Origin of the sequence: Providencia sp. 2.29 (assembly GCF_015832305.1) — a bacterium.
GTDB classification, from domain to species: domain Bacteria; phylum Pseudomonadota; class Gammaproteobacteria; order Enterobacterales; family Enterobacteriaceae; genus Providencia; species Providencia stuartii.
Window position 1 is genome coordinate 2,823,251 of sequence record NZ_CP065420.1, and the last position, 113,944, is coordinate 2,937,194.

Below are 113,944 nucleotides of genomic sequence, written 5' to 3' on the forward strand. Positions count from 1 at the left end.
ACACGCAGCTTGTCAATTTCAGTTTTTGCATTTGTTAGCTCTTGGGTATGTTTAGTATCGAGTTCGTGAAGGGAATCAATACGCCGTTCGTAGTTTTGAATGCTATCAATGAGCTCTGAGTTTTCTTTTTTCAGTAGATTATTACTATCGTGAACAGTAACAACCCACCACCCCAGCCCCACTACCATGATAAATAGCCAAAATGACTTATCGAATTTCATTACAAACCCCAATAAGCATTAAGCCGGATATGATTTATGTGTTAATTGGAAATGAGGACCATCTTTAAAGCTCTTCCAGTTTCCGCCCCACTCTAGATCGACATTAAGCTCTTTGGCAGCTTGCAACATTGCATCAGCAACTAACTTGAACTTAGACCAATCGTTCCACGGAATTTCACGATTAACCAACGGTGCGCAGTCAACAGCGTGTCCAGTTAAGTGGCGACTATTCATAGTCTGGCTAGCGCCATTTTTCACTAATTGTCGTTGGCGAGCTTCAGTTCGCTTACCTTCGATAACCATAAAATCAATATTGGTTAACTCGATCGCTCGACGGGTCACTTTAACTAAGTCCGGATGAACACCACGTAAATTCTCTTCACTGCGTTTACTGAATTTAAATTTACTCACCTGATACCTTCCTTAAAAAACGCTTTTCAATTGTTTTAATGAGTTCAGCACCAGACCAGCCAGCAAAGCCAGCTGCTCCTCCAGCTATTTCAGGAACCCATTGATAGTAACTAGATGCAAGAAATACAATTGCGCCAGCAAATACCGCAACAATTGCTTGTAAGATAAAAGTCCGCCAGCTGAACCTCTCTCCGTTTAAAACCTTATATGCATAGCTGGCAGCCACGCCGAGCATGGTCATCAATAAGATAAGCACCTCGCGGAACCAGCTATAGTTATTTGGATCTCTATGTGGCATACGCATATCCACCCCCGATGGAGTGTTCCATGATTTAGTTAATAGGTAGCCAACCGCAACGTCATTGCAGTAATTAAACGTGTTAATAGTGATTTGCGGTGGCTGTATACGAAAAAGGCCGCACTAGGCGACCTCTTGGTTAGATGTTTTGCACTATAATAATGAAAGGGTTAGTCTATGCCCCATTGCAATAATAGCTTGATTAATAGTGTCAATTTTAGTTGAGTGTTGAAGATTAAAAAGCCGGGTGATTTCCTGCTTTTTAACTCCCATCTCTCTCGCTAGATCTGACTGTGTTAATTTTGAATCAACCAATCAATCAAAGATACTCACTTAAATACAAAAAACACATTCCATTAAATATTTTAATATTAATTAGCTTTTGTTGCTTTAATTAACTACAGTTAAATTGAATTTCAAAAACTTAGTCTATTAATAAAATTTAAGCGAGGTTTTTATGGAAAGGCGCCGTTATATAGTTTTCAATGTTAAAGGGTTTTCTAGTATATATAATGACTTTGCGGGGGAGGATATTCCTTTTAGGTTAATGCTAGAAAGAGCTAGCGGAGGGACAGAGGTGGTTAATTTAAATCTACACTCAAAACTTGACATGATGTTCTACCAAACACTGCTCTCATATTGCTATGGATCGCCATCTTTTTCAAACCCTAATAATTTATTAGGCCCTAAGTATCTAAGGGCTGGAATTTCGTTAGATGATAGCGGCCTGATTGGCTTTGATATGTCAAACAACATTATACCAGACAATGATGTATATGACGATAATTAATAATTAACAATAAATAATCAACTTTCGATATTTAAGCCATTTGATACTGAATGGCTTTTTTCTTTAATTCATCTAATTACTAACTTTAATCATATAGATATGCTTAATTCAGCAATAAGCCACTTAACAATATCAATAAATTAAACCCACTCGAACTCATCAAACCCCTCAAAATCATCAAACATATATAAACCTCTATAGTGCGAAAAACCCCGCGATTGCGAGGCCTTTAATTGGTTTAATGCGACTAGGTATAGAATGCCCATTATTAGAAGATAATAAGCCAATTTTATGCAAAATGCAAAGACTCTTACTTTAAGTGTTGATGTGCTTTACTTAAACGGAGTTGGTTCAAAATCAAGACTTAGCCCTCTCGTATGGCTTGGTTCTCCGCTTTTGTTTAGATTTAAATAAAATAACTTTTCTAAAAATAGCTTTTTAACAACCTCTGATCTTCCATTCAATTGCCCAAGATCGCCCCACATGGCTACAATCATATCGACTTTGTCAGCGTTATCCTTCAAATATATATCATTCTCAACCCCAATTGGGTCTGAGCTATTCAGCAGTTCTTTCGGGTCTGTTGATACTAATCCAAAAAGGTTGCACATAATGATACCACCGAATCCCCACGCTTTGGCCCTATTGATACATGTTGAAATAGTTCTGTCGGTGACTTTGTCAGTTGCTTTGGACGGATTTAGTCCAATAAACATAACCGTTTTTAGATCCTGGTCCCATATGCGTAACAGCTCATATCTATAAATATTGCGTTCTGAAAATTTAGCCGATTGTTCAGTAAAAACCATAAGCCTCACCACATTTAATTCATAGCACCATTAAACTTACTTAATCACTGAGCTAAATTTACGCTCAGCGATGCTTTCCTCAATATAGCATTTAGCTGTTAATTTCTCATAAAATGGTTTCCAATTTCGTGACCATGACGATTGGGTTAAATCGGGTACTAGGTGCTTTATTGCATTGTAGGCTACTGAAGATGGCACACGGTTGAAACCTTTACCCGCGCAACGAGGGCAATCTTTAAATACAGGCACGCCCTGCAGCTTAGTTTGAATGTCATCTAATACCTTACCTCGCCCTTTGCAGCGGCAACGGTGCGCTATTTGCCCTTTTCCATTGCAAGAAACACATAACTCATCCACCTTTTCATTTTCAATCCATGGCTCAATAACCACTGCTCCGTCTAGTCTCGTTATACCAGGATGTTTGACTACGTCCTTACGCTTATAAATAAGGCCCTTACCGCTACATGCTGAACATGGAAAAACTGAACCTGCTGAACGGGCATAATCTTCAAATGCCATCTTGGCCAGAATAATTAAGCAACAACCCAATTCCTTACCCGCGGCTTTACGAACTAGTTTAGGTGCTACTTTAAGTGCATATTGGGTCAGCGCCTCTACTGTAGAAAATTTATCTTCTTCGCTGATATCATTCTTCGCTAGAAAGGCTGTCATACCGAACTTAGCTTGTGATTCAGTCATCCCCATAGCTGCCATGATATCTGTTCCCGTTATTCGGTCAGGAGATGTACAACCTGCTACATTACCGAATGTAGGTGACTTAGGGTGAAAGTTTTTAAGTGTATTTTCGAGTTTCATTGGTTCACCACCTATTACACATCAACAATATTTTTTAATGGCTATCAGATACGACATGCGCGCAGCTCCATGACTTCTCTTTTGGTTTGCTCAAGCAATTCCGCTTCGGTACCGTGAATTTGCTGCCATGTTTTTGGGGCCGCATGAAAGCCGGTGTCATAGCTAGCGCGGTGATGAGGCGGGCATAACGGCAATACATCTTTATGACTAGCACGCTGCGCTATTCCCTGCCCTGTTCGTGTATGATGGATTTCCGCAGGAATTGCCCCATACCCCATGTTTCTACAACAAACACAGCCAAGTTCGGCTACATCTGATAACCACTGCTTCTCTTCTTTGGTCTTTGTTTTTGGGTCATTGGTCTTGCCTCTAGGTAAAATCCAATAGCTGGCCAGCTGCATTTTCAGCAGCTTGTTGGGTGGGAAATTTACGGAATAGAATGAAGCTCCAAAGCACATCGAGTGTGGCTTTGTAGAGTTCGCCAAAAGCTAGGTCATCCATTCTTGCAAAGCTGATTGATTTAGCGACACGGCGTAGGCTACCGTCTGGCATTTCGAACGTTTCATAACGGCCAGATTGCTCTACTACCCAATAGCGGAAAGCATCAAAGGATTTGGTTGCTGGGATATTGTGAGCACGTTTTTGTGCTACATCGTCTAAATAAACATCTGTAGCTGACTGGAGGGCATCATCATTATCGGTGTAGTAAGCAAGGAATTTAACGTAACCACACACTGCTATCTGTTTCTAAGCTGCCTATACGGCAGTGAACAAGATAATTGCTATCCAAAACGTGTTTATAGATTTCTAAGCTGCCTATACGGCAGTGAACCAGTTGAGGCAGGTTGTGAGCCTTGTTTGTATTTTCTAAGCTGCCTATACGGCAGTGAACGTCTTGGTGGTGCGTCAGCTGGCATGGCAATATTTCTAAGCTGCCTATACGGCAGTGAACTGACATAAATACTACTAATTCCTGAGCTAAGTTTTCTAAGCTGCCTATACGGCAGTGAACAGCGCGAAAATAGAAGCGCGCACCTGCTTTAATTTCTAAGCTGCCTATACGGCAGTGAACACTCGCACCATGATCACATCGCCCCGAAGTCATTTCTAAGCTGCCTATACGGCAGTGAACATGAGCAAATGGCTATTGATGCCTTGTTTAATTTTCTAAGCTGCCTATACGGCAGTGAACTATAAATTATCATGAAAAAAACCATGTTCAACAATAAATTACATCTGATTTTATGAAAAATACCTTCTATATTTCAGTGATTCTTAACACATTGATTTTTAATCAATAAATTTCAAGTAAAAAAATAAAGGGTAAAAAAGAGGAAAACAGTGCATCTTCTATACCCATCAAAATTAATAGTGACACGTTAAATTTGAACTATCTGTGAGATTTTGTGACATCAATTTTAGCCCGTGTCACCCATGAGTTACCCAGCATTTATGAGCCTCACTTAAATAACTATCAGTAGCTGATCATTACCTCCCTTACACACTTTTTATTCAGCACTACCGAGCGGACACAATGAACAGCCATCAATGCTCACATAAAAAGATAGTTGGCTACGTTATACAGCGCCCTGCCTGACCTACATATTACGCAATTTCTTGGGAGAATCTCTAATCCCTGTTCACCAAGAAATAGCTCTATCTTAGTCACACCTAATTCCTTTTGTCGTTTGCGTTTTTCTATTTTACGTTATGCGGCTTTTGCCATTAGTCCCGTTTCTTCATTTTAACTACACTAATGCACGGAACAAAAACGTTCAATAGATAGCTCATCGACCCTAGCGCCACCTAAATTTGCCAAAAATGCTATTGTTGAAAGCACATCTTTTTCGCTTGTTGCGACAAAAAGAGTTATGAAAGATTGTTGGTTCCATAAACCACTTGCTTTATAAACCGATTTTTTCATTTTCACTCCAACTAACTACATTCAATAACCTGATGACAAAACGGCTTTATATCCTCTACAAGGTACGTAGTTATATGATGGGAGCGATTTTATTTTTTCCAAGTATGTAAGTTTCATACTTTCATTACTCACAAATATTTTAGTCTGCCTCTGAAAAACGCCCAATGTACCTCAGGTGCCTTTTTAATCTTCACCAGCACTCGCTCTCTGTCTATTTTGATGCAGTCCTCGTCAGCAAGACGTCTTGTCGCTGAAAAAGATCAACTCATGAAAGCAGGTATTTATATTAAGCAAGCTAAAAACAGGTAAAAGCTAAAGAGGAAGCTGTAAAAAAATTTCCTTATTTAGATTTTAATTTTACGTTTCATGATTTGAAGGCCAAAGGAATATCTGATCTGGAAGGAACGCTGAGTGAGAAACAAAATATTTCTGGCCATAAAACACCATCACAGACTGCACGATATGATCGAAAAGTAGTAATCGTTCCAACGGTCGGAGGGCAAAAGCGTTAGTGAATGGGGGAGTTAGTAGCGAAAGTTAATAGCGAAATAATAGCGAAAGGTGATTTCAGTCACAAAAAAAGCCACCTAAAAGGTGGCTTCTTTCTTTCCCTAACTCGTTGATATTCAACTGAGTTTTTATTTGGTGCCCAGGGCGGGACTTGAACCCGCACAGCCTAAAGGCCGAGGGATTTTAAATTCATATGCATTATATTATAAAACAATAACATATGATTTTTTTCATAATATAGTGAAAATGTAACAGTTAGATAAAACAACATATTACAGTAAAAGACATGATGTAATTATGAAGGTCTAACCGAAAAATTTTGCATGCAAGATACTTGAAATATCCTAATTTACTGTATACAAATACACTGTGTATTTAAACAGTTCAAATAGGGGGTATCTACCATGCCGCGTATAGAAATACTCTTTGATAAAGAGTCAAAACAAAAGCCTTCTGATAAAACACGTAACGCCCTGCAGGAGCAAATCATTAAAAAAATTGGCGATAGATTTGGCCCATTAAGCCTTCGTGTTGCTATGAGTTCTTCACAGTCAGTTACGATCAGTGGCACAAAAACAGATGATGAAAAAGAAGAAATAGGCCAACTTTTGGAAGAAATCTGGCAAGATGACTCATGGGTACCAGCATGAAAAATAATGAAACTAAAAACTCTGAATTTTTCGAAGCAGAATATATTCCTAAGTTAGAAAAAACTCAAATCGCTATTGATAATCCTCCTGGTTTCGTATTTATAAAAATGACGTTATCAGATCCTAGTTTTAATAAGGATTCTTTAAAAATGGAAAATGTTAAAAGAGAACCTATACAATCTTTTATGCATGAACAAGTAGCTAAAGATTTATTGAAACAACTAGAAAAGCATTTTTATGGTGATCCAGCCTCGCGTGAATTAGGCCATAAAAAATACTTGATGTAATTTGAATATGCGCCAACTACTCGAGCTGGCGCATTAGTTTTTATTGCTACTCTACCTGTTCCGCAGCTTCCTGCTCTACCCTTTCAGCTTCCAATTCAGCCTTCTTAGCATCCTCCTCCGCTTGCCTCTCCGCCTCCTCTTTCGCCAATCGCTCGGCTTCTGCTTGTTTGAGGTTGTAGATGGAATTCACTGGCATTTCGACACGCATATCTATCCAGCGAGACTCAGGTACGTCACACGGCTCATAGTTTTCGTAGTAAACAGGGTTGCCGTCTTTATCTATGTGCTTGATGCGCTTGTTCTGAAAACGCTCCGGTAGGTCAGCGTTCTGTTGGTGGAAAACAAAAACTTCAATATCACCATCTGGTCTCACCTTGTAATCAATAAGCACCATGTTTTTACCGTTATGGTCTTGAGGGATGACAAAGCCGTTATCGATCCCCCATGCACCATCTGCATTAAAGCCTACAACACCTTTAATGAGGTAATGGCCTATACCAAGGTGCTCCATTTCAACGCCTTCTGACTCTTCGTTAAGCTCAATGTGATCAGCAAATAATTTCACAATTGGCGATGCTGCTTTTAAGTTGCCGTTGGAGTCTTTGGTTGTGTTTTTATCACTATAAAAGATACATCGTTCTACTCTAGCATCGCTTCCGCCCTTTCTTACAAGTTGCAACCAATCTTTGCCGAAGTTCCCCAACAATAATACCTGATTGTTTATTGAATTATTGTATTTAGTAACAATACATGAACCGTAAAAATCCGTTATGCCAAGCTCTGTCATTCCTTCGACGTTGTGTGATGCATTAAAAATACCAACTTTATTTTTTTCAAAATTTTCGACACTCCCTAGGTAGCTACCATTCATAGAGCCTCCTATCCCATAATCACCAACTTGCATTAGCGTGCCGTATTTGTCAGGCAAGACATGCGTCCCTTTAGTCGATTTGATTGCGTTCTTACTGAAAGTCACATCACCAGAGATAGTTCCACCCGCTTTATCAAACTTCCCATCAAGCTGCTTATCCATTTCTTTCGCCGTTCTCAGTTGCTGTGTCGTACCATCGGGTAACGTCACTGTAATTGTACCGCTTTCTGTAGCCCATCGATTTAAGATATCGCTGAACTGCACATTCGCAATGTTCATTGAGACAATTTTGTTTGTAGCATCTGAAACTGAGTTCACCATCGTTGTCAGTATTTGATACGGTGCGTTGCTCACCGATGCAGGCACAGGAAAACTCAGTGTTATCTCTGTGTTGCTCTGAATAGACGCAATGCTGTTAATGTAAATTGTTGAGCCGTTTTGAATTAAAATAACCTGCTCTGCGGATACTCGCGAGTTGTTCTCTTTCCACTTAGTGCCTGTTCCCACTAATTTTGTGCTGTTCGCTGTCGTTGTGACTGTACCGATGTTGTACATAATATTCTCCGAAATTTAGATACAAAAAAACCGCTTAATAGCGGTCTCGTTGTTGATTTACTTTTTAATGACAATGAGCGTTGTGCTGTTGAGCATTAAATTGTCATTATTGCTAGCGACGTATTTAATGCTTGCTCTTTCATTGGCTTTTATAATTACACTCCCACACGATATGCTTGGATTTGCAGTAAAAATAGTGTGTTCAGAACTAGTCAAGCCAACCTTAAAATCCACACCAAGATTTGCCCTAACAAATTCAACTCCGTTTTTTTGCAATGCAACAAACATATTGTAAAGTCGACTTGTTGATGTTTTACGTGCAATGCTTATTGATGGACAAATTATAATCCGGTCATATTTTTCTGGTTCAATAATGACCGTTGACCATGGGCTAATAATGTATGTGTTGCTTACATCCCCAATTAATTTTTCAATATAAACCGTCCCGTTAAACTCGCCATCGGTTGCATAAATCTTACCGGTTATTTCAGCGTCATTTGCAATCAGCTTCCCGTTTTCAAAGTCCAGCATGAGACCTTTTTTAGCTAAAGGATCCCAATTTTTGGATTTGATAGTCGAACCGATTAACAGCTTTTCAATTGTCGCTTGATTAATAAACGCTTCATTGATAAACACCTGCCCATTTTCAACAAAGAAAACCGGCTCTAACTTACCGCTGGATGGATTGAAGATACCAAAAGTGTCGGCACTGAAGCCGATTTTAGTTGAGACAGTGCCGTTTTTTACCTCCGCCCCCATCATGAATTTTGCATCGTAATATTGATTATTCCAATTCACCCCCGTTTTAATTGTGTAAATTGCCGAGCCATTGCCGTTGTGGTCAAAAATGGTTTGCCCACGTTGCTCAATAGCTGCCTGCTGATTGTCAAACTCAGCTCTCGTCAACTGACTGAAATCTGCCAAAGCTTGCTCGTTGTCGCTGATTGACTGCTTGTTATCACTGATTGACGACTCTGCTTGACCGATTCGAGTAGATAAATCTGTGTTAACTTTAGCAATCGCCTGGTCTTGCTTCGCAATCGCTTCTTTCTGCGTGTCAATTTGGGCTTGAACGGTGTCAATCCTGCTATCAAACTTCGCGTTGAGCTGTTCATGGCTTTTTGCAACTGACTGCTGAGTATCTGCCAGCGCTTCTTCTACTCGCGTAAAACGAGCGCCGTTCTCACCGAGTTGAGCATCAATTTGCGTGAACTTCTGCGCATAAGCTTTATCGTTATCAACAATGATTTTGTTGGTCTCACGAATAGAGGCTTTAGCACGTAAAAGCTCAGACCCTTGCTCATTTTGCTGCGCGGCAAGTTGCAATGTGCTTTCAGCGTGGGTGCTATCGGCATTCGCTTGCGTGTGTTGCACATTCGCAATGGATGAACTGTTGTCATTAAACTGGGATGTTTGAAGTTGCTGAAGCTCCGTGACAGTCTCATCCGTTTTCGCTATCGCTTTTGTGTTCGTCGTGACAGCGGCACTAACTTTCGATAACTCCTCTTTGTTCGAGTTGATGTCTTTCCCGAGTTCTGCGCGCACTTGCTCTGTGCGTTCTGAGTGTGCTTTGTCTTTCTCTGCGATTGATTTACGCACATCCACGAATTCAGCTTGCGAATCTTCGTAGTGCGCTTTCACGCTCTCTGCAAGCTCAGCCGTTGCTTTTTCATTCGTCGCAGTTGCATTCGCGATACGCTTAACTTCCGCTTTCGACTGTAGCAACTCAGAGCTGTGTTGGTTAACTTGAGCTGTCGTCTGCATTATCGCTTCTGAAACTGCAAGCTCCACATTTGACAATGACGTCTCAAAGTGCGTGATATAGCCGCGCATCTCGCCGAATTCAGCTGTCGTTGATTGTTCAAACTTCGCTTGTGATTGCTTTAAATCGGCGGTTGCTGTCTCAACTGTTGTGACACGTGATTTAACACCATCGACATCAGCTTTTACTTGACTAATTTGCTGCGCCGTTGCTTTCTCATAGCTCGACTGAGCATCCTTAATATTCAGGATTTCAGCGGCGTTATAGCTTACTTCAGCACTGATTTTCTCTTGCCAGCGCGCAGCGGCTTCTCTGTCAGTGACTTGCACTTGCTCAATGCGGAATATCTCAGCTTTTCTATCAGCAACTTCTTCTTTCAAACTAAAATGAACTTCCGTCGTGAACTTAGTGTTCATCATTACTGCTTCGCTGACCGCTTCAACATCTCTGTCAATGCTGACAACTTTCTGCTTCACATCAATCGTGTCCAACTCAAGCTCTGCAATCGCTTCTTTGCTAAAGTCAATCTGCTCTTGCATCTGCTTGCCTGCTTCGGTGGTTAGGAAGGTGTCGCCAACCGCGTCCAGAATACCCTCAACATCCGTTGATGACTCACCTAAAACAACGCTCGTCCACTCTGACTGATTCCCGCTTTTATCAACTAAACGAGCACGGAAATAGAAGCGCGCACCTGCTTTAAGGCCAGACATGCGATACGATTTTAGCGGATAAGGTACATCAGCCAGCAGTTGCATAGATTCAACTGTGTTTTCAGATGAATATTGCAGTTCTGTTTTTAGCGTGTCGCTCGTGTTCGCATCAAAACCCCAATTGAGAGTAATGCCCCAAACCTCAGAAGTAGCGCGTAAATTTAAGGGTTTTGGTGGATTACCTTCTTTTCCGTTGAGTTGAGCTTCTTCCGCATTAGCCCACACGCTGGAAATTTCAGACGCATTAATCGCCCGTACGCGAACTTGATAACGGCCTGCATAAATACCATTAACTTCAAACCCCAGCGTTGATGTACGCGGGGCATTTATCCAGTTACCGTTGTCACGACGCCATTCCGCCTCATACGCAATCGCACTTTCAGCCGCTTCCCAATCAACCCGTAAAGTTGTAAATGCAATGCCTTGGTCTACTTGTGTGTATGAAGAAATACGCACATTTTTAGGCGCTGGCTGTACTTTGGGTGGTATAACGGTAATGGGTCTTTCGTCAATACGTGCACCAGCATCGATATGCTCATAATTGTCAGGGTTATGGATAGCACCTGAGATGGTGTAAGTATTATCACCGTTATCGCTGATGTTAATAACGCGGTACAACTGGATAGCTAAATCATCAGAATCAACCGCCCATACTGCTTCTTTTTGCGGCACTTGCGAATACTCAACCGAAACAGTAACGACTTTTTGATTCACGGCCGTAACGGTTCGCCCTTCTGATCTACCATCAGGCAAATTCACAATCAGTCGGTCACCAGCTTTAATTGAGGTGGCTCTATCGAGCGTGATCTTACGCCCATCAACCGCGGAAATGCGTCCACCCGTATCGCGACCCGCCAAGGTTGAATCGGCCAATCCGATAATATGACCAGGAGAAGGTATCGCGCCTTCAAGCCCTGTCGCAAAAGTGACCATGCGGTCATTCGCGTTCGTCAATAATGCCCAGCGACCACGACGATTGGCTTCACTGCGACGGGTACAACCAATTGCAGATAGCTCTGTTTTTCTTACACCATATCGACGCTGAAGCTTTAAGTCCGCTACAGCTTCAACATCATCATTGCTGTGATTATCAATGTCGGTAAAGGAAACTAATGCTTGAGTATAACGGTTTTGAATGCTGCCGCCTGAATATGTTGGCTTACCACCGACAATATTTGCATTTGTGAACACTCTAAAAACTGGCTCAGGCATATCAGCGACAACATTTATTTTGTTATCAGACCAGTACGTCATCCCTCTAAATATCGCGGCAATATCACGTAAAACGGTATAGGCAGTCTCTTGTGATTGAATATAAACATCACACAAGAAGCGAGGCTCTTTTCCATCTCCACCGCGCCCATCTGGCACCATTTCATCGCAATATTGTGCAATCTTATACAGATCCCACTTATCAATTTGTGAAGCATTAATGCGATCACCACAACCGTAGCGGTTATTTAAAACCAAGTCATAAAACACCCACGCTGGATTATTGGTTGCTGCAAGCTTAAATGTCCCATCCCATACACCAGAATAGGTTCGATTAATAGGGTCATAGTTAGTGGGCACTTTAATCAGTAATCCCCCTTTAGGGCGAACACTAATTTTAGGGATCCTGTTGTTAAATTGACGAGCATTAAAGGTAATAAATAACAGGGCTGTATTTGGATAACGCAGTTTTGCATCAATGACTTCCACAACGGCGGCAATTGTCACTTTATCGGCAATACGGGCGGTATTCTGATTCTTAGTGAGCCGGCGAACACGCAATTGCCAGCCTGCATTCGCTTTAGGTAATTCAATGCGATGTGTTCGTTGGTATTCACTGGTCGTTTTACCGTCAAATGCCGATTTGATGACCTCCTTATACCCCGAACCATCCGTCGAAAGCTCAATGATATAATCCACACGATAGCCAGTCGTATCACCATTATCATGCTGTTGCATAAATTGCGGCACAGAAAAACGAATGCGGACAGCGGACAATTGCGTATTATTGATGCTTCTGACATACGGCTGATCATCTTTCAGCTCCATCCCCACCTCGATTTCGTTATCAACGGAGGGGATACCTTGGATGTATTCTTGATGCTCACTACCCGCACGGAACTCCCACGTCACACCTTCAAAGTTTTTAGAACCATCCGCATTACCAATGGGGGTATCATCAAGAAAGATCCGCGTATCATCCAACCCACCTGCTATTTCACCTTCTGAAATCGCCAGTAAAATTTTCGCGGTTGATTCCGCCAATAAACTATCGGGTGACTCGACGGGCGTATGTCCGCCTCCTCCGCCCCCTTTTGCACCTTGAATTTTCACCATATTTCACCCATAAAAAAAGCGGCTATTAGCCGCTATGAAAGTTTAAAGTTATTTACTGCTGGTCTTCGGTATATATCCCCGCCGATATGACAGCCCCGCCAATTTCTCGCCGATCTAGCCCATAAAATAGCGGCACAGGATTACCTTGCGCAGTGGTGTTGACTGTGCCACCAAAGGCATAAGACGGTTTATTGTCGGCGTCTTGACGCACAGATAAGCCACGCGGCTGAGGTGACAGCATTTGCACTACGCCACCTAGCGCCATCGCAGCACCACCCATAGCCAATGCCCCGCCCCATGTTCCAGCAGCAGTGAATGCAACAGATAAGCCACCGGATAAAAATGCTGCCGCACCAATCATTGCTACGCCTAATATTGTTTGAAAAAATCCGCCTCGTTTACTACCTTTAATCACTGGCGCTATGCGAATATCTTCGCAGGTATCAAGGTGCAACTCATCTTCACTAATATTGCGCTTACCTTTAAATACGGCAAACTCTAGCCCTTTCAGGTGTGCATTCGCGAGGAATTGCTCAAAGCCGTCATAAAGCACTGATAATGCTTTTATGGCTTCACGAGGGGAATCTATATCTAATTTATGTTCACGCCCAAATTTTGCGCCCAGCACGCCGTAAAGCCGTATTGTTTTTAAACTCATACCAACTCCTTGCGTCTCACTATTTTTACCGTCCGATCTCGCCAGTAATCGCTGTAGGGTACTAACCTGCTGAGTTGGCCATAAAGATGATGTAGCAGCATTCCATTAGAGATAACACCAGCGTGATTAGGCACATCGGCTTGCACTTGCATAATCACCATGTCACCTTCTTTAGGCTCACCAGTAACGTCGACAAAACCTGCTTTCTGGTAATTATCCATGTATAAGTTTTCACCTTCTTCCCACCAATGCCTATCGACACTATAGTTATGCAGCTCAATACCGTATTTTTGCCGGTAATAGTCCATAATGAGCGACCAACAATCAGCATAACCCAGCACAAAAGGCCGCCCTTCTAATTCGCGCTCACCTCGAGGGTAAATAATTCGAATATCACCCTCAGGCCATGATGCAATAACCCACGGCAATCCAGTTGCATCACACTGTAATTTATCGATTTCACTCGGTTGTGTTGTCACGCCATCACCACAATGGCTATGCACTATCGCAATTGGCTCACCCCAGTCCTCAGCAAGAGCGTAATCTTCTGGCGACAATTCAAAATGTTCATCGGGGCTATCAGAAAGGTTACGGCAGGGGAAATATTTTTTGGCTCGGCTTTTTTGGCAAATAACACCACAGGCCTCTTTGGGATATTCAGCTTTCACATGCTCAAATATCAGTTCAGTTAATTTCTTTGTGATCATCGTATTAACCCCGCTGCTGGGAATCCTCCAAAATCCAAAGGCTCATTTTCACCAAAGCGTTTTTTGCAGTCACTGATAAGCCCACCGCATTTGTCTAATGCAGGATCATCAACCGGCTCTCCACGCTCATTGAAATATTTATTGCCGGTATAGTTACACCCGCGACCACTGCGGTAATCACCCTTCATGCACCAATAGCACAGATTATGTATCTGGCGAACGGGTATCATAATTCCCTGTAAATCAAACGGGCTAGACAGCTCGAACTCAACAGCTTCACCAGCCACCTCATTAGTTTTACGATCGATGTAATAAACTTGTTTAAAGCATTCGTCTGGGTTAGCGGTTGGATTACCATCAGGAAAATTTTTGGCATCAAGATAGTGAGCAAAAGTTTCATAAATAGTGACCTTGGCTAAGGCCATGTCGTCAAATTGCAAACACAATGACGATATCAGCCCATCGATGTTAGCAACCCTCAATATTGGCCTTGGCGGGCTACCATCGCTATTTTTTGACATGCCCTCAATTTCATAAGGCCACGCACCGTACTCATTGCCTTGCCACCAGATGGATTTTGGCTTGATGTCACCATCCGCGGCGTCAATCTCTTCTGGTGTATGAGATAAGTTGTAAGCGTGAAACCTAAGCACCGGCCCATCAAATTCAGATCCATCAACTTCGATAAGTTGAACCTTGTTGCCCGATTCTAGTTTTTGAATGTCAGATGTAATATTCATGCGCTAAAGGCCTGCTCAAATGTTGCTGTGATAGTGACTGCAAGACCACCAATGGGGGTCATCGTGATTGAATCTGACTTAACGCGATACAACCCCTTTTCTCCAAATGGTGGCGTCCATATAAATGACTTTGCGGTGTGCTCACGGATAAACTTAAATATCGGCATCACCTCATCTTTCATTCCTGTATAGGTAAAAGGCCATGACTGTGATTCCGTGTTAATTCCATCGCCCGCAACTTGTTTGTAACCATCACCAAAAGCGACTTCTTTTATTCGATGAGTGAACTCACCCGTTGGCGTTTCTTGCGTTTGCATTCGCCACTTAAATTCTTCAATCATGGTTTACCTCGAAAAAAGACGGCACAAAGCCGCCTAATGATCAAATATCAGGATTTTCAATAGTTAAATTTGGTTTATGGTTAAGGATCAGCCCTGTGAATTTTACCGAAGTGATGGCTGATTAACTTCGGTGTGAGGACTTTTATGACGATTACTGAAAAAGATAAAACACTTAGAGAAATACAAGATGAAGTTGCAGCACTTCGAATTGCATTCGGATATCTCGGATGTGTAATTCCACGTGATAATGCAGTTATGCTCGCCGATTTAATTGTGGCAATGGCTGACCATCAAGGGTTTGATGATAGCGTAAAAGAAAAACTAAAATTCCTTGCTGAGCAATTAAAAGGGAATGCTCAAGAACAAGGTAAGTTTGTTCAATTGTAATTACTAAGAACGAAGCTTCATTGGAGGTGCTGTTAATTTATCTACAAAAATAACATCATCTCCACCTTCTGGCGATTTACCCATTCTATCGCTTAAAGTGGAGATAGCCTCGCCTTGTTGAAGTGACGCAAGCTCTAATGTTGCCACCCGTTCTTCTAGGCTTGGACCACTACTAACAAAAATAACGCCTGAAAATTCAGCTTTATTTTGATTACTCATAACTACCTCTCTTAATTGCCTTTGATTGTTCTTGATAATGCAGATGCTGGGTTTTTAAGTAAATTATTAACCCCAACTTCTATCATTTGCTGGAGTTCACGCTTCAATGATGAAGCATTGGTTTGATTACTTGAAGGTTGTTGCTGCTGCCCGCTTTCAATGTTAATGCCTCCTAAATTAATCTGCACATTTCCACCACCAGCAATTTGAGGGTTGCGGGCGATAAATGCGGTTGGTTGCGTAACCGACATTGGCGCTGAACCACCGACATAGCCGCCAGAAGCGTACCCTTTTTGACCGTAATCCATTAGCCGGTAAAGGTTGGCAATACCTAATCGTTGCGTGGCTTCTTTTGTGAATACAAACTCTCCACCATGAACGATGCCCATCGGTTGATACTTGCCACCATCGCCAGTGTAGCCGCCTTCCGAGTGACCTTTTAACCCTAAGAAATTACCTACTGCCCCACGCCAACCATCAGCTTGACCACCAAATGCCGCTTTCATAGCATTTAGCATAGCCATCTGCATTAACATCTTGGTGGTCATCTCTAAGAATGAGCGAGTGAAATCAGCAAAATTAGCTTTGCCTGTCAATACAAAATCAGAGAGACTGTTACTCATGCCTTGGAATGCTGATTGACTAATTTGAGCTACGTTACCGTAAACATCAGTGGCCCGCTCTTGGAATTCAGCAAAGCCTTTCTTAACGCCTAACTCCCAGTCAGCACGAATGGAGTCTTCCTTAGCATAATACTCCTCTAAGGCTTTTCTCTCGTCTGGTGATTTAGCTTTCTCTAGTGCGATGTCTCGTTGATACATGCGGTCAGACTTACCTGCTCCCATATCCAACGCACGACTTCTGGCATTGATTTCCTCAACTCGTTTGAGCTGTCTGTCTAGCTCTCGGTTATGTTGCTTTTGAAGCTCTACAGCATCCCCAGCAACCGCTAATGCCTTTTGTGATTCAAGGATAATTTCTTTCTTCGCTAATAATGCCTGCTCATCTTTGGTAAGTTTGCGGGTTGCCTTTGCTTCTTCTAGCACTGATATTTTAGCTTCCATATCCCAAAGTTTTTTACGCTCAGAGCTAATAACATCACTAACTGTTTTATGCTCTTTTAACACCTTCAATTGTGCTTGTAGGGATGTAAGAGCCTTCTGATTCTCCTCATCTAAACGCGTTCCTGCGTCAACTTTATAAGCGCTACTCCGACCAGAGCCGGGCATTTTCCGGTCTCTGTATATATATTTAATCCTTTCTTCATATTCTTTATATTCTTCATCGGTCAGATGCGCTCTATTAGATTTTAATTTTGCTAATTCCTCATTTCTTTTTGTTTCCGGACTCGCATATTTATCATGATAGTATTGCCTTATTCTAAACTTCTCAACTTGTTGTTGTTGAAAGATTTTTTCTGCTTGTTCTTGCGCCTCTTTAAGTTCAACGTCTGCCAATTGTTTTCTGAGCTCAGCCACCTTGGCTTTTAACTCATCTGGTAGCATATTGGTTTTAGCAAAGAAAATGCCTTTTGATGCAGGATTTATTTGGAACTCTACTAACATTCGCTCATATTCGTTAACTTGTTGCCTTAAGTCTTTTTTTCGGCCAATATTAAGCATCTCATCCCAAGCGTTTTTGGCCGCCTCCTGAACCCCCTTCCATGCGGACTCTAAGAACCCAAGATTTTCAACAATATCATTAGCACCATCATTAATTGACTGAGCGTACGCATCAATAGCTAATCGAGCGGCTTCGGTTTTATTCCCCTGTAATTCCAAAGTTCGTATTTGCTCTAACTGAGCTGCTGTGAGGTGGTGATTCGCTTTTTCTAATTCCAATGACATTTTAAGAGGCTCATCTTGTAACCGCTTAAACTGATCAATAGTGGTATCAATCGCCTGCCCTGTGATGTAATTCATTTGAGCAGCGGCTTTTGACACTCGGGCTATTTCATTGTTTGAAAAAACACCAGTTCCAACAACGCTACTTATAACGTTAGCCATTTCAGAGCGTGTAATTCCCGCACCAGACATAGCTCTAGCCATCTCATTAAGCTGTGATGCAGATTTATTAGCGTAATTCCCCGTCAAAATAAGTTGTTTGTTGAACTTGGTGAACTCTGACTCCGCATCAAACAAAACCTTCATTAAACCAACAACAGACGCACTCACAACGCCGATTATTCCGCCTCTAGCAATGCCGCCTAAACGGGTTGTGGAAAGTAGGTCGTTTAGCGTTCCTTTTAGCCCGCCACTGGTTTTTGCAAGCTCATGCGTTTGCTTGTTGCTTTCTTTGATTTTGTCAATATATTGTTTAGCCGATTCACTGACGCCTAGCTGCGCGGCCTTCATCTCAAGAATTTCAGTCTTCGTCTTACCGATGGATTCAGCTTGCGACTTTAAAGAGGATAAGAATTGCTCTGCTGCCCTTTTGGCTTTATTTGTTGCCGCCTCCTGAGCTAGAAGTGCTTGCCCTTCAGAGGTAAGAGACATTTGAACTCTTGTTAGCTTATCTCTAGTTTGGTCAAGTATCTTGTTGTAATCTAAAAACACATCCCTTGGCAAAAGTCCTTTTTTGCTTGCATCAGACAACTTTCGCTGCCACTCATCTAACTTTTGAAATGCTTTGTTTGTTGGATTTATTGAATTGAGTAAGTCATCAAGTTCTTTCTTTTGTCTTTTTAACGCATCCGCTGCTTTTTTTTGATGATCGATACCCCTGTTGAATTGGTCATTTAACCCCTGAGATGCACTGCTTGCCTTCTCTGCTGTATCGCCGAACTCCTTTAACTTTTGAGTTCCACGTTCTAGATCTGACGTATCAGCTTTTAATGAGATTGTTGCTATATCTGCCATTTAGTTTCCTCCAGATATAAAAAAACCACCCGAAGGTGGTCTATTTTTTAATAAAAACATGATTAGCTTAAAATCAACTTCTCAACCTTATCTTTAAATTCTTTTTTAATTTCTTTCGGTAAAAACGATTCGATAGTTGATATGTTGAATTTCTGCATTTTTAATAAGGCATCTCCTGTTACTTCAGGATTCTCATCCTTAATCCTATTAATAAGTTTAAGTAATTTATCATCACATATTGATGCCTTACCATTACATATTACAAATAATTCTCTTTGATCGTAGTTAATAGCACTAAACTTATTTTTTGCATTTGCATCTCTAACAGCTTTATTGGCTTTATATTCCAACAAGTCACTTCCGCAATGTTTACACTTGATGGCTTCATTGCTAATAAATTCAGCACAGTATGGGCATTTTACAGAATTAGAATTACTAGACTTTCTGCCCCCGAAGATTACCATTAGCAAACCGCAAAGCATGATAAAGCAGCTTATCAATACAAAATTTTGTCTTTGCGCCATTAGCCCGATATTGTTAACGCGATTTCCATAGCTAGTTGCCACGCTGACATCCATGTTAAAAGCGGCAAATGCAGCCAAAATACCTATAACAAGCAATACCCATCCAAAACCTTTCATGTAGCCCTCACCTCAGTTTTTAATCAGTCTAGTTTCCTTGGTTATAACTTCCAATTGCAGGCTGATGATATTTCCTTTGCCACCACATCGATATTATCTAAGTTAAATTCCGCTATTACCTGTGACTTCCCATATGGACTATAGCCTGTTATCAAGTTACTTTTCCCTGTAAGGCTTTTTATGAAAGAAACTGCATTTGGGGCAAATAGTGACGTTCCACCCTCCCCCATACCCCAAGATTGATATACCGTCTTCCCTTTATCTAGCCGCAATGCAACCTTTGAACTGTAACCTCCACCCATATAATCTTCCATGGACAAATAAGCTTCAGTTTTATTATTCTGACAACGCAAGAATAGCGCTACATCATGATCGTCAGCAGAAAGCATGGCGTAGTAGTCAGTTTTATCTGTTAACTTGTTCTCTTCTTTATTAATTAGCCAATCACCAAGCTTTTCATAATTAGCAGCTAAAGTAGAGCCTGATAACAACAATAACGGGATGAACAAATAGTTTTTCACTTAGCATTCCTCGGATACAAATAAATTTATCTTATGATATCCCGAGGGTGACGCAAAACAAAGCAAAACACCTCAGTTAAGAGGCGTGGTGTGTGATCTGGATTACAAGCCCAAGGACGGGCTAGGCAACTGAAAAATCCTAATGCTTTTATCTAAAAGGCACCTTTGATTTGACAACTTCAACATGGTCTTGCTCTATTGTTTTTAAATACTCATTCATTTCTTCAATTGATGTTTTATTTCTTGGACCTAGTATTATTTTTTTTATTGGCATATACCCATCCATGCTCATCTCCATTGCATGATAATCAGCTTCTCCATATGGGGTATTTCTTTTCCCCAAAGCATATGGGTCATTACCATTATGTATTTCTATAAAACCTCTAACCTCTTTTTCATCGTAATAAGATTCATCTTTGAATAACGAGGCTAGCCTTTTTGTTGCCAGTTTTAGTTTACCCATAGCAATTCTTTTATGCACTGGATCATCTTTCTTAAATTGTTCATTTATTCCATATAGATAATATTCCAAGTATTCAAGAAATGCTTTCTTGTCATAGAACACATGCTGAAACTGAATTTTACCGATAACTGGAGCACCTTTATTCAGGTATCGATTCCCCAAATTAAACATTTGCAATTCTAGTGGATCAAAACCAAGCGAAAAACCCTCACCAAACTCTCCATATCCTCTCCACATACTCAGCGAGTCACTAGAAGACGAAAATGATGATATTAAAACAAGAAATTCATCTCCCATATTTTCAGGAGACAACTTATCAACCTCTTCGAGCAATGCTGGATAATGCTCTTCAACGTAGCTTCTTATAACTGAAAACCCTACAGTATATTCTGTTTCATCATTCATTTTTCTTAAATCAGTAAGCCATATGCTTTTTGATTTCATCATATTGAAAAATGTGTCTTTAGTCGTATAGTGATAAACTAAACCTTCTTGCTCGCCTTCTCTCATTTTTAAACCTCATAGATAACTTAACTAAAATTATCATATTCTACAGATGGGATTCAGGCAACAAAAAAACCACCGGAGTGGGCGGGTCTTATTCTTCAGATTTCTTATTCGGGATTTTTTCAGCTTTAATAATAATTGCTGACTTAATTTCATCACCCAGAACTTTGGCGTTTATGGTTAGCTTGATTGGCTCCCTATCCCACTCACCTTGCTGAATAATCTCTTTATTTTCTTTTTCATCTAAAAACACATCTTGAACTACGCAACTAACTAGCTCGCCAGTGGTTACATTTTTTACTGTAACCTTGAATGGTGCAGGATCGCCTGGTTCAACTTTAACAACCTTATATATGCCATCAATTCTTCTTTCGGCGTAAGTTTTACGTTTTGTTGAGGTTAGTTCTTTAGTTAACTCAGCATCCAAGACAACACCATCAAACTCGATAGTGTCAGCTTTATTCAAGTTCTTTAATAAGTTACCTTTTGACTCAGTGGCTATTTCATTTTGCTGCTTAAGTTGAGGTATGGACTCGATAACACCTGTAACAAGTTCCATTCGTTTAGTCTCTTGCTCAGACATAAACCTAATCGACTCTAGCGTTTGCTTTTCGCCTTCTTTGCTTATTTCAGCAAGTTTTATTTCTCGCATGGTATCTAGGTAATACTTATAAGAAGAAGACGCTCCCCAGATAAATGCAGCACTTATCACTGTTATTGCTATCTGTTTTCCTGTCATTTTCTTAAGTACCGATTTTTTAAGTGATTCTAAAAAACCACCAATGTTTATCTCAATTATGGATGAGCCTTCATCAATAGTTATAACCAACTCTATCGATTCTAACTCTTCTTTCGATAAACGCTTGTTCTGATCACCATATTTAAAAGCGGCGTATGCTTTATTGATATGCGCCTGCATGTCAATAAAACCTTTCATTACGGATGGTGTAATGCTTTTATTAAACTTATTACCCGTAAGTCTAAAGGTTAAGTTTGGCCAGCCTTCAAATGTTACGTTTTCTGGAATCTCATGACCTTCAGCATACTGCGCAACCAATCTGAAAACATCATCTTCCGAATTGATGGTTATAGTATCTTCTTTCAAACCCATCCCCTAAGCATTTTGTGTTGTTTTATTTGTACGCAAATAGGTTAATCGATATAAAATAATCACCACCTACTGCGTTCTCTGCTTCGACACCGATACTACTCATTGATTTTATGACCATAATATCAATATTACTTAAGGATGGTTATCTGGTAATTTGATCAGTGATAAACACCAAACCACTGTATACACACAATGACATCTACTCGTTTTATGATCAATAATCACCAATGCTTCTAAGCGCGCGAGAATATGATTTAAGTCCCTCTTCCGCATACTCATTCGAATGTTTTATACAATCTGTTATCTTATGAGTAAGTTGATGTATTTTCTCAAGAAACTGCATATCTTCGTCCGTTCTCGATTTATGTGCTTTTTGTTCTAATGGAGCAAGTAATTTTAATGCCAGTGTCGAAACTTCATATAAATCATAATACAAAGCATCCGCCGATTTCCTATACTCAATTAAGTCATATAGAATTTCCCTCTTGCTAGCCATAAATCCTCCTATTTCAACTTCCCACAGCACCACTTATAGCGAATTCCGCTACCACATGGGCAATGCTGGTTACGAGTTGGTTTGATTTTGATTATGTTCATGTATCCTCCTAGGGCATTGCTGCCCTACTTCTTATGCATTACCTCTAACGCCTTAGCTTCCATAATGCGCAGATCGCTAAATACGGTCGCCCTATCTTTGATGTTGAGCAAGTCCATCACTTGGTTTAACGGGTTGTAATCCAAGCCAGTGATGCCACTCATGCCTACGCGCCATTGTGTCTTCATGGCTGAAAATACTTGATACGATTCCCAAACGTCAGGCCACACCTCAACATCATCAATGTCAGGCGGAAAGCCAAAAGCACGCTCGAACTCAGCTGATTCTTTTGAACTCATTCCGCCATACATCGCCTCGGCGACCGTTAAGAGTTTTTTTCGCGATTACCCAAAAGCTCATGATAATAAGCTGTCGTTATAGCGCCTGCCGCTGCTGGGTAATTATCGAACAATAAATTGAGATTATCTTCGTTATATGGCTCTTCGATAGCCCAATCAGCTATAATTTTCTTGAAAAAGTCATCAACCTTTTCGTCTTTCAACTCTTCCAACTTGCTCATTGGCATGTGATTAAATGTAAACGTCACTATCTCTGGCTTTTCTTTACCAGCGACAGGAATTTTTACATCTGCTTTAAATCTTGGTTCAGGAATCAAAGTAAACTTAGGCATTGTTACCCCTTAAAAAAAACCCCTCATAAGAGGGGATGTTATTATGCTGTCGCGTAGATTTGCATATCTGACTTAAGAGAAAAGCGAGCTGATACATTCTCAACCTCATTGATGGCTGTGTTCGGCACGCGCTGAAATGAAACACTTGCAGAGTAATAGCGATCTTCACCTGCTCGTTTGTTATAAAATCGTATGGCTGTTAACTGTTTTGTGTCATCCAGTTTCATCAGTAACTTACGAATTGGTAATTGAGCGTCATGAGCAAAAGTATAGACCTGAACGATACCCGATTTATATGTATCAATAGTTTCCGCTTGCTCATCTTCAAGAAATTGAATTTCTTGTGTTTGCTGCTCACCGCCTTCGGTGGATAGCGTCATTACCTGCGGCATGACCTCCCACTCTTGGATGGTTTTTAATGTTCCCTTCCCTCCGCCTACTGGGAATCTTTCTGTGTCCGTGGTATCGACCCCCTCGAGAGTGACACTGGTTTCTGCCGCAGCCTTCACTCGATACACGCCAGACATTCTTTTCCATCCAGATATTACTTGAACAATATCGCCAGCTTTCACGCCGCTAGATGCAGCCACGGTAAGAACCGCCTCTGCGGCGTTGCTTGCTGTAGTAAATTCTACTTCTTTACCATATTTACTTGCCACGTAGACTCGTGAGCCATTAGGAATGTTATAGGCCATTGTTAACCTCTATTTTTAGGTATAAAAAAACCGCAATTAAGCGGCGTTATCGGATTGCGTTACATCGATATGATGCACGAATAGGAATGGTGTAATTTGTTTCGTCTGAAATTGGAGTAAACTGGCTAGGCTCTCCGTTAATGTAGACTCCCTCCCCTAATGTTAATCCATTTTCTAATCTGTTTTTAACGTCATCAGCAATAGTTGATATCTTATCGTCCCCACTCCCTACTTTCCCAACTACGTTAATTTGGATAACACCACGACAAACAGGCATATCCAGAGATAACCCGATGTTATCCGTTTCTGCTGGCATGATATGAAGCTGGAGATAGGGATCGTTGATATCATCAAAATAAAGATTAGGCCATGCGATTTTTAGGTTTAAATCCTTACCAATACTCGCAACCAGCTTTCGTATTTCAGCATTAATTGTCGACTGATTCATGATTTAGTTTCCGATACGGCAGAGTTGAAAAACTGACTAAATTCCTCAGCAGTCACAGCAACCATGCCGTTAGGTGCTTGTTTCGAATGCCCCATTTCAAGGCGGTAAGCATAATGTACATTGTTTGTGAAATAGATAGCTTTCATTCCTACCTTAAATTGTTCAATAACAACGTTGCCTAACGCCTTTGTCATATTGCCTGACTTATCTATGCGCCCCGTCTCGCCTTCCGCTGGGGCATCAAATGACACCTGCCAATTACCTCTAAACCGCCCCCCTGTATAACCAGGAGGAACATAAATATCCATAGAGTCATTAACACGAACACGCTTTTTTAATTGACGTCGCTTTGGTGTTAAATTATTAGGATCTTGTTTTAGATATTCATTATGTTCAAAAACTGCTTTATTGTAGTTTGAGGCAACCCTATTAACTTCCCATAATTCAGGATTTCCAACAGGTGACATATCAACAAGCTTCGCTAATATTTTAAACCCTGTATTTTTGACAACCGTTTCAATATTTGCGTTAGATTTGTCGATAAATAAGTTAATCGACTTCATAAACTGATCTGACATATCACGCCCTCAATTGAGACTGATAGCAAATAACAATATCAGCAGGTTTTACGGGATTGGGTTCATGAACGCGCAACCAAACGCCATCGACAAGCACCCAATCCCCTTTCTGAATATCAATATCTGGAGGAAGTATCATTTTAATATCCGTAGAGAGAATAAGCGTGCCGTCGATTTCGTAAGGTTTATATTGCGTTTTTACCCCGACAACAGAAAATAACGTTTCTGGCTCAAAGTGTTCCTGCCCCTCATCATCAACCCAATGCTTACCATCACGCTTAGCCTGATAGGAAACGCCATATTTTTTCAACATCCTTAATGTCGTGCTCTGCCCACGTTGATAAATGTTCATGGCTACCTCATTGCAAATGTATTAATGGCAAATCCATCCGAGACATCAATCAAGCCAGATAACAAACCTTTTAACCAAGGAAAGTTTGGCGCACCTGTGTTAGTCCCTTCGGCATATTGCACAGTAATAGCCCCCTCAATTCGCTCAGAGGTGATTTCAGCACCTAACGTGGGCTGTAGGTCATTTTCTACTGATTCAATCGCTAAACGGCATTGAGCTTGAATTAATTGCTTTGGTATCTGATCGCTTGGGATAGTAACGCCGTCACGAGATAACCCTGAGCGTGGGAAAGATAAAGGCTGGTTTGGATTGGTTCGTTTACCTAACCATTTCTGCGACTCAAGATAATCCATTGCCGTGATTAGCAATGCTTCTAACCCACTATCTAGTAAAGTGATATTTCTATCCTCAGCGTATTTCTTTAAATCATCCACGCTGGCGTAGCTATTAAATGTTAGAGAGTTCTTATCAGGATCAATCATGCTCACCTCAAAAAAAAAGAGGGGCACAAAGCCCCTTAAATTACTCATCTGGAGAAGTTTTTTCTGTGAATGTAATTGCATCAGTATGTTGCGCAATGCCATCAACAGTGGCGGTGACAATAAATTCACCTTGAGCGTCAGAAGTTAATTTCACTGTCGCACCACCAGCTTTGCCCGTCTTAGATGAAGTAACGCTTAATTTACCACCTGTTGTAGACCAATTAACGGTAGCTCCTTCGACTGGAGAGCTACCCTTGGTGTAATTAAGAGTGATCGTTACTGTATCTGTACTGTCAGCGATAGCGGACGTTTTATCCGCTGACAGGGTTACTTTCCCTCTTCTGCTGTCAGTTTAATCATGACGCCAGCAGTTAATTTGTCGCTAGTGAAATGCTTCTTCCAGTTACCTGCGGTGCATAACTGAGTTAAATCAGGGTTTTTGCCTTTTGATTCATCCCAGCTATAGCCCAGAACACCAACGTTAACCACACCTTCACCACGATAACCAATTTCCAAGTTCTCCTTATCATTGATTTCATAAGATCGGAAAGTTGGCTCTTGGGATTCAGTGATGGTCACGGCTCCCGGCACTAAACCAAAGATAGCATCTACTGGCGCCGTATCTGTTACCAGCACAGGCTTGCCTAGCGTGCCAGGCTGACCACCGTAGATAACTACACCTGCCTCTTCATACACTTTGTTGTCAATTGCCTGATCAACAATATCGAAGTAGGTTGTGGAGTGCATAACAAACAGATTTACGCGGTTGAATTTATCGCCGTATTTGCGTAAACCTTTGGTCAGTGTTTTCTTGCCATCTGTCGCAATATCCGCAGTCACCACCATTTCTTTGTTATTACCAATCGCAGCACCTAAAGCAGCTAAGGAGTATTTGATATAACCCTCTAATGAAGCATCTGCCGCATCGGTACCCACCAGCTCAGAGAACTCCGATACATCACGGCCACGGCGTTTAAATGCTTCTTCTGTCGTTGCATAAGGACCATATTTCCAAGGTGCTTTTACATCAACAGATTCGCCCGCGCCGATTTTTTTGTTCTCTACGGTGTCCGTAGAATTTACATCACGGTGTTCAATAGAACCGCCAATTTGGTAGAAAGCACGTTTACGGAAGTCACCTTCAATAAACAGATTATCTAGCACGATAGCGCCATTTGATGCCTGATTAAAGACGGCTAAATTATCTTGGCGACGCTCTAAGAACGCCGTTTGTGCCAAATCGTTATAAATCACTAAATCGCTATTAGTTGTCGTAGCCATTACTTATATTTCCTTACTCTTTTGGAAGTTTTAAATATGCGTCACGCCCGTATCGGCGAATATAATCAGCCTTGTCACTGGCGGACATTTGAGAACGTTTAAAATGTGCACCACCTTGTTTATGTTTCCCTGCATCTGTACCAGAGGCTGCGGGGAATAAGTGAGGAGCACTTTCTTTTAGGGATTCAATCCATTCAATAGGTGATAATGGCGTGCGACCATCTTTGCCCATGATTGGATTGCCATCTTCATCAACGGCTACGGCCTGACCTTCATCGTTGATCTGAAAAATGCCTTTGGCACGTAAAATTAAATCTTCTTGAGCGCTGGTTAATGCACCCGCTTTCCCTGCTGCGGAACGAATTTCATCGCCTAATACACGAGCACGGAATTTATTTGCAAACGCCTCAGCCCTTTCCACTCGGCTATTGGCTTCTTTCAGTTGTTTATCAACGTCATTGCGTAAGCGCTCAGTACGTTTATTAATGACTTCATCAATTTTGCCGTCAGCGATTAACTTGGCTTCTTCATCATTTTCAAAACGTTTGAGAATTCCACGTACAGCATCGGGATCAATACCATCAAAACGCTTGAGATTATCGTTTTGCTCTTTGAGCTTGCCTAGCAACTCACTGTTTTTAGCCTTTAGCCCTGAAACCTGCTGGTCGATAATAGCTTGAATTTCTGGAGTGATTTCCGGTGTTCCACCACCTCCACCTTGCGAACCATCATCAGTATGTGAATAATATTTGCGTTCGATATTCATAAATAACATGTGATTCCCCTTGGGATTGAATGCGCCTAGCGCGTTGTGATAAATCAGCCCTGAGCTGAATTCGGTTAATAAAAAAGGCCACCGAGGTGACCTTGTTAAATGGTTTATTGATTAGCTATATCCAGCCTCTCTAAATGCCTGCTTGTCTATCTCCCTGAGTTGTTCGAGAGAAATAAACTCACCTTTGTCAGTATAAAACTCAGAAGGATTCATACCGCCTTCTTTCATCAACCTAAATCGCGTTTCCCCAAACACCTGTCGCTGTCGCCACTCAGGTTGTCGCTGTATCCAATCAAGAAAATTAGTATCCGCTGGCACTTGCCCGTCCATTGATGCTCTCGTTCCTGCATCCATCTCATCTAAATCAATGCCTAATTCACGCCATGATTTAGTAACCAATGTTTCTGTTGAACGGCAATTGAAGTGGATTTTTCCGGGGCCTTGTAGATAAGGAACTTTATGACCAATAGGCTTACCTTCCAGCGTGTATCTCAACCTATCCCGAATAATGCAATCGTGAGATGTTTTATTATCGAGGGTAGATAACCATTGCTTACAATCAAGAATGTCTTTATTGGCATCAGCAAATTGATCTCTTGCTGTCGCTTGTAAGTGATTAATTGCCGTCTTTGCTATTGTTGTTGCGTTAGCCCTACTGAGCTGTAGAGCACCATCTTTATAACCTTGGTTTGCATGTCCTCTGATTTTACGTCCGATTTCTACCGCACTATCACCATTTAAATAACCATTACGAACAGCGTTATTTATGCGTGTCATGCGATCTGACTCTAATCCATCAGCCCATTCAGAAAGTAATTTCCCTTGAAATGGGCGAGACATGACTGAGGAAAATAGCATTTCCTCTGTAATGCTCATTAGTGGATATTTGCGTAGAACAACATCAGGTAGTAGAGAATCAAAAAGAGATGGGTAATAACCAGCCTCATATAATGCATGTGCTCTCATTTCTTCCGTCAGTAGCGAAAAAGCGCTATCAACAGCTCGCTTATTAATACTTCTAACGCTGGATAGCAACGACTCCAATCGCCTTGCAGTGAAGCTATTAACATCGATAGAGGCATCATCTAAGGCAACAATAAGTGAAGCCGTTAATTCAGCATCAAACTCATTAAGAGCTTTTATCATGCGTCTCGCCACCCCTGTAGAATAGCGACCAGAAAACAGGGAGTGAGCAATCAATTCATCCATTAACCGCTCATTCACTGATCTCATGTTTCACCTACCATTGTCGGCTCTTGATTATTAAGCTCATCCACCACCACATCCACATCATCAGCGGGGTCGATAACATCATATTTTTGCAAACTACGAACCAAATCAGATTTACGCGTTGCGCCAGATTGCCATGCTGCGACGATTTCACGGATCATCGAACTATCGGCAATATGATTAACGAGGTCTTTGTTAATTTCAAAAGAAATATCTTTCGTGTCTAAACCTAAGTATTCAGCACACCATATTAGCGATTTACTGCATGCATCGGAAACGTTAGAGCAACAGATACTCAGGATAGAGGTTTGGGCGTTCTGTTCACCGACAGACTGAATAACCGTTTTAACCTTACTGTCAGCAGAAACCAATTGAGCGCCCAGCGCAACCATGTAATCGCGCTTACTGTCCATCGCCTCTTTAGCCAGCATGTTGGGCTGTGCCTGTATATAACCACAGGTACTGTTTTTAGGTAGCAAAAAAGGTGAGCGGGAGCCCACCAGCATGCCGTTCTTTTCCAAATAATCACGCCACTCTACATCTAGCCCTGCAATATAGGGTTGAACTTGACCGCAGAAGAAAACAGAGTCCTCATAATCTGCCGAGTTTCGATAGTGGCCTAGGTTAATCTTCGCAAGCCCCAGTAATGGCGCTTCATCTATCGTGTGATCATTATTCTGAGCACCAATAAACGTAAACGGGATTTCATCCCACACGCCATTACCAGCACGCTCAGGCATGTATTCAGAATCGATTTGAAATACACTTTGCCCTGCTGCCTTGCGATAAACACGGCAAATGAAATGACCGTCTTCCATGGCTAATACGCGGTATTGAACCGCATCCTTAAAACCAAATCCGTCCTCTTCTTCAACGGTTTCACGCAATACCACCAGCGTTAACATTGTTCGACCATTAATCCGCGCTGTACGCCAATTAATGATGTCTTCAGCTTGGTATTGGAAAATGTACGGCAATTTAGAATCACTGTTGTAATCCACATACAGGCCGTGACGCCCCACTTCCAACACCGATTCAAGTGAGGATTGCGCCAATTGGTAAATGCTTGAGCCCGCGCCATCTGCATCGTCTTTTAAGCAAGCGAGCTTGTCGGTGACTGCAACGAGCGGATCCTTTTTAAACGCCATCCCTATCATACCGTTACGGGTGTTACCTGTTATTGGGTAAAACACCGCGCGGTCTTGATAGTCCTTATTGCGTTTCTTTTTGCGAGCATCATCTTGTTCAATAAGCTCAGGCAAATAGGTGTTTATATCCTCACCACCTCGACACACATCACGGACTAGCTTCCATTGAGGTGCCGCTGCTTTGTATTCAGGGCGAGTAAAATCAACAGTGTTTATACTCATCAGAAAGTGGTTCCTAAATTAATGCCAAAGGCTGGTCGAACTGGCTTATGAAGAACGCGATAACGTGTACTATCCCAATCATGATCTTCTTGCTCGGTATCCACATCATCAGGGTTTTTAGAGTCTCGAACTAAAACAGGGACTCGACTGATCCACCCGCGACAATAGTCAAACACATAAAAGGCGGGCTTTTCCGGCATACCCGTTTCTGTTTTTTTACCTTCAATCACCGCCTCAAGCATGTCGGCAAAAAGTGATGCTCCATTGATACGGGAGCCTGGGTTTTTATTCGCTTTCATCCATTCGACACCTTGAGCTTCCATTTTTTGTGCAATGGAGTCCTCATCATCGTTTGGCGTGTAAATCGAATTATCCGCAGGGCCTTTAATCACTTTTTTACAGATATTGGGCATGATGTTCATTTGCCCCTGAGTTAGGCCATCTTTGACTATTTCTTGCGGAATAGCAGAGTCCAGCCCTGCCAAGCGCTGATCAATCCACTTAATACCTTTAGCCACGTTGGTGGATGACATGTTCAGACCTTTGTTAAGCTCATCAGGGGGGCAACCGTACCATTCACCGATTAAGATTAAGGAGCCAGCAGGAGGGCAAAATTTACGACCATCCGATAATGTCGCCTCTGAACCATCCGATTGTGCCCACCACAAATTGGAAAACGGTTTCGACTCTCCCCAGTCATGGGAACGATCAACAATCCAGCTGTCAGGTATTCGAAACGGCTTAATCACATGGTGTGTCGCATTCCAAAGATGGTCAAACCGTCCGCCACTCGTCACATCCCAAGAGCCTTCCACCCACGCCTTTTTACGGTTTGGATCTTTAATGCTCATGAGTGTCGCGATGTATTGAGGGTCTAAGTACGGATTTTCTTTAAATGAACCATGGATAGCGACGCGAGTTAATGTGATTTCTTCTTCACGCTCAGTTTGTGGGTTAAACACTTTTTGTGTTTCCCGAATCACGGTTCCTCGTGGCTTTGGTTCGATAAAGCGCTTTTTCACCCACGTATGACCAATACCAAACGGGTTTGTAGTACTAAATGTTTCTAAGGGGATCGGCTTTAACAGCAAGCCGTTCTCAAGCGGATAATCTTCAGGCCTAAATGATGAACGGCGACAAGAAAACATTGCCTCATAAAAATCGGCTGATTTTTGTTTGGTTAATTCGTTAAAACCAATAAAGGGGAACTCTTGCCCGTGGTAATCCCAATAATCATCCGCTTCTTTACCAAAACGAAATAGCAACTCTTCACCTGTAGGCCATACCCAACGTAATTCCGAGGCTGATGCTAAAAAGCGAGCGCCGTCTTTAAACAGTCGATACATACGTTTTGATTGCGTGATGATGTCACCAAGGTTTTTGTATTCCGTATCGAATATAACACCGCGCCAAAATGAGCCATAACCCACGCCAACGTTGCGCCTAAAACGGGCAAGTTGTGCCGCTGTTTTGCCGGGGCCTCGCGTACCTTCATACAGTATTTCGTTGCATGGACAACTTAGTGATAAAGACTGAGAACCAGGCAAAGGCTTCCAAACTACGTTGTATTTCATCCACCGAGTACCTCGCCTTGTTGCTGCTGTGCCGATTTCTCCCAGTCATCCACATTGTCACAAGATGAAACCAGCATGATGTTGTGATTGAGTTCCGTTTTCTGCTCTACCTTGTGCCTATTGGTATAAACATCCCCGCACTCTTTTGCAGCTTGCTCCGCTAATTGAGCCGTTAATGCAAAATTACGCATCCCTTCAGCCTTAGAGGCCATTCGGTCTAGCATCCTTAAACGATAAGCTTTATTGGCAATAGGAATGTCAGATATTTCATTCTGAAACCGTTCACGCGTTTCATTAAATAAATCAACCCAGCGCTGTGCTAATTTTCGTCCACTTGATTTGGTCGGGTCATGAGATTCCACTTGCTGGCGGCTCACTTTTAACCCAAATTCATTTTTGACGGACTCCACCACCTGAGAGGGGGAATCATAGCAAGCAAGGGATTGAATAATATAAATTTTAACCTCTGATTTTAATGCTGCCATAATCAATACCTGTCAAAACTAGTCAAAAATTTATGCCAGTTTCATTAAACAGGTTCCGCATACTCTGGATATATTCAACCTTGCCACCTCCGGCTTTTCGCTTGCGGCATCAATGATTGCTTGAACCTCTTCACTAGCGCCATATCGACGAACAACGCCGACAAACTCTTCTACGTCATGCCCTCTTAATTTCAATTTAGGCATTCCTTCTTGCGTAAACTTAGGTGCACCGAATTCATCAATATCTTGTGCAATGTGGTAAAGCTCATGATCGACTAGCGCACAAAACTCAACATCAGAGCATTGAGCGCAATAGTCCGCCGCTAATGTGATAACAAATGTAGGGATGCGATCAAACCACTGATACATTTGCTGCTCCATTCTGGCTTTCTGCCAGCCACCAGCACGCATCATGACCTCTTCACATTGACCTAACACATACCGGCCTTTCTTACTAAATGAGTTTGAGGCCCACATAAAACAAATATCCGCATCAATTAAATGCGTATGATCAGGGTTATGAATATCGCCGTTATCATCGAGTAAATGTTGCTGTACCCATGCATTAATTTCAGGGGCGGGCATTATTTTTATGTACGGAGAAAGATCTTCGAGAAACTCATGTGGTGGATATGGCCTAGCTAATATTTCGTTATTCATAGCATGCGTGACAAAGTACCACCACGACACAGATCCCCTGCAATCATCCGCTTGATAGTTTCCGCTAGCGATTTCTCTTGTTGCTCTATGGTTTGCTTTAAGCTGATGATAGACATGTTATTAATGCTTTCTTTGCATCGCGCATCTTCAAGCTGCTTATTTAGCTGGGTAATTTGACGCTGTAGACCAGATAGGTGTTGTGCTGTTGATTGTTCGCTTGCGACTAATGCATGCTGGAAACCTATCAATTGAGATTGCATCTCATCAAGGGTAGCTCCGACATACTGCTTATACTTTTCAAATTCAGCCTCTTCCTTTGTAGTAGCTTCTATCGTCGCTGAGGTGGTGATGCCGCTATCGATAAATATTTGATCAGTACTGACATTAAATGCTTGAGCGGAAAATCCAACGGACACTTTAATATTAAGGTTATCACCACCATTAACAACATAATGGTCATAGCCTGCCTTATCGGCCCATAGATTATAGACCTCAGCGCCATTAATTATATTTTGGTTGATATCGTTAATTTGCTTAAGTAATTCTGCGGATCTATCAATATTGACTAAATTGATATCTTTGTAATCACGAGGATTTTTATAGACATTTCTCCCCAAAAGGGAAATCCCTTTGAGTTCTTCATAGAGTGCGGATCTATCCTCAATTAATTGAGATATTTTTTCTTTAAGACACACGCAGCGACCTATTGCTTCAAAATGAATTTGTGTATCTGACATGACTGCCCCCATAAATGAAAAGCCACCAGCGGTTAACTGATGGCTATTTGGAATATTATTCTAGGTTTATTTATATGGGTCTCGTAAACTCCGAGACTAGTAGTAACCAATACCTATATAAAACTCTATCAATGCTACTCAATGAATAGCATTTGTAGAATTAAATAAAATTAATGCTGTAGTGCTACTGGGGAAAGCTCACCCTCTTCAAACCATGGATACTGAGCGCGACCTTTGATATGGCCTTCTTCACCACTGATGGTTACTTGTACAACCTGACCTAGTTCATGTTCAAACATTGAAATACACCATTGTTTGATATTGAAATGTGAAAGCTTCATCCCCATGTATATACAGTCACAATGAAGTGACCAATAATAAAAAAGGAGAATTCCAAATGAAAAAATTATTTATCCCATACGGGAGTGATACATCTTCAGGTGAGTACATGTGCGTAGATTGTGGGTATGTATTTACAAAACAATCGAATAAATCGCTTCCTGTTTGCCCAATGAGTAACCTTAGTAGTGACGTTATTCCTCACGTCAGAAACGGATGGATTTCATTGAGCGGACAAGGTGATGCCCCCGAAGATCCATATCCAGATGAAAAATAATAATCACTTGTAACCAATAGCACCCTTCGTGGTGCTATTTTTCCCCTTTAGTTATTCTAGTTGCAGAACGCCATGTTCGGTTGAGCCCGAATAGGCCACTAGCCCTTCATAAACAACGTCATCACCATCAAAGACTTTGCCCTCTTCAATGGTGTAAGACGGTTGCCCTTCTTCCTGTGCAAACTCATGAAGAGATTTGATTTGTTCTGACGTTAACACTACTTTTGCTGTCATATTTATGCCTCATCAAAATTAAACATTATTAAGCATCCTGAACTATGCTATTGTTAATACTCACCCAGCAGGTGAATTGATTTGTTTTTCATGTTAGTTAAATGACGACCTCTTGATTTCTAGGAGGTCTTTTTTTGTATTGAAAAATGTAACCTACGTGATGACTCACCAAATGACTATTTAGATTGCAATCCATTGCTCTTGCTACTTATTACAAACTTTGAATAAAAGTAACTTTCTTTTAACTTTACTTTCGTAACATCACGTTAATAGGGGTATGGTTATTACATCGCTAAGTTATTACCCTCGAATATATTCCTATGAACCATCCCTTTTAAGCCCCAGCATCGGGGCTATTTTTTTGTCATTAAAAAGCCCCGCTATTGCGAGGCTCGTTGTTTTCGTTTGGCGATCCAGCCAATGCGGAATATCACAAAGGGGATTGTTAAGTTGAGAACTGATAACCTTAATCCAACTGTCGGGCTAAAATCAGGACAGTACGCAAGGTGAAATAATGCATAAAACCTAGAATCATTTTTCCTAGTCGTGTACCAAAGCTCTTTATCTATTCCAATGCTCAAATAAAGTCGCTTGACGAAAATGCATTTATCCATTTCCAACCTTCCGTTGTTATACGATTCTTGAGGTGTACAAAAAAACAACGTACCACGTTAAATCAATAAGTTAAAATAGGCACTCATATAGATGCTCATATAGGGGAAGCAGTCCCATCGATAACCTTAACTTAGGAGATTTACATGGTACGAATTACTGAATTATTAATTAAGCTCGTTGCTGCAACTGGCATGTATTTATTCTTGCGAGAATCAACCCCAGAACACGCCATCGCTCTAGCCGTTGCCATTCTTAAAGCCTAACCTATCCGCTTCAATTTCCCGTATTGCTTTCTTGGCTATCTCTAAATGAGCACCTTTAATCAGTTCAGAGTAGGTCATTGTAAACACTCCGTTCTAATGTAATCTTGCAAGCCAAGTATCATTTGCTTGGACTCTGCAATGCGCTCTCTGAGTAACCAATAATTTCCGATAGCGGAGTCAGTAGGTCTGGCGGTTGCTCCATCATCCAAGCCGGAGGTTGAATTGGTTTCGCCCTTCGGACAATTGGCTCTGATGTACACCCGCTCAGGATTACGCTCAGCAGCAATACGCAACCGGTCAATTTCAGCTTTTGCATTTGTGAGTTCCGTTGTGTGTTTGGTGTCGAGTTCGTGAAGGGAGTTAATGCGCTTTTCATAGTCTGCTGTAATAGCTATTTGAGCCGACAACTCACTCTTTAATGACTTATTTTCACTTGTTAGTTTCTGATTTTCAGTCATTGTCCAATTAAGTAAACCAACCAAAATCATTACACCAACCAATGTAAATACTTGCATTTTCCAGTTCACAACAAGCTCCACGCTTTTTCGAACGTAGCCTCATCATATGGTTGATAACCTAGCTCAACACTGACAATTGCCGTTGCTAATGCAATGCCTGTTTTCTTATCGCTAGTATTGATGTGATCATTGATTCCGACACCGATAGAAGTAGCCGCACGATTAATGTAACCAGCAGTGTTATTTTCAATGGGTGGGGCATATTTGTTAATAATTGCTGCTACAGAATTCAGTCCATATTTACGCTGGTAGGTTTGCAGTAACTTATAGATAGCTCGAATACCGTACTCAGCAGATTGAAAACGACAGAAACGAGATTCAATATTTGGGTCGTGCGGCAATTGCCCCTGCCATTTATTCGCTGGATTATAGTCAATATTGCCTGGGTTATTGTTACGTTCGCCACGTGCTGGTCTAGTCATTTTTTACTCCAAAACGATTTTTAATAATCTGAACAATGCCTTCGCATAATGCATACAGTTTTTTAGTGCCGAGAAAACCAATCATGACACCGCAAAATTCAGCCAAGACTGACCACGCTTCGGCATCACCGCTTCGAGAAAGCCACCAGTCAATTAGCCTAATTGTTCCCACGCTGAGTAAGCCGCACATAATGGCCTCACCTAGTGACTGCTTCCAATGAGAGCCCTCTCGACGTTCGCGAATGTAAGCAATGGCGGTTGCAAATGAAAAACCACCGAGGAGTGGGAGAATGTTTTGCAGCCAGCGCAGTAGTTGCTCCCACCATTCAATTTTATCTGGCATACGTTTCATACCCACCCCCTTACCGGAGGAATTTAGTTAATAGAAAGCCACCAGCAGGTAGCCGGATTTAGATTAATGAATTCAGTTGGAATTTAGACAATAAAAAAGGCCACCGAAGTGGCCTTAAATTAAATGGTAACAAAACATCAATAGGTCAAATATTTTTTAAAACCAACCAAAAACGCCAACCAATATCACCAAGCATCAATATAGAACTTAAAAATACAAATAGTGATAGATAAGCACTAATAAATAAAGAACTAAGAGGAGAAATAACAGTCCAACACCCTATCGCAAGAGATAACGCATACCAAATTGATACTATAAAAATTTTCTTTAGTAAAACTTGATAGTGCCCCGATATTTGCATGTTCTTTAGTAGTCTGTTTCCAGATACAGAAGCCAATATAGATAGACCAGCGATCAGAAATCCTAATAATGTTGCTGATACCTGAGCAGCTACACTAGCAGCGGCTCTGATTGCGGCGGAATCAAGCTCATTAAACCAGCCAAAATACCATGCTGATATAGTTAAGATACATGAACAAATTAAGCAGATTTTAATAAAATGTTTCATGTATCTATCCCTAATTATGTTTATTCATCACTATAGTTCGCATCAATATGATGCTGTTTTTGATCTTTTACATCTCGGATTGCACTATAAATATCTTCAGGTTTTATAATTCCACCTAACTGTACAGGAACATGAATTTTTCCTGCTATTCTTTCTGCTAATAAATCAATGGGTTCCGACTCACCAGAAACTTTTACTTTTAGTTTTTTAGTATACTCTGAACTAATCAATTTTTTTATCTTAGTTTTGGTTTTATTCAAAAGCCCTTTATCTTTAGCTGTTACAGCTATTTTAGCAGTAAACTTATTGCCACCAACACCATTTAATATTTCAAATGAATCTTGCGTCCATGTATCATTAGGATTCGGTTTATATTTCTTTCCTAAAGGTCTCATTACTGAGAATTCAACACTTTTTATAAGCCCTTTATTAAAAATTACATCTAAAGATTCCCTCGTTAAAATATCATCAAAACTTATAGTTTCAGATTCACCGTTCAAAAAGGTTAAATACCGCCCAAGAACAGATATCACAGCACCTTCACGACAACATTGAAATCCCATCAATTCTGATGTTCTTTCTTTAAATAAAATAAAATGATTTTTTTCTATAAATTCTTTATCACCATCTAATTCTAAATATTCTTCATCAAGATTAGACTTACTTCCCACAGCAGGTTTATCCAATCTAAATCTGACTAGATATCCACTTATCGAATCACCATTTAATGACGTGATTAACCCTCTTATTTGATAAGCGGTATCTCCTGCCGCCATAATAGGCATTGTGTTCTTTTTAGAAGTCTTTTTTTTAGTCGCCGCCTTAGGGCAGTATTTTAATAAATCATTAAAAATACTGCCTGCCGCTCCGTCAGCCCCATACCGAGGAGTATAAAATCGAACAGTAAATGTTTTCGTCCTTAATGTCATAAGCATCTCACTGATTAATTAATTTAATAGAAACTAATTTCAGTTAAATTGAATGCAGCAGGAAATACAACTTATGGATGAATAAATAGTGATCAACATCAACTTATTATATATAACGACAAAATATAACTATCTGAATACGTTATAAACATTAAGTTAATGCTAATATATCTCGATAAAAAAATCAACAAAAATACTGTACATAAACACAGCCCAGACTGGATAAGGGAAAGATAAGAAACAAAAAACAAGCATACTATTAGCTTCAAAAAATAAAAACCTCACGAATAGTATTTTATTTAAACAGTAATTCTATCTCTGATTTAGTTTGCTCAAACCGTTCCGTTTCTAACTCAACACCTATCACGCGACGATTGAGTTTTAAGGCTGCTTTTACTGTTGCCCCCGATCCCATAAAGAAATCAGCAACTACATCACCTTCACGGCTACTGCTATTGATAATGTGTTCCATCATCGCTGAGGGCTTCTCACACGGGTGCTTGCCGGGGTAATACTGAACAGGTGGGTATACCCAAACATCGGTATAAGGAACATCTACTGTCACAGTAAACGGACGCCTTAATAGTTGGTATTGCTGAGATAACTCATGATATTCACGATTTAGTAGCTTTTGTTCACTAACTAAATCAGCGTGCTGGCGGCTTAATGGATTGTCGCTGAACTGTTTTACCGCTACTTGGTTAAATAGCTCTTGTAGCTTCAAGTAGTCTGATTCGTTTGGTAATTGCCATTGACTATAGCCAAACCAATGAGAAGCCATTTGCTTTCCAGTGGCCTGATGTATTTCCTTTGCCGTTATGCCTAATGAATCTCTTGCTTGCTTAAAATATTCAATCAATGGCCTCAGCGTGTTTTCTTTCAACTCTCTGCGTCGCTGAAGATAACCACTGCTTTTACCCTTGTAAGGGCTTTGATAGTGCTCAGCAAAAATAATACGTTCTGTCGCAGGAAAATAACTTCTTAGGCTTTCTTTGTTTTGTCGCCGCCATGGTCCCGATGGTTTAGCCCAGATAATATGGTTAAGCACATCGAGCCGCTCCCGCACTAATAATTCCGTATCAGCAGCCAGCTTTGAACCACAAAACATATATAAGCTACCGTTTGGCTTCAGAACGCGCCAAAATTCCGCAAGCATTTCATCAAGCCACGATAAATATGCAGTGACGTTTTCCCACTGATTATCCCAATTACATGACTTAACCTGAAAATAAGGTGGGTCAGTTGCAATTAAATCAATACAGTTGTCTGGAAGTGTTTTTATGTAGCTGAGTGAGTCATCATTGACCAAACTGACACTGTTTAAATTTACAGTATTTTTCATAGATCAGGGAAACCTTTTTTGATAAGCTTCACCATGCTTTGTGCACATAAGCGGTGGGCTTTAGTTTGTCCGTGATCTAGCGGAACGGGCGAATGACTGTAAGAGTGCTACCAACACTTTTACAGTCGCCCATTTTCACAGTTTTAGATATTTTGATATGTTCTTTCTTTGACGTTTTCTTTGATAAGTCCAGCCATTGAAAGCTGTGTCAGTATTAACTGACAACAAGAATTTGTTAGTTCAGTAAATTGAGAAACTTCACCGACTGTCGCAGGTTCACCTGTAACCGCATTTAAAACAAGCTTTGCCTCTTCTGTCATACCATTATGTTTTAACATGATATTTTATACCTTTGGTCGTTTATTGGTCGTGAATACACATGTAACTCTGAACAAAGGTGACAGCAAGCTTTACTTGCTTTTAAAAGTAAAAAACCCAGCGTATTGGCTGGGTTAGTTGGTGAAGTTACTAAAATGGCAACTTACCTTAAAATAGTGGCTCATTAGTTCAAAGAAGTCAACACGTTTTTGCTATTTCGCTTCAATATTGCCTCTTTCTCTCTATTTTTAAATGCATCCACCAGCGGTTGGTACAATAAATACTCAGCGGCTTTTAATATTTCATCCACCTCGCGCCGGCATGTAGACATTGATGGTATCCTTTCTCTAGGTAATCCATTCCTACGTGTCATAACTCGACGCTCATAGTTTTGATGGCGACATCTAGCTATCGACCTATCTGAGGCGCAGTACACATACCGGCTAATTAGCATCTTAAAAGCTTCTGTATCGAGATCATAAATTAGATTGACCACACTATTAATTAACAGCCCATCATCATCGTTGCACATTGGCCTATCTGGATAATCCCTACGTTCTACAGTAGCCATAAATTGAGCAATCATACTACTTTGCCGCTTTTCTAAGCGCCCGCTATAAACCCAGGCTCCGAATAACGATAACCAATTTTGTAGCCAAACCTCACGGTCTTTGTCTAATGCCAGACCATCAGAAATACTTTTTATACTCGACATGAGCGCAGCTCCATAACTTCTCTTTTTGTTTGCTCGAGTAACTCGACCTCGGTACCATGAATTTTTTGCCACGTTTTAGGCGCCGCATGAAAACCAGTATCATAGCTAGCGCGGTGGTGAGGTGGGCATAATGGCAATACATCTTTATGGCTAGCTCGTTGAGCCATACCCTGCCCCGTTCTTACATGATGGATTTCCGCGGGGCTTGCTCCATACCCCATATTTCGACAGCAAATACAGCCAAGTTCTGCTACATCTGATAGCCACTGTTTATCTTCTTTGGTCTTTGATTTTTTAGTCATTGGTCTTGCCTCTAGGTAAAATCTAATAACTGAGCCGCCGCATTTTCAGCAGCTTCTTGGGTGGGAAATTTACGGAATAAAATGAAGTTCCAAAGCACATCGAGTGTGGCTTTGTATAGTTCGCCAAAAGCTAAATCGTCCATTTTGGCGAAGCTAATTGATTTGGCTACACGGCGTAGGCTGCCGTCTGGCATTTCGAACGTTTCATAATGGCCAGATTGTTCGACCACCCAATAGCGAAAAGCATCAAAGGATTTGGTTGCTGAAATATTGTGAGCGCGTTTCTGTGCTATCTCATCGAGATAAACATCAGCAGCAGATTGGAGGGCATCGTCGTTATCGGTGTAGTAAGCGAGGAATTTGACGTACCCACGAACGAGTTCTTTTTCTTCAGGCGAAACTGTACCGCCGGTTGGTTCCCAGTATTCATATCCGAGGTTAAGTAATGCGAAGTATTTGCGATGGAAGCGAGGGTTACGTGCCTTCTTAAACTCAGCATAAAGCACATCGCCGCACTTGATTTTTGAATGTAGAAAATCTCTCGCAGCGGGATTAGCCGGTACAAGAGTGTCGTTAGACATTTTGATAAAGCTATGCTGTGCCATACTTTTTCTCTCAGTAGACACAGCAAGTGTTTTAGGATTGGGTGTTCAGACCAATAAAGATTATAGCATATTTATCCTGAATGAAAAACAATGTATCATAAGCTAAATTTATATTTTTACTCTACTTAAGGAATAAATAGAGATGAGCGAGAGAAAAACAATAAAAGTAAATAAATTACTTTTAGATATTAATAATCCTAGATTTCCTGATTCCGCAGATAACCAGAGAGATGCGATCTCTAAAATGTTAGAGATTCAATCCGAAAAAATCATTAATCTTGCGAAAGATATTGCAAGTAAAGGTCTAGACCCTACTGAAAACATTCTTGTCCTAAAAAATGATGAGACACCTAATTTTTATACAGTAATGGAAGGAAATCGCAGAATTACCGCATTAAAACTATTATTGGAACCTGAACTATCGCCAAATGATAGGTTCAAGAAAATTTTTGAAAAAATAAGACTCACAGTAAAAACAGATATAGTTAATATTGAGAATTGTGTAGTTTTTGATGATGACTCTTATAATCATTGGGTAAATATAAAGCATACAGGACAAAATAACGGTGTTGGACGAGTTGAGTGGACTGCTCCAGAGAAAGCAAGATATCTTAATAGAAATGGGAAGTTATCTTTTGGTTATCAAATACTTGAAAGTATACAAATTAACTTTGATGAAAAAACGAAAGATAAGTGTAAAAAACATCTAAAAATAACTAATATAAGTCGTTTATTTGATGATCCTCAGGTACGTAATATTATGAATATAGAGGTTATTGATGGATATTTGTATTGTAAACAACCTCACTCTCGGTTTATAGAACAATTACGTAGGATTATTGACTCCATGATAGAGGAGGATGATAGCGGAAAAGCACTGTTTACAGTAAATCGAATTAGGAGTAAAGCTGATAGATCAGATTTTATTATTGATGTGGGTATTTCCAATAGCTCATATTTGCAGCCTAAGCCATGGAGAATAATGGATGAAGCAAATAAAGATAACGCTCACGAAAAAACAGAGAATAATACCGATAATCCAAAATCAGGAAAAGAGTCTTCAGCACTTACACCGTCCTCATTTGAACCTATAGTGACACAGTCTGATAATTCAAATAGTAATCCAACAGATAATCCCAACGAAGCTGACTCAAATCTAGATGATAAAGATTTTAAAATTACCCGCCCTCCTAAATCGAATAGAAATAATCTAATACCTTCTAATGTTAAATTTAATTTTGGCAGCCATAAGAAATGCTCAAGAATTTTTAATGAGCTAAAACGAAATCTTTCATTCGATGAAGCTCCTATATCAATTTCAATAATGCTCAGAATTTTCATAGATTTATCTGTTACTATTTTTTGTGAAGAAAATAAACTTTCTAGTGAATTTAAGAAAGATAATAAAGGAACAAGAGAGCCTGGTTTACATGATAAAGTAGTACTTTGTGCTAGTTATCTACAAAAAAATAAACAGTTAACTGGTTATGAAGCAACTGCTGTTAAGGCCGCGTCAAGTCAAATAACTAAAGCTAGCGGTTCATTACAGCAGTATGTCCACAACCCTAGTTTTTTACCAACAAAAGAAGTTGTAAATACTGAATGGGATAATTTTCAACGCCTTTTAGAGGAAATTTGGAAGTAACCACCACAAGATCAATAAGATGCTAAGCTAGACATCTTATTGATCTTGCAATACAATTAGGCTGTTAATAAATTTCACGAAATGGATGGTTTAAATGTTCTACACTCCGCTACGTTATCCTGGGGGAAAGGGTAAACTATCTTATTATATTAAATCATTAATTGATGAAAACTCACTCAATGACGGTTCTTATATTGAGCCTTATGCAGGTGGAGCCGGGGTCGCTTTAGAACTTCTCCTGCAAGAATATGTTAGACATATTCACATAAATGATATTGATATTGCTATTTATAGCTTTTGGGACTCTATCCTTAATAATACTGAAAATTTCAGTAAACTCGTCCATGATGCAAAAATTAATATTGAAAATTGGGAAAAACAGAAAGACGTTTTATTAAACACCGATAAATATTCCACATTGGAAATTGGTTTTGCAACATTTTTTTTGAACAGAACTAATCGTTCAGGAATATTAAAAGCTGGTGTTATCGGAGGGAAATCACAGTCAGGAAAATGGAAATTAGATGTTAGATTTAATAAAAATGAACTACTAAAAAGAATAGAAAAAATCGCTAATTATTCATCTAGAATTCATATATATAATCTAGATACCATAGATTTGTTAAAATCTTTACCTGTACAATCACCTGAAAAAACACTACTTTATCTTGACCCTCCATACTATATTAAAGGCCAAGGCTTATACCGTAATTTTTATGACCATGATGATCATGTAGCAGTCATGAATGCACTGGCCAGTACTAATTATCCATACTGGATTGTATCTTATGATAATCATGAGGAAATAAAAAATATCTATAATAAATTCAGAGTTAAAGAGTATGATTTACAATATACAGCACATGAAAAAAAGACTGGGGGAGAAGTGATGATATTCTCTAATAATATAAAGATCCCCGAAATCCGTCTCGGGAAATAAAATATATAATAAGCAGAATGCAACTCATTACCTGCTTATTATATTATTAAATAATATTTTTATTAAATAATTAACTTCAGATCATGCCAGCCCTTTGTGATCCAACACTCTGCACTACCACTAAGACAACATTTATCCACCGGTAGTTGTTCATTACATTTTTTACAACGCCGTTTATTTAGTTCTGCAACCAAAGATATAACTGAACGGTCATCAATTCTAATCAACATAGAAAGATATTCACCTATATCGTAGGGATCTCTTCCTGGTCTACGTAATGCGCAATTTCTTTGAAGCATTTCTAACTCTTGCTCATCAAGAAATAACTCTATTTTAGTAACACCTGATTCCTTTTGACGCTTACGCTGTTCGGCTTTGCGTTCTGCTGCAGTTTTTGCCATTGGTCTTGCCTCTTCATATCAACTCGGTTAATGCACTGAGCAATAACGCTCAATAGATAACTCATCTACTCTAGCGCCACCTAGATTTGCCCAAAATGCTATTGTTGAAAGTACATCTTTTTCGCTTGTTGCGACAAAAAGAGTTATGAAAGACGTTTGGTTCCATAAACCACTTGCTTTATAAACCGACTTTTTCATTTTTACCCCAACTAACTACATTTAATAACCTTATGACTAAACGGCCTTATATCCGCTGTAAAGCTTGTAGTTATATGATGGGAACGATTTTATTTTTTCCAAGTGTGTGCGCTTTATACCTTCATCACCTCACGCCAATAATTTAACCTATCTCTAAAAAATTCCCGATGTACCTCATGTGCTTTCTCAATTTCCACCAGCACGCGCTCCCTGTAGATTTTGCGATTTTTCAATTGCCGAATTAGCCGGCTAGCCAATAAATCAAGCTGTTCCAGTTCGCGATACTTTTCTGGCCACAAAGCACGGTTATGAGGAAGTCCATCAGGCAAGTAACTTGATTGCGCTGACATGACTACCTCTTTTGTGGTTTTAACTCAGGTTGATATGGAGCCTTAGTTCTCGCTCGTGCAGCTGCGTGAAGGCGATCGATATGACATTGCGAATAGTCGCAACCATCATCAGGAAAAATAGGTTTGTTATCACGCACGAGTGATTCGTGTGTGATGGGGTCTTTGATTATCATGGTCTGCCTCTTTTGGTCTTTTAAAACGCTTTCTCTGCATAGCGGCGAGTTTTACCGCCCTGCGATTGCTGTTGCATTCTGGACACTTCCGCTGCAGTAATTTGGTCGGTTGGCAGGTAGTGGCCGTTCTTGAATTCTTGGTAAATCGTACCCGTTTCACCGTGGCGGTTTTTATCTACGATAACCTCAGCATAATTTTTCGCGGGGCTATTCGGGTTATAAACCACATCACGATAGGTGAATAAAATATAATCGGCATCTTGTTCTAAGCTACCAGAGTCGCGCAAATCAGCAGCTACCGGTCGACGTTGGTTTAACGGTCGCTTATCTACATCTCGTGATAGCTGGCTCAAAGCAATAGTCGGAGTATGCAATCTCTTAGCAAGCCCTTTTAGCCCAGCTGAAATTGCTGCTATAGCGAGGTCGTTACGCTCTGCTTTTGGCTTTTTAATTAAACCTAAATAATCGACAAAAACGCCTTTTAAATTCGGGTGTTTCCGTTTATGGTTTTCGCTAATCGCGCATATTTGCTCAACCGTTAAATTGTTTGCATCGATGATGTGAATATCTCGACCTACTAAATGTCTTAGCCCTGACTCTAATCTCGCCCAATCCTCATCATATAATTTCCCTTTTCTCAGAGTTGATACAGATAATTGAGATGAGCCGGCGATCATACGCTCTGCAATTTGCTGATTCGCCATTTCCATAGAAAACAACAACGCTCCGCCACCATCACGAGTCATACCCTCAATCATGGTTAGCGCTAATTCAGTCTTACCCATTCCTGGTCTACCGCCGATCAACACCAAGTCAGTCGGGTTGAAGCCCCCTATTTTTTCATCTAAGGCCTCTATACCTGTATTGATCATACCGCTAACATCTTCACCTAAATTTCTGTGCTCGAGGACTTCAACACATCCCTCAATGAGGGTATCTAGATGAACGGGTAACAAATTTTGATTACCTGTGGTCAGTTGGCTCATTTGATTGGCAAATTGACTAATGAATTCTTCGGCTTGTTCGTGATTACTCGCTTCTGTGATTGCAGTTTGATACTTGCTTATCAGCTGCACGGCTTGGCGCACACGAAAGTAACTGTGTACTTTTGAAGCGTAACCTTTTAAATTTGCTTTCCAAACTGGCGAATTTGCAAGCTCAAGTAGGTTAGCTAAATCACCTTTATCCCCGAGTGAGTCAGCAATAAAAAACGGATCTATTAGCGAGCTAGTTAATGCCTGTTTTTTGATTTCCTGATAAACACGGCGGTAATAACATGAACTAAACGCCTCCTCAGGTAATGTGGCTAATACTTCATAAGCATCTTGAGAGGCTCCACCGGCTAAAAAACCACTGATCACCGCACCTTCAAGGTCTCGTTCATTCATCATGAGTGATTACCTCTACGATAAGTGGGCCAATTGAACGTTAGCACCGTACCACCTTGTAATAATCGATCTACTGCACGTTCACCAAGCATTTCAGAAAGCTCATCCATCGGTAAATTACTCACCAGAATCGTCGGTAATAAATCCTCATAGCGATTATTAATGACTTCAAACAAAATATTACGCTCAGAGTCAGTACCGTACTGAACGCCAATCTCATCGATGATCAATAAATCCTGTTCACAATATTTTGCTAAGACATCCAATTCGCTAAATTCAGAATGGCTATCCCACGCTCTGCGAAATGCACGGATGATCCTTGCCGCTGTGGTGATAAATACGGATTGCTGATATTCCTCAACCACTGCTCGCGCTATCGATACCGCTAAATGCGTTTTGCCTGTGCCTGGTGTTCCACATAGCAACAAACCCTCGCCTGCATTTTTACGATCTTCCCATGTCGCAACGTATTGCTTGCACACAGTGAGGTTATGTTTAACCGGCTGTGTAGCTGTCTTGAATGTCTCAAAAGATGCGTTAGCAAAGCGTGGGGGAATGTTTACGCTAACCAATAAATCTTGCTCAGACATTTTCACCTCCAACAAGCCAGTGTGGATCATGAGATTCATAGTGTTTGTCTGCAAATCCAGTGTGTGAATTTGGCTTGCTAGAATTTGCCAAAGCTTTCTCAGGAAATAGTCCCTGCCAACCATTTGCAATTGAATTGCAAATCACAGCGTCGGCATCAGAACACTTCGCTAATTTTTTTGCTTGCTGCTTGCACATGGTTTCGGTCAGCGGTTTTTTAATCTCCTTGCGGAAATTAATCCAATCTAACCAAACTTCGTCACTCACATTTTCTGGTTTAGCTGACAATGGATCGAATTTTACTTTTTTCTCTCCCTTTTCCCCTTTTGGGGTAAGGGGGAATTTATTAGGTTCTATGATAGGTTCATTGACTGGTTCAAAAGAGTGACTGGTTCTGGTGCCATCTGACGGCATAGGGGGTCTGTCATCTGACGGCATAGCTATGCTTTTTGGTGGCATAGGGCTATCACCACCTGATATAGCTATGTTTTTTGGCGGCACAGGGGCTATGCTTTCTGATGACACAGGGGTAGTTAAATCTAAATAGTAAATATTTGATGTATTACCTTTACCATTATTAACCCCTAATCGATTTTCTTTTACCAAGAAACCCATGTCGATTAAAGCCTCAATATGACTACGTACTGCACTTTTACTGCATTCGCAATGATCAGCGATATGTTGATATGAAGGCCAACATTCCCCTTTATCATTCGCATTATCAGCTAGTTTGATAAGTACCAGTTTTCGCAACGGATTCCCCACCCGAATTGACATGGCTTTAGCCATTAAGGTCATGCTCACTTCACACCCCCAGCGCTTTGGCAATGTCACGACACGCGTTTTGGTACTGCTCAGGTGTGAGCTTTTCTAAAAGCAGCTTCCGCTTTTGTTGTTCGTACTGCTCCCAAACGCTCAGAGCAGCTGCTCGTCTACCTTCGAAAACATCTTCGACTTTCTCTCTATCAGCCGGTTTTCCGTTCAACAAAAAACCATTGCGATATGTGATTTTCTCAATTGTTCTTAGCATTGGTCTTGCCTCTTGAATTAGTGCATGCTTGTCGGGCGTGATATTGCATTAAGTGCGTTAATGGCATTATTTATTCGATGTGACATGTCACGCCCCTCTAATAAAATTTCACTGATCGCATCAGCAAAAAGTTGTATCGCCACTGACGTTAAATAATTTTTCGTGTCGCCACGTACTCGAGCTAACCTCGAAGCCGGTAACGCGATTTGTATCGCCGGCATTAACTCAGCTATCTTTCGCATCGATGCCGCAGAATCTCCTCGTAACCACCGAAAAATTTGCTGTCGGTTGTTATTTATTGCTTTCCAATCTGCCCTGCCCTGTTCGTCTTCAATCACATGTAACCTGCTTTGTGATTTGTCTCTGATGATCTGTAAGTACGCACGACTGATTTCAATCGCTACGTGTTCTTGTCCTTGTTCTGAGGCCCAGCTCTCAACCTCGGAACGAACAATATCGATATCAAAATTCATCTACTCGCGTCTCCTGTCGCAAAATTGATTAAGCGTAATCAGTTTTTTAATTTGAAACTTGTAATACTAGATGCTCACTTGGGAGGCCATCGTGAGGGTTCGGGTAGTCGATTGGATTTAAATCATGCGGGGTCACTAACCAGTTAGTTTTTGACGCCCATTCAATTGCCTTGCGTCCTTTAGGAACATAATTACCAGCAATAACTTGACTAATATAACCTTGGGTAACACCTACCAATTGAGCAAAGTCCGACTGGCTAATTTTTTGTTGTTTCAAATACAAATGTAATTTCATTCTTCACCTCCTATGTTCTGGTGAATAAATATTAGCAATGCTAATTCAATAGATCAATAGCAGTGCTATTAGAAAAATATTAGTAATACAAATAAACTAACATCTATGAACAGAAAAATTTCAGATTCAGATAAGATTGCCGCCCAGAACCTTCGTCGTATCTGGGAAGCAAAAAGAGAGTCTCTCGGCTTAACCCAAGAAAAAGCTGCGGAGTCGTTAGGCTTTACTACTCAAGGAGCTGTCAGTCAATATCTGAATGGTCGAACAGCGTTAAACACTGATACAACTTTAAAATTTGCATCGCTCCTACAAGTAGATCCTGAAGATATAAAGCCTGAATTAAAAATTTTATTAGATTTTGTTCGTTCAACGAAAAAAGAAAATACCGCTGAGCAATCGCAGTTATCCACTCGCAGTGAGCACAATACTTTGAAGCTAATGGATATATACGCCAAAGCTGGTCCTAGTGGCTTTATAAACAATGATTTTCCCGACACAATCAAATCTATTGAATTCTCACCTGAAAAAGTTTTTGAGCTATTTGGTAGAAAAAGTTTAAAAGGTATTGAGATGATTAATATCAGTGGTGATAGTATGTCACCTGCTATTAATCCTAGAGATGTCGTGTTTGTAGATACGCACAATGAGTTTTTTGATGGTGATGGCGTTTACGTTTTTAGCTTTGAAAATTCATTGTTTATTAAAAGATTACAGAGAGTCAAAGGCAGAAAATTAGCCGTAAAATCCGATAATTCGGCCTATGAAACTTTCTATATCGAAGAATCAGAAATGCATGACCTACGAATAATTGGCAAAGTAATAAAATCCCTTCCTATCAAAATGATTGATTTTGCTTAGAAAAAACAACTAGTTAAGAAAGCTGCTAATTATAGTGGCTTTTTTTGTATTTAAAATATTAGCAATGCTATTGACACAAAAAATAGCATTGCTAATATACATAACACCAAGACACAACACAGCAAGTGTTCAGGTAAGTGTTCAAACCAGATTTATTTTTGCCGTTATGTCGGAGGAGAACCAAAGCTCTCACCGCGACCTTTCATGGTTACCACGGCGTAACGGCAATTTTTTAGCAGTACCAGGGAAAACTTTTAGACCAAAGCTAGGCAAGACCATCGACCACGATCGAGGCAAGAACTGACCTGACTGCTCGGAAAGACGGGCAACATCATAAATGACAGGAGACAATTATGTGTGTAGCTAAGAATGAAATGAAGAATATTAAATTAGACAGAATTATTGCGTTATTTGAAGCATTTCCAGAAACAGTATTCAACTGTTGTGCCGACAATAAAATTGCAACTCTTGAGTTTGATGAAGACGTAAAAAAACCCACCGAAGTGGGCTATTTTACCCAGAATCGCTGACCAAAGCTATCTGGAGTTCTACTAGCGCGACCAAACGCTAGAAGAGGCAAGACCAATGATAAATCACTGATCACCGTTATTTTAAAGGAGCTGCTATGAAAGCACAACCTAAAACCTTAAGTGTTACGTTATATATCCACGCACAAAAGCAATTTGACGGTTCATATCGATACCGCCCTTCTACATTCAAATATGATATTGATTCTGGCTTAGGCTTTGTTGTATCTGAATGCAACGTTGAGATCCAATTCCAAGAGCTTACAACTAAGCAATTGGTCACTGCCGAGATTGAATCATTACGTTCAGAGCAAAACAAAATACTTGCTGATGCGCAGGTAAAATCCAGTTTACTGGAAGACCAGATCCAAATGCTGCTCTGTGTAGAAGGCAAACCAATTTCAAAAATCGACGAAGAAATTCCTTACTAAGAGGCAAGACCAATGAAAACTTTTATCTGTGTATTCGAGCCGACTATCGACGCTCGGACGAACGGTGCTGTACCTTTAACAATCGCTTTCAATGCAGCTAATGCCAAAATTGCTGCTGCAACGGCGATGATCAAACTATCTGAAGAATATCCTGATTCAATGGATAACTTTAATATCGATGAGCCGATTATTTGTGAAGATGCACTCGGATCTCCTCGCCCTGCTCTCGATAAGTTCGACGAGAAGTTTGCGCTTGAAAATGAATTCGATGGTGAAAAATGGGTACCTGTTCAATATGAAGATTTTAACAAAATAAATGTCGTTATTCGTATCGCTGCTATTTTGTTATTCAATAAAACGCAATTCACCCGTTCTGATGTCAGTAAAGCGGTAAGCTTTGTTAACGAAAGCAAAGAGCAACCTAAAATTCGCAATATCGCAGAAGGTTTAGGAAAAATAAAACAGCTAGATTCGATGGATGCAGAGCAAACATATGAAATTGCTAATGCTGTTTTTGAGTTTGCTGATGATGATATTTCCGTTATTGATGCGATCGGGTTAGGTAACAATTGGTTAATTGAAGAGCCCAAATCAGAAGTTGAAACGGCACATGAAGAACAGGTGATAAAACGCGATTACGCGATGCTTGATACTGAAATCGCGCTCGCACTGTTAAGTAATGTTGATATCGATGACGTGAAAGGTTCTGATGTTCGCAGAGCTAAAGAACTGATCAGCAACGATGACAACGCATGGAAACGCTGGTCAATGAGTTTGCGTATCTATCCCGACATTCTCGACATTCCTCGTGAGAAAATTTTTTCACTCATCACAGAAGCTCGCGAACGAACTGAATTACTAAGTGATGCAAATGCACGTAAAGCGTTTATTGATTCGAAACTCGGTACCAATCAACCCAAAGTAACAGCACTCGGTAACGGCCGTTTTTCAGTTGATAACTTAGTTAATAAACCTGCTAACGATGAACAATCATCAACAGTAATCGAAGAAAAACCACCTGTTATTGAAGAAAAGCCAAAACGCACGCGCAAGAAAAAAGAGCCTGTTAATGTTGAAGAAAGTACGGCTACCGAAGCCGTTGTTGAACCAACTAAAGAGCCTACATCGGTTGTAATACCAATAATTGAAATGACGGCACCACAAGATGATTTCGAACAACGCGCGGCAGTCATTGATGATGTGCTAAAGGATAATAACGATCATCTTAATATCTGGAAACGGGTACAGCGTACTGATCCACGTTTTACCAAACCTTTAGAAGGTATGGGATTCATAGGTACTAGTATCAACGGAACCTATATGATCATGCGTGCAACGGAGATATTTGGTCCTATTGGTTCTGGCTGGAACTATGAAGTTATTGAAGAGAAATTAATAGACGGTAAACCCCTTACCGAACCAGTTCTTGATGAACGCAATAAACAGGTTGCAACACGATTCCTACGAAACGGAGATGGCTCATTATTTTGTGAGAAAAACCATTCCGTAAAAATCAAATTCTGGTACATAACGCCAAATGGCACACGTGCAGAATTCGAAAGCTATGGCGCCACACCATACCTATATCAAACACAGTATGGTCTTAAAACTGATAGCGAAGTGATTAAAAAATCACTCACTGATGCAATCAAAAAAGCACTATCAATGCTCGGCTTTAGCTCTGATGTGTTTATGGGTATGCACGATAACCCTGAATATGTTGCAAGCAATAAGCTCGAGTACGAAATCAAAGCGGCGACGGATAACGCTGAAGATGTGACTCGCGTTCGTAAAGAGCTAGACGATAAATTTACTAAGCATACAGAAACCATGCGCAGCGCTGTTACACAAAATGAATTACGCGGTATTGCATCTACCCTTACTCGTGAAATATCAACACACATTAAGTTAGCACAAGATCGCGGTGACAAAGAGTACGCAAAATATTTATCAGGCAGGTTACGTCGATTAAATGAAATTGAAAAAGAGTGTATAGATCTACTTAAACAGAAAGAAGAGGCAATCTAATGACCAAGACTACTGCTATTGCACTTGCTGCAAGCTATGAAAAGCTACAGCAGCTTGTTGAAGTTGGTAATTTTTCCCCTGAAGAAATCGCTGACACATTAGAAGGTATTGAGGGCGAGCTAGGCGATAAGTTAGATGCAATCATGGTTCATGTTCGCAATATTGAAGGGCAAGCAAAAACACTAGAGGAAGAATCTAAGCGCTTATCTGAACGTAAAAAATCATTCGAAAATCAGGCTAAAAACTTAAAAAAATATGCTTTAACCTGCTTGTTGGCAGCGGGGTTAGACAATCTAAAAACCCTTAAAAATACGTTTACTGCACGTAAAGGATCAACCTCTGTTGTCATTGATAACGAGGATTTACTTCCTAATGACTTGGTTCAAGTTCAAGTGGTAACTACACCGGACAAAAAAGCCATTAAAGAAGCAATTGAAAAAGGCAAAAAAGTGGCTGGCGCACATCTCGAAATCGGTGAGCGTACTTTGCAAGTTCGTTAATAGCTTTTAGCGCTCAGAAATGGGCGCATTATAGGAAATAATATTATGGCCATGAAATTAGAAATCATCATCAACCACGACAAAGACAGTAATAAATCAAGCATCGAATGGTCCACAGCGTCAACGGAAGATGTCACAAAACAAGAGCGTCAAATGCTGTCACAGGTACAAAAAGCATTATTACTACAGCTAAACGCGCCAACCAGTTCAACAGTTTTACACTAGTGTGACATGTCACGGAGTATTGATTATGAAGAATAATTTAGAAGATTTGCACAACCATTTATTCGCTCAGCTTGAAAGGCTCTCTGATGAAGACCTTAAAGGAGACGAATTGAAGCATGAAATCAATAGAGCTAAGGCTGTTACTGAGGTTGCTGCTTCAATTGTTGAAAATGGCAAGTTGGCCATCGCAGTAAAACGTATGACTGATGAAGGTCGAATTCGGGATACACCTAAATATCTGGAAGTAAAAAAATGACCCGCTTTATTCATACTGATGCTATGTGTGATTGGATGCGTCAAAACTATTTACTGCCATTAGATAAATTAACATTGGCTTTCAATAAAGAATTTAATTGCTCACGATCTAAGGATGCAATGAATAGTTTTAGAAAGCGACTAAAGCTTAAAACAGGCAGATCTGGCGCGTTTCCAAAAGGTCACATTCCAGTAAACAAAGGTAAAAAAGGTTTAACCACTGCAAATTCAAGATCATTTAAAAAGAACAATATACCTCATAATTACCAACCTATTGGTACCGAGGTTATTACTACTGATGGATACATCAAAGTCAAAATAGCGCATCCTAGAACATGGAAACATAAACATATTCTAGTATGGGAAAAACATAATGGTCCTGTCCCTAAAGGACATGTTATTAAGTTTATCGATTGCAATCCTCTGAATTGTGATATTGAAAACTTAATGAGCATTACAAAATCTGAACACGGCGTTATTAATCGTTTCTATGCCAACGCCCCAGAAGAATATAAAGATGCAGTTTTGCAGTTGGCAAGACTGAAGATTGCAATTAGAAGCAAAGAAACCAAGAGGCAAGACCAATGCTAAGACACCAACATCAAAAAGACCAAGAAGTAAAAATCACCCTACCCGATGGATCGTACGGTTTTATTTCAACGGACAGACGCTGCACAGTTTCTTATGACTTCCCTGCGTATATCAAAATTGAAATTCAACCTACGGCCGTGCAGCAACAGAGGGGTAAACAATAATGTTTGGTTTATTCCTGATGATTTGCAGCGCTATTAATTGTGAATTTGAACCCTATGGCTATATCTACCCTGATGAGATCAACTGTTTAGTAGATAGAGAATTGTTAGTTAGTGAAGGTAAGGTTGCTGAATGCTATCCCGTCGAGGCTATTATCCGAGCCAATAATTGATTAAGCGTAATCAGTTTTATTTTTTATTTCTAACTAGCATGGTGTTTTCTCAACGACCAAACGAGTTAACACCATGCAATTACAACCTTGGAAACCCGAAGAGCAGTTATTAACGGATTTCGATATTAAATTAGGCAGATTGGCAGCAAGCGTTAAAAACAAGCAATTAACCGAAGCGGATATAAAACGCGCTTGTGATACCGCTGATTTACTAATTTTATTGATGATGAGGCAAGACCAAAATGAAAAGCGATCATGACATTATCACTCATGAGGAAATGATTGAATTAACAGGTTATCAGCGACCATCCCAACAATGCAAAGCTTTAGAACATGCGGGTATTTTCTTTATTAAGCGCCCTGATGGTCACCCTAGAACAACATGGGGACACTTTCAAAACCCGTTATCTAAGCGGTCGCAAGCACAAACTCAAGAAGAACCAAATTTCGGGGCTATGTAATGTCAAGAACAAGAAAGAACCCCGAAGATAATTGCTATCCAAAACGTGTTTATAGAGGGCGTTCAGCCTTTGAATTCAAGCCTATAAATGGTGGTACTGTAAGATTATGTTCACTTGAAAGTAGTGTCGCCGAAGTTTGGGCACACTATGAAAAGTATATTAACGATGAAAAAAATACAGATAACTTTAATTCTCTTGTTGAGCAATTTTTAAAATCTGCTGATTTCATCGAATTATCACAAGAAACACAAAAGGACTATCACAAATATTCAAATAAAGTATTACCTGTATTTGGGAAAATGAATCCAAACAACATTAAGCCGGAACATATCCGTAAATATATGGATAGGCGGGGTTTAAAAAGCCGAATTCAGGCCAATAGAGAAAAAACGTTTATGTCTCGTGTATTCCGTTGGGGTTATGAACGAGGAATGGTAAAGCTAAATCCATGCCAAGGTGTTAAGCAATTCAAAGAAAAAGCGAGAGAACGTTACATCACAGATAGAGAATATGACGCGTTATACCAATCTGCGCCATTATTAGTACAAGTTGCTATGGAACTCGCTTATTTGTGTTGCGCTCGGCAGCAAGACGTTTTATCACTAAAAAAAGATCAGCTCATGGAAGCGGGTATTTATATTAAGCAAGGAAAAACTGGTAAGAGTCAAATTAAAGGCTGGTCTGATAGGTTGAGAGCGGTTATCACAATGGCAACTGGCCTTCCCCTTGATGATGGTGTATCCAGTTTATTTATTGTTCATCAACAAAATGGCCGCGCCTATACACGTGATGGATTTAATAGTCGATGGAGAAAAGCAAAAGAACAAGCAGCCATTAATAATCCTGAACTATCTTTTGACTTTACCTTTCATGATTTGAAAGCTAAAGGGATCTCTGACCTCGATGGCACATTGCAAGAGAAGCAAAAAATATCAGGACATAAGAATATAGGGCAAACGGCTCGATATGATAGAAAAGTAGAAATTGTACCCGTGGTAGGTAATCAGAAATAATGCATAAAAATTCTGAGTGTGAAATTTATATTCTGAAAGGATATTCTGAAAGTATTATGAAGTGTGATTTAGAGCACAAAAAAAGCGACCTTAAAGGTCGCTCTTTTCTTTCCCTAACCCGTTGTTATTCAACGGGGTTTTTATTTGGTGCCCAGGGCGGGACTTGAACCCGCACAGCCTAAAGGCCGAGGGATTTTAAATCCCTTGTGTCTACCGATTTCACCACCTGGGCTGAATTTTGGAGGCGCGTCCCGGAGTCGAACCGAGCTACACGGATTTGCAATCCGGTGCATAACCGCTTTGCTAACGCGCCTTCTTCTCAATCTCTTACTGAGATTTGGAGCGGGAAACGAGACTCGAACTCGCGACCCCGACCTTGGCAAGGTCGTGCTCTACCAACTGAGCTATTCCCGCCTTTCAGCTTTCGCTTTTCAAACTGGCTGATTTACTTATTTTTTTTCGTAAACCTCGTTGCCGTTCGATGCGTTGCATTCTACTGATTTCACATTTTGAGTCAACACAAATATTTAAAAAAATCACTCAAAACCGTTCGTTCGCTGTTTTTTCAATCATTTCGATCAAGCTTCGCTCAAATCTGACCATGCTGCCTTCAAATATTGATACATTGACCAGAACGTTAAGATAGCTGCAACATACAATAATGCGATAGCAAGATTCTCAATAAGCAAATTTGGACGCCACAATAACCCAACTAAAGAGATCATTTGGGCTGTTGTCTTAAATTTACCAATCCATGACACGGCAACACTACTTCTTTTGCCTATCTCAGCCATCCATTCTCTTAACGAAGAAATAATAATTTCACGAGCGATCATCGTCGCGGCGGGTAAAGTGACATACCAAACATCAAAACTTTCCGTAACAAGCACTAATGCTGTTGCCACCATCACCTTATCGGCAACAGGATCTAGGAATGCCCCAAACTTGGTTGTTTGCTTCCATAACCTTGCTAAATAGCCATCAAACCAATCTGTTACTGCCGCAATAACGAAAATTAATGCGCAAACAAAAGGCCCCCAACTGACTGGTAAATAAAAAGCCAGCACAAAAAACGGTATCAGAATGACTCGGAACAGGGTCAACCACGTAGGAATATTTAATTTCATCATGCTCAGTAACTTTTTGACCAAATTGGATTTAATAAGTATGGTGCCTTAAGACACCTACTGTTTCAATGCATTATAAATCTTTTCTGCCAACGCGTATGAGATCGAGGGCACTTTTGCTATCTCTTCTATACTTGCATTTTTCAGCGGCTGTAAGCCCCCCATATATTTTAGTAGCATTTGACGACGTTTGGGTCCTACACCTTCAATAGATTCGAGCGCGCTGGTATTTTTAACCTTTGCTCTACGCTGGCGGTGGCCTGTAATCGCATGATTATGTGATTCGTCTCGTATATGTTGGATCACATGCAGTGCAGGTGAATCAGGCGGCAACGCAACCCCTTCCCCTTCTGGCTTAAAGAATAGCGTCTCTAACCCTGCTTTACGGTCACTCCCTTTTGCAACCCCAATTAACAATGGTCGATTTTTATCCCAATCCACATCCAGAGAATTAAACACATCTTTTGCTTGGCCTAATTGCCCTTTCCCCCCATCAATAAAAATAATGTCAGGCACTTTACTCTCATCAATATGCTTGCCATAGCGGCGAGTAAGAACCTGATGCATCGCAGCATAATCGTCACCTGGGGTGATCCCCGTAATGTTATAGCGCCGATATTCCGACTTCACTGGACCATTTTTATCGAAAACAACACAAGATGCGACGGTTTGTTCCCCCATCGTATGGGAAATATCAAAGCACTCCATTCGAGCGATTGAATCCAACCCAACTGTTTTCGCTAGTGATGACATCCGTTGATGGATTGTGGACTGCTGTGCAAGCTTGGTTAATAACGCGGTTGATGCATTCGTCCGTGCCAGTTTCAGATAACGCGCCCTTGCACCACGAGGTTGAGTTTGAATTTGAATTTTACGCCCAGCGATATGCGATAGTGAGTCAGCCAGCAATGTTTTCTCAGGTAACGCAAAATCTAACAGGATCTCTCCGGGCAATGTTCGATTTTCACTTCCTTGTAAATAGAACTGCCCAAGAAAAGTTTGCACCACTTCTTCAAGTAATGTGTCAGCCGGTATTTTAGGATAATAACTCCGGCTTCCTAACACTTTCCCCTGCCGTATAAACAACACATGAATACAAGCAAGCCCTGCCTCGAATGCTACACCAATCACATCAAGGTCATCGCTATCACCAGAAACAAATTGTTGCTCTGTTACCGCCCTCACCGCTTGAATTTGATCGCGAAACCGTGCCGCTTCTTCAAAACGTAACGCTTGACTGGCCTTTTCCATCCGTTCAATCAAGCCAGTTAATACTTGCTGGTCTTTACCTGTTAAAAATAAACGAACGTAATTAACTTGTTGTTCATACTCTTCATCGCTCACTAATCCCTTAACACAAGGGCCTAAACAACGCCCGATTTGGTATTGTAGGCACGGCCTTGAACGATTTTTGTAGACGCTATCTTCACATTGTCGGATAGGAAATAGCTTTTGCATCAAAGCCAATGTTTCCCTTACTGCATAAGAGTTAGGAAATGGCCCAAAATATTCACCTTTCGCATGCTTAGCACCACGGTGCATCGATAATCTTGGATGCGTTTCTTTACTCAGAAAGATATAAGGATAGGATTTGTCATCACGCAGTAAGACGTTATAGCGAGGCTGATAAAGCTTGATATAGTTGTGTTCGAGTAATAGCGCCTCTGTTTCTGTGTGTGTAACCGTGACGTCAATGGAGGCGATATTTTTCACTAACTGTTCAGTTTTTCGGCTGCTGACGTTAGTACGGAAATAACTGGAAAGTCGTTTTTTTAAATCTTTTGCTTTACCGACATAAATAACCGTTCCCCCAGCATCATACATTCGATAGACGCCGGGTTGGTTGGTCACTGTCTTTAAGAAAGCTTTTGGTTCAAACTGTTCTGACACCCTAATAAACCCTGTTTGGCTACAATTAACCCATAGCTAATGGCAATATGGGTTAATTCTACATCACTACGGATATTAAGTTTACCAAACATTCGATATCGATAGGTATTTACTGTTTTAGGGCTTAAATTTAGCACCTGTGCTATCTGTTTTGTGGGGATCCCTTGGGTGATAAGCAACATGATTTCTAACTCACGCGTTGACAATAACTCATAGAGATCGGTCTGTTCATGCTGATTAATACGTTTTAAAGCAATAGATTGCGCAATGTCTGGTGAGATAATTTTGCTGCGCGCATTGACCACCTGTATAGCTTCTAAGAATTCATTTACTTCAATTTTGGCACTTAGTATACCTTGGATCCCAAGATCGAGCGCTTTGAGTAAGAATGAATAATGAGCGTGGATATTATAAATAATAATACCAACATCAGGCTGTGTTCGTCTTAGCGTTTGTAGCGCCTTTAATGATTCAAATTGGCAGTTATCGTTATTAATTAAGATAATGCTGGCTTTTTGTTGCCGATTCCAGGAGATGGCTTGTTCGATTAAAGGAAATGAAGCCACAATATGACATCGTTTGTGTCGGCTAAAAATAGCATCAAGCCCACGAATTAATATATTATTATTATCAATAATTATAATATTAATCATCTTTCTCTCTATATTTTATGACGACTCACCCATATAAACCTCCATAAATAGCAATTTTACAAAATAAAATATAGTCTTTTCGTTTCGTGATTAACTGATTGCTTTATTATTCTACGAATCAATACATGCTAAAAATAACGTCAAAAAAGCGATATCCTTTTAAAATAAAATAGCCATGCAAATACATGGCTATGACATTATTATAAATAGAAACTAATTGGTTATTTCTGACCGACTAAACGGCAGATACTCTCTGATACCAAATAGCTTTTCTCAAACGAGCTGAGAGGCAAGAATTCAAATCGCGAGTGGAAATTTAATGCACCTGTAAAGTAATTCGGCGTTAAAACCCCTCGAGCAGAGAGTGCAGAACCATCTGTGCCCCCTCGCATAGGGATCACTTTAGGCTCAACATTTTGAATTTTTAATGCTTCAAAAATTAAATCGATAGCCGTACGGTCATCACCGAGCGAATCACTGATATTGCTGTACACATCTTCGATTTTAAAATCAATTTTTGCTCTCGGATGGCGCGCTCGGATCAATTCAATCGCTTCACCGATATAACGTTTACGAGCTTCATAGCTGTTTCGGTCAAAATCGCGGATCGCCATTTTGATTTTTGCATTATCGGGATTTGCGACTAAATCAGTCACATAGAAATAACCTTCGCGCTGCTCGGTATGTTCAGGAGTATCAAAACGGTCAAAACAGCCGATAAAATCATGTGCGACACGAATAGGATTCAATAGTACATTTTTTGCCGACATAGGATGAGCCGTCACCCCTTTAATTGTCACCTCAATTGACGCTGCATTAAAGGTTTCATACACCACTTCCCCGAGGTCACAACAGTCAATGGTGTAGGCAAAATCTACTTTGAAGCGAGATAGGTCCATGATTTTTGAGCCACGTAACCCTATTTCTTCATCAGGAACAAAGGCAATATAGATATCACCGCAATCAAAATCTGCCTGTTGCAGCTTATCCATTAACTCCATAACCACGGTAACCGCGGCCTTGTTGTCCGCACCGAGTACGCTCGTTCCGTCACTAAAGATAATCTCTTCACCGATATAAGGGGCCGCTTCTGGGTGCTCTGACGCTTTAAACCAAATATCTTCTTGGGCATTCAAACACAGATCTTTGCCTTCATATTTAAGTGTTTGAGGCTTAATAACTGGCGATAGACCAACATCGACTGTATCTAAATGGGTGACAAAACCGATTTTAGGTGCTGAAGGTTTATTGCCCGGACGTACAGCATAAAGAATTGCATGTTCATCGATATAAATCTCTTTTAGGCCATAACTTTCTAGCTCTTTTGCCAGCAATTTCGCTAAATCACGTTGCCCTTCTGTACTCGGCACAACCGTTGCCGCTGCATCACTTTGACTTTCGATTGCAAGATAGCGAAAAAAACGTTGTTCGAGCTGTTTACCTAATTTATTCATTTTTCTTGTTCCTTTTACTCAATCCAACAACTGACTTATGGTGTTGGCTGCCATGTATAACCACTGTCAAATCCAATTGGAATATCGAATGCCCAGAAGAGGTATAGCGTTGCGGTCAATGTGATCAACAGACCCACCGTAAACGGTATCATCATGGAGCAAAGAGTACCAATTCCTGCATTTTTGTAATATTTCTGACAATACATCAGGATCAACGGATAGAATGGGAACATGGGGGTACTGACGTTCATTGCCGAATCACTGACTCGGAAGGCCGCTTGGGTAAGTTCCGGAGAGATGCCGACCGCCATCAACATTGGCACAAGTACAGGAGCCATGATCGCCCACTTAGACGTGGCTGAGGTGATCATAATATTTAATATTGCAGTCAGTAGAATGACACCAAAAACAGTCAATCCTGAAGGCATATCAAGGGTACGCAGTAATTCCGCACCAGATAACGCTAATAATGTACCTAGATTCGAATGTTGGAACGAATATAAGAATTGCGCGGCAAAGAAAGCGAAGACAATAAAGGGGATCAGTGACTTAGTAATATTTTCCATCGCTTTCACCACATCTTTCGTAGAGGTGAAAGATTTAGTCATATAGCCGTACACGATGCCGGGCAACGCAAAGAAAATAAACAGCAGTGGCACAACGATTTGCATGATAGGCGCTTTCGGGCTAGTTAAGCTGCCATCTGGACCACGTAATAATGAGTTTTCCGGCCATAATAAGGCAAACAGACCCGCTGCCAAAGCCAGCACGACAAGACCCGATACGCGAAACGCTCTATTTTCTAATGGCGTGATCTTACCGAGGTCCTGATCGGCATCGGTATCCACATCTTTGGTGGTAATTGGGCAGTTTTTATTTAACCATGGCTCAACAATTTTTTCGGTAATAAACCAGCAAGTAAAAATAACACCAAATGTGCCACCAAGGCTAAAGAAGTAATTACACAGTACGTTAACGCTATAGCCAGGAGCTATCATTTGCGCAGCATCTTGTGTGAAGCTTTGCATAATAGGATCGATGATAGAAGGCGTATAACTTGCAGTAAATCCGCCCGCTAATCCTGCGAATGCAGCCGCAATACCCGCTAATGGATGGCGACCACTCGCGTAAAACATCATTGCAGCGACAGGCATCAAAATAACGTAAGCAGAGTCAGAAGCAATATGGGAAACAATCCCCACGAACACTACCGTTGGCGTCAACATTTTCGGAGTGATAAACGAGAGCATTTTTTTCAGCGCAGTATTGATAAAACCGCTGCTTTCAGCAATCCCTATCCCCAATGTTGCAACTATTGTTATTCCAAGAGGAGGGAAATTAATAAAATTTTTCACTGCCGCTGTGATGAATAATATGATTTCCTCATAGTTAAACATATTAATGACAGTGATTTTTTCTTTCGACACTGGATGGTAATAATTAAAATCTACAAATGAAAGTAAATAAGATAAAAACCAACAGATTATCAAGGCATAAATAAACAGCATTGTAACGTCAGGCATCACGTTACCGATACGTTCAACACGGTTTAAGAAGCCCTTTTTTTTAGGGAGTGTATTTGTTGTCATATTTGCAAGTACTTAAGTTATTAGAGTAATAAACTTTTACACACTAAATAACGATTTATGAAAAGTAAAATACTTTCTTTCGATTATTTAACAGGATAAACCAGTTGTGATGACTTGCATTAAGATAATTTATCATTATAAATTATCTTAATTATTTAAACTCAGCAGGAATATGCTTTTGTTAGGGATAACTTCTCAGATTTCGCAAATTAACGATTATTTTTTATTAATCAAAAGATAAGAAAAAGGAATGAATAACATTCCTTTTTTGCCATTAATTTTTTTTGAAATATTCTACTCTCTTTTTAGTTTTTCGGTATTCGCGATATAAAGGGCAACCACTAAGACTAAAATTGCAGCAGAATGAAGTAGTGTTGTCAGTGGATCGCTGTGATCAACAATAATTAAACGTATTACAGCCGTAATGCCGATATAGATAAAATACCTTAATGGAAAATGGTAACCAGACAAAAAATACTTAGTAATCAGTGCAATAAACTCGAAATAGAGGAAGTAAATCACAATTCCTTCTAATAGTTCATATGCTGTTGCTTCCTTTTGCCCACTAAACATTAAGGAGGCCATGGTGTACGTTTCTTTTGCTAAAAAGAAAACCAGTACAATCGCTAATGCGATCAAGCCAATATTTAATACCCATTGCAAAACCCACGCAATATTACTGGCGTGCCGCATATTTCTCATACTATTCATTCGTTATATTCCCTAGATAGTGATGCATATTGATATGGTAAGCTTGCGTGCACTTCCCCGCATCAAATGCACAGAATTAAATCGCCTTCTATAAAAGGTTATAAGTCTTTTAGGTTATTGTAATTCATATTTAGGGTATTAACATTATGGAAGCAAAATAAAATAGATTAAATTTAACTAAGCCAGCAACGGCTGGCTCTCAAACCTTTTATTTAGCCATTAGCTTCATAATATCTTGTTCTGTCAGCATGGGTGTTTTTTCAATAAAGTTGTAGTACTTAGGTTTACTCTCAACAAATATTTGCATGGCCATCTCTGCATGCTGACTTTCTTCAAATAAAGCCGCAGAAACATAGTAAGAAGACGGTGAATGCAGATGATAAAATAGATGCGTTCCGCACCGTTGGCAAAATGCGCGTTCACCCCATTGTGATGAGGCAAAACGCGTCACCGCCTCTTCCCCTTCAATAACGACATCATCATGGCAATCAACACTAAAGCCTGGACCACCATTCCAACGTTGACACATACCGCAATGACAAACACTTATTTTATCGATAGGCTGATGGGTACTAATTTTTACAGCGCCGCAGAGGCATTGCCCTTGATACATGGTATTTCCTTTTGATGATTCACGTTAGTTTAGTGCTCACTATAAGATGAGACACGATAAAAATACAAGGTGATCATTGCTTGTCACCAATTCGGAATTGGCGACCATTAAAGCGGCGATCTGTTGTTGTTTCAGTCAGCTCTACACGCCTTACCTCGGCTTGCTCACGCATTGATTCTATATCACCAAGATCTTGCATCTTATTTTGTTTCAATGGATGTTCTATTTTCACATTAACCTGCTCGTATGAAGTGACCGTTTCTGCCGCCTCAGCAAATAATGACGCGCTGGTTAGCAATGCGATAGCAATAAATAACTTTGAAAAAAAACGTGTTCTCATTGAAATTCCCTCCTGCTCAACCTTCGTTTTAGCGCAATACCATGTCAAAAAATAGTACCGACAAGTAATCATTTGGGGAATTTTGTAAATTTTTTAATAGCAAAATATGCCTTTTCTATAAAGGCGCTGTACGGTCGCTTATCACAATAGGGAGAACGTTTTCCCCCTATTAGCGATAAGGATTTTCGAAAGGAAGTTAATTTATTCTGATGACTTTGCATTCACTTCTTTTAATAGATACCAGCAGAAATACAGCAATACGATGATCCCTACCCCAAGTAGCACCCATAACGTGATAGTCATCCAGTCAAACTCATTTATCACAAAGTCATTTGATGTTAATTGCTCTTCACCACCCAGCTCAATAATCTCTTCTGGCACATACAATTTAGGATAACGATGCATTAATTCATCGATTGTTAGTGGTTGACCAAGTAACTCTTGGTAGCTGATATTATCAATACCGGCAAGCTGGCTCCCCCAAACTAATAGATAAGGCGATGCTCCTTGTACGTTGAACATTAAATTAACGGCATCGCGTTTCCCTTCAATATATGGTGGTTTATCATCCCAGCTGCCTTTTAATGCAGTAATTCTGAGTTTTTTAACCATTAAATCATTTAATACCAACTCCGGATTGCGGATTTCTTGACCATTTTGTATTTGGTTATAGGCCACTATATTTGTTAGTGGTAGCCATTCTTCTCCAGAAGTAGAGGTATATTCAATGTGTAAAGGCAACACGCGGTTTGCTTGCCGCAATTGGATCACAATCGCACTTAAAGGCTGTGGCGAGGGTAAACGATATATTAATTGGTTTAGTGACACCCCTTCATTATTGGTAATAAAGTGGCAGGTCTCTTGCCGCCTTGTTGAATGAACAACCATAGAGGTCCCTTGCGCCATTGTTAAATCAGGGATCTTCGTCTCTTTAGCTGCCACAATAATGACCATCAAATAAGGGGCTCTTAGCGCAACGTAATGCCCTTCTAATAACTTAATTGTATTGCTATAAATCCCCCCAGAGTTTGAATTCAAACTCATGACAGGCTGATAAGCAGAAATATTCACCCAATCCTGTTTATTATCGCTAGCATAAATAAACACTTTCCCTTGCCAATCTTGTTGATTATTCATCCACTGCAAAGAAAGTGTCTGAATCGGAAAATCTTCTTGATTATTATTTTGTCGCGTTAATAGATAAGATTGATATACCGCATCTTTGGCTTGCTGCATTGCGGGCAATTCTATGCGTGTTAGCTTACTTGGTTGCGTTTCAATCAAAAGATATTGTTGATCGTCGTGAGTTTCTTCTTTCGAATTGACTTGGTCTGCACGAATAATTAGTCGCTGCAAAGCAAAGCTAACTTGTGAGATTTTACGCCTCTCTTCTGTATCATAAAATAAAGCCGATGGAACCTCCTGACCTGTTCCATTAAACACTCTGACATCTTGTAATGTTTGAGGATATGCAGAGTTGATATAGGCTTCAGAAGGAAGCTCAAGCCAAGCAAACGAACTATTATCACTAGAATATTTCAATTCTATGCCCTGATAAAAGTCATAGGGCGTTAATGCTTTTTGCTCTTGTGCATGCACGAAGCTAGACAATAAAAATGAAAAAGAAAGATAAACGAAAGTCAGCCACTTCCCTTTGCTTTTAGTTAGCTTCATCTTCAACCTCATTAGTTCCTTTATGTTGGGCTGTTTTTGGTGGCAGTGGTGAAAAATACCCCACCACTAAAATCAACACCGCGACAACAATAAAGCTTATTGCACGAGATAAGCCATCCTGCCCATAAATATCGACTAAGAATAATTTAGCAATAACACAAGCAAATATTCCTGCCCCCAAGAACCAGCTCATACGGTTTTGTTTAATGCTGGCAAAAATCATAAAGCCTAAAGCGACTAGTGACCAACTAATAGAGAGGACAGTTTGGACTAATCGAGAATTAAAGAGCGCATCGACATTCCAATTAATTTCAGCAAAATCGGAGATGATCCTGATGATTATGCCATTAAACCATACCCCACTCAGAACGATAGCCGAAAAGCCTAGTCCCCTAATGATCCAAAGGTCAAATTCCCTAATTTTCTTTAATTTTTGTATTAGCCCACGACGCATTAATAATAATGAAGCAATGCTAAATAAACCGGCTTCATCCAATGGGTTGATCAGTGGAACATAATTCCAGAATGTCAGTTTCCCATCTTCAAAATTGGCAATAAATGAGAGGCCGATTAAAACAACAATAACAGGTAAAAAACTATACCAATAAATTATACCGTTGCGTTTCATTGGCGGCATTTTTTGGCTTTGCAACCAATACATCACTAAAATTGTTAGGGTTATCGCCATCACATAGATAAAGTAACCAAGCTCATTCATTCCCCAAGGTAAAATGGCAACAAACCAATTCACTTGTGTCGCAATAAACGCCAAGATCAGCCAAAACGTTGCACCGTGTAATATACGTTGCAGCCAAATATTACGCGCTTTCTGAGCATGTATCACAAATAAAATCGAACTACCTAACATCACTGGCCAAATCAGAGAGCCATCTCCTCTCCCCATTGGGTTTTGGTCATTAATAAAATCCAAGGCCAGATAGTAATAGCCAATTAGCCAAATAAACGATTGGCATAACAATAAAGGCACCCAATCAGTCTTAATGGCTAACATGCGCCATAGCCAAGCGGAAATAATGACTAATGCCATGATGATGAAGCTTTCAGACTCACCGCTCCAAGATAATATGTCGGTGATAACAGGGAGCCATACAATCCAAATCATCAAGCCAAGAATCAAGAAAGCATAGCTAAGCACTTTGTAATTTTCTGATGTGCCACGTTTTACGTGAAATATCGCACCGGCACTGAAACAAGCCGCCAATAAGACAGGCACCAAATAAGTACTTGTACGGCTCCATATATTGAAGGAAAAACCAGCTAATAAGATCAAGGCACTCACTGAAATAAGCCATGGCCCAATTACGATTAGTTTTTTATTTTGCTGAGAGAAACCATAGTACAGTAATAATAACCCTTCGACAGACCAAAGAATTGATGTCCATTCATAGGTGAGCGCCAGTGGTATTGCCAACGTAACGAACCCAATACCAATGATAATATTGCCTAATGCTAAATTTTTCCCCACCACAGCATAGCGTTTATGGATCCTTAACCCAGCGAGTAAATAAAGTAAACCGAGTAATAGTGCCGAAAATGCTGGCGCAAAGCTGATTTGCCAAGAAATTGCACACTGCATTGCCATACTAATAAAAGGTGGAACAAGCAGTAATGTATAGTCGACAACTAATTGCTTCTCGTGTGGGTAACGTAATGCAAATAATTGTGTTAACACATTAAACACAATTAAATTAGCAATCAGAAACAGTTGGCTAGAAACATAATAGTCAATTTGATAATACTGTACTCCCCATAATAGTGCGACTGCATAGGTCATGAACATGCCAACTAAATTAAGTGGGCGCCATGCTTGCCATACACTAATCACTAAAATGGCGATTGATAACATTAAATAGTAGGAAAAGAGCAGAATATGATTTCCGCCACCAGTAGATAGCAAAATAGGCGCTAAATACCCGCCTAACGAGGCTAAAACAGCCAAACTGATCGCTCGTTGTAATAATGCAAGCAAAATACTGGCTGCACAAATCAAGATCATTGCAACGAATGCCATACTATAAGGTAGCATTGTATACAGTTTAAAAGCGGCAAAAACGGTAATGTAAAAACAGCCTATTGAGCCACCTTGTAAGATCAAGGCAAATAAAGACTTTTTATGGCGTAAATACCACCCCACACCAAGTAAAGCTAAACAAGCTACTGCACTCGCTATCAGGCGTACTTGTGGTGATAGCATGTTGTTTTGAATACTGAATTTCAGTAAATAAGCGATACCAAAAAACAGCAAAAGAATACCAATTTTTGCTAGTGGGTTCCCTTTCCAAATCCAACTAAAAAAGTGACTAAATAGAGGTACTACCTCATTATTTTGGCCACTCACTTTATTGTTTGAAGGATGACCAACGTTGTTTGAAGATTGAGCAACGCGATTAACATCCACTGTTGGTTGGAATTGCCGTTGAGGTACTTCTTCTGTTACTTGGGAGTTTAAGACGGGTGGAGCCGTAGGCAAAGGCTCCAACTCATTAGAATAATGAGAGAGCTCTTCCGAGGCGCTTTGATATTGTTGTGGTTTTTCAGAGGCAACAATCGTTTCTGGAGGGCTCAGCTCCGTTTGCTGATTAATCTCCCTATCTTGATAGCGCTTTAGCGTTTGCTCTAATGATAGAATACGTTGATTTTGCTGGAATAATTGGTATTTCACTCGCTGGACAAAAACTATTGCGATAATCGCAAGTATAGGTGAAACAGCTGCTAAAATAGCAATTATTAACCCTATCAGTATCAAGCCATCCACAAATAGCTTTCCCTCATCTTTAAACCTACGATTAAAAAATTTGCAAAAAAAGCGTATTCCTCTCTTCGCCTAGTGTAGATAGCATTCTAGCTATTGCCAAGCTGCTGTAATAAATTATTACAAATTAAAGTGCTCGCTAGGTTATGCCTAAAAACGGTAACTCAAAAAGAGTTTGTCCTACAAGCCAACACGCTATTACTCTTATTAAGAGGAACCATAAAATAGCCTTTTTTGCTAATGTAATATGCTTATTGACTATTTTTTATCTCTCTTGATTCTCTGTAACTCTTTTTTTTGTTTTCATTGATGTTATTTAATAAAAACTCATCTTTTTTTCGCCTTTCTTTATAAATTTATGTTATTTATATGTTTACATTATTAAAAAATAAATACGCATTAATAATGTAAGAAAGAGTATCAATAAAAGAAGTATATACAAAATAATTTAGATTGCATATAAATAGTTTTATTTCGATACTCAAATTAGGATTAATCGATTCCATCAATCGCAGCTTAAATATGCTGGAAATATTTTTATTTCATATTATGAGGACATTATGCTGTTACATATAATAATGGCTGCACTTGGACCAATCATCCTCGGTTTAGCGGTCGGGTGGCTATCCGGGAAATATGGTTTTATAAAACGTGAGTATTCACAAGCGTTTGCAGACTTTGTGGTTAAAATTGCGCTACCTTTTGCTTTATTTCTTGCCGCTGCACAAGCGCCACCTTCCGTACTGCTAAATATTGATTATCTATTAGCGTTGGCGGTTGGTTTAATCGCTTCTTATATTATTGGCTTCGTGGTTGGTAAGTTATTCTTTCGTCATAATAAGAAAGATGCAGCAATGCAAGCCTTATCGGTTTCCTTCCCTGATATGGCTTACTGTGGGCCACCTGTTTTATTAGCAACGGTCGGGTCGTCCGGTCTTATTGCGATGGTGTTGGGAAATTTAATTTATACCATTATTATTATTCCTTTTACCCTGTTGCTTATTAGTGGCAGACAACAGAATAATGGTATTTTAAAATCGATCGGCAAAGCGATTGCACAGCCATTAGTTTTCTTACCTATATTAGGGGCGCTATTAGCCATATTTGGCGTTAAATTACCTGAAATTTTGCAAAATTCGGTCAACGAATTAGGTAAAACCGCTGGTGGTGTCGCGCTGTTTTTCCTTGGCTTATTACTTTCAGGTATTAAGCTGAAAATCAGTGTTGAGATTGTGTTCAACGTCTTTGTGAAAAACTTTTTGCAAGCCGCATTAATACTAGGAACGGGTATTGCATTGGGGCTACAGGGCGATATGTTAAAATCAGCCTTTATTATCGGTATTTTACCAACAGCAACGGCGGTACCGGCACTGGCTATCAGTAATAAGGCTTACACGGACACCTCCGCTGGCACAGTTTTACTCAGTACATTAGCCTCCCTCATCTCAATTATTGGCGGTATTACTATCGTCGAAATGCTCTAACCTATTCAGCAGGCTAGCATTAGCCTGCTTTTCCTTCCTGATTTTGTTCACCGATTATTTGCCATAGAGATCACAAAAAAAGTATCATATCTATATATGATTTCTTTTCGCATTCAGGGAATAAATAATGAAAATTAGCGATGAATTAGCTTATGCAATCGCTTCCGTTACAGAGGTTGCGGCATTAGCCGCGCATAATTGGGTAGGTAAACAAGATAAAAACGTAGCAGATAAAGCCGCCGTTGAAGCCATGCGTAACCGCCTAAATGAATTAGATTTTCACGGTCAAGTCGTGATCGGTGAAGGTGAAATTGACGATGCGCCCATGCTATATATCGGGGAGCAAGTGGGTAATCCCTCAGCGAAACAGAAATTAGATATCGCTGTTGATCCTATTGATGGTACTCGTATGGTCGCCTGTAATGAGCGCAATGCCATTGCGGTTTTAGCGGCAGCGCCAACAGGTACCCTGTTACAGGCTCCAGATATGTATATGGAAAAATTGGTTGTCGGTTACGAAGCCAAAGGTACAGTACATCTCAATAATCCATTAGAAAAAAATCTTGAAAACCTCTCCTCAGCACTGAATAAACCGATAGCTCATTTATCAATTGCTATGCTTGATAAGCCACGCCATCAACATATCATGCAAACAATTCGCAATTTTGGTGCGAATGTCATTGCAATCCCTGATGGCGATGTTTTAGCTTCCTTATTAGCTATCTTACCTGAGCATCCTATTGATATGATGTATGGTATTGGCGGTGCACCTGAAGGAATTATTAGTGCCGCCATTGCACGTGCTTTAGGTGGTGATATGCAAGCTCGTTTAGTCTCTCGTACTCAAGCTAAAGGAGATAATGCACAAAATAGACTCTTAGCTGAGCAAGAGGCAGCGCGCTGCCGCCAAATGGGCGTGAATATTGGGGAAATTCTCACATTAGACTCAATGGTGAGTAGTAATGATGTCATGTTTGCAGCAACAGCCATTACCCCCACAGTGTTAATGGATGGCATCGCGCATCATTCCCACAGTTATACCTCGAATACGCTGCTAATTAATGGTCATAACCGTTCGTTAAAGATTATTAATAACCGACATTTCCATTAATCTCATCTGATCGAACTGGTATTAAACCTACCAGTTCTTTTTCAAAGCGCCTTTGTAAATCTACTTAGTTCGACGACATAATTGGCAATAATTTTCACCTTCACATTTTGACATTATTCTTCTAGGTTATAGAAGGATATTTTTTAATCATCTGTATCATGATCTAATAATGGAGTATTTATGAAATTGAAACTTTTTATCGCCACAGCCGTCGCTCTGTCAACCCTGTCTGCTTTTACAGCTCAAGCTAACTCAAATGCTAACGCTAGCACTACGTTTTCAGCGTCTGTCGCGAAAAAACTCAATAGCTATGAGGATATCATGGTAGGTAAAGTCTGGGTAACCACAGAAGCGCTTGATCAAGATAACAAGCAAGTTGACCCCGCCAATGAACAAGTTGCCAATTTCTTTGGACTTGCCGAATACTTTCCAGATGGCACATTTAAAATGATGACGCCAGAAGGTAAGCCAAAAATGCAGGGTGACTGGTCATTTAGTGACGATGGTAAAAGCCGCTCAATTACCGCGAAAAATGATAAAGGTGAAGTGCTATTTACCCGCGTAGTTGAAAACATCACCGTGACGCCGGAAGAATATACTTATCGTATTTATCCAACACCGGATGATAAATCAAAATACGTTGATATTGTGCATAAAGTGAAAAACTAATTGCCCCAATATGCGGTTGTTCCCTTGCATGGTATTACAACAACATATTCCTGACCCCATCATAGTAAAAAGGATGGTGACATAGTAAAAAGGCCATAGACAGCTCACCGTCTATGGCCTTTTATATAGGTTAAACTGCGTTATTTATCTTGTGCCAATGTCATACGATTCAACATTGGAGCAGTAATCACCATCAAAATCGCAATCACACCCGTTACAATACCAATTTTCAAGAAGACATCACTGTAAACGGATAGTGATTCAAGTGAACTTGTCACCTTCCCTTCTGGTACAGCGGCCAAGGATGCTACGTAACCGGCAATAAATGCAGCAGCAGAGTTAGTTAAGAACCATGCTCCCATGATAAAGCCCATCAAACGCTGAGGAACCAATTGCGCTACCATCGCGAGGCCGAGACCTGAGATCATCAGTTCACCAATACTCTGGAAACCGTAACAAATTATGAGCCAGCCAGCAGACACTATCCCCGCCTCGTTGGCAAATTTCGCACCTAATGGCAACACCAAGAAGGCTGCCGAGCATAGCAACATACCGATAGCAAACTTGTGTGGCATCGGTAAGTGATCGCCCATTTTATTGTAGATTGCCGCCAGAATTGGGCTACCAATAATAATCCAGAATGGGTTTAATGCTTGATATTGTGCTGGTTCAACAGAGAATATTCCAAATATTTCATGCTCAACGTTGTGTAACGCAAAGAAGTTAAGCGAGGTTGGCATCTGACTGTACAGAACAAAGAAGACGATAGCTTCTAACATCAGAATAAGTGCAACAATCATGCGACGACGTGCAGAGCCATTTAGCGCTAAGGTTTCTTTAATAAAGATAACAATAATCCCTAGCGAAATGATACCCAATGCTGCACGAGCGATCTCCAAATTGTGCAGTAACCATGTAGAAATCACGATCAGAGCCACAACCCCTACAATAGTCACTAGCAATTTAGAAATCACTATTGGAGCAAAGTCAGGTTTAGAACCATGATCGGCAACCCATTTCTTACACATAAAGAAGTTAATCAATGTGATAACGAGGCCGACAACACTGAGGGAAAAGGCAATATCCCAACCATAATGTTTTGCCAACCAAGGCGTTGCTAACATCGAGAAAAGAGAGCCGATGTTAACGGACATATAGTACATGGTGAATGCACCATCCAAACGCGGGTCATCTTTTTCATAACAAGTGGATAGTAACGATGATGGGTTAGCCTTAAATAAACCATTACCAACAGCAATCGTTGCTAGCCCGATATACACCATGGAGACATCGTGCCCTGAATATGCGACGAAAGCATAACCAGCAATTAACACTAACGTACCGAGAACGATAACGCGTTTTGTGCCGAGAATTTTATCGCCTAACCATCCCCCAATAGCAACAAAGCCATAAACTAATGCAGCAAAAGCAGAAAACAAAGTAATTGACTCTGTTTCTGACATGCCCAGCACTTGGCTTAGGTAGAGAGGGAGGATCCCTTGGAGACCGTAATAACCAAAACGTTCCCAAAGTTCAATAGAAAAGATGAGATAGAACGAGCGAGGTTGCTTAAACGCGTTAAGACTGACTTCCTCTTTGTTGTTAGTTGTGGACACTAGTTACCTCTATGACAACCTGTACATAAGCAAAAAAAGCTAAATGGGGTACTGTTTATACCCTCAGCATTGTTATTGTCTCAAGAATTCCAGTTTAAAAATCCAAAGTTGTCCGGTTAAACGCGTTAAATTCACTAACTTCCCGCCGATACATTAACCTTCAAATTCGACATCACTGTGTGTAATAGGATGCTTATGAATCACAAACATAAAATTCAATGAGTTAAAGCAGATTTGATTATTTATTCAACATTGATAGTGATAAATACCGCTAGAAATGCGAAAATCAATTAAGCAATATACGCTATTTATGCACCAAAAATAAAGATTTAGCTAGTACTAATTACCCCATAAATAGTTCGATATCGTGAATAAGGTCACTTTTATAGCTAATTTACACAGTTAATACTGGATATTAATTAACCAATTGATACGTGAATGTTAAGCATTTTGTGCTAATTTTAAAACTAAGATAATTAAATTTACCTTAAGCTCATTTCAATTAATAACCTTATATCTTTCCCTCGGTGGATTGTTATATGACAGTGCCGTCCGACTAAAAAATCCATTATTGGATACTCTATTTGGGATGAGTTGTTTGATATTTAATCACGCCGATGGGAGTCGTATGGAACCACACTCCATCTATCTATTCACAGAACTAATCAGGTGGGATTTGAAGGAAGTTAGATAAAAAAAAGCCCAGCAAATCGGCTGGGCATAATGCATTCTACTTAAGGATCTTAGTTACTTCGAGTAAAACTACCATTTCATAGCTGCATTATTGCATTACTTCATGTAAAGAAATGAATGTTGAGGGTAAATATATGAATGTTTACGCAAGCAAACAGAATATACTTATTACTAAGACCACCAGCTCATACAAAAGGTTCATAATTTTTTATTTTTTTATCACCAGAAATTCCTTTTGCAGCACAAATAGCTATTTTGCGATAACCACCTGAAAGAGATTGTTTATTGCGCTAGGGAAAACAGCGAGTTAACCTTATGGTAGATACGTTAATAAAAGGATCTTCAGTGAAAAAATTTTTGTTGTCACTGTTCGTTATTTGCAGTGCCTTTGCGCTTAACAGTTATGCAGCACCTTTGTCTCCCCCTCAAGACAAACAACTGTTGCTCAAAAGTGCGCAGGACGGACAAGCCGAAGCTCAGTTTAACCTTGCTATGCTGCTTCAATCCGAAAAACAGTTAACGGAGGCCGCTAAGTGGTATCGTTTGTCGGCTCAGCAAGGGTTTACAAAAGCGCAAATTAACCTTGCGTTGCTGTATCAACAAGGCAATGGTGTCGATAAGAGCCCAGAACAAATGCTGTTTTGGATGAAAAAAGCGGCTGAAGCAGGCGACCCTCTAGGCCAATTAAATATGGCTGAATATACTCTGAGCGGCGTTGATAAATTATTGCCTAAAAATAAACAACAAGCCGAAGCTTGGTTGGTTAAGGCGGCAGCACAACATTTTCAACCCGCAGAATTAATGCTAGCTTACTGGTATGAAAAAGGCATTGCCGTTACTGAAGACCCCCAAAAAGCACAACAAATCTACCAATCGCTGGCAAAGCAAAATAATCCCCAAGCTCTTTATTTATTGGGTTATCAAGCCGCCACTGGCATGTATGATAAAGCCGATTATCAGCAAGCCTATCAATACTTTTCACGCTCAGCTCAACTGGGCTTTTCACCCGCACAAAATAGCTTAGGTATGCTCTATTTGCATGGTCAGGGGGTGAAAAAAGAGGTGAAATCTGCGATTAAATGGCTAACACTGGCCTCCGAACAAGGTGAAATTTCTGCTCAATTTAATTTAGCATTAATTTATGCGAGGGGTGATGGTGTGCCTGCTGACCAAGCAAAAGCCTGTCACTGGTTTATTCGCGCAGCCCAACACGGTAATAATGACGCACAATATGCCACGGGAGCATGCTACCAATACGGTATGGGCGTCAAACAGGATGATAGAAAAGCACTTTACTGGTATAAGCTCGCCGCCTCTCAGGGAAATGAAAGAGCAGAAAAGAAAGTGTTGATCCTCGAAAATAACCTTAAAAAATAATCCTGCTTGTCTGCATAAAAACGGTTTGCTGTTTGTTTATGCAGACTTCATGATGTTATTACCCGCTATTTTTGAACGGCACGGTAGATTCGTTGAGGCCGCCCTACTTTGCCGTACTCAATTTCCGCTTCGATTTTATGTTGAGCTAAGCAGTACTCTAAATAACGGCGTGCCGTTGTACGGCTCAGTTTAATTGTTTCTGCAATTGTCTCGGCGGTATATTCCGCATCGGGTTGTGCAAAAAGTGAGAGCACTTTTTCGAGTGTCAACGCATCAATCCCTGTTGGTAGTTCCTCTTTGGCCTCCCCCCGTGCATAAGTATTAAACATATCGTCGATTTGGCTTTGATTTGTTTTGCTCCCTGCCTGTAACACTGATTTACGTTGAATATAGCGATCGAGTGTTTGCCCTAAGCGCTCATAAGCAATAGGCTTCACCAAATAATCGAACACACCTAAGCGGATAGCTTCTGAGACAGTTTCCATATCGCTCGCCGCCGTGGTAAATACGATATCGGCGTTGTTTCTTTCTTGGATCAATTCATGAACCAGATCAATGCCTTTACCGTCAGGCAAATAGTTATCGAGTAAGATGAGATCAGGCTTCATATATTCAATCATTTTTCTGGCCTGAGCCAAATCACCTGCAACCCAAACTTTATCGCAAGCGGGATAGGATTTTATATACTCACCGTGCATTTCTGCTAATAAGAGTTCATCTTCCACAATGAGGATTTTTATCTTAATCATTTTGCATCTTCACTTTCGGAATAAAAATTGAGAATAGAGTACCATGTGGTTGATTATCTTCAATTATAACCACACCATCACACCTTTTGACATACGAAGCCACAAGATACAAGCCAATGCCGTGCCCATCGACTGACTCCGTTTTTGTTGTCATACCTCTTTCAAACCACCTCTCTTTCATTTCAGCAGGGAAACCACAGCCCTGATCCGCGACTTCGATCACAAACTCGCTCCCTTCATCAGAAAGGTACAACTCAACCTGCTTATTACCCTCATTATTTTTCAAGCTTGCTTCAAACGCATTGTCCAGAAGATTCCCCAAAATGGCACAAAATTCTGTACTGCTAAGTAACGGCGGTAACGAACTCAATTGGCACCCTTCTATAAATACCAATTGCACCCCAAGCTCTCTGGCACGGTGATATTTACCAAACAGTAACCCAGCGACTTGCTTATCGGCAAATTGCTTGCGTAATGAATCAATCAACTGCTGTTGTGACTCAGATTCCCCTTTGATCATCGCTAGTGCTTGATCATATTCCTTCATTTGTAGAAGGCCGCTCAGCGTTGACATCCAATTAAGGTGTTCATGACGCAAAGAGCGCAAATTCTCAACGTATTGACGTACTTGTGTCAATTGGGAATTGAGAGATTCAATATCATTTTGGCTACGAAAGCTAATGACCGCGCCAATTAAGTGATTTTCATCGTGTAATGCAATGCGGTTTGCAATCACATTTAACCCATTGAAGGAACAAATGACATCATGTTGTGTGGTAGAGATATCATTAATAAAAAATGTTGCCGGCGTCACTAACTCACTGATAGCGCGCCCAACCAAATGGTTAGATGGTTCACTTAGGGAGAGCATTTTGCGTGCGTTGTGATTGATATTAATGATGCGCCCTTCACAATCAACGGCAATCACCCCTTCGAAAACGGCTTCAAAGATCCCTTTTTGCATAACCACCATTTGCGCGATCTGCTCAGGCTCCATCCCCAGCATTTGCCGTTGGATCAACCGAGTAAAGGCCCATGACAAAAAAAGCAAGATGACCAAAACCCCAAAAAAGGTGGCTCCCGTTTGTACAAATAATTCACTACGGGAAGTTTCAATTTTATTGGTGAGGTACCCGATAGACACCACCCCAATCACCTTATTATTTTCATCAAATATCGGCGTTTTTGCGCGTACAGCATTCCCTATAGACCCTTCTCCGTCAATAAAATAGCTTTCACCTCGTTCCAACGCACCGGGTTTATTCCACTGCATTTTAAAGCCAACCTTTTCTTGGTTTGGGTGATATAAGCGCATCGAATTTTCATCCCCTATCACCACATAATCATAATCTGAATCTTGATTTAGTTGATCTGCAATCACTTTGAGGCTTTGAATGTCTTTGGTTTTGACGGATTGGACGATACCTTCCATTGATGCAATTAGCTTCGCCTGGCTCATGGCAAGAGAGCGAATATTGGCCATTAAACGGTTTTCTGCCGTGTCGGTGAAATACTTGCCTAGGCTAAAAGTCAATACGACAGAAACGAGTAATAGCAAAAAGAACACCCGCACTGAAAAGGATATCGATTTATTTTTTCTAAATAGAGAACGTTGATGCTCTTTTGCCATGAGATACCCTATGTTACCTACTGAAAAGTAAAAATATTGTTACACGAAAAGCAAGCCAATAACACACACTAGACTCGATTTAGCGAGCAAATAAACACCATATTAATAATTAAATCCATTAAAACCAAGCAATAAAAAACATATCCCATAATAAAGTGCATAAAAACCATTAAACAAATACAAACTCCTTTTAGAAACATGAAACAGGTCAAATATAATAATGCTATAAGCATTAATATTAATATCGAAAAGGATAATTAAATAAAAAGCTAATGAGTTATTTATTAAATTAATATTAAGAGTTTTATTTAATTAACTTTAACATTAGTAACAACTTAAAAACATCTCTATATGAGATGCAGGATACTAATATGTTCGAAAACATAACGTTTCACCAAGTAAAACGTCATGAGAACAGGAAACTAGCTGAAATTGCTCAGTTTTTAAAAGAGAACGACCTCGATATTGATTCAAGCATTGACGTTTTTATTACAATTACGCGCAATGATAAATTAATTGCATGTGGTGGCCTCGCTAAAAATGTTATTAAATGTGTGGCTATCAGTGATCATGTTCGTGGTGAAGGTCTTGCATTAAAATTAGCCACTGAATTAGTTAACCTTGCCTACGAAAATAATACAACCCATCTCTTCATTTATACTAAAACTCAAAACGAAAGTTTATTTCAACAATGTGGATTCCATACTTTGGCTACTGTGCCAAATATCATGGTATTAATGGAAAATAGTTGTTGTTACTTAAAACGCTATATTAAAAACTTAAAAAACTACCGTAAAGAAGGCAAAAAAATAGGTGCTATCGTGATGAATGCCAATCCATTCACTCTGGGTCACCGCTATTTAATCGAAAAAGCCGCTCAGTCTTGTGATTGGCTACATTTATTTGTCGTCAAAGAAGATACCTCACGGTTCCCTTATAGCGTTCGCTTAGCACTGATTGAAGCTGGCACCAAAGGAATTGAAAATCTCACTATCCACAAAGGCTCTGAATACATCATCTCAAGAGCGACTTTTCCCTGCTATTTCATCAAGGACAAAGCCGTTGTTGATAATTGTTATACCGAAATCGATATCAAAATTTTCCGTCAATATATTGCACCAGCACTGGGGATCACACACCGTTTTGTGGGCACTGAGCCTTTTTGCAAAGTCACTAATCAATATAACGAAGACATGCGCTATTGGCTCGAAACTCGCACGCTTAGTTATCCACCTATTGAGCTGGTTGAATTTCCGCGAATGGTCTATGACGGCACGGCGGTATCCGCCTCACAAGTTCGTAGACTGCTTGCTAAAAAAGATCTTGCGGCGATCAAGCCGATTGTTCCCGAGGCAACCTATCGCTATTTAGAGGATATGTTAGCTTCCCGTTCAACATCGGCCCCTCACCGTATCGAAAATTCTGAATTAGTCACAGGTGAACTATGAAAATACTCCACGCAGCGGTTGCAGGCACGCTTGAATCAAGCGATGTCATGGTACGAATAGAACCCTTAGAAGACACGCAGGAAGTTTCAATACAAATCAGCAGTAGTGTTGAGAAACAGTTTGGTGATGCGATTGAAAAAATTGTCCTTGAATTGATTGAACAACATGAAATTGAAGGCGCTCAAATCATTATTGATGATAAGGGTGCCCTTGAATGTGTTCTTAGAGCGCGCCTAGAAGCCTTGCTTGCAAGAGCATGTGATATCACTGCATTGCCTTGGGAGGACAAATAATGACACCGGAAAGAAAAACTCGGACGCGTAGAAGCATGCTGTTTGTCCCCGGCTCTAATGCCGCAATGCTGAGTAACTCATTTATTTACAAAGCCGATGCGTTGATGTTCGACCTTGAAGACTCCGTCGCCTTGCGCGAAAAAGATACGGCTCGTCGTTTGGTCTATCATGCGCTACAACACCCTTTATATCAGGATGTTGAAACCATTGTTCGTGTCAATGCACTGGATTCCGCTTTCGGCGTCGCAGACTTAGAAGCCGTTGTTCGCGGTGGTGCTGATATTGTGCGTTTACCCAAAACAGATACAGCACAAGATGTTATTGATATCGAAAATGAAATTTTACGTATTGAGAAAAGCTGTGGTCGCGAACCTGGTAGCACCGGTTTACTTGCTGCTATTGAATCACCGATGGGGATCACACAGGCAGTCAACATTGCTCACTCATCACCCCGACTTATTGGCATCGCATTAGGTGCCGAGGACTATGTCCGCAATTTGCGTACCGAGCGGTCTCCAGACGGTATTGAACTCCTCTATGCTCGGTGCGCCATTTTACAAGCTGCACGCTCAGCCGGTATTCAAGCATTTGATACCGTGTACTCTGACGCCAATAATGAAGAAGGTTTCTTAAAAGAAGCCGCACACATTAAGCAACTTGGTTTTGATGGCAAATCCTTAATTAATCCTCGTCAAATCGAACTCCTTCATAACCTTTATGCGCCGACACAAAAAGAAGTGGATCACGCCCAACGCGTTGTTGATGCCGCCAATGCCGCGGAACAAGAAGGCCGTGGTGTGGTTTCACTGAACGGAAAAATGGTTGATGGCCCTGTCATTGACCGAGCACGCTTAGTGCTTTCACGAGCGGCATTATCAGGTATTCGAGAAGAGTGAGGCATTGAAAATGACAACGATAACACAGCGCCAGGCACGCGTATCAGCCTATTTTGACCATATAACTGACGATGCCCCTCGTCAATTTAAAGATATTGGCAAAGTACAACAACAAGTTCAAAAACCCCGCAATCGCAAACTGTGTGATGATTTGCAAGTCGCCATCCGCCGTTCAGGTTTAAAAGATGGCATGACCATTTCATTCCACCATGCTTTTCGTGGCGGTGATTTGACCATCAACCTTGTCATGCAAGTGATTGCAGAGATGGGATTCCGTAATCTCACTCTGGCTTCTAGCTCGTTGAGTGCTTGCCATTCCCCATTAGTAGAACATATTCGCCATGGTGTTATCCGCAAAATTTACACATCTGGTATTCGTGGGCCATTAGCAGAAGCCATTTCCCGTGGTGAATTAGCTGAACCAGTACAAATTCACTCGCATGGTGGGCGAGCTAACCTGATCCATAGCGGCGAACTGAATATCGATGTGGCTTTTATTGGTGTTCCATCTTGTGATGAATACGGTAATGCCAATGGCTATACCGGTGAAGCTTGTTGCGGTTCATTAGGTTATGCAAAAATTGATGCCGAAACGGCAAATAAAGTCGTGATGCTAACCGAAGAGTTACTCCCTTATCCACATAACCCTGCTAGCATCAAACAAGATGAAGTCGATTATATCGTCAAAGTAGCGCGTGTGGGGGATGCCGACAAAATCGGTGCCGATGCAACTCGTATGACCTCTAATCCGCGTGAATTACTGATTGCGCGAACAGCCGCAGACGTCATCGAAAAATCAGGCTACTTTAAAGAAGGTTTTTCACTACAAACGGGGACTGGCGGTGCTTCACTTGCCGTCACTCGTTTCCTTGAAGACAAAATGCGTCGCCATAACATCTGTGCAGGTTTTGCATTAGGGGGTATCACATCCACGATTGTTGATCTGCATGAAAAAGGCTTTATTCGCAAGTTAATTGATGTGCAGAGTTTTGACCGTGCTGCGGCAATGTCACTCGCCCGCAACCCGAATCACATCGAAATCAGCGCCAATCAATACGCTTGCTTTGACTCGAAAGGGGCCTCTGTTGATATGCTTGACGTTGTTGTACTCAGCGCCCTCGAAATTGATACACGCTTTAATGTCAACGTGTTAACTGGCTCAGATGGCGTGATCCGCGGTGCATCTGGCGGTCACAGTGATACCGCGGTTGCATCAAAACTGTCAATCATTGTTGCACCTTTAGTACGTGGTCGCATTCCAACTTTAGTCGATGAAGTGATCACTTGTGTTACCCCCGGCTCTAGCGTCGATATTCTCGTCACTGACCATGGTATTGCCGTCAACCCTGCCCGTCCTGAGCTAAAACAGCAATTGGAAAGTCAGGGCATAAAAACGGTCTCCATTGATTGGTTACGCGAACGAGCTGAACTGTTAACGGGTAAACCTAATCCGATTGAATTTACAGACAAAGTCGTGGCAGTAGTTCGTTATCGCGATGGCTCTGTAATTGATGTCGTGCATCAGGTTAAGGAGTAACACCATGTTTTACCCACTGCCTGATACGATAGAGCAACCTGAAATTTCTTTATCTGAATTGTTGGCAAGCCGTGATGTTCGTCAGGCTCGGCAACAACAATGGATTGGTCTCCATCAGGTAACCCTGATTTCATTTACTGTCGTTTTTCCTGGACCTGTTAAAGATAATCATCTTGTCAGGCAAATCTTTAATCAGGGATTAAATGCGCTTAAACAGGTGGCTCAATGCAGGCAGTGGGTACTTTTAGCACAACAATCTTTCGCTTTACCAACAGGCCCTGAATGTTTCGTGGCAGTCGATGCCGATGCCATTGAGGTTAAAACTGCCTTAATTGAAGCAGAAGAGTTATCAGCGGTCGGTCGCCTGTGGGATTTTGATGTCTTTGATGCACAAGGACGGCAATATTCGCGCTCTGAGCTGCAACTTCCTCCTAGACGCTGCTTAATCTGCGAAAAAGAAGCTAAGATCTGTGCGCGAGAGCGTGCTCATTCATTAAGTGAAATTATTCATCAGATAGAGGTGCTAGCCAATGCGTCCAATCACGATTGAGCAAACAGAGCAACTCACACAAGAGATCGTGCACTACTACAGCCAACTCGGCTGGCAAGCCATGATGGCAGAAGTCAATTTAACCCCCAAACCAGGGTTAGTTGATAAATTCAATACTGGCGCTCATAAAGACATGGCGCTGACCGATTTTCATCTTAGTGCTCATGCTATTGCACAACATTTTCCTGACTTTTTACTGGCAGGCGCCAAATATAAGCAGTACCCCATCGAGCAAGTTTTGACGCTTATTCGCCCTATTGGTATAGCTTGTGAAAAGTCGATGTTCCAATCCACCAAAGGGGTTAATACCCATAAAGGATCAATATTTTCTCTTGGATTACTACTAACCGTTATTGGTCGCCAATTAGCACTGCATGAACCCGTTTCAGCCATGAGTATCAGTAATGGGGTATCACAAATGTGCCGAGGCATTACCGCGGAACTAAAACATAAAACGAGCCGTCCTACAGCAGGCCAGCGGTTATATCAATCTTTCGGTTTGACAGGCGCGCGCGGTGAAGCTGAAAGTGGTTATCAATTAGTCGTCAATTTATCGCTCCCCTACTATTTAAAACAACTTGTTGAAGGTAAACCACAAGAACTCGCATTACTTGAAACGTTAATCCTATTAATGGCGAACAATGATGATACCAATGTTGCCAATCGTGGTGGATTGGAAGGGTTAGCATGGTTAAAAACACAAGCGCAAACTTTACTCGACCAAGGTGGATTAACAACCTCTGCTGATTTAGAAAAAATTAAATCATTCGATAATCAATGTATCGCAAAAAATTTAAGTCCTGGAGGAAGTGCTGATTTACTTATTTTAACGTGGTTTTTATCTCGGTTACCTTATTCAAAAGACAGGATCCATTTTACTCATTAATAAAAAATAAATTTAAATCAACATAGGAAAATTAAAAATCATTTTAATAAAGATATGTTAATTAAATATTGATTATTAGTTTAACGAATTTATAACTTATTTGGTATTGAAGAAGAGATTGACACTCTTCAACGAATCTCTGCATGCCAAATTTGTCATTAAACAAATTCATAATATTAAAGTTCATAAAATTTAATATTAATTAAGTTTAGTATTAATATTAAGGAAACTGGCCTATGCAAAAAGATAAAATATGGAAGCTATTTATTCTAATAGCGATTCCCATAATCATATCGCTTATTCCCACGCCGGAGGGGCTACCCCATATTGCTTGGTTACTATTTGGTCTCTACTTAGCCGCTATCGTCGGGCTGGTACTAAAACCTTATTCTGAACCTGTAATATTGTTAGCCACCATTGCTGCAAGTGCGACGATCATCGGTGTGACTGGCACTAAAGATGTCAAAGTGAGCGAGGTCTTAAGTGGTTATGCTTCGGGTACAACATGGTTAGTCTTTGCAGCGTTTACACTCAGTGCTGCTTTCGTGATCACTGGGTTAGGTAAACGACTTTCCTATGTTTTAATTGGTAAATTAGGTAGTACGACATTAGGTCTTGGCTATGTGACTGCCATCCTTGACTTAATTATCGCGCCTGCAACCCCCTCCAATACCGCGCGTGCTGGTGGGATTGTTTTCCCTATCATTAACAGTGTGGCTGTGGCTCTGGGTTCAGATCCCGAAAAAAGCCCTCGAAAAGCAGGTCACTACCTTTTAGTGAACGTTTATATGGTGACAAAAACCACCAGCTATATGTTCCTAACAGCTATGGCTCCGAATGCGTTAGCACTGGCGATGATGAGCGATATTATGGGCATTAGTTTGAGTTGGGGAGGCTGGGCGCTTGCAGCCGCAGTTCCGGGTCTTATCATGCTCATTTTAACGCCATTCATTATCTATAAGCTTTATCCACCTGAGTTAAAAAAGGTCAACAACAAAGAGATCGCCGCAAAAGGTTTAGAAGAGCTTGGCCCCATGACGGTAAGAGAAAAGCTGTTGAGTATTGTGTTCCTATTAGCTTTAGCGGGTTGGATCTTTGCCGATAAAATTGGTGTCAGTGCTTCCACTGTTGCGATTTGTGTTATGGCTTTGACATTAATTCTGGGCGTTGTGACTTGGGATGATGTGCTAAAAAATAAAGGTGGCTGGAATACCTTGATTTGGTACGGCGGTATCATCGGGATGTCTGGTGTACTGACAAAAGCTGGCTTTTTCGAATGGTTAGCCAATGTTATGGGTCAACACCTCTCATTCGGTGATCAAACCATGCTCGCCTTCTTTGTGATTATGTTTATCAGTGTTGCGATACGTTACCTCTTCGCGTCTGGCGGTGCTTATGTCGCTGCAATGGTGCCTGTGTTTGCAACTGTCGGTATGGTTGCGGGTGCACCACCAATGCTGCTAGCCCTCGGTCTACTCTTCTCGAATGCTTACGGTGGCAGCTTAACCCACTACGGAGGCGCGGCAGCACCAATCGTCTTCGGTGCTGGCTACAACGATATTCGTTCTTGGTGGATTATAGGTGGTATCGTTGCATTCTTAAGTTTACTGGTACATATGACAATTGGTTTAGGCTGGTGGGAAATATTAATCAGCTCCGGTTTAATTTAGAAAATAATAATCTGAATACAAATTAAATTAACAATGGGATCTGAGCTTATGAGATCCCATTTAAATATTAAATGTCCTCTTCCTATTATTTTGCTGTGCTACCGGCAGCGATTGTTTTTATTTCATGCCATCAACAGCATAAATAATAAATGAGCAATACTCTAAATAGGAAAATACATGAAAAAAATACCTTGTATGTTGATGCGTGGCGGCACATCTAAAGGCGTATTTTTATTAGCAGATGACCTACCAAAGAATATCCAAGAGCGCGATGAACTCATATTAGCTATTATGGGATCGGGCCACGCACTGCAAATTGATGGTATTGGTGGTGGTAGCCCTCAAACCAGTAAAGTGGCAATCATTAGCCGCTCCCCCCACCCTGATGCCGACATTGATTATTTATTTGCTCAAGTTTCAGTGACGGAACGTATTGTTGATACCGCGCCTAATTGTGGCAATATTCTCTGTGCCGTTGGCGCTTACGCCATCGAAAAAGGGTTAATGCCTATAACAGGTGATGAAACAACAATCCGAATTCGTAATATCAATACGAATACCTTCGTCAACGCCACAGTACAAACACCAAATGGTCATATTGTTTATGAAGGTGATACCACCATTGCAAGCGTTCCTGGTCATGCTGCCCCTATCGCCCTCACATTTTTAAATGCGTGTGGTACAAAAACTGGAAAACTACTCCCCACGGGCCATGCCATTGATACTTTCGATGGCGTCGAAGTCAGTTGTATCGATATGGCGATGCCAGTTGTGCTCATTGACGCCCCTCAATTAAACAAAACGGGTTATGAGAGCGCGGCTCAACTTGAAGCGGATAAGGCGTTTATGCAGCGCCTAGAGAGCATTCGCCGCCAAGCTGGCCTTGCGATGGGATTAGGTGATGTCAGCCAAAAAGTGATCCCCAAGCCTGTTCTGGTTTCCCCTGCAATTCATGGTGGAACGGTTAACGTTCGCTATTTTATGCCTCATAAGTGTCACGGTGCATTAGCTGTTACAGGCGCTATTGCAATAGCGACAGGCACCATCTTAGAAAATAGCGTCATCAAGCGTTATTTAACAAAAAATGTCGATATGCAACATATCTCGATTGAACACCTCAGTGGTCATTTTGATGTTTCGCTCAATCAGCAAGGCGACTTCCCAGAAGGGTTACAAGCTTCCATTATTCGAACGGCGCGAAAGCTATTTTCCGGGGATGTGTATGTTCCTTAATCGGTTATCTCTCTGACACATGACGCCTATCTATTATAGGCGTCACCTTTCTCTAACTAGTGTGACTGAAATTCCCCTTGGATCACATAAGAAACTTGATGAGCCTCATCAGGTGTTGGCAATTCTAATTTACTTGCCATACGCTCCATTACCTTTTCTGGCACGGCGTAGTCACGTTGACGATTTTGTTGTTGCCACTGCTTGTAGGGAACTTCCAAATAAATAAGGTGGATTTTCGCCTGATAGCGGGCAAACAAACCGATCATACTGGCTCTTAATGACGCACTCAGTGAAGTTGCATTCCAAATAAAGTCCTTTTTTGCACGTAACAAGACTTTCGCCTGCTCCTTCGCTTGTTGAGCGACCCAACCTTGCGCATTTTTATCGGCAGGATCGATTTTATGCGCGCGACGAATTTCATCAAGGCAGACCACTTCCCATTGCGGATAATGCTGAGCAATAAAGTGATCTTTTCCCATTCCCGGCAAGCCACACAGCATAACCACTTCACTTCCTTGCTCCTCAAAAGGCTCGTAATCCGTAGTGCCACGCTGGTGATGAAAATAATGGAAACGCCCAACCGCCGAAGCAAAAGCTTTTGGTTGCGTCCAACACCCCTGTTCGCGACAAAATAGCTCAAATATTTCAATGCGAGACAAGAGTTCCGACTGATCTTGGCATATGCGCCCCAATACGTCCGCCTTTGCTAATAAACACAGCAGTGACATATCAACACGTAAAGAAGCAGCAAATAGCGCCCGCTCAGGGTCGACTTTTTCCATCAACCATAAAGGTAAGCCATGATAGCGAACTAAAGCGGCGATTTGTTCACGTATCGCAAACGGGGTTTCAACCTCTCGATAAAGAATGCGTCGAGCAGATAATTCACCTTTTTTCGCATGACCAGGGGAGATAATACGCCCGTTTTCATCTTCTCGTGTTGTCGTACGCTTTTCAACATCATGCAGCAGTGCTGCTGCCCAAACGATATTTTGCTGTAAAACAGGGAGTTGTTGGTATTCAGGTAATGCTTCGAGTGCTGCTAAAACCATTTGTGTATGTGTTGCCACATCACCTTCGGCATGATGCAGCGCATCTTGCGGTACGCCTCGCATATCACGCACAAAATCAAATTGCGCCTCTAGCTGTGACCATGCGCGTTGTTCAGTCAATTGCCAACTCATACTTCCCCCTTTTGGCGTTCGAACGCTAACTTCGCTCGCTGCCAATGTCTTTTCCAATGAATATCGGTTTTAACATGGTTTTTTCGCACATATTTAAAGACATGCTGCATAAAATCAGCGACCAAAAAACGGCGGCTATCGCGAGTCACAATGCCTTCCATACTACAAGGTTGCTGAGTAAACGTATCACAAGCCCCAAAAAGGCTATCTTGTGAAGCGGCCTCACTAAGCTGAGCCGCATAAGCCTGTGGCCCAAGTTGCCTATCAATCTTGAGGGTTAGCTCCGGCACTGTTGGAAAATCAAATAGAGCGGCATAAAACTTCACCTCTTCCCAGCTAAGCCAATAGTCACCTTGTCGCGCGGCAAAAACATAGAAGTAATCTTCAATATGTTGATATTCAATAGAGTGTATCGCATAGAGGTTTTCGCCAAACAGTTCGATATCCCCTAAATCGTTTTTAATTAACTGCCAGCGCTGGCGGATCTGTTGGCTCCATGCTGACTGTGTTGGCGCAGCATGCGAGCGAGCAAAAACCCCATATTGGCTTAAGCAATTATTTTCACCATCGAGTTTTTCGGTATGTACCAGTTGTTCAATATTCTGAATGTGCGACCACCAATCGCTATTGATACGATCATCACTGGTGGTGCCAGGTGAGAACGGATAGTGATACGTTCTACCATACTTTCTTGATTACATATTCATCATGCTTTCTCTACAGAAATAGGAAAAACAACAAATCCTTTAGCAAGATTTGCCTCTGTGTTGTGTGAGAAATCAAGAGTTGGTATTACATATCTCTTCCGCGGAACGGCCTCGTTATGGGGTGTTACTTATTCAAAAGTAACAAATTCATTTAAAAACAGGCCGATTCTAGCCTAACTGTCAAGTAAAAGGCTATCAATTTAATCTGAATCTATGACGGTAATGGAGTGGCTTTCATCGCGTATCAGCCCACTTTCACTTTTACTGTGTCGCGCTGTTCAGCTCCTTTCCCTCAATTTTAAACGTTAAAAATGACAATGTGCCCCTTATCTTAAGGGGCACACCGATGCATTAAAGGGCTAACCTGTGGCTTAATATAAGCCGAGTACAGCACCTACCGCTAAGGTGAAGAAGCTAAACAGCCAAATCCAACCGAATGAATAGCGCAGATGGCGCCCCATATCAATTCCAGCAAGCCCCATTGCCAACCATGCAGCTGGTGAGAATGGGCTAACAAATGTTCCGGCGTTATTACCAATTGCCATTGCATATACGACCGAAGAGGGGTCTACACCAGCCGTTTCAGCGATTTGCTGAATAATAGGTAGCAGAGCAAAGTAATACGCATCGGTACTGGTGAAAATATCCATCGGTACGCCGAGGATGCCAACAAAGATATGGATTTTAGAGACCCATTCTGTTGGTAATATTGCCGTTAAATCTTCAGCGATCGATTTTAGCATTCCCCCATCCGACAAAATACCGAGGAAAGCACCCGCAGCAAGAATAATCGCGACCATGCCTAACGCTTGTGGGGCATGTTCAGAGAGAACCTGCATTTGATCTTTCGGATTAGGAAAATTAACCAGCAAGGCGATTGATAACGCAATCATAAACACATAAGGCGCCGATAACAGTCCAAATGCCAGACAAATAATAGAAGCGACAATTAACCCACCGTTAATCCATGGCTTTTGTGGCTTGTTTATTTGTTCATTCACATCCGCTATTTGCTCATTAGCAGGCAATAAAGAGTCCATCAGATACGGACTTGTGCCTTTAAGTGCAGCAGCGGCAATACGGCGTTTCTCACGTAAACCCATAATTACTGCGAATACCACAGCACCAGCCATACCGATGATCTGCACAGGGATCAAGCTTTGCCATAACGTTGCGGCATCAATGCCTGTCACCGCAGAAGCACGGCCTAATGGGCCACCCCATGGCACCATGTTCATAATCCCCATACTGGCGCACATCAATAACAACATTAAATAAGGGCTCATGCCGAGCTGGCGATATAAAGGCAGCAGTGCTGGAATAATAATCAGGAATGTCGCGGCACCAGAGCCATCTAAATGCACGACACCCGCAATTAGTGTGGTCATCACACACACAATGATCACATTGCCTCGCGTCATTTTGACCATCAAACGGATAAGAGGATCAAAAATATGCAAATCTTTCATCAAACTAAAGAATAAAATAGCGAACAGGAACATCGCCGCCACTTTAGAGACTTTATTAATACCGCTTTCAAAAAAAGCTGAAATTTCAGGGATTGAATACCCTGCAATCAGGGCGCCAATAAAAGGAATACAAGACATTGCAATGATAGGGCTAACTTTTCCCATCATAAGCAAGGTGACGATGGAAAGAATGATCAATATACCGATAATTGTTAACACATTGAGTTCCTTATTAGAATTATATTTTTAAGGTGAAAATTAAATACACTTAAACGAGTATTAATTTATTCCATTGTATATTTTCAATGTTGCGATATGCATTTTGAATATACGGTAAATACACATCTATCTCCCTGACCTTATATAAATCAAAATTAATTTTCGCAAGAGCTAGATCATTTTTTTGCTGAATAACAACCTAAAAATTAGCTATAAAAATCAGCGTTTAAGATAAAAATTTAGAGCAAAACGCTATTAGCACCATTAAAACCATTAATTAAAATTAATACCAATATTAATTGTTTTTTATTTACTTAATTGCTAAGCTGGCGATTATAAGAGGGTAATTATTTTTAATTATCAAACTAGTTTATGTTTTCTATTTTTTTTTAGTGTTTTATTTTCACAATGAGGAGAAACAGACAGAAAATTATACTTTTTCACATAGTTCTCAAATTTATACTTATCTACTTGCATTATTCTGTGACTAATAGAATTGAGCTTTAACTGTAAAAAACCACATGAACAGCACAAAATGATACTGAACTTACTTGTATCATGGATAAATTAATCATGATCACTAAGGAACAAGACAGATGAGCTTCCTATTTTCCCCCGCAGCTTTGGGGCAAATTTCCCTAAAAAACAGGATCATTGTTCCACCGATGTGCCAATATTCCGCCATCGACGGCATGCCAACCGCTTGGCATCATTCACACTATATGAATCTCGCGCTTTCAGGGGCATCGTTAGTTATTGTCGAAGCTAGCGCAGTCACCCCCGCTGGGCGTATCACCTATAAAGATCTCGGTATCTGGAATGATGAACAGGCAACCGCCCTAAAAAACATGTTAGCAGATATCAGGCAATTTGCTGATGCACGCTTAGGTATTCAAATCGCTCATGCAGGTAGAAAAGCCTCAACAGATCTCCCTTGGCTGGGTGGTCAGAGCCTCTCTAAACAAGAACAAAATGGCTGGGAAACGGTCTCTGCGTCAAACTTGCCTTTTGGTCATTCACACCCGCCAAGAGAACTGAGCAAACAAGAGATCCACGACATCCAACAACAATTTGTCGATGCGGCTAAACGTGCAGAATATGCGGGATTTGATGTTATTGAAATCCATGCAGCCCACGGTTATTTATTGCATCAATTTTTATCGCCAATCGCGAACCAGCGCCAAGATGAATATGGGGGCAATTTTAAAAACCGCAGTCGTCTATTAATCGATGTATTTCGTGCGGTTAGAGATGCAGTTAATCCCAATATTGCTGTTGGCGTTCGAATTTCTGCAACCGACTGGGTTAGTGGTGGATGGGGGGTTCCTGAATCCATTGAACTTACTGAACAACTCGAAGAACTAGGCTGTGATTATATACACGTCTCGTCAGGGGGGTTATCGTCTGAGCAGCAGATCCCTATTAGCCCCAATTACCAAGTGCCACTCGCTCAAGCTATTCATGAGCATACAATGATGCCGGTGATTGCCGTCGGCCTTATTACTGAGCCTAATCAAGCCGAAGCGATAATCGCTACTGGGCAAGCGGATTTTGTATCAATCGGTCGAGGGATACTTTTTAACCCTCGTTGGCCTTGGCATGCGGCAGCACAACTAGGGCAAAATATCAGTGTTGCACCACAATATTTACGCAGTGCGCCTTATCAATATAAAAAGTTATTTAGCGCATAATAATAGTCACAGCGGTAACAAGACACTTACCGCTGTGATATATCTTAATTAACGCTCAGCTTTTGTACACTGATTAACAAATTCAACCATTGATTTTTGAAAATCAGCTTCTGCTGTTGCTGATTTCGCTAATTCACCTTCAATACGTTTATATTCTTTCAAACCGTATTTTTCGATTGTTTTGTCATATGCACAGGCACAAATTGCGCTAATAGCATCTGCGGTTTCACCGGCTGGACTCCCAGACGCTTTCACACAATCACTCACAAAAACTTTTTTAGATTCAGCGATTTCGGCTTTATCGTCCGAGCATGCTGCTAATAATGTCATAATGCCTGCCATACCCAAAATTAATGCGATCTTTTTCATCTTTAGCCTATTATAAATTTAGTTTGCATTACTATTAATCTAAAAAATTTAAATAAGAGAGTCATATTTAGATTAATTACCCATACCTTTCTCATGTAAATAATAATAGCTGCTTTAATTTAAAAAATCTCTATTATAAGGACTATTTTTAGTAAAAGTCTTATTTTGATAATGCACGAAAAGAGCGCCATCGATAATAAAAGAGAGCACTTAAAATAAGAATACAACCTATTATTTGGATCATTGGCATCCGTTCATGATACCAAATGGCAGCAACAAACACGGTCATCACCGGTTCTAAAATCATAATAATGGCAGCGTTCGCGGCAGTGGTATTTTTTTGCCCAATCAACTGCAAAATAAAACGTAAGCTAGTTGCTATCACCACACTGGCAATAAACCACATCAATATCGATGGCGCTAACGTGGTTGGCCACTCCTCTAATAAAAGAGATAACGTCAAACCAACCACGCCCGTACAAGCCAACTGAATAGCCGTTAAAGGTAAAACAGGAACACTACGCGCATAGACGCTGGTATAGCAGAAATAAATGGCTTGAACGATTGCGGCAGCTAAAAACCAAAGTTGACTACTCTTAAACTGAACTTGCCCCTTAAACAGGGTTAAACACGCTAAGCCTAATACTGCAACAGGTAACGCTTGCCAAAAATAACGTGTCGGCCGTATTTTTAAAAGCACCCAACCCACTAATGGCACAAACAGCATGGCTAGGCTCATGATAAACGCGCCCTCACCTAGCGAGTCTGTTGTAGCAACGGCATAAATCCATAAAACGAGGTTGAGGGCCATCCATCCCCCCGTCATCAAAATACTCGGTAGTTGTTGCAAGCGAATATGATGGCGTTTCCCCCAACAAAAAGGGGCTAGAATGATCGCCGCCAATAAGAAACGACTACCTAAAAAAGCAAATATTGGCATGCCTTGTACAGCTTCACGAGAAAAAATCCATCCCCATGCGGCAATAAAAGTGGTCAGCACTAAAAATAGTTCGGCTTTCCTTTGCGACTGCATATTTTATTTTACCTATCAATCACGACATTATTGTCATCATCATACTGTCTATACTATTTATGCCAATCTCTATTTTGCCTCCTTGATTAAATAGGGCTTTGAAAACCTCTTCATTTCCTCTTAACACGCCAATGACATTAATAAAATACAGTTATCAATCACTATTCCTTCCTATTGACTGTTTTCTCATCGAATAAATGGGGAAATATGCCATTAAACTAGTCAATTTTTCTGAAATTTTGGGGTGACATAATGCAAATAGATAATTAATCAATGGCTTGATGCAGTGAGCACATTACGCATCAGCTCAAAAAGGTAGGTCGATATGTCAATCACACATAAACATCCATATAACGATTCAGAGAAAATTAGTCAGATAAAAAGCGCTATTAATACACGCAAATATGCTCATCCTGCTGAAATTAGCTTGTTATGGAAAAATGCCATGAACTCATCGTTCAATCTCAGTTGGTCTAAAGTGATGTTAGCGGCGTGTATCTCTACCGCTATTGTATTACTGTTGACATCCTACTAAACAAAAAAATGGCCGGGATCTTCTCCGGCCATTGCGGTTTTTGTTTGAGTAATGAATTACCAGAAACCTAAGACTTTCCACCAAATACTGCCTAAACCAATCCAGATAATAAGGTTGACGACACTCATCACAAATCCGGCTTTCCACCATTCGCCGAGTGTTACGTAGCCTGAACCGAAAATAATGGGGGCAGTTCCTGTGCCGTAATGGGTCAGAGACATCATCAAAGAAGAGGAGAATGCTAAGGTTAAGCCGAGTAACATCGGTGGAGCGCCAAGCGCTAAACCAGCCGCAAAGAAAGCAGCAAACATCGCGGTAATGTGGGCGGTTGTACTCGCAAAGAAGTAGTGTGAATAGACATAGATAAGCACAAGGATTAATGCTCCCCAAACCCAACTCAATCCCATATTATCGATTGAAGTCCCTACTGAGATGGACATCCATTTAATTAAACCTAGCTTACCTAAGAAACTTGCCATCATCACCAAAGCAGCAAACCAAACAACGGTATCCCAAGCCCCTTTGTTTTTTAATACATCATCCCAATTGATGACGCCCGTGGCTAATAAAATACCCAGTCCAATAAATGCGGCCGTTGTTGCGTTAATCTTATAAGCAGGTCCAAATACGTGTTCGGGTACTCCTGCCCACATCACCAGTAATAGCACAAACACGCCAAGCGTAATAACTTCTGGTAATGAAATTGGGCCCAATTGTTGTAAACGCTGTTTTGCAAAATTAGGCGCATCAGGGGTTGACGTAATTTCAGGTTTATACATGAAATAGATAACTAACGGCATCAAAATTAACGACACCAAAGCAGGTGCAAATGCTGCTAGCGCCCACATTGACCAAGTTAATTCATTTGCTCCTCCAGCTTCGCTGACAATCAAACTGACAATTAAAGGGTTTGGCGCCGTCGCGGTAATAAACATCGCTGAAGTAATCGGGTTAATATTATAGTTAACCAAAGAGAGATAACGCCCTATTTTACCGGCAGTACCATCATCGGCCTTAGAGCCAAAACTATCCGCAATGGAGCGCATAATAGGGTGAATGATCCCCCCGCCACGCGCAGTATTACTTGGGGTCACTGGCGCAAGTACTGTTTCTGCAATCGCCAGTGAATAAGCAATACCTAATGTTTTTTTACCAAATAAGGAAATAACATAATAGCCAATCCTCGCGCCTAATCCGGTTTTATTTAGGCTCATTGAAACCATAATAGAAATACCGATTAACCAAATCAGGTCATTTGAGAAACCACTTAACGCATCCGCTATCGCATCCTTTGTGGAGTTTGGATTAGTCACTCCCGTTGCAGCCACTAAAGCAATGGCAATAATGGAAACACCGCCAATAGGAAGGGCTTTACCAATAATTGCGGCGATCGTTCCAACAAAGAGTGCTAATAGATGCCAAGCATCGGGATTAACACCTTCGGGAACAGGGATTAAGAACCAAATAATAAGTGTGATTGCAACTGCTATCAATGTAGGTATAGGTTTTAATGGGGTCAGTTTATTCATATCGGGCATCCATACATGTTTTTAAGATGGAAATAAAAAATTCTTAGCAATATATTTTTTATCATTACAAATATGTTAACTAAATATCTTTGGCAGACATTGATCGTTATCATTGACATAGCTATTTTTACATATAAAAAACGATTTAAATTTAGTAACAAAGAGTAATTAGTAATTACAACAATTTACTAATAGTATTTAACAAGGAACCATCATAATATTAACTTTTATTTTATAAACGACAACGACAATGTATAACATTCATATAAAAAGCACGTTTATTGCCTTAAATAATTAACCATACAAAAAACATTGTTTATTTAATTTAAAATAGACGTTGAAACATCAACAATATACAAAACCCAATGATTTATTTATATTACAATAGGTAAAAATGCAGGCTGAATCGAATTATTCATACAAATAATCTTAATTTTGCTAAATAGCATTAAATAACAAATTCAAAAATTTAGAGTTAAATGTACAAATAACACGCTATTCATCAATGAGTACTTAGATGTTTTAATAACCTTATATCTTATTAGATAGTCTAGTAGGAAACTATTTACCACTACATTACAATTATCACTTGATTAAACTTCATACATATTGTGGTTATTTAATCTAATCTTAATCATGGACACTCTGAATTAGATAACTATTCTAAGGAAATATAGATGATAAAGCATGATGTAAATTGTTATAAAGAGCACCAACCTTGCATTATTTTATGTACAACAAACAGCCAAAATAATGCGGTCAAGATTGCTCAACAGTTATTAGATAGACGCTTGGCGGCCTGTGTTTCATTGCTGCCTGAGATAACCTCCATTTATCAATGGAAGAACGAGATCGCACAAGATAAAGAGGTACTGTTACTCATTAAATCTACTAATAAAAACCAAGCTGAATTGTTTTCTGCTATCAAGGAAATCCACCCATACGAAACTCCTGAATTGATTAGCCTCGATTTGGATCAGGTCGACAGTGGATATTTGGCGTGGTTAGTTAAATCAGTCAAATAAGCGTCATCATGGTGTTAAATAGTGAGGTTGTTCTCAATATTCCACTCTCCATGGCGTTACCGATAGATTCGCTAACTGGTCTGCTATGGTAAGTAAAAAATAAATGCTATACAGAAGTTCTCGTTTTCGCTTTATTTGCCCTCTTTATTGAGGGCTTTTTTCGATGATTTTTTTTGGTCAGTCGAAAAAATGACCCCTTCGCTGGCTGGGGCCATTGATAGATTAATGCAACTATAGCTGGCGAACAGGGGCATCCCCTGCAACATAATAATCAGCCTGACTTGCCGGTAAGGGTTCACGCCCACGGATTTTATCCGCCATCTTTTCGGCGATCATAATTGTCGTTGCATTCAAGTTACCTGTAATAATCAAAGGCATGATTGAAGCGTCAATCACTCTTAGATTTTCAAGGCCATGTACACGACCTGCACCATCAACGACCGCCATTTCATCGTATCCCATCTTACAAGAGCCACAAGGATGGAATGCCGTTTCAGCGCGCTCGCGGACAAAAGCATCAAGCTCGTCGTCTGATTGGACATGCTTACCGGGGCTAATTTCCTCACCTCGGTACGGATCTAATGCTGGTTGAGCCATAATTTCGCGGGTAATGCGAATGGCGGCACGGAACTCTTCCCAATCCTGCTCACTCGACATGTAATTAAACAAAATACTCGGGTGTTGGTAAGGATCCGTTGACTTTATCCTCACACGCCCTCGACTCGGCGAACGCATAGAGCCTACGTGAGCTTGGAAACCATGTACATTTACTGCATTACTGCCGTTGTAATTAATTGCAACAGGCAAAAAGTGGAACTGGATATTTGGCCATGCAAACTTATCACTTGTCCTGATAAATCCGCCCGCCTCAAATTGGTTACTAGCACCGATACCCGTTCCTTTAAACAACCACTCCGCACCGATAGCGGGTTGGTTATACCATTTTAATGCTGGATAGAGCGAAACGGGCTGCTTACACTCATATTGCAAATACATCTCAAGGTGATCTTGCAAATTTTGCCCTACCCCAGGCAACACATGCACCGCGGGGATATTAAACTCTTTGAGCACATCTTCTGGCCCTACACCTGAACGCTGCAATATTTGAGGTGAAGCAATGGCGCCAGCACACAAAAGCACCTCTTTACGGGCTTTGGCATGCACGGCAGTTTTACTGCTCCCTTGGTAGAATTTCACGCCAACCGCTTTTTTCGATTCAAATTCAATAACATCTGTAGTGGCGTGGGTAATAATGGTCAGATTTTTACGTTTTCTAGCCTGATCGAGATAACCTCGAGCCGTACTCGCACGACGCCCTTTTGGTGTTACCGTTCTATCCATTGGACCAAAGCCCTCTTGTTGATAACCATTTAGGTCATCTGTTCTTGGATAGCCAGCCTGAACCCCCGCTTCAACCATGGCATGAAACAAGACGTTATTACCATTTTTAGGCGTAGTCACACTGACAGGACCATCGCCACCATGATAATCATTTGCACCGATATCCCGCGTTTCCGCTTTGCGAAAATAAGGTAAACAATTGAGGTAACTCCAGTCTTCTAAACCTGGAGTTTGCGCCCACCCGTCAAAATCCAATGCGTTACCTCGGATATAACACATACCATTGATCAGCGATGACCCCCCAAGCCCTTTTCCGCGCCCACACTCCATACGGCGGTTGTTCATGTAAGGTTCAGGATCAGTTTCATAGGCCCAATTATAGCGTCGACCTTGTAATGGATATGCTAATGCCGCTGGCATTTGTGTACGAAAATCGAACCTGTAGTCCGGTCCTCCAGCTTCAAGGAGCAGCACAGTAACATCAGAATCTTCTGTCAGGCGGGTAGCAAGAACGTTACCGGCTGAACCAGCACCGATAATAATGTAGTCATAGACCATTGTTATCTCCTCTGTTTCAGTCAAATTAAAAATAAGAAATTAAAATACGGATGCAAACTCCCCAAGTTCGACTTGTATTGATTTGATTTGAGTATAATTTTGTAGTGTGACTAAGCCATTTTCACGGCCAACCCCTGAGTGCTTATAGCCCCCGACAGGCATTTGCGCGGGTGATTCACCCCATGTATTAATCCAACAAATTCCGGCTTCTAATTGATGAATGACACGATGCGCGCGGGATAAATCACAAGTCACGATCCCCGCTGCCAAGCCATATAGCGAGTTATTCGCGCGTTCAATCACCTCATCTTCAGATTGGTAACTGAGAATGCTCATCACAGGGCCAAAAATCTCTTCTTGAGTGATTTGCATATCATCAGAACAGTCGGTAAATACCGTAGGTAATACATACGCGCCTTGAGCAAACTCACCTTCTGTGAGGCGTTCACCTCCACAAAGCAGTTTCGCCCCTTGTTGTTTACCAATTTCGATATAACGCAACACATTTTCCATATGAGCAAAACTCACTAGCGGGCCAAAATTGGTTTCATCATCAATAGGCGAGCCTATTTTGATACGTGCAACACGTTGTTGGATCTTCTCTTCGAATTGCGTTTTTAAATGTTCTGGAACAAAGACCCGCGTACCATTAGTACAAACTTGCCCCGAACTGTAAAAATTAGCCATCATGGCAATATCAGCAGCCTTATCCAGATCTGCATCATCAAAAATAATCAGTGGTGATTTCCCCCCTAACTCCATCGTGACATCTTTTAGAGTTGACCCAGAGGCATTTGCCATCACTTTTTTACCTGTAGGCACGCCACCTGTGAAGGAAATTTTGGCAATGCCCGGATGCTCCGTCAGCCATAGGCCCACATCAGCGCCTCCTCCTGTCACCACATTAAACACACCGGCAGGTAGCCCAGCTTCTGTGTAAATTTCCGCTAATTTGAGTGCGGTCAATGAGGTCACTTCACTTGGCTTAAAGATCATGGCATTACCTGCGGCTAAAGCAGGAGCAGATTTCCAAAGTGCGATTTGGATAGGGTAATTCCAAGCACCGATACCAGCGACAACACCTAACGGCTCACGGCGCGTATAGGCAAATGAACTGTCGCGTAATGGGATCTGTTCGCCTTCTAAAGCGGGGATCAAACCGGCGTAGTATTCGAGAACATCCGCCCCCGTCACAATATCCACATAACGCGTTTCTGAAAGTGGCTTGCCAGTATCTAATGTTTCTAACTGAGCCAACTCGTCATTACGTTCACGTAAAATATCAACTGCTCGACGTAAGATGCGTGAACGCTCTATTGCCGTCATTGATGCCCATATCTTTTGCCCTTGTTTGGCACTTTCCACCGCCCAATCGATGTCTTCATGTGTCGCCGATTGTAAACGAGCGATCACTTCACCGTTCGCTGGGTTAATTGCATCAAACTGCCCACATTCCGGTTGTGAGCTATCTACATAACCACCATGAATATAAAGTTTATGTAATTGTGGTTCGTGCATAATATCTCCCTCCTATTAAAACGTTTCTTTTGGTTTAGCTATCCCGCGACCGACTGAGCTGCATATCGATATACTCATTCGTGATGGTCAACGCATCCTGTAATGGAAAAGCTTCATTACTCAATGCACTACGTAACCATAACCCATCAATTAACGCCGCCAGCCCTTTTGCGGCCATACGCGCGGCGTACTTATCGAGTACTCGAGCAAACTCATACGTTAGGTTGGAATACAATCGCCTATCATTCACTTGCTGCAACCGATTTAAATTCGGTTGATGCATGCTACTTGCCCAAAAGGCTAACCATGTTTTCATCGCCGCCTCACTGATTTGCGAAGAATCAAAGTTACCTTCAACGATGGCTTGAATGCGCTGTTTAGGTTGGGCATGACTCAGCATTCTTAAACGCATTGCCACGGCGATCCCAAGTTGGTACTGAATATGACGCATGGTGGCTTCTAACAGACCATTTTTATCGCGGAAGTAATGGCTGATGATCCCTGTTGATACACCCGCCTTTCGAGCAATTAACGCGATACTGGCCTCTTGCATGCCCACTTCATTAATCACTTCAAGTGTGGCTTGAATTAACTGCTGCTTACGTATCGATTGCATTCCTATTTTCGGCATAACCTCTAGACCCAAAAAAATACAGTGAACCCTGTTATTAAACTTTTTTTTAATTGAACATTCAATCAATATTAACTATATTTTATCACAATTGTTTTACAAAATCAGGAGAAAGATAGATGTAAAAAAACAACTCTTTGCAATTAATTCAATTAATTAGCAAAGAATGTAACTTTTAACTTTTGAATAAATAAAATTGTGGAAACTGCCGATGACAACTCAAAATAGTCCAAAAAATCAGCAGAAAGACAAATTAAACTCTGTGGTTTTTTTCACTTCTGCTGGTCTAATACTAGCATTTTCATTTTTCACCATACTCATGACAGAAACCGCCAACCAATGGATCGTCGCAACACTCGGATGGGTATCAAAAACGTTTGGTTGGTACTACTTGTTAGCCGCAACGCTGTATATTGTCTTTGTGATATTTGTGGCGACATCACGCTTTGGTAATATCAAATTAGGGCCGGAGCAATCAAAACCTGAATTTAGCGTATTAAGTTGGTCTGCCATGCTGTTTGCGGCAGGGATCGGTATCGACCTAATGTTTTTCTCTGTTGCCGAGCCTGTCACGCAATATATGCTGCCACCCACTGGCGAAGGGGAAACATTAGAAGCAGCTCGTCAGTCGATGGTGTGGACTCTCTTCCACTATGGCCTGACGGGCTGGTCTATGTATGCGCTGATGGGGATTGCGCTCGGTTACTTTAGTTACCGATATAATTTGCCTTTAACCATTCGCTCTGCCCTTTACCCTATTTTTGGTAAACGTATCTATGGGCCAATCGGCCATACTGTCGATGTTGCCGCCGTTATTGGTACAATTTTTGGTATTGCGACCACATTAGGTATCGGTGTGGTACAGCTTAACTATGGTTTAAAAGTCCTGTTTGATCTCCCCCAAGGGCTTGGCGTACAAGGTGGCCTGATTTTACTTTCGGTCATTATGGCCGTTATTTCCGCCACATCTGGGGTTAATAAAGGGATCCGTATCTTATCCGAACTGAATGTTTTGCTCGCATTAGGGCTGATTTTATTCATTTTGTTTGTTGGTGATACGGAATTTTTACTCAATGCGTTAGTGCTTAACGTTGGTGATTACATTAATCGCTTTATGGGAATGACGCTTAACAGCTTTGCTTTTGATAGACCAACAGATTGGATGAATAGCTGGACGCTATTTTTCTGGGCTTGGTGGGTTGCATGGTCGCCGTTTGTGGGCTTATTCCTCGCACGAATTTCCCGTGGACGGACAATTCGCCAGTTTGTCATTGGCACGCTGATTATCCCTTTCGTGTTCACCCTACTTTGGTTATCTATTTTTGGTAACAGCGCCTTATACGAAATCATTCATGGCAACAAAGAATTGGCAGAAACGGTGCTTGCCGCCCCTGAAAAAGGCTTTTACTCCTTACTAGAGCTCTATCCCGGGTTTGGTTTGACCGCATCGGTGGCAACGATCACTGGCCTACTATTTTATGTGACCTCTGCGGATTCTGGGTCACTCGTACTCGGGAATTTCACCTCAAACCTAAGCGATATCAATAATGATGCGCCTAACTGGTTACGTATTTTCTGGTCAGTGGCGATTGGTTTATTAACCCTAGGTATGTTGATGACCGATGGGGTTACCGCACTACAAAATACGACCGTGATCATGGGGTTACCTTTTAGTTTTGTGATCTTTTTTATTATGGCGGGGCTGTATAAATCGCTAAAAGTCGAAGATTTCAGGCGCGTCAGTTCACTCACCACCAATGCACCAGCGCCTTTATATGGCAATGGTAAGTTAAATTGGAAACAGCGGTTGGGCCGTGTGATGAACTTCCCCGGTACCACTTACACTCAACGTATGTTGGATCTAGTGTGTACGCCTGCCATGCAAGAAGTGGCAAAAGAGCTATCACTACGCGGCGCTAATGTGGAATTTAATATTCTGCCCCCTGCCGAAGATGAGCGTTTAAATCACCTAGAGCTCGTGGTTGATTTAGGGGAAGAACAGAACTTTATCTATCAAATTTGGCCGCAACGTTACTCTGTTCCCGCCTTTACCTACCGCGCACGTTCAGGTAAATCCCATTACTATCGCCTAGAAACTTTCCTTTGGGAGGGAACACAAAGCAATGATTTAATGGATTACACCAAAGAACAGGTGATCAGTGATATTTTAGATCAATATGAAAAACATCTTAATTTCATTCACTTAAGCAGAGAAGCGCCAGGGGCAACATTAACCTTTCCTGAAACTAATTAATCGTTTTACTGCAAAGGGGCCATTAGGCCCCTTTTTAAGCTGCAACAATACACGTGTTTTTGAAATAAATTTCATGACAAGTGATTAATCTGTTCATAATTTGACCAATAAATATGGCGTATTTTGTTCATTAATGGCGCGATGCCAGATGGCTAAAATTCCCCCTATTCAAGGAGAAATGATGATGAACAAGACACTATTTGCCCCTTATTTGGATGTGACCGTTGATGCGATTTGGAATGACCCGCTTTCTCCTAACGGCAAACCAAACCCTAAATATAGCCAAGCTGCAATTAGTCACAGCGTTGATGGTGTTTACTTGGCTTTTTTAACCGCTGATCCTAATAATAATGCCGCATGGGGAGCATATTCGAGTATGCCTATCGCTTGGGCTAAGCCATTTTGTGATGCGTTAATTGAAGCCAATATCAAAGTGATTGTGTCATTCGGAGGTGCAGCTAACTATGATGTCTCTGCAAGGCAGACTGTTGACCAATTGATTGCAACTTACCAAGAAGTCATTGATATACTTGGTGCCTCACAACTGGATTTTGATTTTGAAAATGATTTATACGATGCCGATAAAACCTTTACCGCACTATCAACCATCGTGAAAAATAACCCTGATATCACCTTGAGCCTAACGTTACCTGTTATGCCGTATGGCCTTGTCGAAAAAGGGTTAGCGCTAGTACAAAAATCGGTTAACGCAGGTTTAAAAATGAAAGTGAATGGTATGGCGATGGATTATGGTCAAGGAACGGATAAAAATATGGGGCAGGCCGCCGTAGATGTGGCAACCAGTCTAAAAAACCAATTAAAAACCTACTACCCTACACTGACAGATGCTGAGCTGTATGATTTAGTACAAGTCACACCGATGATCGGCCTTAATGATGATAGGTCTATGTTTAATTTTAACGATATCAATACATTAAGTAATTTTGCAAAAACTAATGGTGTGAACTTAATTTCAATGTGGAGCTTAACCCGCGATAGGGTCGGCGTCGGCGAGTCCGCATCAGCCTCTTATTCAGGTAACCCCGAGCAAACCAAAGATTTTGAATACACGGAACGCTTCACTAACGCACTGAAATAACGGCCCAAGGTGAGGCGATACATTGCCTCACCTTATTTTCCTGCTTGTTCAATCATGTGCTTCAATTGTTGCGGATCATGCAACCATGCTGGCTCACTAGTGCATCCCATCGTGGTGAAAGAGCGATGACAGACATCATTACCCCAACTATCCCACGCATCATTTTGTTGTTTTTGAGCAAGTAAATCTTCATAGCTGCGCTCCTCTTCAGCGACTTTCTTGTTTGGATCAAACATGAAGCGTTGCTGCTGCTTGATAGCATCAATACCTTGATAATCTTCATCATACACACGGTCAGCAGGCGCTTTTTCTGTGAAGGTATAATCCGTTGCTATGGCTTGGGGAGACATAATAAATAGGCTAAATATCAATAAATTTTTAAGCATCATCATATTTTCATTACAAGATAATGCCAAAATTATAAATATGACAAATGAGATGGCGAGTTTTATCAGTAAAAACTCGCGTGATTGGTCTTTTTATCCGCAAATAAGTGATAGTTTAACCAAGCATCAAACGATTGATTTAATTAAACTTTAATATCAAATAGTCAATCATATAAAGCTCAATGAAAAATAACTGGTTTAAACCCTGACTATGACGGATAAGCGTGGTATCCCATTTTTTCTGAAATCTGACGTCCGGCAGCCTTTAGCAAACGGATATAATATTCCAACTGCTGTTCATCAAAACGAATTGTAGGAAAGGAGATTGATAGTCCTGCTATCACATGCCCTAAGCGGTCATAAATAGGTACGGCAATGCAACGTAACCCTAACTCTTGCTCTTCCCTATCCTCTGCATAATGTTGCTCTCGCACCACCGCTAATTCAGCCATTAACGCCTCAATACTCAATAGTGTTGTATCGGTTTTTTTGACGAATTCAATCTGCGCTAAAATACCTGTTACTGTTGCTTCATCCTGCCATGCTAAAAGCACCTTACCGATCGCGGTACAATACAATGGATTACGCCGTCCAACCCGTGAGTACATGCGCAAGTTGTAGCTAGAATCAATTTTATGAATATAAATAATCGCATTATCATCAAAAGCACCAAGGTGCAGCGCTTCATGGGTTAACTGTCCAATATGGCGCATCTCCTTATCAGCAATTTCAATTAAATCAACATACTCTAGAGATTTAGCCCCCAACTCGAATAGTTTAAGCGTCAATGAATATTTATCCGCTTCCCCTTCCTGTGCCACATAACCTAATTGTTTCATGGTTTGCAAGAAACGATAGGTAGTCGCTTTTGACATCAGCAGTCGTTGTGAAAGCTCAGACACACCAATCTCTTTTTGTTCTCCTAATGCATTGAGAATACTGAATACTTTTACTACTGACGAAACGGCATCCGTTTGCGTGACCTTATCCACCATTCACCTTCCTATTTATTCAAATCAATATGATAGCCATATCAGATGGTTTGATGTGCTGACTTTATGTTTACTCAACAGCATAAAGATCACTTTCATGAAAAACAAGAACGGTGATTTGATATTTTTAAAACAGCGTTTCATTTTTATTTGAACTTGTCTAAAAAATAGGTTTTAATGCTGTTAGCTAATGAGGTTTGACTCAATTCGGTTATAAAAAATAAAAACGATAGGTGGTAAAAATGGCTACAGCTTTGCAAGTTGCCGTGATTGGCGAATGTATGGTTGAGTTACAAAAATCAGGGGAATTATTTAAGCAGACTTTTGGCGGAGACACCCTAAATAGTGCACTCTACCTTGCACGTTTAACCCACAAACAAGGTGTTGTCACTCGCTATTTAACGGGGCTTGGTCAAGACCCCTTTAGCCAACAAATGCGAGAAAGTTGGCAAGCCGAAGGGATCTATACCGACCATGTCGTGATCGCCGAAAAACACCTTCCCGGTATGTATTTAATTGAAACATCAGAGGATGGCGAGCGCCGTTTTTTTTATTGGCGTGATAACTCAGCGGCCAAATTTTGGTTGAATGAGCAAACCGCCGAGCGAACTCAACAATTACTCAATCAACAGCAATATATCTATCTAAGTGGGATTAGCTTAGCCATTTTACCTGAACCCGCTCGCCAATTACTGTTTACACTGTTAGCAACGGCTCGCCAATCAGGTGCTAAGGTCATTTTTGACAATAATTATCGCCCTGCATTATGGCCTTCTGTCGAGGCGGCACAGCAAGCCTACCAACAAATGTTATCACTGACTGATATTGCATTTTTAACTTTTGATGATGAGCAACTGCTGTATGGTGATCAGCAAGAAAGCCAATCCATTGCACGTGCACAGCAGCAGGGTGTTGAAGAGATCGTTATTAAACGCGGAGCAAAACCCTGCTATATCATCATTCACGATCAACAATTCGAAGTGGCTGCGAATAAAGTGACTCACGTCATTGATACCACCGCCGCTGGCGATTCTTTCAGTGCAGGCTATCTTGCCTGTCGAATTCTAGGTGGCTCTCCTGAAGAAGCGGCTCGCACAGGCCATTTACTTGCAGGAACCGTGATCCAACACCGAGGCGCCATTATTCCGCGTGAAGCGATGCCTATCATAGAGCTAAACAATATCAAAGGGATCTAAACATGAATCAATTAATCGAAAAACTAAAAAAAATCAGTGTGGTGCCAGTGATCACAATCAACAAGGCGGAACATGGCGCGCCTCTCGCACAAGCGCTAATGGAAAATGGTCTACCTTGTGCTGAGGTCACCTTTCGCACTCCCGCCGCAGTACAAGCGATTAAAAATATGCGAGCAGCATACCCCGAAATCCTTATTGGGGCGGGCACGGTATTGACCACGCAACAGGTTGATCAAGCCATTGACGCTGGCGTGGATTTTATCGTAAGTCCAGGTTTTAACCCTAAAATCGTCGCTTATTGCCAACAAAAAAATGTCATTATTATCCCTGGGCTCAATAACCCAAGCTTAGTTGAGCAGGCATTAGAATTTAATTTAACCACAGTGAAGTTTTTCCCAGCAGAAGCTTCTGGTGGCGTAGCGATGCTAAAAGCAATGAGCGCGGTTTATCCTGTTAACTTTATGCCAACGGGTGGGATCAACCCCAAAAATATCAAAGAATATAAAGCACTACCATCTGTATTAGTTTGTGGTGGCTCGTGGATGGTGCCTAATGAGCTGATCGATAATGAAAATTGGCAAGCTTTAGGCCAATTAATTGCTGACGCTGCGAGCCTTTAACCAACGCCTCTGGCGCTCTTTACACTATCTTAAGTCAAGAGCGCCAACTTATAGAAGCGTAGCGATAATACGCAATAAATTACAGTCACATTATTGATACTCTCATCCTTTAGCTAGCCACTTCCCTGTCTGCTCTTTTAATCGTAAATAGCCTACGACTCCGTTAATGATTTTAAGCGACCGCGTAAACGTTTTATGGCTTGGCTATGGAGCTGACTGACTCGCGACTCTCCGACCTCCAAAACCGCACCAATTTCTTTTAAGTTCAATTCTTCTTGATAATAGAGGGTAAGTACCAGTTTCTCCCGCTCTGGTAACTGCTCAATTGCCTCAATGATTTGTGCGCGTAGATTAGACTCCATCAGTAAACTTAATGGATTGCCTCCATCACTTTCATCAATAGCAGGCTCACAGCTTTCGCCATGAATTTCATGCCATTCATCATAGGAATAAAGTTGACTGTTGTTGGTATCAAGTAAGGCTTGACGGTATTCTGTAACGTCAATATTGAGTGCTTGGGCAATTTCACTTTCCGTCGCACTGCGACTCAATGATTGCTCTAATTCTCCAATGACTTTAGCCATTTCACGAGCTTGTCGGCGCACACTACGCGGTGCCCAATCTCGACTGCGCAATTCATCTAGCATGGAGCCGCGAATACGCTGCACTGCATAAGTGGCAAATGATGCTCCTTGAGAAGCATCGAAGCGCTCTAACGCATGCAATAACCCGATACCGCCAGCTTGAATAAGATCATCAATATCGACGCTCGCAGGCAATCTCACTTGTAATTTTAGGGCCTCATGTCGTATTAAGGGATAATAACGCTCCCATAGGCTATTTTTATTAATTACACCTTCGGCAGTATACAAATCACTCACAACCGGAATCACCCTTTAAAACTTATATAAAGGTATTCATTATGCTAGCTGCACAATAATTCAATCCGTAGAGTAATGAGGTAAATTAGTGCTATTTATCCTAACCTAAATAAATTTAGCGAAGACAATTACACTGTGAATATATAATGTGATGCCTGAATGATAAACAAAAAGGCCAGAACAACGTCTGGCCTTCAATCACTGATATTAATCCGTGACGAATTAACGTAACAGGCTCAGAACACCTTGTGGAACTTGGTTTGCTTGTGCCAGAACTGAAGTACCTGCTTGTTGCAGGATTTGACCACGGCTCATGTTAGACACTTCTGTTGCAAAGTCAGCGTCTTGGATACGGCTACGTGCCGCACTCAAGTTGTTGACTGAGTTGTTCAGGTTATTGATAGTAGATTGCATACGGTTTTGGAATGCACCCAGTTTAGAACGGTATGAATCCACATTTTTCAGTGCAGTATCTAAAGTATCTAATGCGTCAGATTTTGCAGCAGTACCACCACCTAGACCAGTGATCTCAGCACCTTTCACATATTCAGTTTTACTTGGAGTAGTTGTTGTGTCTTTAGTCGCTGCGTACCATTTATTATCTGTTGTATCTTTGATATAGAATTTAGCAGGATCTGTTTTATCTGCATAAATTTCAGCAGTGCCAATTTTTGCGCCGCCAGCGGTTCCAACAGCATAGCTATCAGCATCTACGGTGATTGCAGTGCCTTTACCTGCTGGCTCTTTTGGACCAGCTGCAGCCGCAGAAACCTTCTCAACTTTGTCTTTGAAATCTTTGATACCTAGTGTATCAAGATCCATTTTTTGCATTTCCATGCTGATAGTTTGACCATCTTTCGCACCCACTTGGTAAGAAACAGTGTCACCATTTAGAATTTGTGTTCCGTTAAATTCAGTGTGTTGATAGATACGGTCGATTTCATCCAGACGTTGTTGTACTTCATCACGAATTGAAGTGATATCGCTGTCAGAGTTACTGCCGTTAGCTGCTTGAACAGTCAGTTCACGGATACGTTGCAAGTTTTCGTTGATTTCGTTAACTGCGCCTTCAGCAACTTGCGCCATTGAAATACCGTCGCTCGCATTACGAGAAGCTTGGGTCAACCCTTTGATGTTAGCAGTGAAACGGTTAGCAATCGCTTGACCTGCTGCGTCGTCTTTTGCGCTATTGATACGTGAACCTGAAGATAGACGCTCAATTGCAGTACCCAGTACGCTTTGTGAACGGTTTAGGTTGTTCTGAGTTGTCAGAGACAGGATGTTAGTGTTGATAACCTGTGCCATAATATATGTCCTTGTTATTCCGTAATAATAAAGTTAGCCAATCTGTTAGGCTTTACAGTTTGTTGCCAGCAATACCATTATCGGCGGCATAAAAAAGGGCTTTAGGGATTTCGACAAAAATTTTTTATCTCAAAGCGAGAAACCCAGCTACCGCCCCGCTCCAAGCGGTAAATTATTTTGTCAAAATAAATTTATAAACCGCAAATTTTAAATTATTGATTATCAATAGAGATAAATACCCTGTTTTGTAGGGTCAACTCCTGCCATCATTATTTATCGACTTAGTCTAAGATTTCCGTTCTTCTCGCCGATAACCCTGTAAATGAGAATAATTTTTTAGGAGAGAACAATGGCTGGTATATCGACACTCGGTATCGGGGCAAACTTAGACTTAAATAACCAAATGGACCAACTTGAAGCGATGGAAAAACGTCGCCTTGAGCCATTAACGGCACAAAAAGCCAGCTATGATGCACAGATTAGCGCTTTTGGTAAGATGCAGTCATCTCTAGAAAAATTAAAAAAAGCGGCGGAAGATCTTAAAAAATACAATGATATCAGCACCACCAAAGTGAACGGTGAATATAAAAGCTTCGACGTTAAAACAGATGGCAAGGCCGTAGCTGGGGTTCATGATGTCCTAGTCACTCAACTTGCGAAAGCACAAACTATTGCGACTAAAGGCCATGATGATAATAAAAAATTATTAGGTAACGGTAACGCAGAGCGAACTATCACTATCACTCAGCCTGCTGAAGAAGATCCCATTATTATCAAACTTGATAATGAACACACCTCTTTGGTTGAAATCGCTGATGCTATCAATAAAACAGATAAAACGGTCACCGCCGCGGTGATCAAAGATAAAAGTAATCGTTATCATCTTGTCGTTACCTCCAAAAAAGAAGGTACTGAACACCGTATTAATATCAAAGTTGAAGGTGATGACGAGCTCGCTAAAATACTGAATGTTGAGTCTGAACTAGACAGTGGTGGAAATGTCGTTTTAAAAGATAAAGAAAACATCGGCATGGAGCAAAAAGTTCCCCCGCAAAATGCCTTGCTAAATATTGATGGTTTTGAACTTGAATCACAAAGCAATGAAGCAAAAGATCTCTTTCCTGGGCTCACTTTGACATTGAAAAAAGAGAGTGAAGACAAAAAACCTGACCATTTGATCATTTCTGAAGATATTGAGCCCGCTAAAGCAAAAATTAAAGCGTGGGTAGACGCCTATAACGAATTCCAGAATTTAGCCAAAGAATTGACCAAATATACGCCAACAACGAAAGGAACCGCCCCAGATAAAACCAATGGCCCACTCATCGGTGATTCGACATTACGCACAATTCAAAGCCAATTACGTACTCAAATACGTTCAGCACAAGATAGTGGTGAAATTAATTTATTAAATAAAATGGGGATCACACAAAAAGTTGATGGCACATTAGAGATAGAAGATAAAAAGTTCGAAAAAGCGTTAAAAGAGAATCCTGGTAGCGTCAAAAGTTTCTTTATGGGGGATGGTAAAGAGACGGGCTTTGCAACCGAGAACTTTAATTTCTTAAAAGATACCCTCGATGCCCGCGAAGGCACACTGCATAACGCGACTGATGGCGTACAAAAGAAAAAGAAAAGCCTTGATAAGCGTATTGAACAAACTAATAAGCAGATTGAAAACACCATGGATTTATACCGCCGCCAATTCCAAAATTTAGATAAAATGATGAATTCACTCAATAGCACCAGTAACTCATTAGGCAGACTGTTAGGTTAATAATTATGTATCAGCAAAAAGCAAAACAAGCCTACCAACAAGTCGATTTGGAAAGTGAAATTGCCAATGCGACCCCATACCAACTGATTAGCATTCTCTATCGAGGGGCGTTAAGCGCCCTCAAACGTGCTGAAATTTTTATGCAACAAAATAATATCGCTGCAAAAGGCAAAGAACTTTCTAAAGCAATCGATATTATTGACACAGGTCTAAAACAGGCGCTCAACCATGAGGCCGGAGGTGAAATCGCCGATAATCTTGCAAGTCTTTATGACTATATGATCATGCGCCTATTAAATGCTAATCTTGAAAATAATGTGGCTTATATCCAAGAAGTTTACCAATTACTCTCCGATATCGCGTCAGCTTGGCAACAGATCGGGGCAAATGTGGATGAAAGATAACCAGGTGAATAATAAAAAACCTACCGATTTATATGAAATCTATCGTGATGTCTTAGCATTAAGTGAAAATTTAGTCGCACTCGCAGAAGCACAACAGTGGGAACAGTTAGTTGCCCACGAAACAGAATATGTTTATGCCGTCGAAAATTTAACGCAGCTAACTCATGAGTTTGAAGCACACCAACCCATCACCGATGAGTTGGTTAGGTTATTACATCAAATTATTGAGAACGAGCAGATCACGAAAACGCATTTACAACAGCACTTAGATTTTTTAAGTAAAGAAATGAAGCAACTGGACCAAAAACGAGCACTCAATAATAGCTACGGCCAATTTAATGAGCCAGATACGCCAATAACAATAAAACCCATTGAATAGCCATGTGTGTCAGGCGGCCTACCTGACACTTATGGATCGATTACTGTCTTAAACGCTGCTGTTTCTTTAGTTTTTTCAACAGCATATTGCGTTTTAAGGTCGATAAATGATCAAGAAAAACCTTTCCATGCAAATGGTCAATTTCATGCTGCATTACAATCGCCAAAAATTCATCAGAATCGGTGATAAACGCCTTCCCGTCTCTATCTAGCGCCTTAACTTTTACGCGCTTAAAACGTGCCACATCAGCATAAATTTCAGGCACGGATAAACAACCTTCTTGGTAGCTCGTTTCCCCTTCACTTTCAATAATTTCAGGGTTAACAAATACCATAGGCTGATCACGGTTTTCAGAAATATCAATCACCATCACCGATAATGTTGCGCCAATTTGCGTCGCTGCTAAGCCAATACCATTATCGGTGCTGTACATGGTATCCAATAAATCATCAATTAATGGCTGTGCTGCCGCAATGTCGGTGACTGGGTCACATTTAACGCGTAACCGCTCATCGGGTATCTCAATAATAGCTCTTACTGCCATATCTCAAAAATCCTATCTGTCATACTCTTTATTCAAACTATTACGCATTATCGTCTTTTTAAATTGACGATAAGATGCAAAAAATGGCATTACCCACTAGCTAAAAAAATCACATCAAGATCAACTAGGTTAACCTAAAAATAAAACACCCTATAATTTCACAGAAAAATAACATGTTATCTAGAAAAAAACACTAAAAATAATAGCCGCTTATTTTTATTGCTACATCGTTTATCGTCGCCCCATCGCAGCTTAGCAACCCTAACTATGCTAAGGTTTTAACCATATGATTAATTAATAATATAAATTAATAAAAATCGTTATCTCAGAAAATACATTCAAAATGCTAATATTTTAATCTCCGTTATTTATGATAATAGTAAAATTAAAATATCATGGCATATTGCTTTTATTTTATCATTTATAAAGTGTATAAAACCGCGCTTAATTCATACCAAATCACTTTTTACGATATCATTGAGAGTAATATTAGAATATTCAAAAGTGGCCATTAACTCTAATATAAATTAATGCCTCTTTTTGAATGTAATAAAAGCAAAAATTAGAGGCGTTTATTTCATTAATAAGGATATCAACATGAAAAAAACGTTATTGGCGAGTTCAATGGCGGTATTAGCACTTTCACATTCAGCACAGGCGGCCCCCCTATTTCCGAGCGCAACAGAGGTTGCCTTCGATGTCGCTGAGTCACTAGCTGAGTTCCAAAAAGCCGCTGAATTATTCAAACATTACAGGGCAGAACAAGCAAAAAATATCGAAATACCTACCCTAGAAGAGTTAGTGTATCAACAACTCATCAAACAAGATAAAAAAGTGACGCCGACGATCACGGAGATTGATGAAAAGATCCAACAGTCGATTAATATTAACAATGATTATATTGATAACCGATTGATTGAGCATCACCGTGATTTAGACAATAAGCTTGAGTTACTCGATTCACAACACAGTACAATCCAAGCTGAAAATCAAAATAGGTTTGCCCATTTCCAGCAAAATTTCGATAACACACAAGCCTTCAATAAAGTACGTTTTACCCAGCTAGATAAAAAAATCACTAAAATGGAAAAACAGGCCAACTCAGGTATCGCTTCTGTGGCAGCTATGTCTAATATCCCTT

Annotated in this window: 129 protein-coding genes, 3 tRNA genes, 2 pseudogenes and 1 CRISPR repeat array (2 of these 135 cut by a window edge); of the genes and pseudogenes, 44 read left to right on the forward strand and 90 right to left on the reverse strand. The window is 40.8% G+C overall.

Annotated features, from left to right (window positions below; all coding sequences use genetic code 11):
• The 4 genes from I3B46_RS13045 to I3B46_RS22015 form a co-directional block, all read right to left on the reverse strand.
• Positions 1–221: the 5' portion of a lysis protein gene (locus I3B46_RS13045; protein ID WP_169342347.1), read on the reverse strand. Its footprint begins 208 nt before the window's first position; the window shows 221 of its 429 coding nt (coding positions 1–221); it begins with the start codon at positions 219–221; its stop codon lies beyond the left edge, outside the window.
• An 18-nt stretch (positions 222–239) separates the two neighbouring features.
• Positions 240–632 carry a M15 family metallopeptidase gene (locus tag I3B46_RS13050; RefSeq protein ID WP_014658135.1) on the reverse strand — a complete coding sequence of 131 codons (393 nt, stop codon included), beginning with the start codon at positions 630–632 and terminating at the stop codon, positions 240–242.
• On the reverse strand, positions 625–936 hold the full coding sequence (locus I3B46_RS13055) for a phage holin family protein (protein WP_167537612.1): 312 nt from the start codon (positions 934–936) through the stop codon (positions 625–627). The genes I3B46_RS13050 and I3B46_RS13055 overlap by 8 nt, the downstream gene beginning before the upstream one ends.
• A gap of 147 nt (positions 937–1,083) precedes the next feature.
• Positions 1,084–1,245: a helix-turn-helix domain-containing protein gene (locus I3B46_RS22015; RefSeq protein WP_163767551.1), complete on the reverse strand. Its 162-nt coding sequence runs from the start codon at positions 1,243–1,245 to the stop codon at positions 1,084–1,086.
• A 142-nt stretch (positions 1,246–1,387) separates the two neighbouring features.
• On the opposite strand from I3B46_RS22015, the gene I3B46_RS13065 reads away from it, so the two are divergent.
• A complete protein-coding gene (locus I3B46_RS13065) occupies positions 1,388–1,720 on the forward strand; it encodes a hypothetical protein (protein WP_014658133.1) in 333 nt (110 codons plus the stop codon).
• A gap of 332 nt (positions 1,721–2,052) precedes the next feature.
• On the opposite strand, the gene I3B46_RS13070 is transcribed toward I3B46_RS13065, so the two are convergent.
• The 5 genes and pseudogenes from I3B46_RS13070 to I3B46_RS13090 form a co-directional block, all read right to left on the reverse strand.
• Entirely contained in the window at positions 2,053–2,529 is a 477-nt protein-coding gene (locus I3B46_RS13070; RefSeq protein WP_163762062.1) for a DUF1643 domain-containing protein, read from the reverse strand.
• Positions 2,530–2,565: 36 nt separating this feature from the next.
• A complete protein-coding gene (locus I3B46_RS13075) occupies positions 2,566–3,345 on the reverse strand; it encodes an antitermination protein Q (protein WP_163762063.1) in 780 nt (259 codons plus the stop codon).
• 44 nt (positions 3,346–3,389) lie between these two features.
• Positions 3,390–3,746 (reverse strand): Ref family recombination enhancement nuclease, encoded by a 357-nt coding sequence (locus I3B46_RS13080; protein ID WP_141173636.1) that lies wholly within the window; start codon positions 3,744–3,746, stop codon positions 3,390–3,392.
• A pseudogene (locus I3B46_RS13085) lies at positions 3,715–4,080 on the reverse strand (DUF1367 family protein); the annotation flags it as partial. The gene I3B46_RS13080 and the pseudogene I3B46_RS13085, both read right to left, overlap by 32 nt.
• A gap of 9 nt (positions 4,081–4,089) precedes the next feature.
• Positions 4,090–4,537: a CRISPR direct-repeat array (repeat unit 28 nt; unit sequence TTTCTAAGCTGCCTATACGGCAGTGAAC).
• Between the two features lie 561 nt (positions 4,538–5,098).
• Entirely contained in the window at positions 5,099–5,269 is a 171-nt protein-coding gene (locus tag I3B46_RS13090; RefSeq protein WP_004918798.1) for a hypothetical protein, read from the reverse strand.
• Positions 5,270–5,577: 308 nt separating this feature from the next.
• Here I3B46_RS13090 and I3B46_RS21815 point away from each other — a divergent pair.
• The 3 genes and pseudogenes from I3B46_RS21815 to I3B46_RS13100 form a co-directional block, all read left to right on the forward strand.
• Positions 5,578–5,781, forward strand: a pseudogene (locus tag I3B46_RS21815) (integrase); the annotation flags it as partial.
• 402 nt (positions 5,782–6,183) lie between these two features.
• Positions 6,184–6,429 (forward strand): DinI-like family protein, encoded by a 246-nt coding sequence (locus tag I3B46_RS13095; RefSeq protein WP_070926319.1) that lies wholly within the window; start codon positions 6,184–6,186, stop codon positions 6,427–6,429.
• A complete protein-coding gene (locus tag I3B46_RS13100; RefSeq protein ID WP_140187792.1) occupies positions 6,426–6,716 on the forward strand; it encodes a hypothetical protein in 291 nt (96 codons plus the stop codon). Before I3B46_RS13095 ends, I3B46_RS13100 begins: the two co-directional genes overlap by 4 nt.
• Positions 6,717–6,762: 46 nt before the next feature.
• Here I3B46_RS13100 and I3B46_RS13105 read toward each other — a convergent pair whose 3' ends face one another.
• From I3B46_RS13105 to I3B46_RS13130, 6 genes are read right to left on the reverse strand one after another with little or no spacing between them, the layout of a single operon-like run.
• Positions 6,763–8,142, reverse strand: a complete 1,380-nt coding sequence (locus I3B46_RS13105; protein WP_196992987.1) for a phage tail fiber protein — start codon at positions 8,140–8,142, stop codon at positions 6,763–6,765.
• Positions 8,143–8,199: 57 nt separating this feature from the next.
• Positions 8,200–12,942, reverse strand: coding sequence for a TipJ family phage tail tip protein (gpJ, locus tag I3B46_RS22705; RefSeq protein WP_196992988.1), 4,743 nt, complete (start codon positions 12,940–12,942; stop codon positions 8,200–8,202).
• A 52-nt stretch (positions 12,943–12,994) separates the two neighbouring features.
• On the reverse strand, positions 12,995–13,600 hold the full coding sequence (locus I3B46_RS13115; protein ID WP_196992989.1) for a tail assembly protein: 606 nt from the start codon (positions 13,598–13,600) through the stop codon (positions 12,995–12,997).
• On the reverse strand, positions 13,597–14,307 hold the full coding sequence (locus I3B46_RS13120; protein ID WP_113532814.1) for a C40 family peptidase: 711 nt from the start codon (positions 14,305–14,307) through the stop codon (positions 13,597–13,599). Before I3B46_RS13120 ends, I3B46_RS13115 begins: the two co-directional genes overlap by 4 nt.
• Positions 14,304–15,047 carry a phage minor tail protein L gene (locus tag I3B46_RS13125; protein ID WP_196992990.1) on the reverse strand — a complete coding sequence of 248 codons (744 nt, stop codon included), beginning with the start codon at positions 15,045–15,047 and terminating at the stop codon, positions 14,304–14,306. The genes I3B46_RS13120 and I3B46_RS13125 overlap by 4 nt, the downstream gene beginning before the upstream one ends.
• Positions 15,044–15,388, reverse strand: coding sequence for a phage tail protein (locus I3B46_RS13130; RefSeq protein WP_196992991.1), 345 nt, complete (start codon positions 15,386–15,388; stop codon positions 15,044–15,046). The genes I3B46_RS13125 and I3B46_RS13130 overlap by 4 nt, the downstream gene beginning before the upstream one ends.
• Positions 15,389–15,532: 144 nt before the next feature.
• Between I3B46_RS13130 and I3B46_RS13135 the strand changes: the two genes are divergently transcribed.
• Positions 15,533–15,775 (forward strand): hypothetical protein, encoded by a 243-nt coding sequence (locus I3B46_RS13135; RefSeq protein ID WP_014656500.1) that lies wholly within the window; start codon positions 15,533–15,535, stop codon positions 15,773–15,775.
• Between the two features lie 3 nt (positions 15,776–15,778).
• Here I3B46_RS13135 and I3B46_RS13140 read toward each other — a convergent pair whose 3' ends face one another.
• From I3B46_RS13140 to I3B46_RS22020, 25 genes are all read right to left on the reverse strand, one after another.
• The gene (locus I3B46_RS13140) at positions 15,779–15,994 is read right to left on the reverse strand and encodes a hypothetical protein (RefSeq protein ID WP_196992992.1); all 216 of its coding nucleotides are present in this window, start codon (positions 15,992–15,994) and stop codon (positions 15,779–15,781) included.
• An 11-nt stretch (positions 15,995–16,005) separates the two neighbouring features.
• Positions 16,006–18,852 (reverse strand): phage tail tape measure protein, encoded by a 2,847-nt coding sequence (locus I3B46_RS13145; protein WP_196992993.1) that lies wholly within the window; start codon positions 18,850–18,852, stop codon positions 16,006–16,008.
• Positions 18,853–18,914: 62 nt separating this feature from the next.
• Positions 18,915–19,493, reverse strand: coding sequence for a zinc ribbon domain-containing protein (locus I3B46_RS13150; protein ID WP_105874200.1), 579 nt, complete (start codon positions 19,491–19,493; stop codon positions 18,915–18,917).
• 41 nt (positions 19,494–19,534) lie between these two features.
• The gene (locus I3B46_RS13155; protein ID WP_196992994.1) at positions 19,535–20,014 is read right to left on the reverse strand and encodes a type VI secretion system-associated protein TagO; all 480 of its coding nucleotides are present in this window, start codon (positions 20,012–20,014) and stop codon (positions 19,535–19,537) included.
• A gap of 148 nt (positions 20,015–20,162) precedes the next feature.
• Complete coding sequence (locus tag I3B46_RS13160; RefSeq protein WP_196992995.1) at positions 20,163–20,987, reverse strand: DUF2971 domain-containing protein; 825 nt, start codon at positions 20,985–20,987, stop codon at positions 20,163–20,165.
• Between the two features lie 88 nt (positions 20,988–21,075).
• Entirely contained in the window at positions 21,076–22,089 is a 1,014-nt protein-coding gene (locus I3B46_RS13165) for a hypothetical protein (protein ID WP_196992996.1), read from the reverse strand.
• 220 nt (positions 22,090–22,309) lie between these two features.
• Positions 22,310–22,591 (reverse strand): hypothetical protein, encoded by a 282-nt coding sequence (locus tag I3B46_RS13170; RefSeq protein WP_004916404.1) that lies wholly within the window; start codon positions 22,589–22,591, stop codon positions 22,310–22,312.
• An 8-nt stretch (positions 22,592–22,599) separates the two neighbouring features.
• Positions 22,600–22,692, reverse strand: a complete 93-nt coding sequence (locus I3B46_RS22710; RefSeq protein WP_071599634.1) for an SEC-C metal-binding domain-containing protein — start codon at positions 22,690–22,692, stop codon at positions 22,600–22,602.
• A gap of 24 nt (positions 22,693–22,716) precedes the next feature.
• Entirely contained in the window at positions 22,717–22,989 is a 273-nt protein-coding gene (locus tag I3B46_RS13180; RefSeq protein WP_163748649.1) for a DUF1799 domain-containing protein, read from the reverse strand.
• A gap of 26 nt (positions 22,990–23,015) precedes the next feature.
• On the reverse strand, positions 23,016–23,321 hold the full coding sequence (locus I3B46_RS13185; RefSeq protein ID WP_060561429.1) for a phage tail assembly chaperone: 306 nt from the start codon (positions 23,319–23,321) through the stop codon (positions 23,016–23,018).
• 41 nt (positions 23,322–23,362) lie between these two features.
• A complete protein-coding gene (locus tag I3B46_RS13190; protein ID WP_072502334.1) occupies positions 23,363–24,016 on the reverse strand; it encodes a phage tail protein in 654 nt (217 codons plus the stop codon).
• 46 nt (positions 24,017–24,062) lie between these two features.
• Complete coding sequence (locus I3B46_RS13195) at positions 24,063–24,464, reverse strand: phage tail terminator-like protein (RefSeq protein WP_196992997.1); 402 nt, start codon at positions 24,462–24,464, stop codon at positions 24,063–24,065.
• Entirely contained in the window at positions 24,461–25,042 is a 582-nt protein-coding gene (locus I3B46_RS13200; RefSeq protein WP_196992998.1) for a hypothetical protein, read from the reverse strand. The genes I3B46_RS13195 and I3B46_RS13200 overlap by 4 nt, the downstream gene beginning before the upstream one ends.
• Position 25,043: 1 nt before the next feature.
• Positions 25,044–25,394 (reverse strand): hypothetical protein, encoded by a 351-nt coding sequence (locus I3B46_RS13205; protein ID WP_196992999.1) that lies wholly within the window; start codon positions 25,392–25,394, stop codon positions 25,044–25,046.
• A gap of 2 nt (positions 25,395–25,396) precedes the next feature.
• Positions 25,397–25,876 carry a DnaT-like ssDNA-binding protein gene (locus I3B46_RS13210; RefSeq protein WP_060561424.1) on the reverse strand — a complete coding sequence of 160 codons (480 nt, stop codon included), beginning with the start codon at positions 25,874–25,876 and terminating at the stop codon, positions 25,397–25,399.
• Positions 25,877–25,916: 40 nt separating this feature from the next.
• Positions 25,917–26,201 carry an Ig-like domain-containing protein gene (locus tag I3B46_RS13215; RefSeq protein WP_120752681.1) on the reverse strand — a complete coding sequence of 95 codons (285 nt, stop codon included), beginning with the start codon at positions 26,199–26,201 and terminating at the stop codon, positions 25,917–25,919.
• 2 nt (positions 26,202–26,203) lie between these two features.
• Positions 26,204–27,157, reverse strand: a complete 954-nt coding sequence (locus I3B46_RS13220) for a major capsid protein (protein WP_196993000.1) — start codon at positions 27,155–27,157, stop codon at positions 26,204–26,206.
• Between the two features lie 13 nt (positions 27,158–27,170).
• Complete coding sequence (locus I3B46_RS13225) at positions 27,171–27,932, reverse strand: hypothetical protein (RefSeq protein ID WP_105874191.1); 762 nt, start codon at positions 27,930–27,932, stop codon at positions 27,171–27,173.
• Between the two features lie 111 nt (positions 27,933–28,043).
• Complete coding sequence (locus I3B46_RS13230) at positions 28,044–29,165, reverse strand: phage minor head protein (protein ID WP_196993001.1); 1,122 nt, start codon at positions 29,163–29,165, stop codon at positions 28,044–28,046.
• Positions 29,162–30,532: a DUF4055 domain-containing protein gene (locus I3B46_RS13235; protein ID WP_196993002.1), complete on the reverse strand. Its 1,371-nt coding sequence runs from the start codon at positions 30,530–30,532 to the stop codon at positions 29,162–29,164. The genes I3B46_RS13230 and I3B46_RS13235 overlap by 4 nt, the downstream gene beginning before the upstream one ends.
• Complete coding sequence (locus I3B46_RS13240) at positions 30,532–32,106, reverse strand: terminase (RefSeq protein ID WP_196993003.1); 1,575 nt, start codon at positions 32,104–32,106, stop codon at positions 30,532–30,534. The genes I3B46_RS13235 and I3B46_RS13240 overlap by 1 nt, the downstream gene beginning before the upstream one ends.
• Positions 32,103–32,591 (reverse strand): DUF2280 domain-containing protein, encoded by a 489-nt coding sequence (locus I3B46_RS13245; RefSeq protein WP_196993004.1) that lies wholly within the window; start codon positions 32,589–32,591, stop codon positions 32,103–32,105. The genes I3B46_RS13240 and I3B46_RS13245 overlap by 4 nt, the downstream gene beginning before the upstream one ends.
• Positions 32,592–32,621: 30 nt before the next feature.
• On the reverse strand, positions 32,622–33,251 hold the full coding sequence (locus I3B46_RS13250) for a putative metallopeptidase (protein ID WP_196993005.1): 630 nt from the start codon (positions 33,249–33,251) through the stop codon (positions 32,622–32,624).
• Positions 33,248–33,988, reverse strand: a complete 741-nt coding sequence (locus I3B46_RS13255; protein WP_196993006.1) for a hypothetical protein — start codon at positions 33,986–33,988, stop codon at positions 33,248–33,250. The genes I3B46_RS13250 and I3B46_RS13255 overlap by 4 nt, the downstream gene beginning before the upstream one ends.
• Before the next feature lie 170 nt (positions 33,989–34,158).
• Positions 34,159–34,287, reverse strand: coding sequence for a hypothetical protein (locus tag I3B46_RS22020; RefSeq protein WP_255531685.1), 129 nt, complete (start codon positions 34,285–34,287; stop codon positions 34,159–34,161).
• 98 nt (positions 34,288–34,385) lie between these two features.
• Here I3B46_RS22020 and I3B46_RS13260 point away from each other — a divergent pair, with 98 nt between their 5' ends.
• A complete protein-coding gene (locus I3B46_RS13260) occupies positions 34,386–34,604 on the forward strand; it encodes a hypothetical protein (protein WP_196993007.1) in 219 nt (72 codons plus the stop codon).
• Positions 34,605–34,655: 51 nt separating this feature from the next.
• Here the strand turns inward: I3B46_RS13260 and I3B46_RS13265 are convergent, their stop codons facing one another.
• From I3B46_RS13265 to I3B46_RS13315, 11 genes are all read right to left on the reverse strand, one after another.
• Positions 34,656–34,838 carry a hypothetical protein gene (locus I3B46_RS13265; RefSeq protein WP_196993008.1) on the reverse strand — a complete coding sequence of 61 codons (183 nt, stop codon included), beginning with the start codon at positions 34,836–34,838 and terminating at the stop codon, positions 34,656–34,658.
• Between the two features lie 952 nt (positions 34,839–35,790).
• Entirely contained in the window at positions 35,791–36,174 is a 384-nt protein-coding gene (locus I3B46_RS13270; RefSeq protein WP_418055106.1) for a lysis protein, read from the reverse strand.
• A gap of 65 nt (positions 36,175–36,239) precedes the next feature.
• Positions 36,240–36,656 carry a structural protein gene (locus I3B46_RS13275; RefSeq protein WP_196993009.1) on the reverse strand — a complete coding sequence of 139 codons (417 nt, stop codon included), beginning with the start codon at positions 36,654–36,656 and terminating at the stop codon, positions 36,240–36,242.
• The gene (locus tag I3B46_RS13280; RefSeq protein WP_231405856.1) at positions 36,649–37,008 is read right to left on the reverse strand and encodes a phage holin family protein; all 360 of its coding nucleotides are present in this window, start codon (positions 37,006–37,008) and stop codon (positions 36,649–36,651) included. Before I3B46_RS13280 ends, I3B46_RS13275 begins: the two co-directional genes overlap by 8 nt.
• Positions 37,009–37,153: 145 nt before the next feature.
• Positions 37,154–37,576: a hypothetical protein gene (locus tag I3B46_RS13285; protein ID WP_196993010.1), complete on the reverse strand. Its 423-nt coding sequence runs from the start codon at positions 37,574–37,576 to the stop codon at positions 37,154–37,156.
• Positions 37,577–37,596: 20 nt separating this feature from the next.
• Positions 37,597–38,505: a hypothetical protein gene (locus I3B46_RS13290; protein ID WP_196993011.1), complete on the reverse strand. Its 909-nt coding sequence runs from the start codon at positions 38,503–38,505 to the stop codon at positions 37,597–37,599.
• A gap of 295 nt (positions 38,506–38,800) precedes the next feature.
• On the reverse strand, positions 38,801–39,847 hold the full coding sequence (locus I3B46_RS13295; RefSeq protein WP_196993012.1) for a DNA-methyltransferase: 1,047 nt from the start codon (positions 39,845–39,847) through the stop codon (positions 38,801–38,803).
• Positions 39,848–39,990: 143 nt separating this feature from the next.
• The gene (locus I3B46_RS13300) at positions 39,991–40,185 is read right to left on the reverse strand and encodes a TrmB family transcriptional regulator (protein WP_196993013.1); all 195 of its coding nucleotides are present in this window, start codon (positions 40,183–40,185) and stop codon (positions 39,991–39,993) included.
• A gap of 164 nt (positions 40,186–40,349) precedes the next feature.
• Positions 40,350–40,880, reverse strand: coding sequence for an antiterminator Q family protein (locus I3B46_RS13305; protein ID WP_196993014.1), 531 nt, complete (start codon positions 40,878–40,880; stop codon positions 40,350–40,352).
• Positions 40,868–41,182 (reverse strand): Ref family recombination enhancement nuclease, encoded by a 315-nt coding sequence (locus I3B46_RS13310; RefSeq protein ID WP_196993015.1) that lies wholly within the window; start codon positions 41,180–41,182, stop codon positions 40,868–40,870. The genes I3B46_RS13305 and I3B46_RS13310 overlap by 13 nt, the downstream gene beginning before the upstream one ends.
• Before the next feature lie 11 nt (positions 41,183–41,193).
• A complete protein-coding gene (locus tag I3B46_RS13315) occupies positions 41,194–41,787 on the reverse strand; it encodes a DUF1367 family protein (RefSeq protein ID WP_196993016.1) in 594 nt (197 codons plus the stop codon).
• A 142-nt stretch (positions 41,788–41,929) separates the two neighbouring features.
• On the opposite strand from I3B46_RS13315, the gene I3B46_RS13320 reads away from it, so the two are divergent.
• Complete coding sequence (locus I3B46_RS13320) at positions 41,930–43,432, forward strand: ParB N-terminal domain-containing protein (RefSeq protein WP_196993017.1); 1,503 nt, start codon at positions 41,930–41,932, stop codon at positions 43,430–43,432.
• Between the two features lie 94 nt (positions 43,433–43,526).
• Positions 43,527–44,372 (forward strand): DNA adenine methylase, encoded by an 846-nt coding sequence (locus tag I3B46_RS13325; protein WP_196993018.1) that lies wholly within the window; start codon positions 43,527–43,529, stop codon positions 44,370–44,372.
• Positions 44,373–44,434: 62 nt separating this feature from the next.
• On the opposite strand, the gene I3B46_RS13330 is transcribed toward I3B46_RS13325, so the two are convergent.
• From I3B46_RS13330 to I3B46_RS13370, 9 genes are all read right to left on the reverse strand, one after another.
• Positions 44,435–44,773, reverse strand: coding sequence for a hypothetical protein (locus I3B46_RS13330; RefSeq protein ID WP_196993019.1), 339 nt, complete (start codon positions 44,771–44,773; stop codon positions 44,435–44,437).
• Between the two features lie 27 nt (positions 44,774–44,800).
• On the reverse strand, positions 44,801–44,971 hold the full coding sequence (locus I3B46_RS13335) for a hypothetical protein (protein ID WP_165119672.1): 171 nt from the start codon (positions 44,969–44,971) through the stop codon (positions 44,801–44,803).
• A gap of 113 nt (positions 44,972–45,084) precedes the next feature.
• Positions 45,085–45,321, reverse strand: coding sequence for a hypothetical protein (locus I3B46_RS13340; RefSeq protein ID WP_196993020.1), 237 nt, complete (start codon positions 45,319–45,321; stop codon positions 45,085–45,087).
• A gap of 193 nt (positions 45,322–45,514) precedes the next feature.
• Positions 45,515–46,885, reverse strand: a complete 1,371-nt coding sequence (locus I3B46_RS13345; RefSeq protein WP_175442490.1) for a replicative DNA helicase — start codon at positions 46,883–46,885, stop codon at positions 45,515–45,517.
• Entirely contained in the window at positions 46,882–47,472 is a 591-nt protein-coding gene (locus tag I3B46_RS13350) for an ATP-binding protein (protein WP_196993021.1), read from the reverse strand. The genes I3B46_RS13345 and I3B46_RS13350 overlap by 4 nt, the downstream gene beginning before the upstream one ends.
• A complete protein-coding gene (locus I3B46_RS13355; RefSeq protein WP_196993022.1) occupies positions 47,465–48,274 on the reverse strand; it encodes a helix-turn-helix domain-containing protein in 810 nt (269 codons plus the stop codon). The genes I3B46_RS13350 and I3B46_RS13355 overlap by 8 nt, the downstream gene beginning before the upstream one ends.
• A 1-nt stretch (position 48,275) precedes the next feature.
• On the reverse strand, positions 48,276–48,500 hold the full coding sequence (locus I3B46_RS13360; protein ID WP_150375411.1) for a hypothetical protein: 225 nt from the start codon (positions 48,498–48,500) through the stop codon (positions 48,276–48,278).
• A 17-nt stretch (positions 48,501–48,517) separates the two neighbouring features.
• The gene (locus I3B46_RS13365; RefSeq protein WP_014658120.1) at positions 48,518–48,973 is read right to left on the reverse strand and encodes a toxin YdaT family protein; all 456 of its coding nucleotides are present in this window, start codon (positions 48,971–48,973) and stop codon (positions 48,518–48,520) included.
• 46 nt (positions 48,974–49,019) lie between these two features.
• Positions 49,020–49,268, reverse strand: a complete 249-nt coding sequence (locus tag I3B46_RS13370; protein WP_196993023.1) for a helix-turn-helix domain-containing protein — start codon at positions 49,266–49,268, stop codon at positions 49,020–49,022.
• 105 nt (positions 49,269–49,373) lie between these two features.
• Between I3B46_RS13370 and I3B46_RS13375 the strand changes: the two genes are divergently transcribed.
• From I3B46_RS13375 to I3B46_RS13435, 13 genes are all read left to right on the forward strand, one after another.
• Positions 49,374–50,126 (forward strand): LexA family transcriptional regulator, encoded by a 753-nt coding sequence (locus I3B46_RS13375; RefSeq protein WP_196993024.1) that lies wholly within the window; start codon positions 49,374–49,376, stop codon positions 50,124–50,126.
• Between the two features lie 353 nt (positions 50,127–50,479).
• Positions 50,480–50,656, forward strand: a complete 177-nt coding sequence (locus tag I3B46_RS22450; RefSeq protein WP_196993025.1) for a hypothetical protein — start codon at positions 50,480–50,482, stop codon at positions 50,654–50,656.
• 95 nt (positions 50,657–50,751) lie between these two features.
• Positions 50,752–51,084 carry a hypothetical protein gene (locus I3B46_RS13385; protein WP_196993026.1) on the forward strand — a complete coding sequence of 111 codons (333 nt, stop codon included), beginning with the start codon at positions 50,752–50,754 and terminating at the stop codon, positions 51,082–51,084.
• 12 nt (positions 51,085–51,096) lie between these two features.
• Entirely contained in the window at positions 51,097–53,112 is a 2,016-nt protein-coding gene (locus I3B46_RS13390; protein ID WP_196993027.1) for a hypothetical protein, read from the forward strand.
• Positions 53,112–53,612, forward strand: coding sequence for a siphovirus Gp157 family protein (locus I3B46_RS13395; protein ID WP_196993028.1), 501 nt, complete (start codon positions 53,112–53,114; stop codon positions 53,610–53,612). The genes I3B46_RS13390 and I3B46_RS13395 overlap by 1 nt, the downstream gene beginning before the upstream one ends.
• Before the next feature lie 45 nt (positions 53,613–53,657).
• Positions 53,658–53,837, forward strand: coding sequence for a hypothetical protein (locus tag I3B46_RS13400; RefSeq protein ID WP_196993029.1), 180 nt, complete (start codon positions 53,658–53,660; stop codon positions 53,835–53,837).
• A 25-nt stretch (positions 53,838–53,862) separates the two neighbouring features.
• Positions 53,863–54,093 (forward strand): hypothetical protein, encoded by a 231-nt coding sequence (locus I3B46_RS13405; protein ID WP_196993030.1) that lies wholly within the window; start codon positions 53,863–53,865, stop codon positions 54,091–54,093.
• Positions 54,090–54,683, forward strand: a complete 594-nt coding sequence (locus I3B46_RS13410; RefSeq protein WP_196993031.1) for an HNH endonuclease signature motif containing protein — start codon at positions 54,090–54,092, stop codon at positions 54,681–54,683. The genes I3B46_RS13405 and I3B46_RS13410 overlap by 4 nt, the downstream gene beginning before the upstream one ends.
• The gene (locus tag I3B46_RS13415; RefSeq protein WP_196993032.1) at positions 54,677–54,847 is read left to right on the forward strand and encodes a hypothetical protein; all 171 of its coding nucleotides are present in this window, start codon (positions 54,677–54,679) and stop codon (positions 54,845–54,847) included. Before I3B46_RS13410 ends, I3B46_RS13415 begins: the two co-directional genes overlap by 7 nt.
• Positions 54,847–55,017 (forward strand): hypothetical protein, encoded by a 171-nt coding sequence (locus tag I3B46_RS22455; protein WP_196993033.1) that lies wholly within the window; start codon positions 54,847–54,849, stop codon positions 55,015–55,017. Before I3B46_RS13415 ends, I3B46_RS22455 begins: the two co-directional genes overlap by 1 nt.
• A 73-nt stretch (positions 55,018–55,090) precedes the next feature.
• Entirely contained in the window at positions 55,091–55,276 is a 186-nt protein-coding gene (locus tag I3B46_RS13425) for a hypothetical protein (protein WP_014658109.1), read from the forward strand.
• Positions 55,260–55,478, forward strand: a complete 219-nt coding sequence (locus I3B46_RS13430; protein WP_196993034.1) for a DUF4224 domain-containing protein — start codon at positions 55,260–55,262, stop codon at positions 55,476–55,478. The genes I3B46_RS13425 and I3B46_RS13430 overlap by 17 nt, the downstream gene beginning before the upstream one ends.
• Entirely contained in the window at positions 55,478–56,491 is a 1,014-nt protein-coding gene (locus I3B46_RS13435) for a tyrosine-type recombinase/integrase (RefSeq protein ID WP_196993035.1), read from the forward strand. Before I3B46_RS13430 ends, I3B46_RS13435 begins: the two co-directional genes overlap by 1 nt.
• A gap of 145 nt (positions 56,492–56,636) precedes the next feature.
• On the opposite strand, the gene I3B46_RS13440 is transcribed toward I3B46_RS13435, so the two are convergent.
• The 13 genes from I3B46_RS13440 to I3B46_RS13500 all read right to left on the reverse strand — a co-directional run bounded on the left by I3B46_RS13440 (position 56,637) and on the right by I3B46_RS13500 (position 69,318).
• Positions 56,637–56,723 (reverse strand) — tRNA-Leu (locus tag I3B46_RS13440).
• 7 nt (positions 56,724–56,730) lie between these two features.
• Positions 56,731–56,804 (reverse strand) — tRNA-Cys (locus tag I3B46_RS13445).
• A 25-nt stretch (positions 56,805–56,829) separates the two neighbouring features.
• A tRNA-Gly gene (locus I3B46_RS13450) sits at positions 56,830–56,905 on the reverse strand.
• Between the two features lie 164 nt (positions 56,906–57,069).
• Positions 57,070–57,618 (reverse strand): CDP-diacylglycerol--glycerol-3-phosphate 3-phosphatidyltransferase, encoded by a 549-nt coding sequence (gene pgsA / locus I3B46_RS13455; RefSeq protein WP_014658106.1) that lies wholly within the window; start codon positions 57,616–57,618, stop codon positions 57,070–57,072.
• 57 nt (positions 57,619–57,675) lie between these two features.
• On the reverse strand, positions 57,676–59,508 hold the full coding sequence (uvrC, locus tag I3B46_RS13460) for an excinuclease ABC subunit UvrC (protein WP_004918794.1): 1,833 nt from the start codon (positions 59,506–59,508) through the stop codon (positions 57,676–57,678).
• A complete protein-coding gene (locus I3B46_RS13465; RefSeq protein ID WP_163762064.1) occupies positions 59,475–60,161 on the reverse strand; it encodes a LuxR C-terminal-related transcriptional regulator in 687 nt (228 codons plus the stop codon). The genes uvrC and I3B46_RS13465 overlap by 34 nt, the downstream gene beginning before the upstream one ends.
• Positions 60,162–60,382: 221 nt before the next feature.
• A complete protein-coding gene (gene pepT, locus I3B46_RS13470; RefSeq protein WP_072502186.1) occupies positions 60,383–61,615 on the reverse strand; it encodes a peptidase T in 1,233 nt (410 codons plus the stop codon).
• Positions 61,616–61,650: 35 nt separating this feature from the next.
• Positions 61,651–63,204: an AbgT family transporter gene (locus I3B46_RS13475; RefSeq protein ID WP_163762065.1), complete on the reverse strand. Its 1,554-nt coding sequence runs from the start codon at positions 63,202–63,204 to the stop codon at positions 61,651–61,653.
• A 294-nt stretch (positions 63,205–63,498) separates the two neighbouring features.
• The gene (gene psiE / locus I3B46_RS13480) at positions 63,499–63,915 is read right to left on the reverse strand and encodes a phosphate-starvation-inducible protein PsiE (RefSeq protein ID WP_014658103.1); all 417 of its coding nucleotides are present in this window, start codon (positions 63,913–63,915) and stop codon (positions 63,499–63,501) included.
• A 208-nt stretch (positions 63,916–64,123) separates the two neighbouring features.
• Positions 64,124–64,528: a GFA family protein gene (locus I3B46_RS13485; protein ID WP_004918784.1), complete on the reverse strand. Its 405-nt coding sequence runs from the start codon at positions 64,526–64,528 to the stop codon at positions 64,124–64,126.
• Positions 64,529–64,601: 73 nt separating this feature from the next.
• Positions 64,602–64,868: a hypothetical protein gene (locus I3B46_RS13490; RefSeq protein ID WP_014658102.1), complete on the reverse strand. Its 267-nt coding sequence runs from the start codon at positions 64,866–64,868 to the stop codon at positions 64,602–64,604.
• A gap of 201 nt (positions 64,869–65,069) precedes the next feature.
• Entirely contained in the window at positions 65,070–66,542 is a 1,473-nt protein-coding gene (locus tag I3B46_RS13495; protein ID WP_004918779.1) for a DUF3999 family protein, read from the reverse strand.
• Positions 66,529–69,318 (reverse strand): DUF2339 domain-containing protein, encoded by a 2,790-nt coding sequence (locus tag I3B46_RS13500; protein ID WP_014658101.1) that lies wholly within the window; start codon positions 69,316–69,318, stop codon positions 66,529–66,531. Before I3B46_RS13500 ends, I3B46_RS13495 begins: the two co-directional genes overlap by 14 nt.
• Positions 69,319–69,875: 557 nt before the next feature.
• Between I3B46_RS13500 and I3B46_RS13505 the strand changes: the two genes are divergently transcribed.
• The 3 genes from I3B46_RS13505 to I3B46_RS13515 all read left to right on the forward strand — a co-directional run bounded on the left by I3B46_RS13505 (position 69,876) and on the right by I3B46_RS13515 (position 72,579).
• Entirely contained in the window at positions 69,876–70,799 is a 924-nt protein-coding gene (locus I3B46_RS13505) for an AEC family transporter (protein WP_004918773.1), read from the forward strand.
• 127 nt (positions 70,800–70,926) lie between these two features.
• Positions 70,927–71,910, forward strand: coding sequence for a class II fructose-bisphosphatase (gene glpX / locus I3B46_RS13510; RefSeq protein ID WP_163762066.1), 984 nt, complete (start codon positions 70,927–70,929; stop codon positions 71,908–71,910).
• A 180-nt stretch (positions 71,911–72,090) separates the two neighbouring features.
• Positions 72,091–72,579: a DUF4822 domain-containing protein gene (locus tag I3B46_RS13515; RefSeq protein ID WP_014658099.1), complete on the forward strand. Its 489-nt coding sequence runs from the start codon at positions 72,091–72,093 to the stop codon at positions 72,577–72,579.
• Positions 72,580–72,719: 140 nt separating this feature from the next.
• Here I3B46_RS13515 and dtpA read toward each other — a convergent pair whose 3' ends face one another.
• Positions 72,720–74,195: a dipeptide/tripeptide permease DtpA gene (dtpA, locus tag I3B46_RS13520; RefSeq protein ID WP_004918766.1), complete on the reverse strand. Its 1,476-nt coding sequence runs from the start codon at positions 74,193–74,195 to the stop codon at positions 72,720–72,722.
• A 1,038-nt stretch (positions 74,196–75,233) separates the two neighbouring features.
• Between dtpA and I3B46_RS13525 the strand changes: the two genes are divergently transcribed.
• Positions 75,234–76,265, forward strand: coding sequence for an SEL1-like repeat protein (locus I3B46_RS13525; protein WP_040133023.1), 1,032 nt, complete (start codon positions 75,234–75,236; stop codon positions 76,263–76,265).
• 65 nt (positions 76,266–76,330) lie between these two features.
• On the opposite strand, the gene dpiA is transcribed toward I3B46_RS13525, so the two are convergent.
• Together dpiA and dpiB are read right to left on the reverse strand one after the other, a co-directional pair.
• Positions 76,331–77,014, reverse strand: coding sequence for a two-component response regulator DpiA (dpiA, locus tag I3B46_RS13530; protein WP_004918761.1), 684 nt, complete (start codon positions 77,012–77,014; stop codon positions 76,331–76,333).
• Positions 77,007–78,644: a sensor histidine kinase DpiB gene (gene dpiB, locus I3B46_RS13535; protein WP_014658097.1), complete on the reverse strand. Its 1,638-nt coding sequence runs from the start codon at positions 78,642–78,644 to the stop codon at positions 77,007–77,009. The genes dpiA and dpiB overlap by 8 nt, the downstream gene beginning before the upstream one ends.
• Positions 78,645–79,015: 371 nt before the next feature.
• Between dpiB and citC the strand changes: the two genes are divergently transcribed.
• From citC to I3B46_RS13575, 8 genes are all read left to right on the forward strand, one after another.
• The gene (citC, locus tag I3B46_RS13540; protein WP_036943776.1) at positions 79,016–80,092 is read left to right on the forward strand and encodes a [citrate (pro-3S)-lyase] ligase; all 1,077 of its coding nucleotides are present in this window, start codon (positions 79,016–79,018) and stop codon (positions 80,090–80,092) included.
• Positions 80,089–80,385, forward strand: coding sequence for a citrate lyase acyl carrier protein (gene citD / locus I3B46_RS13545; RefSeq protein WP_004918755.1), 297 nt, complete (start codon positions 80,089–80,091; stop codon positions 80,383–80,385). Before citC ends, citD begins: the two co-directional genes overlap by 4 nt.
• Positions 80,385–81,281, forward strand: coding sequence for a citrate (pro-3S)-lyase subunit beta (citE, locus tag I3B46_RS13550; RefSeq protein WP_004918754.1), 897 nt, complete (start codon positions 80,385–80,387; stop codon positions 81,279–81,281). Before citD ends, citE begins: the two co-directional genes overlap by 1 nt.
• A gap of 10 nt (positions 81,282–81,291) precedes the next feature.
• Positions 81,292–82,818, forward strand: a complete 1,527-nt coding sequence (citF, locus tag I3B46_RS13555) for a citrate lyase subunit alpha (protein ID WP_004918753.1) — start codon at positions 81,292–81,294, stop codon at positions 82,816–82,818.
• A gap of 4 nt (positions 82,819–82,822) precedes the next feature.
• Positions 82,823–83,368 (forward strand): citrate lyase holo-[acyl-carrier protein] synthase, encoded by a 546-nt coding sequence (citX, locus tag I3B46_RS13560; protein ID WP_004918752.1) that lies wholly within the window; start codon positions 82,823–82,825, stop codon positions 83,366–83,368.
• Positions 83,349–84,254 carry a triphosphoribosyl-dephospho-CoA synthase CitG gene (gene citG, locus I3B46_RS13565; protein WP_014658094.1) on the forward strand — a complete coding sequence of 302 codons (906 nt, stop codon included), beginning with the start codon at positions 83,349–83,351 and terminating at the stop codon, positions 84,252–84,254. Before citX ends, citG begins: the two co-directional genes overlap by 20 nt.
• Positions 84,255–84,490: 236 nt before the next feature.
• Positions 84,491–85,924, forward strand: coding sequence for an anion permease (locus I3B46_RS13570; RefSeq protein ID WP_004918749.1), 1,434 nt, complete (start codon positions 84,491–84,493; stop codon positions 85,922–85,924).
• Positions 85,925–86,101: 177 nt separating this feature from the next.
• Positions 86,102–87,157, forward strand: coding sequence for a 4-oxalomesaconate tautomerase (locus tag I3B46_RS13575; protein WP_036943769.1), 1,056 nt, complete (start codon positions 86,102–86,104; stop codon positions 87,155–87,157).
• Between the two features lie 56 nt (positions 87,158–87,213).
• Here the strand turns inward: I3B46_RS13575 and I3B46_RS13580 are convergent, their stop codons facing one another.
• From I3B46_RS13580 to I3B46_RS13590, 3 genes are all read right to left on the reverse strand, one after another.
• Positions 87,214–88,341, reverse strand: a complete 1,128-nt coding sequence (locus I3B46_RS13580) for an AAA family ATPase (protein WP_163762067.1) — start codon at positions 88,339–88,341, stop codon at positions 87,214–87,216.
• Entirely contained in the window at positions 88,338–88,973 is a 636-nt protein-coding gene (locus I3B46_RS13585) for an RNA ligase family protein (RefSeq protein WP_318558971.1), read from the reverse strand. Before I3B46_RS13585 ends, I3B46_RS13580 begins: the two co-directional genes overlap by 4 nt.
• 446 nt (positions 88,974–89,419) lie before the next feature.
• Entirely contained in the window at positions 89,420–90,736 is a 1,317-nt protein-coding gene (locus tag I3B46_RS13590) for a CitMHS family transporter (protein WP_163762068.1), read from the reverse strand.
• Positions 90,737–91,332: 596 nt separating this feature from the next.
• On the opposite strand from I3B46_RS13590, the gene I3B46_RS13595 reads away from it, so the two are divergent.
• Entirely contained in the window at positions 91,333–92,427 is a 1,095-nt protein-coding gene (locus I3B46_RS13595; RefSeq protein WP_040133020.1) for an NADH:flavin oxidoreductase/NADH oxidase, read from the forward strand.
• A 48-nt stretch (positions 92,428–92,475) separates the two neighbouring features.
• Here the strand turns inward: I3B46_RS13595 and I3B46_RS13600 are convergent, their stop codons facing one another.
• Both I3B46_RS13600 and I3B46_RS13605 read right to left on the reverse strand, forming a co-directional pair.
• Positions 92,476–92,796, reverse strand: a complete 321-nt coding sequence (locus I3B46_RS13600; protein ID WP_004918736.1) for a hypothetical protein — start codon at positions 92,794–92,796, stop codon at positions 92,476–92,478.
• A gap of 160 nt (positions 92,797–92,956) precedes the next feature.
• Complete coding sequence (locus I3B46_RS13605) at positions 92,957–93,829, reverse strand: DMT family transporter (protein ID WP_004918734.1); 873 nt, start codon at positions 93,827–93,829, stop codon at positions 92,957–92,959.
• A gap of 325 nt (positions 93,830–94,154) precedes the next feature.
• On the opposite strand from I3B46_RS13605, the gene I3B46_RS13610 reads away from it, so the two are divergent.
• Positions 94,155–94,364 carry a hypothetical protein gene (locus I3B46_RS13610; RefSeq protein WP_004918732.1) on the forward strand — a complete coding sequence of 70 codons (210 nt, stop codon included), beginning with the start codon at positions 94,155–94,157 and terminating at the stop codon, positions 94,362–94,364.
• Positions 94,365–94,420: 56 nt separating this feature from the next.
• Here the strand turns inward: I3B46_RS13610 and I3B46_RS13615 are convergent, their stop codons facing one another.
• Positions 94,421–95,893: a DASS family sodium-coupled anion symporter gene (locus tag I3B46_RS13615; RefSeq protein ID WP_014658088.1), complete on the reverse strand. Its 1,473-nt coding sequence runs from the start codon at positions 95,891–95,893 to the stop codon at positions 94,421–94,423.
• Positions 95,894–96,570: 677 nt separating this feature from the next.
• On the opposite strand from I3B46_RS13615, the gene cutA reads away from it, so the two are divergent.
• The gene (gene cutA, locus I3B46_RS13620; protein WP_004918729.1) at positions 96,571–96,918 is read left to right on the forward strand and encodes a divalent-cation tolerance protein CutA; all 348 of its coding nucleotides are present in this window, start codon (positions 96,571–96,573) and stop codon (positions 96,916–96,918) included.
• Between the two features lie 231 nt (positions 96,919–97,149).
• On the opposite strand, the gene betA is transcribed toward cutA, so the two are convergent.
• From betA to betI, 3 genes are read right to left on the reverse strand one after another with little or no spacing between them, the layout of a single operon-like run.
• Positions 97,150–98,817: a choline dehydrogenase gene (betA, locus tag I3B46_RS13625; protein ID WP_004918727.1), complete on the reverse strand. Its 1,668-nt coding sequence runs from the start codon at positions 98,815–98,817 to the stop codon at positions 97,150–97,152.
• A gap of 39 nt (positions 98,818–98,856) precedes the next feature.
• Entirely contained in the window at positions 98,857–100,335 is a 1,479-nt protein-coding gene (gene betB, locus I3B46_RS13630; RefSeq protein WP_004918726.1) for a betaine-aldehyde dehydrogenase, read from the reverse strand.
• Positions 100,336–100,369: 34 nt separating this feature from the next.
• The gene (gene betI, locus I3B46_RS13635) at positions 100,370–100,966 is read right to left on the reverse strand and encodes a transcriptional regulator BetI (RefSeq protein ID WP_104873400.1); all 597 of its coding nucleotides are present in this window, start codon (positions 100,964–100,966) and stop codon (positions 100,370–100,372) included.
• Between the two features lie 211 nt (positions 100,967–101,177).
• Here betI and I3B46_RS13640 point away from each other — a divergent pair, with 211 nt between their 5' ends.
• Positions 101,178–103,220 (forward strand): choline transporter, encoded by a 2,043-nt coding sequence (locus I3B46_RS13640; protein ID WP_196993036.1) that lies wholly within the window; start codon positions 101,178–101,180, stop codon positions 103,218–103,220.
• Between the two features lie 181 nt (positions 103,221–103,401).
• On the forward strand, positions 103,402–104,319 hold the full coding sequence (locus I3B46_RS13645; RefSeq protein ID WP_158002582.1) for a chitinase: 918 nt from the start codon (positions 103,402–103,404) through the stop codon (positions 104,317–104,319).
• Between the two features lie 32 nt (positions 104,320–104,351).
• Here the strand turns inward: I3B46_RS13645 and I3B46_RS13650 are convergent, their stop codons facing one another.
• Positions 104,352–104,708 (reverse strand): hypothetical protein, encoded by a 357-nt coding sequence (locus tag I3B46_RS13650; RefSeq protein ID WP_014658084.1) that lies wholly within the window; start codon positions 104,706–104,708, stop codon positions 104,352–104,354.
• Positions 104,709–104,914: 206 nt separating this feature from the next.
• Positions 104,915–105,700: a DNA-binding transcriptional regulator KdgR gene (kdgR, locus tag I3B46_RS13655; RefSeq protein WP_040133018.1), complete on the reverse strand. Its 786-nt coding sequence runs from the start codon at positions 105,698–105,700 to the stop codon at positions 104,915–104,917.
• A gap of 239 nt (positions 105,701–105,939) precedes the next feature.
• Here kdgR and I3B46_RS13660 point away from each other — a divergent pair, with 239 nt between their 5' ends.
• Positions 105,940–106,893 carry a sugar kinase gene (locus tag I3B46_RS13660; RefSeq protein ID WP_104873399.1) on the forward strand — a complete coding sequence of 318 codons (954 nt, stop codon included), beginning with the start codon at positions 105,940–105,942 and terminating at the stop codon, positions 106,891–106,893.
• 2 nt (positions 106,894–106,895) lie between these two features.
• Positions 106,896–107,513, forward strand: a complete 618-nt coding sequence (locus tag I3B46_RS13665) for a bifunctional 4-hydroxy-2-oxoglutarate aldolase/2-dehydro-3-deoxy-phosphogluconate aldolase (protein WP_014658082.1) — start codon at positions 106,896–106,898, stop codon at positions 107,511–107,513.
• A 152-nt stretch (positions 107,514–107,665) separates the two neighbouring features.
• Here the strand turns inward: I3B46_RS13665 and I3B46_RS13670 are convergent, their stop codons facing one another.
• Both I3B46_RS13670 and I3B46_RS13675 read right to left on the reverse strand, forming a co-directional pair.
• The gene (locus tag I3B46_RS13670) at positions 107,666–108,394 is read right to left on the reverse strand and encodes an RNA polymerase sigma factor FliA (protein ID WP_042116490.1); all 729 of its coding nucleotides are present in this window, start codon (positions 108,392–108,394) and stop codon (positions 107,666–107,668) included.
• Positions 108,395–108,616: 222 nt separating this feature from the next.
• Complete coding sequence (locus tag I3B46_RS13675) at positions 108,617–109,699, reverse strand: FliC/FljB family flagellin (RefSeq protein WP_104873398.1); 1,083 nt, start codon at positions 109,697–109,699, stop codon at positions 108,617–108,619.
• Between the two features lie 349 nt (positions 109,700–110,048).
• On the opposite strand from I3B46_RS13675, the gene fliD reads away from it, so the two are divergent.
• Genes fliD through fliT form a run of 3 tightly spaced genes read left to right on the forward strand, consistent with a single transcriptional unit; the run spans position 110,049 to position 112,259 of the window.
• Positions 110,049–111,476, forward strand: coding sequence for a flagellar filament capping protein FliD (gene fliD / locus I3B46_RS13680; protein ID WP_004918704.1), 1,428 nt, complete (start codon positions 110,049–110,051; stop codon positions 111,474–111,476).
• 5 nt (positions 111,477–111,481) lie between these two features.
• Complete coding sequence (gene fliS, locus I3B46_RS13685) at positions 111,482–111,880, forward strand: flagellar export chaperone FliS (protein ID WP_004918702.1); 399 nt, start codon at positions 111,482–111,484, stop codon at positions 111,878–111,880.
• On the forward strand, positions 111,870–112,259 hold the full coding sequence (gene fliT / locus I3B46_RS13690) for a flagellar protein FliT (RefSeq protein WP_004918700.1): 390 nt from the start codon (positions 111,870–111,872) through the stop codon (positions 112,257–112,259). The genes fliS and fliT overlap by 11 nt, the downstream gene beginning before the upstream one ends.
• Before the next feature lie 40 nt (positions 112,260–112,299).
• Here fliT and def read toward each other — a convergent pair whose 3' ends face one another.
• Positions 112,300–112,803, reverse strand: a complete 504-nt coding sequence (gene def / locus I3B46_RS13695; protein WP_004918698.1) for a peptide deformylase — start codon at positions 112,801–112,803, stop codon at positions 112,300–112,302.
• Positions 112,804–113,400: 597 nt separating this feature from the next.
• Here def and I3B46_RS13700 point away from each other — a divergent pair.
• A protein-coding gene (locus I3B46_RS13700) for a YadA-like family protein (RefSeq protein WP_036943751.1) crosses the window boundary here: on the forward strand, positions 113,401–113,944 show its 5' portion. 176 nt of this gene lie beyond the right edge of the window; 544 of the gene's 720 nt are visible here — the first part of the coding sequence; its start codon is at positions 113,401–113,403; its stop codon lies beyond the right edge, outside the window.

What these genes read in the sequence shown, in the direction of transcription:
- I3B46_RS13055 (WP_167537612.1), bottom strand. Translation starts at nt 936, where the DNA reads ATGCGTATGCCACATAGAGATCCAAATAACTATAGCTGGTTCCGCGAG.
- I3B46_RS13065 (WP_014658133.1), top strand. Translation starts at nt 1,388, where the DNA reads ATGGAAAGGCGCCGTTATATAGTTTTCAATGTTAAAGGGTTTTCTAGT.
- I3B46_RS13070 (WP_163762062.1), bottom strand. Translation starts at nt 2,529, where the DNA reads ATGGTTTTTACTGAACAATCGGCTAAATTTTCAGAACGCAATATTTAT.
- I3B46_RS13075 (WP_163762063.1), bottom strand. Translation starts at nt 3,345, where the DNA reads ATGAAACTCGAAAATACACTTAAAAACTTTCACCCTAAGTCACCTACA.
- I3B46_RS13080 (WP_141173636.1), bottom strand. Translation starts at nt 3,746, where the DNA reads ATGCAGCTGGCCAGCTATTGGATTTTACCTAGAGGCAAGACCAATGAC.
- I3B46_RS13090 (WP_004918798.1), bottom strand. Translation starts at nt 5,269, where the DNA reads ATGAAAAAATCGGTTTATAAAGCAAGTGGTTTATGGAACCAACAATCT.
- I3B46_RS13095 (WP_070926319.1), top strand. Translation starts at nt 6,184, where the DNA reads ATGCCGCGTATAGAAATACTCTTTGATAAAGAGTCAAAACAAAAGCCT.
- I3B46_RS13100 (WP_140187792.1), top strand. Translation starts at nt 6,426, where the DNA reads ATGAAAAATAATGAAACTAAAAACTCTGAATTTTTCGAAGCAGAATAT.
- I3B46_RS13105 (WP_196992987.1), bottom strand. Translation starts at nt 8,142, where the DNA reads ATGTACAACATCGGTACAGTCACAACGACAGCGAACAGCACAAAATTA.
- gpJ (WP_196992988.1), bottom strand. Translation starts at nt 12,942, where the DNA reads ATGGTGAAAATTCAAGGTGCAAAAGGGGGCGGAGGAGGCGGACATACG.
- I3B46_RS13115 (WP_196992989.1), bottom strand. Translation starts at nt 13,600, where the DNA reads ATGAGTTTAAAAACAATACGGCTTTACGGCGTGCTGGGCGCAAAATTT.
- I3B46_RS13120 (WP_113532814.1), bottom strand. Translation starts at nt 14,307, where the DNA reads ATGATCACAAAGAAATTAACTGAACTGATATTTGAGCATGTGAAAGCT.
- I3B46_RS13125 (WP_196992990.1), bottom strand. Translation starts at nt 15,047, where the DNA reads ATGAATATTACATCTGACATTCAAAAACTAGAATCGGGCAACAAGGTT.
- I3B46_RS13130 (WP_196992991.1), bottom strand. Translation starts at nt 15,388, where the DNA reads ATGATTGAAGAATTTAAGTGGCGAATGCAAACGCAAGAAACGCCAACG.
- I3B46_RS13135 (WP_014656500.1), top strand. Translation starts at nt 15,533, where the DNA reads ATGACGATTACTGAAAAAGATAAAACACTTAGAGAAATACAAGATGAA.
- I3B46_RS13140 (WP_196992992.1), bottom strand. Translation starts at nt 15,994, where the DNA reads ATGAGTAATCAAAATAAAGCTGAATTTTCAGGCGTTATTTTTGTTAGT.
- I3B46_RS13145 (WP_196992993.1), bottom strand. Translation starts at nt 18,852, where the DNA reads ATGGCAGATATAGCAACAATCTCATTAAAAGCTGATACGTCAGATCTA.
- I3B46_RS13150 (WP_105874200.1), bottom strand. Translation starts at nt 19,493, where the DNA reads ATGAAAGGTTTTGGATGGGTATTGCTTGTTATAGGTATTTTGGCTGCA.
- I3B46_RS13160 (WP_196992995.1), bottom strand. Translation starts at nt 20,987, where the DNA reads ATGAGAGAAGGCGAGCAAGAAGGTTTAGTTTATCACTATACGACTAAA.
- I3B46_RS13170 (WP_004916404.1), bottom strand. Translation starts at nt 22,591, where the DNA reads ATGGCTAGCAAGAGGGAAATTCTATATGACTTAATTGAGTATAGGAAA.
- I3B46_RS22710 (WP_071599634.1), bottom strand. Translation starts at nt 22,692, where the DNA reads ATGAACATAATCAAAATCAAACCAACTCGTAACCAGCATTGCCCATGT.
- I3B46_RS13180 (WP_163748649.1), bottom strand. Translation starts at nt 22,989, where the DNA reads ATGAGTTCAAAAGAATCAGCTGAGTTCGAGCGTGCTTTTGGCTTTCCG.
- I3B46_RS13185 (WP_060561429.1), bottom strand. Translation starts at nt 23,321, where the DNA reads ATGCCTAAGTTTACTTTGATTCCTGAACCAAGATTTAAAGCAGATGTA.
- I3B46_RS13190 (WP_072502334.1), bottom strand. Translation starts at nt 24,016, where the DNA reads ATGGCCTATAACATTCCTAATGGCTCACGAGTCTACGTGGCAAGTAAA.
- I3B46_RS13195 (WP_196992997.1), bottom strand. Translation starts at nt 24,464, where the DNA reads ATGAATCAGTCGACAATTAATGCTGAAATACGAAAGCTGGTTGCGAGT.
- I3B46_RS13200 (WP_196992998.1), bottom strand. Translation starts at nt 25,042, where the DNA reads ATGTCAGATCAGTTTATGAAGTCGATTAACTTATTTATCGACAAATCT.
- I3B46_RS13205 (WP_196992999.1), bottom strand. Translation starts at nt 25,394, where the DNA reads ATGAACATTTATCAACGTGGGCAGAGCACGACATTAAGGATGTTGAAA.
- I3B46_RS13210 (WP_060561424.1), bottom strand. Translation starts at nt 25,876, where the DNA reads ATGATTGATCCTGATAAGAACTCTCTAACATTTAATAGCTACGCCAGC.
- I3B46_RS13220 (WP_196993000.1), bottom strand. Translation starts at nt 27,157, where the DNA reads ATGGCTACGACAACTAATAGCGATTTAGTGATTTATAACGATTTGGCA.
- I3B46_RS13225 (WP_105874191.1), bottom strand. Translation starts at nt 27,932, where the DNA reads ATGTTATTTATGAATATCGAACGCAAATATTATTCACATACTGATGAT.
- I3B46_RS13230 (WP_196993001.1), bottom strand. Translation starts at nt 29,165, where the DNA reads ATGAGATCAGTGAATGAGCGGTTAATGGATGAATTGATTGCTCACTCC.
- I3B46_RS13235 (WP_196993002.1), bottom strand. Translation starts at nt 30,532, where the DNA reads ATGAGTATAAACACTGTTGATTTTACTCGCCCTGAATACAAAGCAGCG.
- I3B46_RS13240 (WP_196993003.1), bottom strand. Translation starts at nt 32,106, where the DNA reads ATGAAATACAACGTAGTTTGGAAGCCTTTGCCTGGTTCTCAGTCTTTA.
- I3B46_RS13245 (WP_196993004.1), bottom strand. Translation starts at nt 32,591, where the DNA reads ATGGCAGCATTAAAATCAGAGGTTAAAATTTATATTATTCAATCCCTT.
- I3B46_RS13250 (WP_196993005.1), bottom strand. Translation starts at nt 33,251, where the DNA reads ATGAATAACGAAATATTAGCTAGGCCATATCCACCACATGAGTTTCTC.
- I3B46_RS13255 (WP_196993006.1), bottom strand. Translation starts at nt 33,988, where the DNA reads ATGTCAGATACACAAATTCATTTTGAAGCAATAGGTCGCTGCGTGTGT.
- I3B46_RS22020 (WP_255531685.1), bottom strand. Translation starts at nt 34,287, where the DNA reads ATGTTTGAACATGAACTAGGTCAGGTTGTACAAGTAACCATCAGTGGT.
- I3B46_RS13260 (WP_196993007.1), top strand. Translation starts at nt 34,386, where the DNA reads ATGAAAAAATTATTTATCCCATACGGGAGTGATACATCTTCAGGTGAG.
- I3B46_RS13265 (WP_196993008.1), bottom strand. Translation starts at nt 34,838, where the DNA reads ATGACAGCAAAAGTAGTGTTAACGTCAGAACAAATCAAATCTCTTCAT.
- I3B46_RS13270 (WP_418055106.1), bottom strand. Translation starts at nt 36,174, where the DNA reads ATGACTGAAAATCAGAAACTAACAAGTGAAAATAAGTCATTAAAGAGT.
- I3B46_RS13275 (WP_196993009.1), bottom strand. Translation starts at nt 36,656, where the DNA reads ATGACTAGACCAGCACGTGGCGAACGTAACAATAACCCAGGCAATATT.
- I3B46_RS13280 (WP_231405856.1), bottom strand. Translation starts at nt 37,008, where the DNA reads ATGAAACGTATGCCAGATAAAATTGAATGGTGGGAGCAACTACTGCGC.
- I3B46_RS13285 (WP_196993010.1), bottom strand. Translation starts at nt 37,576, where the DNA reads ATGAAACATTTTATTAAAATCTGCTTAATTTGTTCATGTATCTTAACT.
- I3B46_RS13290 (WP_196993011.1), bottom strand. Translation starts at nt 38,505, where the DNA reads ATGACATTAAGGACGAAAACATTTACTGTTCGATTTTATACTCCTCGG.
- I3B46_RS13295 (WP_196993012.1), bottom strand. Translation starts at nt 39,847, where the DNA reads ATGAAAAATACTGTAAATTTAAACAGTGTCAGTTTGGTCAATGATGAC.
- I3B46_RS13300 (WP_196993013.1), bottom strand. Translation starts at nt 40,185, where the DNA reads ATGTTAAAACATAATGGTATGACAGAAGAGGCAAAGCTTGTTTTAAAT.
- I3B46_RS13305 (WP_196993014.1), bottom strand. Translation starts at nt 40,880, where the DNA reads ATGTCGAGTATAAAAAGTATTTCTGATGGTCTGGCATTAGACAAAGAC.
- I3B46_RS13310 (WP_196993015.1), bottom strand. Translation starts at nt 41,182, where the DNA reads ATGACTAAAAAATCAAAGACCAAAGAAGATAAACAGTGGCTATCAGAT.
- I3B46_RS13315 (WP_196993016.1), bottom strand. Translation starts at nt 41,787, where the DNA reads ATGGCACAGCATAGCTTTATCAAAATGTCTAACGACACTCTTGTACCG.
- I3B46_RS13320 (WP_196993017.1), top strand. Translation starts at nt 41,930, where the DNA reads ATGAGCGAGAGAAAAACAATAAAAGTAAATAAATTACTTTTAGATATT.
- I3B46_RS13325 (WP_196993018.1), top strand. Translation starts at nt 43,527, where the DNA reads ATGTTCTACACTCCGCTACGTTATCCTGGGGGAAAGGGTAAACTATCT.
- I3B46_RS13330 (WP_196993019.1), bottom strand. Translation starts at nt 44,773, where the DNA reads ATGGCAAAAACTGCAGCAGAACGCAAAGCCGAACAGCGTAAGCGTCAA.
- I3B46_RS13335 (WP_165119672.1), bottom strand. Translation starts at nt 44,971, where the DNA reads ATGAAAAAGTCGGTTTATAAAGCAAGTGGTTTATGGAACCAAACGTCT.
- I3B46_RS13340 (WP_196993020.1), bottom strand. Translation starts at nt 45,321, where the DNA reads ATGTCAGCGCAATCAAGTTACTTGCCTGATGGACTTCCTCATAACCGT.
- I3B46_RS13345 (WP_175442490.1), bottom strand. Translation starts at nt 46,885, where the DNA reads ATGATGAATGAACGAGACCTTGAAGGTGCGGTGATCAGTGGTTTTTTA.
- I3B46_RS13350 (WP_196993021.1), bottom strand. Translation starts at nt 47,472, where the DNA reads ATGTCTGAGCAAGATTTATTGGTTAGCGTAAACATTCCCCCACGCTTT.
- I3B46_RS13360 (WP_150375411.1), bottom strand. Translation starts at nt 48,500, where the DNA reads ATGCTAAGAACAATTGAGAAAATCACATATCGCAATGGTTTTTTGTTG.
- I3B46_RS13365 (WP_014658120.1), bottom strand. Translation starts at nt 48,973, where the DNA reads ATGAATTTTGATATCGATATTGTTCGTTCCGAGGTTGAGAGCTGGGCC.
- I3B46_RS13370 (WP_196993023.1), bottom strand. Translation starts at nt 49,268, where the DNA reads ATGAAATTACATTTGTATTTGAAACAACAAAAAATTAGCCAGTCGGAC.
- I3B46_RS13375 (WP_196993024.1), top strand. Translation starts at nt 49,374, where the DNA reads ATGAACAGAAAAATTTCAGATTCAGATAAGATTGCCGCCCAGAACCTT.
- I3B46_RS22450 (WP_196993025.1), top strand. Translation starts at nt 50,480, where the DNA reads ATGTGTGTAGCTAAGAATGAAATGAAGAATATTAAATTAGACAGAATT.
- I3B46_RS13385 (WP_196993026.1), top strand. Translation starts at nt 50,752, where the DNA reads ATGAAAGCACAACCTAAAACCTTAAGTGTTACGTTATATATCCACGCA.
- I3B46_RS13390 (WP_196993027.1), top strand. Translation starts at nt 51,097, where the DNA reads ATGAAAACTTTTATCTGTGTATTCGAGCCGACTATCGACGCTCGGACG.
- I3B46_RS13395 (WP_196993028.1), top strand. Translation starts at nt 53,112, where the DNA reads ATGACCAAGACTACTGCTATTGCACTTGCTGCAAGCTATGAAAAGCTA.
- I3B46_RS13400 (WP_196993029.1), top strand. Translation starts at nt 53,658, where the DNA reads ATGGCCATGAAATTAGAAATCATCATCAACCACGACAAAGACAGTAAT.
- I3B46_RS13405 (WP_196993030.1), top strand. Translation starts at nt 53,863, where the DNA reads ATGAAGAATAATTTAGAAGATTTGCACAACCATTTATTCGCTCAGCTT.
- I3B46_RS13410 (WP_196993031.1), top strand. Translation starts at nt 54,090, where the DNA reads ATGACCCGCTTTATTCATACTGATGCTATGTGTGATTGGATGCGTCAA.
- I3B46_RS13415 (WP_196993032.1), top strand. Translation starts at nt 54,677, where the DNA reads ATGCTAAGACACCAACATCAAAAAGACCAAGAAGTAAAAATCACCCTA.
- I3B46_RS22455 (WP_196993033.1), top strand. Translation starts at nt 54,847, where the DNA reads ATGTTTGGTTTATTCCTGATGATTTGCAGCGCTATTAATTGTGAATTT.
- I3B46_RS13425 (WP_014658109.1), top strand. Translation starts at nt 55,091, where the DNA reads ATGCAATTACAACCTTGGAAACCCGAAGAGCAGTTATTAACGGATTTC.
- I3B46_RS13430 (WP_196993034.1), top strand. Translation starts at nt 55,260, where the DNA reads ATGAAAAGCGATCATGACATTATCACTCATGAGGAAATGATTGAATTA.
- I3B46_RS13435 (WP_196993035.1), top strand. Translation starts at nt 55,478, where the DNA reads ATGTCAAGAACAAGAAAGAACCCCGAAGATAATTGCTATCCAAAACGT.
- pgsA (WP_014658106.1), bottom strand. Translation starts at nt 57,618, where the DNA reads ATGAAATTAAATATTCCTACGTGGTTGACCCTGTTCCGAGTCATTCTG.
- I3B46_RS13465 (WP_163762064.1), bottom strand. Translation starts at nt 60,161, where the DNA reads ATGATTAATATTATAATTATTGATAATAATAATATATTAATTCGTGGG.
- pepT (WP_072502186.1), bottom strand. Translation starts at nt 61,615, where the DNA reads ATGAATAAATTAGGTAAACAGCTCGAACAACGTTTTTTTCGCTATCTT.
- I3B46_RS13475 (WP_163762065.1), bottom strand. Translation starts at nt 63,204, where the DNA reads ATGACAACAAATACACTCCCTAAAAAAAAGGGCTTCTTAAACCGTGTT.
- psiE (WP_014658103.1), bottom strand. Translation starts at nt 63,915, where the DNA reads ATGAATAGTATGAGAAATATGCGGCACGCCAGTAATATTGCGTGGGTT.
- I3B46_RS13485 (WP_004918784.1), bottom strand. Translation starts at nt 64,528, where the DNA reads ATGTATCAAGGGCAATGCCTCTGCGGCGCTGTAAAAATTAGTACCCAT.
- I3B46_RS13490 (WP_014658102.1), bottom strand. Translation starts at nt 64,868, where the DNA reads ATGAGAACACGTTTTTTTTCAAAGTTATTTATTGCTATCGCATTGCTA.
- I3B46_RS13495 (WP_004918779.1), bottom strand. Translation starts at nt 66,542, where the DNA reads ATGAAGCTAACTAAAAGCAAAGGGAAGTGGCTGACTTTCGTTTATCTT.
- I3B46_RS13505 (WP_004918773.1), top strand. Translation starts at nt 69,876, where the DNA reads ATGCTGTTACATATAATAATGGCTGCACTTGGACCAATCATCCTCGGT.
- glpX (WP_163762066.1), top strand. Translation starts at nt 70,927, where the DNA reads ATGAAAATTAGCGATGAATTAGCTTATGCAATCGCTTCCGTTACAGAG.
- I3B46_RS13515 (WP_014658099.1), top strand. Translation starts at nt 72,091, where the DNA reads ATGAAATTGAAACTTTTTATCGCCACAGCCGTCGCTCTGTCAACCCTG.
- dpiA (WP_004918761.1), bottom strand. Translation starts at nt 77,014, where the DNA reads ATGATTAAGATAAAAATCCTCATTGTGGAAGATGAACTCTTATTAGCA.
- dpiB (WP_014658097.1), bottom strand. Translation starts at nt 78,644, where the DNA reads ATGGCAAAAGAGCATCAACGTTCTCTATTTAGAAAAAATAAATCGATA.
- citC (WP_036943776.1), top strand. Translation starts at nt 79,016, where the DNA reads ATGTTCGAAAACATAACGTTTCACCAAGTAAAACGTCATGAGAACAGG.
- citD (WP_004918755.1), top strand. Translation starts at nt 80,089, where the DNA reads ATGAAAATACTCCACGCAGCGGTTGCAGGCACGCTTGAATCAAGCGAT.
- citE (WP_004918754.1), top strand. Translation starts at nt 80,385, where the DNA reads ATGACACCGGAAAGAAAAACTCGGACGCGTAGAAGCATGCTGTTTGTC.
- citF (WP_004918753.1), top strand. Translation starts at nt 81,292, where the DNA reads ATGACAACGATAACACAGCGCCAGGCACGCGTATCAGCCTATTTTGAC.
- citX (WP_004918752.1), top strand. Translation starts at nt 82,823, where the DNA reads ATGTTTTACCCACTGCCTGATACGATAGAGCAACCTGAAATTTCTTTA.
- citG (WP_014658094.1), top strand. Translation starts at nt 83,349, where the DNA reads ATGCGTCCAATCACGATTGAGCAAACAGAGCAACTCACACAAGAGATC.
- I3B46_RS13570 (WP_004918749.1), top strand. Translation starts at nt 84,491, where the DNA reads ATGCAAAAAGATAAAATATGGAAGCTATTTATTCTAATAGCGATTCCC.
- I3B46_RS13575 (WP_036943769.1), top strand. Translation starts at nt 86,102, where the DNA reads ATGAAAAAAATACCTTGTATGTTGATGCGTGGCGGCACATCTAAAGGC.
- I3B46_RS13580 (WP_163762067.1), bottom strand. Translation starts at nt 88,341, where the DNA reads ATGAGTTGGCAATTGACTGAACAACGCGCATGGTCACAGCTAGAGGCG.
- I3B46_RS13595 (WP_040133020.1), top strand. Translation starts at nt 91,333, where the DNA reads ATGAGCTTCCTATTTTCCCCCGCAGCTTTGGGGCAAATTTCCCTAAAA.
- I3B46_RS13600 (WP_004918736.1), bottom strand. Translation starts at nt 92,796, where the DNA reads ATGAAAAAGATCGCATTAATTTTGGGTATGGCAGGCATTATGACATTA.
- I3B46_RS13605 (WP_004918734.1), bottom strand. Translation starts at nt 93,829, where the DNA reads ATGCAGTCGCAAAGGAAAGCCGAACTATTTTTAGTGCTGACCACTTTT.
- I3B46_RS13610 (WP_004918732.1), top strand. Translation starts at nt 94,155, where the DNA reads ATGTCAATCACACATAAACATCCATATAACGATTCAGAGAAAATTAGT.
- I3B46_RS13615 (WP_014658088.1), bottom strand. Translation starts at nt 95,893, where the DNA reads ATGAATAAACTGACCCCATTAAAACCTATACCTACATTGATAGCAGTT.
- cutA (WP_004918729.1), top strand. Translation starts at nt 96,571, where the DNA reads ATGATAAAGCATGATGTAAATTGTTATAAAGAGCACCAACCTTGCATT.
- betA (WP_004918727.1), bottom strand. Translation starts at nt 98,817, where the DNA reads ATGGTCTATGACTACATTATTATCGGTGCTGGTTCAGCCGGTAACGTT.
- betB (WP_004918726.1), bottom strand. Translation starts at nt 100,335, where the DNA reads ATGCACGAACCACAATTACATAAACTTTATATTCATGGTGGTTATGTA.
- betI (WP_104873400.1), bottom strand. Translation starts at nt 100,966, where the DNA reads ATGCCGAAAATAGGAATGCAATCGATACGTAAGCAGCAGTTAATTCAA.
- I3B46_RS13640 (WP_196993036.1), top strand. Translation starts at nt 101,178, where the DNA reads ATGACAACTCAAAATAGTCCAAAAAATCAGCAGAAAGACAAATTAAAC.
- I3B46_RS13645 (WP_158002582.1), top strand. Translation starts at nt 103,402, where the DNA reads ATGATGAACAAGACACTATTTGCCCCTTATTTGGATGTGACCGTTGAT.
- I3B46_RS13650 (WP_014658084.1), bottom strand. Translation starts at nt 104,708, where the DNA reads ATGATGCTTAAAAATTTATTGATATTTAGCCTATTTATTATGTCTCCC.
- kdgR (WP_040133018.1), bottom strand. Translation starts at nt 105,700, where the DNA reads ATGGTGGATAAGGTCACGCAAACGGATGCCGTTTCGTCAGTAGTAAAA.
- I3B46_RS13660 (WP_104873399.1), top strand. Translation starts at nt 105,940, where the DNA reads ATGGCTACAGCTTTGCAAGTTGCCGTGATTGGCGAATGTATGGTTGAG.
- I3B46_RS13665 (WP_014658082.1), top strand. Translation starts at nt 106,896, where the DNA reads ATGAATCAATTAATCGAAAAACTAAAAAAAATCAGTGTGGTGCCAGTG.
- I3B46_RS13675 (WP_104873398.1), bottom strand. Translation starts at nt 109,699, where the DNA reads ATGGCACAGGTTATCAACACTAACATCCTGTCTCTGACAACTCAGAAC.
- fliD (WP_004918704.1), top strand. Translation starts at nt 110,049, where the DNA reads ATGGCTGGTATATCGACACTCGGTATCGGGGCAAACTTAGACTTAAAT.
- fliS (WP_004918702.1), top strand. Translation starts at nt 111,482, where the DNA reads ATGTATCAGCAAAAAGCAAAACAAGCCTACCAACAAGTCGATTTGGAA.
- fliT (WP_004918700.1), top strand. Translation starts at nt 111,870, where the DNA reads ATGAAAGATAACCAGGTGAATAATAAAAAACCTACCGATTTATATGAA.
- def (WP_004918698.1), bottom strand. Translation starts at nt 112,803, where the DNA reads ATGGCAGTAAGAGCTATTATTGAGATACCCGATGAGCGGTTACGCGTT.